General features: G+C 72.4%; 88 protein-coding genes, 1 pseudogene and 1 riboswitch. Of the genes and pseudogenes, 60 read left to right on the top strand and 29 right to left on the bottom strand.

Annotation, left to right across the window (positions count from 1 at the left end; all coding sequences use genetic code 11):
- Positions 1–722 (bottom strand): maltotransferase domain-containing protein (locus ABZ576_RS15020; protein ID WP_360740036.1); only part of this gene is annotated, 722 nt, incomplete at its 3' end.
- A 331-nt stretch (positions 723–1053) separates the two neighbouring features.
- Here ABZ576_RS15020 and ABZ576_RS15015 point away from each other — a divergent pair.
- Complete coding sequence (locus ABZ576_RS15015) at positions 1054–3672, top strand: glycosyltransferase family 1 protein (RefSeq protein ID WP_360740033.1); 2619 nt, start codon at positions 1054–1056, stop codon at positions 3670–3672.
- Positions 3673–3745: 73 nt separating this feature from the next.
- Here the strand turns inward: ABZ576_RS15015 and ABZ576_RS15010 are convergent, their stop codons facing one another.
- From ABZ576_RS15010 to ABZ576_RS15000, 3 genes are all read right to left on the bottom strand, one after another.
- On the bottom strand, positions 3746–4267 hold the full coding sequence (locus tag ABZ576_RS15010; protein ID WP_360740031.1) for a DUF1990 domain-containing protein: 522 nt from the start codon (positions 4265–4267) through the stop codon (positions 3746–3748).
- A 72-nt stretch (positions 4268–4339) separates the two neighbouring features.
- Complete coding sequence (locus ABZ576_RS15005) at positions 4340–5995, bottom strand: M4 family metallopeptidase (protein WP_360740028.1); 1656 nt, start codon at positions 5993–5995, stop codon at positions 4340–4342.
- A gap of 245 nt (positions 5996–6240) precedes the next feature.
- Entirely contained in the window at positions 6241–8280 is a 2040-nt protein-coding gene (locus ABZ576_RS15000; protein WP_360740025.1) for a M4 family metallopeptidase, read from the bottom strand.
- 446 nt (positions 8281–8726) lie between these two features.
- Here ABZ576_RS15000 and ABZ576_RS14995 point away from each other — a divergent pair, with 446 nt between their 5' ends.
- Complete coding sequence (locus tag ABZ576_RS14995; protein ID WP_360740022.1) at positions 8727–10580, top strand: ABC transporter ATP-binding protein; 1854 nt, start codon at positions 8727–8729, stop codon at positions 10578–10580.
- Positions 10577–12436: an ABC transporter ATP-binding protein gene (locus tag ABZ576_RS14990; RefSeq protein ID WP_360740019.1), complete on the top strand. Its 1860-nt coding sequence runs from the start codon at positions 10577–10579 to the stop codon at positions 12434–12436. Before ABZ576_RS14995 ends, ABZ576_RS14990 begins: the two co-directional genes overlap by 4 nt.
- An 81-nt stretch (positions 12437–12517) precedes the next feature.
- On the opposite strand, the gene ABZ576_RS14985 is transcribed toward ABZ576_RS14990, so the two are convergent.
- The 7 genes and pseudogenes from ABZ576_RS14985 to glgX all read right to left on the bottom strand — a co-directional run bounded on the left by ABZ576_RS14985 (position 12518) and on the right by glgX (position 20247).
- Complete coding sequence (locus ABZ576_RS14985) at positions 12518–13924, bottom strand: sulfatase-like hydrolase/transferase (protein WP_360740016.1); 1407 nt, start codon at positions 13922–13924, stop codon at positions 12518–12520.
- Between the two features lie 118 nt (positions 13925–14042).
- The gene (locus tag ABZ576_RS14980) at positions 14043–14138 is read right to left on the bottom strand and encodes a putative leader peptide (RefSeq protein ID WP_360740014.1); all 96 of its coding nucleotides are present in this window, start codon (positions 14136–14138) and stop codon (positions 14043–14045) included.
- 60 nt (positions 14139–14198) lie between these two features.
- Positions 14199–15437 carry a glycosyltransferase family 39 protein gene (locus ABZ576_RS14975; RefSeq protein ID WP_360740011.1) on the bottom strand — a complete coding sequence of 413 codons (1239 nt, stop codon included), beginning with the start codon at positions 15435–15437 and terminating at the stop codon, positions 14199–14201.
- A 29-nt stretch (positions 15438–15466) separates the two neighbouring features.
- Positions 15467–16183, bottom strand: a pseudogene (locus ABZ576_RS14970) (dolichyl-phosphate beta-glucosyltransferase); the annotation flags it as partial.
- A gap of 216 nt (positions 16184–16399) precedes the next feature.
- Positions 16400–17101: a hypothetical protein gene (locus ABZ576_RS14965; RefSeq protein ID WP_360740008.1), complete on the bottom strand. Its 702-nt coding sequence runs from the start codon at positions 17099–17101 to the stop codon at positions 16400–16402.
- A 10-nt stretch (positions 17102–17111) separates the two neighbouring features.
- A complete protein-coding gene (locus ABZ576_RS14960; protein ID WP_360740006.1) occupies positions 17112–17618 on the bottom strand; it encodes a SigE family RNA polymerase sigma factor in 507 nt (168 codons plus the stop codon).
- Between the two features lie 388 nt (positions 17619–18006).
- Positions 18007–20247: a glycogen debranching protein GlgX gene (gene glgX, locus ABZ576_RS14955; RefSeq protein ID WP_360740004.1), complete on the bottom strand. Its 2241-nt coding sequence runs from the start codon at positions 20245–20247 to the stop codon at positions 18007–18009.
- 234 nt (positions 20248–20481) lie between these two features.
- Between glgX and ABZ576_RS14950 the strand changes: the two genes are divergently transcribed.
- The 6 genes from ABZ576_RS14950 (at position 20482) to ABZ576_RS14925 (ending at position 26840) form a co-directional block, all read left to right on the top strand.
- Positions 20482–21705, top strand: coding sequence for an Ig-like domain-containing protein (locus ABZ576_RS14950; protein ID WP_360740002.1), 1224 nt, complete (start codon positions 20482–20484; stop codon positions 21703–21705).
- 163 nt (positions 21706–21868) lie between these two features.
- On the top strand, positions 21869–23092 hold the full coding sequence (locus tag ABZ576_RS14945) for an Ig-like domain-containing protein (protein ID WP_360740077.1): 1224 nt from the start codon (positions 21869–21871) through the stop codon (positions 23090–23092).
- Positions 23093–23172: 80 nt separating this feature from the next.
- Positions 23173–23940 carry an enoyl-CoA hydratase-related protein gene (locus ABZ576_RS14940; RefSeq protein ID WP_360740000.1) on the top strand — a complete coding sequence of 256 codons (768 nt, stop codon included), beginning with the start codon at positions 23173–23175 and terminating at the stop codon, positions 23938–23940.
- Between the two features lie 299 nt (positions 23941–24239).
- Positions 24240–24743 carry an ATP-binding protein gene (locus ABZ576_RS14935; protein WP_360739998.1) on the top strand — a complete coding sequence of 168 codons (504 nt, stop codon included), beginning with the start codon at positions 24240–24242 and terminating at the stop codon, positions 24741–24743.
- Positions 24744–24843: 100 nt separating this feature from the next.
- Complete coding sequence (locus ABZ576_RS14930; protein WP_360739997.1) at positions 24844–25653, top strand: polysaccharide deacetylase family protein; 810 nt, start codon at positions 24844–24846, stop codon at positions 25651–25653.
- Positions 25653–26840: a YncE family protein gene (locus tag ABZ576_RS14925; protein ID WP_360739995.1), complete on the top strand. Its 1188-nt coding sequence runs from the start codon at positions 25653–25655 to the stop codon at positions 26838–26840. Before ABZ576_RS14930 ends, ABZ576_RS14925 begins: the two co-directional genes overlap by 1 nt.
- Before the next feature lie 96 nt (positions 26841–26936).
- Here the strand turns inward: ABZ576_RS14925 and ABZ576_RS14920 are convergent, their stop codons facing one another.
- Positions 26937–27149: an EF-hand domain-containing protein gene (locus tag ABZ576_RS14920; RefSeq protein WP_360740076.1), complete on the bottom strand. Its 213-nt coding sequence runs from the start codon at positions 27147–27149 to the stop codon at positions 26937–26939.
- A gap of 142 nt (positions 27150–27291) precedes the next feature.
- On the opposite strand from ABZ576_RS14920, the gene ABZ576_RS14915 reads away from it, so the two are divergent.
- Both ABZ576_RS14915 and ABZ576_RS14910 read left to right on the top strand, forming a co-directional pair.
- Entirely contained in the window at positions 27292–27426 is a 135-nt protein-coding gene (locus tag ABZ576_RS14915) for a hypothetical protein (RefSeq protein WP_360739992.1), read from the top strand.
- Between the two features lie 51 nt (positions 27427–27477).
- A complete protein-coding gene (locus tag ABZ576_RS14910; RefSeq protein ID WP_360739990.1) occupies positions 27478–28170 on the top strand; it encodes an NAD(P)-binding domain-containing protein in 693 nt (230 codons plus the stop codon).
- A gap of 16 nt (positions 28171–28186) precedes the next feature.
- Here ABZ576_RS14910 and ABZ576_RS14905 read toward each other — a convergent pair whose 3' ends face one another.
- The 3 genes from ABZ576_RS14905 to ABZ576_RS14895 form a co-directional block, all read right to left on the bottom strand.
- The gene (locus ABZ576_RS14905) at positions 28187–28741 is read right to left on the bottom strand and encodes a glycoside hydrolase family 25 protein (protein WP_360739987.1); all 555 of its coding nucleotides are present in this window, start codon (positions 28739–28741) and stop codon (positions 28187–28189) included.
- A gap of 36 nt (positions 28742–28777) precedes the next feature.
- Positions 28778–29809 (bottom strand): phosphatidylinositol-specific phospholipase C domain-containing protein, encoded by a 1032-nt coding sequence (locus tag ABZ576_RS14900; RefSeq protein ID WP_360739985.1) that lies wholly within the window; start codon positions 29807–29809, stop codon positions 28778–28780.
- 107 nt (positions 29810–29916) lie between these two features.
- Positions 29917–30924, bottom strand: coding sequence for a LuxR C-terminal-related transcriptional regulator (locus ABZ576_RS14895; protein ID WP_360739982.1), 1008 nt, complete (start codon positions 30922–30924; stop codon positions 29917–29919).
- Positions 30925–31275: 351 nt separating this feature from the next.
- Between ABZ576_RS14895 and ABZ576_RS14890 the strand changes: the two genes are divergently transcribed.
- A complete protein-coding gene (locus tag ABZ576_RS14890) occupies positions 31276–33033 on the top strand; it encodes a M28 family peptidase (protein WP_360739979.1) in 1758 nt (585 codons plus the stop codon).
- Positions 33034–33142: 109 nt separating this feature from the next.
- Here the strand turns inward: ABZ576_RS14890 and ABZ576_RS14885 are convergent, their stop codons facing one another.
- From ABZ576_RS14885 to gcvT, 4 genes are all read right to left on the bottom strand, one after another.
- Positions 33143–34510 (bottom strand): L-serine ammonia-lyase, encoded by a 1368-nt coding sequence (locus ABZ576_RS14885; protein ID WP_360739976.1) that lies wholly within the window; start codon positions 34508–34510, stop codon positions 33143–33145.
- 115 nt (positions 34511–34625) lie between these two features.
- The gene (glyA, locus tag ABZ576_RS14880) at positions 34626–35906 is read right to left on the bottom strand and encodes a serine hydroxymethyltransferase (protein WP_360739973.1); all 1281 of its coding nucleotides are present in this window, start codon (positions 35904–35906) and stop codon (positions 34626–34628) included.
- A gap of 14 nt (positions 35907–35920) precedes the next feature.
- Positions 35921–36298 carry a glycine cleavage system protein GcvH gene (gcvH, locus tag ABZ576_RS14875; RefSeq protein WP_360739971.1) on the bottom strand — a complete coding sequence of 126 codons (378 nt, stop codon included), beginning with the start codon at positions 36296–36298 and terminating at the stop codon, positions 35921–35923.
- A gap of 137 nt (positions 36299–36435) precedes the next feature.
- Positions 36436–37554 (bottom strand): glycine cleavage system aminomethyltransferase GcvT, encoded by a 1119-nt coding sequence (gcvT, locus tag ABZ576_RS14870; protein ID WP_360739968.1) that lies wholly within the window; start codon positions 37552–37554, stop codon positions 36436–36438.
- Between the two features lie 157 nt (positions 37555–37711).
- Positions 37712–37808, bottom strand: a riboswitch (glycine riboswitch).
- A gap of 177 nt (positions 37809–37985) precedes the next feature.
- Between gcvT and ABZ576_RS14865 the strand changes: the two genes are divergently transcribed.
- The 11 genes from ABZ576_RS14865 (at position 37986) to ABZ576_RS14815 (ending at position 50302) form a co-directional block, all read left to right on the top strand.
- Positions 37986–38666, top strand: a complete 681-nt coding sequence (locus ABZ576_RS14865) for an AAA family ATPase (protein WP_360739965.1) — start codon at positions 37986–37988, stop codon at positions 38664–38666.
- Between the two features lie 90 nt (positions 38667–38756).
- Positions 38757–39548 (top strand): enhanced serine sensitivity protein SseB, encoded by a 792-nt coding sequence (locus ABZ576_RS14860; RefSeq protein WP_360739962.1) that lies wholly within the window; start codon positions 38757–38759, stop codon positions 39546–39548.
- 212 nt (positions 39549–39760) lie between these two features.
- Positions 39761–40537: an enhanced serine sensitivity protein SseB C-terminal domain-containing protein gene (locus tag ABZ576_RS14855; protein ID WP_360740073.1), complete on the top strand. Its 777-nt coding sequence runs from the start codon at positions 39761–39763 to the stop codon at positions 40535–40537.
- Positions 40538–40887: 350 nt separating this feature from the next.
- A complete protein-coding gene (locus ABZ576_RS14850; protein WP_360739959.1) occupies positions 40888–41886 on the top strand; it encodes an ABC transporter permease in 999 nt (332 codons plus the stop codon).
- A gap of 35 nt (positions 41887–41921) precedes the next feature.
- Positions 41922–43694 (top strand): ABC transporter substrate-binding protein, encoded by a 1773-nt coding sequence (locus ABZ576_RS14845; RefSeq protein WP_360739956.1) that lies wholly within the window; start codon positions 41922–41924, stop codon positions 43692–43694.
- 72 nt (positions 43695–43766) lie between these two features.
- Positions 43767–44774, top strand: coding sequence for an ABC transporter permease (locus ABZ576_RS14840; RefSeq protein ID WP_360739953.1), 1008 nt, complete (start codon positions 43767–43769; stop codon positions 44772–44774).
- Positions 44771–45865 (top strand): ABC transporter ATP-binding protein, encoded by a 1095-nt coding sequence (locus tag ABZ576_RS14835; RefSeq protein ID WP_360739951.1) that lies wholly within the window; start codon positions 44771–44773, stop codon positions 45863–45865. The genes ABZ576_RS14840 and ABZ576_RS14835 overlap by 4 nt, the downstream gene beginning before the upstream one ends.
- Complete coding sequence (locus ABZ576_RS14830; protein ID WP_360739949.1) at positions 45862–47229, top strand: dipeptide ABC transporter ATP-binding protein; 1368 nt, start codon at positions 45862–45864, stop codon at positions 47227–47229. The genes ABZ576_RS14835 and ABZ576_RS14830 overlap by 4 nt, the downstream gene beginning before the upstream one ends.
- Before the next feature lie 104 nt (positions 47230–47333).
- Positions 47334–47993, top strand: a complete 660-nt coding sequence (locus ABZ576_RS14825; RefSeq protein ID WP_360739946.1) for a trimeric intracellular cation channel family protein — start codon at positions 47334–47336, stop codon at positions 47991–47993.
- 80 nt (positions 47994–48073) lie between these two features.
- Positions 48074–48970 carry a thioesterase family protein gene (locus ABZ576_RS14820; RefSeq protein ID WP_360739944.1) on the top strand — a complete coding sequence of 299 codons (897 nt, stop codon included), beginning with the start codon at positions 48074–48076 and terminating at the stop codon, positions 48968–48970.
- Positions 48971–49117: 147 nt separating this feature from the next.
- Positions 49118–50302: an IS30 family transposase gene (locus tag ABZ576_RS14815; RefSeq protein WP_360740070.1), complete on the top strand. Its 1185-nt coding sequence runs from the start codon at positions 49118–49120 to the stop codon at positions 50300–50302.
- Positions 50303–50398: 96 nt separating this feature from the next.
- On the opposite strand, the gene ABZ576_RS14810 is transcribed toward ABZ576_RS14815, so the two are convergent.
- Positions 50399–51025: a TetR family transcriptional regulator gene (locus ABZ576_RS14810; protein ID WP_360739942.1), complete on the bottom strand. Its 627-nt coding sequence runs from the start codon at positions 51023–51025 to the stop codon at positions 50399–50401.
- A gap of 145 nt (positions 51026–51170) precedes the next feature.
- On the opposite strand from ABZ576_RS14810, the gene ABZ576_RS14805 reads away from it, so the two are divergent.
- From ABZ576_RS14805 to ABZ576_RS14795, 3 genes are all read left to right on the top strand, one after another.
- Positions 51171–51338 carry a hypothetical protein gene (locus ABZ576_RS14805; protein ID WP_360739939.1) on the top strand — a complete coding sequence of 56 codons (168 nt, stop codon included), beginning with the start codon at positions 51171–51173 and terminating at the stop codon, positions 51336–51338.
- Positions 51339–51491: 153 nt separating this feature from the next.
- Positions 51492–51773 carry a DUF4190 domain-containing protein gene (locus ABZ576_RS14800; RefSeq protein WP_360739937.1) on the top strand — a complete coding sequence of 94 codons (282 nt, stop codon included), beginning with the start codon at positions 51492–51494 and terminating at the stop codon, positions 51771–51773.
- 121 nt (positions 51774–51894) lie between these two features.
- Positions 51895–53064, top strand: a complete 1170-nt coding sequence (locus tag ABZ576_RS14795; RefSeq protein ID WP_360739934.1) for a cysteine desulfurase family protein — start codon at positions 51895–51897, stop codon at positions 53062–53064.
- Between the two features lie 4 nt (positions 53065–53068).
- On the opposite strand, the gene ABZ576_RS14790 is transcribed toward ABZ576_RS14795, so the two are convergent.
- Positions 53069–53731 carry an N-acetylmuramoyl-L-alanine amidase gene (locus ABZ576_RS14790; protein WP_360739933.1) on the bottom strand — a complete coding sequence of 221 codons (663 nt, stop codon included), beginning with the start codon at positions 53729–53731 and terminating at the stop codon, positions 53069–53071.
- Positions 53732–53791: 60 nt separating this feature from the next.
- On the opposite strand from ABZ576_RS14790, the gene mnmA reads away from it, so the two are divergent.
- Complete coding sequence (gene mnmA / locus ABZ576_RS14785) at positions 53792–54922, top strand: tRNA 2-thiouridine(34) synthase MnmA (protein WP_360739931.1); 1131 nt, start codon at positions 53792–53794, stop codon at positions 54920–54922.
- 84 nt (positions 54923–55006) lie between these two features.
- Here mnmA and ABZ576_RS14780 read toward each other — a convergent pair whose 3' ends face one another.
- Positions 55007–55789, bottom strand: a complete 783-nt coding sequence (locus ABZ576_RS14780; protein WP_360739928.1) for an alpha/beta hydrolase — start codon at positions 55787–55789, stop codon at positions 55007–55009.
- 37 nt (positions 55790–55826) lie between these two features.
- The gene (locus ABZ576_RS14775) at positions 55827–56150 is read right to left on the bottom strand and encodes a DUF427 domain-containing protein (RefSeq protein WP_360739925.1); all 324 of its coding nucleotides are present in this window, start codon (positions 56148–56150) and stop codon (positions 55827–55829) included.
- A gap of 65 nt (positions 56151–56215) precedes the next feature.
- Here ABZ576_RS14775 and ABZ576_RS14770 point away from each other — a divergent pair, with 65 nt between their 5' ends.
- The 10 genes from ABZ576_RS14770 to gatB all read left to right on the top strand — a co-directional run bounded on the left by ABZ576_RS14770 (position 56216) and on the right by gatB (position 68180).
- Positions 56216–56755 (top strand): TIGR00730 family Rossman fold protein, encoded by a 540-nt coding sequence (locus ABZ576_RS14770; RefSeq protein ID WP_360739924.1) that lies wholly within the window; start codon positions 56216–56218, stop codon positions 56753–56755.
- 7 nt (positions 56756–56762) lie between these two features.
- Positions 56763–57461: an SDR family oxidoreductase gene (locus tag ABZ576_RS14765; protein WP_360739921.1), complete on the top strand. Its 699-nt coding sequence runs from the start codon at positions 56763–56765 to the stop codon at positions 57459–57461.
- Positions 57462–57605: 144 nt separating this feature from the next.
- The gene (locus tag ABZ576_RS14760; RefSeq protein WP_360739919.1) at positions 57606–58628 is read left to right on the top strand and encodes a helix-hairpin-helix domain-containing protein; all 1023 of its coding nucleotides are present in this window, start codon (positions 57606–57608) and stop codon (positions 58626–58628) included.
- Between the two features lie 56 nt (positions 58629–58684).
- Positions 58685–59692, top strand: coding sequence for a methionine synthase (locus ABZ576_RS14755; RefSeq protein WP_360739916.1), 1008 nt, complete (start codon positions 58685–58687; stop codon positions 59690–59692).
- A 15-nt stretch (positions 59693–59707) separates the two neighbouring features.
- A complete protein-coding gene (ligA, locus tag ABZ576_RS14750; protein WP_360739912.1) occupies positions 59708–61903 on the top strand; it encodes an NAD-dependent DNA ligase LigA in 2196 nt (731 codons plus the stop codon).
- A 259-nt stretch (positions 61904–62162) separates the two neighbouring features.
- The gene (locus tag ABZ576_RS14745; protein ID WP_360739910.1) at positions 62163–64400 is read left to right on the top strand and encodes a bifunctional diguanylate cyclase/phosphodiesterase; all 2238 of its coding nucleotides are present in this window, start codon (positions 62163–62165) and stop codon (positions 64398–64400) included.
- A 211-nt stretch (positions 64401–64611) separates the two neighbouring features.
- Complete coding sequence (gene gatC / locus ABZ576_RS14740; protein ID WP_360739908.1) at positions 64612–64908, top strand: Asp-tRNA(Asn)/Glu-tRNA(Gln) amidotransferase subunit GatC; 297 nt, start codon at positions 64612–64614, stop codon at positions 64906–64908.
- A gap of 5 nt (positions 64909–64913) precedes the next feature.
- A complete protein-coding gene (gene gatA, locus ABZ576_RS14735; RefSeq protein WP_360739905.1) occupies positions 64914–66413 on the top strand; it encodes an Asp-tRNA(Asn)/Glu-tRNA(Gln) amidotransferase subunit GatA in 1500 nt (499 codons plus the stop codon).
- Positions 66410–66649, top strand: a complete 240-nt coding sequence (locus tag ABZ576_RS14730) for a hypothetical protein (RefSeq protein WP_360739902.1) — start codon at positions 66410–66412, stop codon at positions 66647–66649. Before gatA ends, ABZ576_RS14730 begins: the two co-directional genes overlap by 4 nt.
- A gap of 16 nt (positions 66650–66665) precedes the next feature.
- A complete protein-coding gene (gene gatB, locus ABZ576_RS14725) occupies positions 66666–68180 on the top strand; it encodes an Asp-tRNA(Asn)/Glu-tRNA(Gln) amidotransferase subunit GatB (RefSeq protein ID WP_360739900.1) in 1515 nt (504 codons plus the stop codon).
- Positions 68181–68337: 157 nt separating this feature from the next.
- On the opposite strand, the gene ABZ576_RS14720 is transcribed toward gatB, so the two are convergent.
- Positions 68338–69144: a methyltransferase domain-containing protein gene (locus tag ABZ576_RS14720; RefSeq protein WP_360739898.1), complete on the bottom strand. Its 807-nt coding sequence runs from the start codon at positions 69142–69144 to the stop codon at positions 68338–68340.
- Between the two features lie 76 nt (positions 69145–69220).
- On the opposite strand from ABZ576_RS14720, the gene ABZ576_RS14715 reads away from it, so the two are divergent.
- The 5 genes from ABZ576_RS14715 (at position 69221) to ABZ576_RS14695 (ending at position 74675) form a co-directional block, all read left to right on the top strand.
- Entirely contained in the window at positions 69221–69541 is a 321-nt protein-coding gene (locus tag ABZ576_RS14715) for a hypothetical protein (protein ID WP_360739896.1), read from the top strand.
- Positions 69542–69700: 159 nt separating this feature from the next.
- Complete coding sequence (locus tag ABZ576_RS14710; protein WP_360739893.1) at positions 69701–70273, top strand: GNAT family protein; 573 nt, start codon at positions 69701–69703, stop codon at positions 70271–70273.
- Positions 70274–70308: 35 nt separating this feature from the next.
- The gene (locus ABZ576_RS14705; protein WP_360739891.1) at positions 70309–70995 is read left to right on the top strand and encodes a hypothetical protein; all 687 of its coding nucleotides are present in this window, start codon (positions 70309–70311) and stop codon (positions 70993–70995) included.
- Between the two features lie 195 nt (positions 70996–71190).
- Complete coding sequence (locus tag ABZ576_RS14700; protein ID WP_360739889.1) at positions 71191–71397, top strand: hypothetical protein; 207 nt, start codon at positions 71191–71193, stop codon at positions 71395–71397.
- 188 nt (positions 71398–71585) lie between these two features.
- Positions 71586–74675 carry an AAA family ATPase gene (locus ABZ576_RS14695; protein WP_360739887.1) on the top strand — a complete coding sequence of 1030 codons (3090 nt, stop codon included), beginning with the start codon at positions 71586–71588 and terminating at the stop codon, positions 74673–74675.
- A gap of 27 nt (positions 74676–74702) precedes the next feature.
- Here ABZ576_RS14695 and ABZ576_RS14690 read toward each other — a convergent pair whose 3' ends face one another.
- Together ABZ576_RS14690 and ABZ576_RS14685 are read right to left on the bottom strand one after the other, a co-directional pair.
- Complete coding sequence (locus ABZ576_RS14690; RefSeq protein ID WP_360740068.1) at positions 74703–75839, bottom strand: PQQ-dependent sugar dehydrogenase; 1137 nt, start codon at positions 75837–75839, stop codon at positions 74703–74705.
- A gap of 121 nt (positions 75840–75960) precedes the next feature.
- Positions 75961–76962 carry an aldo/keto reductase gene (locus ABZ576_RS14685; RefSeq protein WP_360739884.1) on the bottom strand — a complete coding sequence of 334 codons (1002 nt, stop codon included), beginning with the start codon at positions 76960–76962 and terminating at the stop codon, positions 75961–75963.
- Between the two features lie 75 nt (positions 76963–77037).
- On the opposite strand from ABZ576_RS14685, the gene ABZ576_RS14680 reads away from it, so the two are divergent.
- The 6 genes from ABZ576_RS14680 (at position 77038) to serA (ending at position 87016) form a co-directional block, all read left to right on the top strand.
- Positions 77038–78015, top strand: coding sequence for a 2-hydroxyacid dehydrogenase (locus ABZ576_RS14680; RefSeq protein ID WP_360739881.1), 978 nt, complete (start codon positions 77038–77040; stop codon positions 78013–78015).
- Between the two features lie 386 nt (positions 78016–78401).
- On the top strand, positions 78402–81419 hold the full coding sequence (locus tag ABZ576_RS14675; RefSeq protein ID WP_360739878.1) for an EAL domain-containing protein: 3018 nt from the start codon (positions 78402–78404) through the stop codon (positions 81417–81419).
- 243 nt (positions 81420–81662) lie between these two features.
- Positions 81663–83513 (top strand): acetolactate synthase large subunit, encoded by a 1851-nt coding sequence (locus tag ABZ576_RS14670; protein ID WP_360739875.1) that lies wholly within the window; start codon positions 81663–81665, stop codon positions 83511–83513.
- Between the two features lie 30 nt (positions 83514–83543).
- Positions 83544–84068, top strand: coding sequence for an acetolactate synthase small subunit (gene ilvN, locus ABZ576_RS14665; RefSeq protein WP_360739872.1), 525 nt, complete (start codon positions 83544–83546; stop codon positions 84066–84068).
- Positions 84069–84188: 120 nt separating this feature from the next.
- Positions 84189–85187 carry a ketol-acid reductoisomerase gene (ilvC, locus tag ABZ576_RS14660; RefSeq protein ID WP_360739869.1) on the top strand — a complete coding sequence of 333 codons (999 nt, stop codon included), beginning with the start codon at positions 84189–84191 and terminating at the stop codon, positions 85185–85187.
- A 227-nt stretch (positions 85188–85414) separates the two neighbouring features.
- Complete coding sequence (serA, locus tag ABZ576_RS14655) at positions 85415–87016, top strand: phosphoglycerate dehydrogenase (RefSeq protein ID WP_360739866.1); 1602 nt, start codon at positions 85415–85417, stop codon at positions 87014–87016.
- Between the two features lie 97 nt (positions 87017–87113).
- Here serA and ABZ576_RS14650 read toward each other — a convergent pair whose 3' ends face one another.
- Entirely contained in the window at positions 87114–88430 is a 1317-nt protein-coding gene (locus tag ABZ576_RS14650) for a helix-turn-helix domain-containing protein (protein ID WP_360739864.1), read from the bottom strand.
- A gap of 142 nt (positions 88431–88572) precedes the next feature.
- On the opposite strand from ABZ576_RS14650, the gene ABZ576_RS14645 reads away from it, so the two are divergent.
- Both ABZ576_RS14645 and pruA read left to right on the top strand, forming a co-directional pair.
- The gene (locus ABZ576_RS14645; protein ID WP_360739862.1) at positions 88573–89499 is read left to right on the top strand and encodes a proline dehydrogenase family protein; all 927 of its coding nucleotides are present in this window, start codon (positions 88573–88575) and stop codon (positions 89497–89499) included.
- 39 nt (positions 89500–89538) lie between these two features.
- Positions 89539–91170 (top strand): L-glutamate gamma-semialdehyde dehydrogenase, encoded by a 1632-nt coding sequence (gene pruA, locus ABZ576_RS14640; protein ID WP_360739860.1) that lies wholly within the window; start codon positions 89539–89541, stop codon positions 91168–91170.
- Between the two features lie 172 nt (positions 91171–91342).
- Here the strand turns inward: pruA and ABZ576_RS14635 are convergent, their stop codons facing one another.
- Positions 91343–92233, bottom strand: a complete 891-nt coding sequence (locus ABZ576_RS14635) for an alpha/beta hydrolase (RefSeq protein WP_360739858.1) — start codon at positions 92231–92233, stop codon at positions 91343–91345.
- Between the two features lie 125 nt (positions 92234–92358).
- Between ABZ576_RS14635 and ABZ576_RS14630 the strand changes: the two genes are divergently transcribed.
- The 4 genes from ABZ576_RS14630 (at position 92359) to ABZ576_RS14615 (ending at position 95880) form a co-directional block, all read left to right on the top strand.
- A complete protein-coding gene (locus ABZ576_RS14630; protein ID WP_360739856.1) occupies positions 92359–92883 on the top strand; it encodes a GNAT family N-acetyltransferase in 525 nt (174 codons plus the stop codon).
- 297 nt (positions 92884–93180) lie between these two features.
- Entirely contained in the window at positions 93181–93312 is a 132-nt protein-coding gene (locus tag ABZ576_RS14625; RefSeq protein WP_360739854.1) for a hypothetical protein, read from the top strand.
- A gap of 191 nt (positions 93313–93503) precedes the next feature.
- Positions 93504–94547 (top strand): 3-isopropylmalate dehydrogenase, encoded by a 1044-nt coding sequence (locus ABZ576_RS14620; RefSeq protein ID WP_360739853.1) that lies wholly within the window; start codon positions 93504–93506, stop codon positions 94545–94547.
- 244 nt (positions 94548–94791) lie between these two features.
- The gene (locus tag ABZ576_RS14615; protein ID WP_360739851.1) at positions 94792–95880 is read left to right on the top strand and encodes a branched-chain amino acid aminotransferase; all 1089 of its coding nucleotides are present in this window, start codon (positions 94792–94794) and stop codon (positions 95878–95880) included.
- A gap of 4 nt (positions 95881–95884) precedes the next feature.
- Here the strand turns inward: ABZ576_RS14615 and ABZ576_RS14610 are convergent, their stop codons facing one another.
- On the bottom strand, positions 95885–97342 hold the full coding sequence (locus ABZ576_RS14610; RefSeq protein ID WP_360739850.1) for a cytosine permease: 1458 nt from the start codon (positions 97340–97342) through the stop codon (positions 95885–95887).
- Between the two features lie 144 nt (positions 97343–97486).
- Between ABZ576_RS14610 and ureA the strand changes: the two genes are divergently transcribed.
- From ureA to ABZ576_RS14580, 6 genes are all read left to right on the top strand, one after another.
- The gene (gene ureA / locus ABZ576_RS14605; RefSeq protein ID WP_360739848.1) at positions 97487–98182 is read left to right on the top strand and encodes an urease subunit gamma; all 696 of its coding nucleotides are present in this window, start codon (positions 97487–97489) and stop codon (positions 98180–98182) included.
- Positions 98179–99903, top strand: coding sequence for an urease subunit alpha (locus ABZ576_RS14600; RefSeq protein ID WP_360739846.1), 1725 nt, complete (start codon positions 98179–98181; stop codon positions 99901–99903). Before ureA ends, ABZ576_RS14600 begins: the two co-directional genes overlap by 4 nt.
- A 50-nt stretch (positions 99904–99953) precedes the next feature.
- Positions 99954–100997 carry an agmatine deiminase family protein gene (locus ABZ576_RS14595; protein WP_360739844.1) on the top strand — a complete coding sequence of 348 codons (1044 nt, stop codon included), beginning with the start codon at positions 99954–99956 and terminating at the stop codon, positions 100995–100997.
- Between the two features lie 26 nt (positions 100998–101023).
- Positions 101024–101512: a hypothetical protein gene (locus ABZ576_RS14590; RefSeq protein WP_360739842.1), complete on the top strand. Its 489-nt coding sequence runs from the start codon at positions 101024–101026 to the stop codon at positions 101510–101512.
- A complete protein-coding gene (locus ABZ576_RS14585; RefSeq protein ID WP_360739840.1) occupies positions 101509–102120 on the top strand; it encodes a TetR/AcrR family transcriptional regulator in 612 nt (203 codons plus the stop codon). The genes ABZ576_RS14590 and ABZ576_RS14585 overlap by 4 nt, the downstream gene beginning before the upstream one ends.
- Positions 102121–102235: 115 nt before the next feature.
- On the top strand, positions 102236–103546 hold the full coding sequence (locus ABZ576_RS14580) for an MFS transporter (RefSeq protein ID WP_360739838.1): 1311 nt from the start codon (positions 102236–102238) through the stop codon (positions 103544–103546).
- Positions 103547–103748 lie beyond the last annotated feature (202 nt).

The raw sequence follows: 103748 nt of genomic DNA, 5'->3' as shown, positions 1-103748 counted from the left end.
AGCAGCGGCATCGGGTCGGAGGCCGTCACCAGCTCCCGCAGCGGGTGGCGGGCCAGGACCTCCGTCACCTCCGGCGCCAGCGCCGCCGCGAGCCGCCAGGCGGCCGGGCGGTTCTCGTCGCGCAGGGCCGCCACCGCGTCCAGCACGGGCCGCCGGCTTTCTTCCGGGACTCCGGCGGCGGCACGCTCGTACAGCTCGGCGCCCTCCGTCAGGACCAGACCGGTGTCGAGTCCGGCCGGGATCTTGATCCGGGCGTGCTGCCGCCAGGTGGTGAGCGGGTCCGACCACGCCTCCACCGTGTAGGTCCAGTGGCCGGGTTCGCCCGCGGTGACGGTGGCGCCCCAGCGGTCGGTGCCCGGGGCGAGTTCCCGCATCGGGGTCCAGGGGCCCGGCCGGCCCGCCGGGTCCCGCAGCACCACGTTCGCCGCGACGGCGTCGTGGCCCTCCCGGAACACGGTGGCGGACACCTCGAACGACTCCCCGGTCACGGCCTTGGCGGGCCTGCGGCCGTGCTGGACCACGGGACGTACGTCGAGGACGGGAATGCGGCCGAGGGCGGTGGCCGCGTCCGGGGACGACCGCTGCCCGGCGCCGGGCGGACCGGCGGCGCCGGGCAGCGGCGCGCCCTTCCCGTCCGTCGTCCTGCCTGCTGGTGCCGCTGTTCCTGCTGTCGTGGCCTTGCTGGTCGTCACGGGTGCTGACGAGTGGTGCGTGGCGGGCATGACCGCTCCTGTCCGCTTCGACGTGGGTGTGGCGGATGGACATGGGGAGGTGGGTCCTGCGGGTGTGCTGTGGTGCGCCTGTGGGGTGTGTACCGGAGGAGCCTTCCCACCCGGCTCGGGTGGGCAACCCGGCACTGTGTTAACTACTCACGCGTATGTCTACGCACAAGACCGGCCCCATCGTCCGGGTGCCCGGTGACCGGGACTTGACGCCATCCGACACCCCCGGCGGGTACGTCCCCACCGACCGCGCGGTAACCACTACCGTCGGAGGAGACGACGAGACGTACGGCGCCGTGCGTCTCACCCCGCGACGCGTCCGAGGTGGAATGTGAAGGCGATCCGTCGGTTCACCGTCCGTCCCGTACTCCCCGAACCCCTCCGGCCGCTGAGCGACCTGGCGCGCAATCTGCGCTGGTCCTGGCATGCGGAAACGCGCGACCTGTTCCAGTCCGTCGACCCCGAGGTCTGGGCGACGGCGGGGGGCGACCCGGTACGGCTGCTGGGCAGCGTGCGCCCGGCCCGGCTGGCCGAGCTGGCCGGGGACCGGCGGTTCCTGCGCCGTCTCACCGCGGCCGCCGACGACCTCGACGACTACCTGACCGGCGACCGCTGGTACCAGCAGCAGGCCGACGGGCTGCCCGCCGCCGTCGCCTACTTCTCGCCCGAGTTCGGCATCACGGCCGCGCTCCCGCAGTACTCCGGCGGCCTCGGCATCCTCGCCGGCGACCACCTGAAGGCCGCCAGCGACCTCGGCGTACCCCTGATCGGAGTGGGACTGCTGTACCGGCACGGGTACTTCCGGCAGACCCTCTCCCGGGACGGCTGGCAGCAGGAGCACTATCCGGTCCTGGACCCCAACGAGCTGCCGCTCACCCGGCTGAACGAGCCCGACGGCACCCCGGCGCAGGTCTCCCTCGCGCTCCCGGGCGGCACGGCGCTGCACGCCCGGATCTGGCTGGCCCGGGTCGGCAGGGTGCCGCTGCTGCTGCTCGACTCGGACGTGGAGGAGAACGACCACGGCGAACGCGGGGTGACCGACCGGCTCTACGGCGGCGGCAGCGAGCACCGGCTGCTCCAGGAGATGCTGCTCGGCATAGGAGGTGTGCGGGCCGTGCGGACGTACTGCCGGCTCACCGGTCACCCGGAGCCGGAGGTGTTCCACACCAACGAGGGGCACGCGGGCTTCCTCGGCCTGGAGCGGATCGCCGAACTGTGCGCCCGGGGACTGGACTTCGACTCGGCGCTGGAGGCCGTGCGGGGCGGGACGGTGTTCACCACCCACACCCCGGTCCCGGCCGGCATCGACCGCTTCGACCGCGAGCTGGTCGGCCGGCACTTCGGCCCGGACGCCGAACTGCCCGGCATCGACGTGCAGCGGATCCTGGCGCTGGGCATGGAGACCTATCCGGGCGGCGAGCCGAACCTGTTCAACATGGCCGTGATGGGGCTCCGGCTGGCCCAGCGGGCCAACGGGGTGTCGCTGCTGCACGGGCAGGTCAGCCGGGGCATGTTCGCGGGGCTCTGGCCGGGATTCGACCCCGAGGAGGTCCCGATCACCTCCGTGACCAACGGGGTGCACGCGCCGACCTGGGTGGCGCCGGAGGTGCTGCGGCTCGGGGCCCGGCAGATCGGCGCGCAGCGGACCGAGGACGCGCTGTCCGTCGGCGGCTCCGAGCGCTGGGACGCGGTCGCGGACATCGCGGACCAGGAGATCTGGGAGCTGCGCCGCACCCTGCGCGAGCAGCTGGTGCTGGAGGTGCGCGAGCGGCTGCGGGTGTCCTGGCGGCAACGGGGTGCCGGGAACGCGGAGCTGGGCTGGATCGACGACGTCCTGGACCCCGATGTGCTGACGATCGGGTTCGCCCGCCGGGTGCCGTCGTACAAGCGGCTGACGCTGATGCTGCGCGACCCGGACCGGCTGATGGACCTCCTGCTGCATCCGGAGCGGCCGGTGCAGATCGTGGTCGCGGGCAAGGCGCACCCGGCGGACGACGGCGGCAAGCGGCTGGTGCAGGAGCTGGTCCGGTTCGCGGACGACCCGCGGGTGCGGCACCGGATCGTCTTCCTGCCCGACTACGGCATGGCGATGGCGCAGAAGCTCTACCCGGGCTGTGACGTCTGGCTGAACAACCCGCTGCGGCCGCTGGAGGCCTGCGGCACGAGCGGGATGAAGGCCGCGCTCAACGGCTGCCTCAACCTCTCGGTGCTGGACGGCTGGTGGGACGAGTGGTTTCAGCCGGACTTCGGCTGGGCCATCCCGACCGCCGACGGCGCCGGCACCGACCCCGACCGCCGGGACGACATCGAGGCGGCGGCCCTGTACGACCTGCTCGAACAGCGGATCGCGCCGCGCTTCTACGAGCGCGGGCGGGGCGGGCTGCCCGACCGGTGGATCGAGATGGTCCGCCAGACCCTGGCGCTGCTCGGCCCGAAGGTGCTGGCCGGCCGCATGGTCCGCGAGTACGTCGACCGGCTCTACGCCCCGGCCGCGCGGGCGCACCGCACGCTGACCCCGGACACCGCCCGGGACCTCGCCGAGTGGAAGGCGCGGACGCGGGCCGCCTGGCGGGGGGTGAGCGTCGACCACGTCGAGACGACCGCCACGACGGCGACGGCGGAGCTGGGCAGCACCCTGGGGCTGCGGGTCCGGGTGGCACTGGGCGACCTCGGCCCGGACGACGTGGAGGTGCAGGCGGTGTCCGGCCGGGTGGACGCGGAGGACCGCATCACCGACGCCACGGTCGTCCCGCTGAAAGCGGCCGGCGCCCCCGACCTGGAGGGCCGCCTCGTCTACGAGGGCCCGCTGTCCCTGGACCGCACCGGCCCCTACGGCTACACGGTCCGCATCCTCCCCACCCACCCCCTCCTCGCCTCCGGCACCGAACTGGGCCTGGTCGCGGTCCCGTCCCAGGAGGTGGTGGAGGGGGCGGGCATGCTGCTGCGCTGACCGTCGCGCGCACACACGCCGGTGGGCTGCCGGATGCCGCGTCCCCGGGCCCGGGGGCTTTCGTGGTGCGGTTTCAGCCGGCGGGGTCCTGGGCGGCCAGTTCGCGCAGGACCTTGCCGCAGCGGCGGGCGTAGGCGTGCTGCAGGCCGCGGGTCGCCGGGCCGCCCGCGCGGGAGTACCACTTCGCCGCCCGGCTGAACGCGGCGACCGTGAGCCAGACCGTGCCGTCGCCGGTGCGGTCGACCACGAAGGCCTCCTCGCCGGTCTCGGGGTGGCCTTCGAGGGTGCCGTAGGCCCAGCCGGCGCGGCGGGGTTCCTCGGCCGTCCAGACGATGCGGCAGGGGGCCTTGACGACGCCGGCCAGGCTGACCGTGACGTCGACGCCGGGGGCCGCGCGGTCGGCGGTGGCGTCGATGCCGACGCCCAGGGCGCGGTGCATCCGCCAGGTCATGACCGCCTCGGCGGCTCGCCGGAACACCTCCCGGCCCTCGCCGAGACGGGTGCGGACCAGCATGGGGTGGAAGCCGGGCGGGCAGAACGTCAGGTCGTCGCGGGTCGCACCGACCGGCTCGTAGGTGAAGGGCGCCGAGGACATGGGTCACAAGGGTAGGGCGGCACCCGGGGAGCCTTCCTCCCGGGTGCCGCCCTCGCTCGTTTCCGGCGGTCGTCAGGCGACGTTGACCGCGGACCAGGCCGCGGCGACCGCCTTGTACTCGGTGCTGGTGGAGCCGTACAGCGCGGACGCCGCGTTCAGGGTCGCCGTGCGGGCGGCCTTGTAGTTGGTCGTCGACGTCATGTACGTGGTCAGCGCCTTGTACCAGATCTGGAGCGCCTTGGCGCGGCCGATGCCGGTCACGGTGGAGCCGTTGTAGGTCGGCGAGTTGTAGCTCACGCCGTTGATCGTCTTCGCGCCGCTGCCCTCGGCCAGCAGGTAGAAGAAGTGGTTGGCGACACCGGACGAGTAGTGCACGTCCTTGCTGCCGACGGAGGAGGACCAGTAGTCGGCGGAGCCGCCGTCCTTGCTGGGCTTGTCCATGTAGCGCAGCGGGCTGCCGTCGCCGTTGATGTCGATCTCCTCGCCGATGAGGTAGTCACCGACGTCGTTGGAGTTGGCCGCGAAGAACTCCACACCCGTGCCGAAGATGTCCGAGGTGGCCTCGTTCAGGCCGCCGGACTCGCCCGAGTAGTTGAGGCCGGCGGTGTTGGAGGTGACACCGTGGCTCATCTCGTGGCCGGCGACGTCGAGCGAGGTGAGGGGGTTCACGTTGCCCTCGCCGTCGCCGTACGTCATGCAGAAGCAGCTGTCGTCCCAGAACGCGTTGACGTACTGGTTGCCGTAGTGCACGCGGGAGTAGGCGGCCTTGCCGTCGTTCTTGATGCCGCTGCGGCCGAAGGTGGACTTGTAGAAGTCCCAGGTCGTCTGCGCGCCGTAGGCGGCGTCGACGGCCGCGGTCTGGTCGCTGGTGGAGCTGGAGGCCGTACCGGTGCCCCAGACGTCGTCGGCGTCCGTGAACAGGGTGCCGGCGGTGGAGCTGGTGCCGTGCGCCTTGTTGTACGTCTTGTGGCCGCCGCGCGTCGTGTCGTAGAGCTGGTACGACGTGGACTGGTACGTGTTCAGGGCGACCGTGCCCGAGTACAGGCTCTTGCCGGTGCCGGTCTCGATGCCCTGGTACTCGTAGAGCTTCTTGCCGGTGGCGGCGTCGGTGATGACGTGCAGCTGGTTGGGGGTGCCGTCGTCCTGGAAGCCGCCGACGATCGTCTCGTAGGCGAGGACGGGCTTGCCGGAGCCGGCCCAGATCACCTTGCGGGCGCCGTCCGCGGCGGTCTTGGTGGAGCCGAGCGTCTTGGCGGCGGACACCGCCTGCTTCTCCGCCTTGGCGGCGGTGATCCGCGGCGTGAGCGAGGCCGGCTTGAGGGCCGACTTGATCGCCTTGGTGACGCCCTGGGTCTTGCCGGACTTGGCGGTGTGGACGATCAGGTCGCCGCCGAGCACGGGCAGGCCCGCGTAGGTGCGCTCGTAGCGGGTGTGCAGGGTGCCGTCGGCGTCCTTGACGACGTCCTTGACGACCAGCTTCTCCTTGGCGCCGAGACCTATCTCCTGGGCGGTCTGGGCGGCGTCGGCCTGGGCGTCGTGGATCAGGGTGGTGCGGGCCGCGGCGGACAGCGCGGTCGGAGCGGCGGCCAGGGGCTTGGCGGCGGCGGATCCGGCCGGGGTCTGGGCGGTGGCGCTGGTGCTCACTCCGGTGGCGAGCAGGGCTCCGGCGGCGACAGCGGTGGCGATGGCCAGAGTGGTGCGCTTGTGACGCGCGTAGAGGGGGCTCAAGGAAAGCTCCTTCTCGTGGGGAGTCCGGTCAGCGTGGGGTTACTGGCCGGCTGTGGGGTGGTGAAGTTGCTGTGCTGCGGCGGGTGGAGAGAGCCTGACATCAGGGGCGCGTACATGTCAGGACCCCGAAGTGATGTTGGCTGAAACTCGACTGTCAGGTGAACGTTTCCACGATGTAAACGGGCGCTGTCCGAGGGTGACCCACCCTCGGACAGCGCCGTGATCCCGGGCCAGTGGCATGCGGTTTACGGGAAGGTCAGCTTCCAGCTGTTGATCGTTCCGGTGTCGTACGTGGCCTGATCCTGTACCCGCAGTTTCCAGGTGCCGTTGGCCGATTCGGCGGAGGCGTTGACCGTGTAGGTCTCGGTCACGTTGTCCGCGGAGTCCGAGGAGCTGAAGTTCTTCAGCCGGTAGGCGGTGCCCGACGGGCCGACGAGGTCGATCACCAGGTCACCCCGCCAGGTGTGCGTGATGTCGACGCTCACCTGGAGGTTGGCCGGCGCGTTCCCGCTCCGGCCGGAGACGGTGATGTCCGAGGTGACGGCCGCTCCGTTGTCCGGCACGGACACCGGCGTGCTGCTCTCGTACGACGTGCCGCCGCCGCCCCCGCCACCGGAGCGCGCGCCGACTGCGACGCCCGCCCAGGCGTCCTGCACGGCCTTGTACTCGGTGCTGGTGGTGCCGTACAGCTCGCCGGCCGCCGCCAGCGTGCCGGTGCGGGCGCCCGCGTAGTTGGTGGTGGACGTCCACTTGGTGGTCAGCGCCCGGTACCAGATCTGGAGCGCCTTGTCCCGGCCGATGCCGGTGACCGGAAGGCCGTCCGCCGTCGGCGAGTTGTAGCTGACGCCGTTGACGACCTTGGCGCCGCTGCCCTCGCTCAGCAGGTAGAAGAAGTGGTTCGCGGGGCCGGACGAGTAGTGCACGTCGATCCCGCCGATGCCCGAGTACCAGTTGTCCTTGGACGAGCCGTCCTTGCTGGGCTTGTCCATGTAGCGCAGCGGGGTGCCGTTGCCGTTGATGTCGATCTTCTCGCCGATGAGGTAGTCGCCGACGTCCGAGCTGTTGTTGGCGAAGAACTCCACGCCGGTGCCGAAGATGTCCGAGGTGGCCTCGTTCAGGCCGCCGGACTCACCGCTGTAGGTGAGGTTCGCGGTGGCGGCGGTGACGCCGTGGCTCATCTCGTGGCCGGCGACGTCGATCGCGGTCAGCGGCTTGGCGTTGCCCGAGCCGTCGCCGTAGGTCATGCAGAAGCAGCTGTCGCTCCAGAACGCGTTCACGTACGCGTTGCCGTAGTGCACGCGCGAGTAGGCGCCGACGCCGTTGTTCTTGATGCCGCTGCGGCCGAAGGAGCTCTTGTAGAAGTCCCAGGTGACCGCGGCGCCGTAATGGGCGTCCGCGCCCGCGGTCGCCGCGTTCGAGGTGGTGCCGTTGCCCCAGGTGTCGCTGCTCTGCGAGAACAGGGTGCCGGTGCCCGAGGTGCCGCGGTTCAGGTTGTACGTCTTGTGGCTGCCGCGCGCCCCGTCGGTGAGCGTGTACGTCGAGCCCGACTGCGTCGTGGTCAGCGTGACCTGCCCGCTGTACTGGGTGTTGCCGATGCCGTTCCGGACGGCCTGGTACTCGTAGAGCTTCTTGCCGGTGGCGGCGTCGGTGACGACGTGCAGTTCGTTCGGGGTGCCGTCGTGCTGGAGGCCGCCGACGACCGTCTCGTAGGCGAGGACGGGCTTGCCGGAGCCGGCCCAGACGACCTTCCGGACGCTGTCCGCGGCCGACTTCGTCCCGCCGAGTGCCTTCGCCCGCTGCACGGCCTGCTTCTCGGCCGCGGCCTTCGACACCGCCGGGGTCAGCCCGGTGACCTTCAGCGTCGCGCCGGTCGCCCTGACGACCTCCATGGTCTTGCCCGCGCGGGAGGTGGCCACGACGAGGTCGCCGCCGAGCACCGGCAGACCCGCGTACGTCCGCTCGTACCGGGTGTGCAGGGTGCCGTCGGCGTCCTTGACGACGTCCCGGACGACCAGCTTCTCCTTCGCGCCCAGCCCGATCGAGCGGGCGGTGGCGGCCGCGCCGGCGTCGGCGTGGCGGATCAGCTCGGCGCGCTGCGAAGGCGTGAGCTTGACCGCGACGTGGGCCGGGTCCGGCTTCCCCGCCAGGGGCGCCGCCGGCGCGGCGCCGGCCGGGCCGGACTGGACGGCGGCGGCGATGAGGGCGGCGACACCGGCGAGGGCGACGGTGGCGGTTCTGCGGGGCGTGATGTGGGAGGTGCGTCCGCGAGAGGAATTGCTTCTCAACACTGACTCCTTCTGCGTGACCGCGGGTCGCGCGGCCAGGGGAGACCGGACGGTGGGTTGGGACGTCCGGGCAGAACAGGGCGTTACGCGAAAGCCACGTGCAGGTGCGGAGCCGGCTCGGCAGACGTGCGGAAACTGTGGGGTTGCTGTGAGTCGGCCTGGGAAGAGTGGCAGGAGATCTCGCCACCTGTCAGGACCGCGTCACAAAGTTGGCCGGAAATGGTCCGTTGACCGGATGTTCATGTTCGCTATGCGAACTGTTGGGGCGGCTGCCGTCGCCTGTGGGGGACGGCGGTCCTCCCGCCGGGGACGGCCGCCAGGGGCCGTGCACGGCCGCTCCACCGGATACGGGACGGCTGAGTGGCTGTCACCCGACCCGGTCGGCACGCCCGGTTGGGCCGAAACTCGGTGGGCGCCGTCGGCGGCGGTCCGTACGCTCGCGACTGATGCCCACGACACGTGCAACCACCGACCGTTCGGCCGTCCGCACCCTGGTGCGGCTGTGGCCGTACGTCCGGCCCGTCCGCGCGCGGTTGTTCACCGCCGCGTTCATCGCGGTCGTCGCCTCGTGCACCGGCCTGGTGATCCCGCTGGTCCTGAAGTGGCTGGTCGACGGGCCGGTCGCGGACCGCGACCCGGCGGGCGTGTGGCTCGGCGCGCTGTACCTGCTCCTGCTCGGCACCGCCGAGGCGGTCCTGTTCGGCGTACGGCGCCGGCTCGTCGCCCGCCCCTTGGCGCACGTCGAGGCGGAGATGCGGGCCGGCCTCTACCGCCACCTCCAGCGGCTGCCCGTCGCCTTCCACGACCGCTGGGCCTCCGGGCAGCTGCTCTCCCGCGCCACCACCGACCTGATGCTGCTGCGCCTGTTCCTGGCCTTCCCGCTGACGTTCCTGCTCGTCAACGGCGTCACCATCCTCGCCGGTCTGGTGATCATGCTGGTGCAGGACTGGGTGCTGGGGCTGGTCATCCTCGGTCCCGCCGTCCCCGTCCTGTGGACCTGCGTGGTCTTCGAACGGCGGTACGCGGACGTGGCGCGGCTGGCCCAGGACCAGGTCGGGGACCTGACGACGGTGGTCGAGGAGAGCGTGCTCGGCATCCGTGTCGTCAAGGGCTTCGGCCGCCACCGCAGCCAGGCCCGTGCCTTCCGCGCCCTGGCGGGCCGGCTGCGGGGCACCGAACTGCGCAAGGCGCGTCTGCTGGCCACCATCTGGGGGGTCATCGTGGCCCTGCCGGAGGTGGCGATCGGGGCGGCGCTGGCCCTCGGCGCGGTGCGGGTGGCCGACGGCGACCTGTCCGCGGGCACGCTGGTCGCCTTCCTGAGCACGGCACTCGCCCTGCGGTGGCCGGTGGACTCGATCGGGTTCCTGCTGGCGATGAGCCAGGAGGCGGCCACGGCCACGGAGCGGTTCTTCGAGGTGATGGACGAGGCGCCGGAGGAGCGGTGGGACGGGGCGCCGGAGGAGCGGTGGGACGGGGCGCCGGAGGAGCGGTGGGACGGGGCGCCGGAGGAGCGGTGGGACGGGGCGGACACCACCGCCCCCGGCCGGACGGGCTCCGGCGGCCTCCGCTTCGAAGGCGTCCGCTTCCGCCACCCCGACGCCGACCCCGGCTCCCCGCCCCTCCTCGCCCACATCGACCTGCACATCCGCCCCGGCGAGTCCATGGCCCTGGTCGGGGCCACCGGCAGCGGCAAGACCACGCTCACCGCCCTCGTCCCCCGGCTGCACGAGGTCACCGCGGGCCGGATCACGCTGAACGGCGTGGACATCCGGGCGATGCCCCGCGCGGAACTGCGCTCCAGGGTCGCCATGGCCTTCGAGGAACCCACGCTGTTCTCCGCCGGCGTCGGCGAGAACGTCCTCATGGGCGCCCCGGACGGCGCCGGGAAGGCGGAGCTGGACCGGGCCCTCGCCATCGCCCAGGCCGACTTCGCGCACGCGCTCCCGCAGGGCACCGACACCCGCGTCGGGGAACAGGGCCTCAGCCTCTCCGGCGGCCAGCGCCAGCGCCTGGCACTGGCCCGCGCGGTGGTCGGCCGGCCCGAGTTCCTGGTGCTGGACGACCCGCTGTCCGCCCTGGACGTGCACACGGAGGCCGCCGTGGAGGCCGCGCTGCGCCGGGTCCTCGCCGACACCACCGCGCTGATCGTGGCCCACCGCCCGTCCACGGTGCTGCTCGCCGACCGGGTGGCCCTGCTCTCGGGCGGCCGGATCGCCGCCGTCGGCACCCACCAGGAACTGCTGCGCGACAACGCCGAGTACGCCCACCTGATGTCCGGGGAACAGGAGGACTCCCGTTGACCACCACGACCGCCTCCGCCCCCGCCGTCGCCGACGACGACGAACCCGGCCGGCCCCGGGGCGCGGGCGACTCCTTCGACCGGGACGTCCTGCCCGCCCCGCCCGGCGCCACGGCCGCCCTGCTGCGCTCGCTGCTCGCGCCCAGGAAGGCCCGGGCCGCGCTCGCCACGCTCCTGCTGCTGCTCCAGCAGGCCGTGGCGCAGGCGGGACCGCTGCTGGTGGCGTACGCCCTCGACACCGCCGTGCCCGCGTTCCGGGACCACCGGCACGGCCCGCTGACCGCGGTCGCCGTCGGCTACCTGCTGTGCGCCCTCGCCTCCGGGGTGCTGCAGTTCGCGTTCATCGAGACCTCCGCCCGGGTCAGCCAGGACGTGCTGCTGGACCTCAGGGGGCGCATCTTCCGGCACGCGCAGGCGTTGAGCGTCGACTTCCACGAGCGGTACACCTCGGGCCGGCTGATCTCCCGGTCCACCACGGACGTCGAGTCGCTGCGCGAACTCCTCGACGAGGGCCTCCAGGAACTGGTGACCGTCGTGCTGTCCTTCGTCTACATCTCGGCGCTGCTGCTCTGGCTGGACCTCGGCCTGGGCGCGCTCGCCGTGGCCTCCTTCGTACCGCTGTACCTGCTCGTCCGGCTCTACCGGCGGCGCGCGGGGCGGGTGTTCCGGGCCCGGTCCACGGCGATCGCGGCGGTGATCGTGAAGTTCACGGAGACGATGAACGGCATCCGCCCGGTGCGCGCCTTCCGCCGGGAGGCCGCGAACGACGCCGAGTTCGCGGTGCTGAACGAGCGGCACGAGCGCACCAACGGCGACTCGCTGCTGGAGATGGCCCGCTATGTGGTCGGCTCCCGGCTGGTGGCCAACACGGCGGTCGCGGCGATCGTGCTGTGGGGCGCCCACCGGGTGGCGTCCGGCTCGCTGGCGCTGGGTGTGCTGGCGGCGGCGGTGCTCTACCTGCGCCGGCTCTACGACCCGATCGACCGGCTCGGCATGTTCCTGAACTCCTACCAGTCGGCCGCCGCCTCCCTGGAGAAGATCGCCGGCCTGCTGGCGCAGACGCCGTCCGTGCCGGAGCCGGCCGTTCCCCGCGCTCTCCCGCCGTCCACGGGCGGCTCCCCGGGCCGCGAGGTCGTCTTCGACTCGGTCGCCTTCGGCTACCGCACCGGCGGCGAGGTGCTGCCCCGCTTCGACCTGACCCTGCCGGCCGGGCAGACGGTCGCGGTCGTCGGCTCCACCGGCGCGGGCAAGTCCACCCTGGCCAAGCTGCTCGCCCGCTTCTACGACCCGTCCGCCGGACGCGTGCTGCTGGACGGCGTGGACCTGCGCGAGCTGTCGATGCAGGAGCTGCGGCGCGGGGTGGTCATGGTGACGCAGGAGGCGTTCCTGTTCTCCGGCACGATCGCCGACAACATCGCGATCGGCCGGCCCGACGCCGGCCGGGAGGAGATCGAGCGGGCCGCGAAGGCGATCGGCGCCCACGAGTTCATCAGCGCCCTGCCCGACGGCTACGACACCGACGTCCGCAAGCGCGGCGGACGCATCTCCGCCGGGCAGCGCCAGCTGGTCGCCTTCGCCCGCGCACTGCTCGCCGACCCGGCGGTGCTGATCCTGGACGAGGCCACCAGCTCGCTGGACGTCCCCGGCGAGCGGGCGGTGCAGCGGGCGATGTCGACGGTGCTGCGGGGCCGCACCGCCGTGGTGATCGCGCACCGGCTGTCCACGGTGGAGATCGCGGACCGGGTGCTGGTCATGGAGCACGGCCGGATCGTCGAGGACGGCCGCCCGGCCGATCTCATCGCCGGCTCCGGCCGGTTCGCGGATCTCCACCGCGCGTGGCGGGACAGCCTCGCCTAGGGGGTGTCCCGCCGGTCAGGCCGGGCTCCCGGCCCGCTGGTCCGGCCCGACCGGCGAGAGGCCCCCTGGGACACCGGCCGCTCAGCCGGGGTACGGCAGCAGACCGCTCGCGATCCGCTCCCACGCCGCCTTCAGCTCGGCCAGCAGCTCCGGCCGGTCCGGCCCCAGGTCGGCCTGCTCGCGCAGGTCGGCCGCGAGGTCGAAGAGGTGGTCGGTGCCGTCGGCGTCCTGGTAGTACTTCCAGTGGCCGCGGCGCAGCGCCCGGTTCGCCCGCACCCGCCAGAACAGGTCCCGCTCGGGCGGTTCCTCGCCGCGCAGCAGGTAGCCCGCGAGGCTGGTGCCGTCCAGCGGGTAGGAGGGGTCGGGGCGGGCGCCGCCCAGCTCCAGCAGGGTCGCGGTCCAGTCGGGGGAGAAGTTCGGCTCGTGGCTCACCTGGCGGCCGTCGACCCGGGCGGGCCAGCGCAGGATGGCCGGCACCCGGATGCCGCCCTCCCGCAGGAGGGACTTCTCGCCGCTCAGCGGCCACTGGTAGGACCAGCGCTCACCGCCGTTGTCGCTGGCGAACAGCACCAGCGTGTTCTCCTCCTGACCGGAGCGGCGCAGCGCGGCCAGCACCTCGCCGACGGCCGCGTCCAGGCTGCGCACCATCTCGGCGTACTTGGCGACCGAACCACCGTCGTAGTGGTTGAGGGCCCGGGTCACCTCCGCCGGTGTCCTCGCGGCTCGGATCCGCGCGGCGATCACGGCGCCGGTCTCCTCGTCCCCCTCGGCGAGCCAGGGCCAGTGCGGGGTGGTGAAGTTGAGGTTCAGCAGCCAGGGCCGGCGGTGGTCCCGGCCGACGTACTCCACGGCCCGCTCGGTCAGGACGGTGGTGTAGTAGCGCAGGTCCCGGTATTCGGCGTCGCCCTCGTACAGGTCGTACGTGCCGAGCTGGCCGAGCTTGGAGAAGTACTCCAGCACCCCGCCGAAGTTGCCGAAGAACTCGTCCCAGCCGGACTTGGTGGGGCTGTGGTCGGGCAGCCAGCCGCAGTGCCACTTGCCGATGAGGGCGGTCGCGTAGCCCGCCTCCTTCAGCAGGGAGGCGACGGTGGGGTGGTCCGGGTCCAGGCCCTGGGACCGGTTCGCCACGGGTTCGGCGAGGCCGCCCGCGGTACGGCCCGGGTAGCGGCCGGTGTAGAGGCTGAAGCGGGTCGGCGAGCAGGTCGCCGAGCCGGAGTAGGCGTCGGTGAACCGCACTCCCTGGCGGGCGAGCCGGTCCAGGTGCGGGGTCTTGATGTGCGGGGCGCCGTAGCAGGACAGGTCGGCCCAGCCGAGGTCGTCACCGAGGATGACCAGGAAGTTGGGACGGGTCTTGGCGGCGGCTCCGGTACGGGCCCGGAAGGGGCGTTCGGCGGGCGCGGCGTCCGCGGGGCTCGCGGCACCGGCGACGGCGGAGACCGCGCCGCCGCCGAGCAGCCCGCCGAAGGAACGGCGTGACAAGTCGGGCATGAGGGATCCTCAGAACAGCCGTGCCCCGGGGCGGGGCACGGCGGGGCGAAGGAAAGGAGGGGAAACGCGAAGGGGGAGATGAGGAGGGAGGGGAGGCGGGTGCGGACGCGACCGCGGGTCAGCGACAGATGGCGCTGGACTGCCGGCACAGGTCGACGTGGCGCCGCTCCACGAGCGCGACGTACGCGCATCCGTGTTCCGTGGCAGGCCTCATGATCACAGGACGGTGCCAGGCGTCCGCGGGAACCGTCAAGACGCCGTCCACCAGGCGGGATCACGGCACCCCCAGCTCGAAGAGCGCGTAGCCGGCGTACGAGCCGGAGGCCAGGGCCGCGATGCCCAGCAGCGTGCACTGCACGGGCAGGCTCAGCCGGCGCATCGCGACCGCGAGCGGCAGGAACAGCGGGAAGCAGGGCAGCAGGTAGCGGGAGATGTTGGCGACGATCTGCTGGCTGCCGAGGACCAGGACGAGGGTGAGCACGGTGTAGAGCACCAGCACCGCCGGCGGGCGCAGCCGCAGCAGCAGCGGCAGCAGGGCGCAGGCGAGCAGGATGACACCGACGGAGATGACGTCCGCGAAGGGGTACGCGAAGAGGTAGTCGAACTTGCCCACCGGCACGGACGTCAGCACGTCCCAGGTCTGCTCGCCGTAGTCGAACTCGTGCGCCCAGGCCCCGGACTGGAGCTTGAAGTAGCCGCCCAGGTCGCCCATGCGGTTGCCGACCCACAGCAGGTAGCCGAAGAGTCCCAGCGGTGCCAGGGCCATGGCCAGCACCGGGCGCAGCGTGCCGTCCTCGCGGCGGCGCAGGGAGAGCAGCGCGGCCACCCCGAGCGCGGCGATCAGGGCGGCTGCGGTGGGCCGGTTCAGTCCGGCCGCGAAGGTGAGCAGGCCGGCGGTGAGCCAGCGGCGGGTCAGGACGGCGTGGCAGGCCCAGGCGGCCAGTGCCACGTAGAGGGAGTCGGAGTAGACCGCCCACTCCACGCCCGAGCCCGGCCACACCGCCCAGAGCCCGGCCGCCGCGAGCCCGCCGCGCCGGCCGCCGAACCGCTCGGCGATCGCGTAGACGCCGAGGGCGGCGGCGAAGGAGGCGACGATCGAGACCAGCAGCCCGGCGCCGTACGAACCGAGGCCGGTGAGCGTCGAGGTCAGCCGGATCAGCGCCGGGTAGAGCGGGAAGAACGCCGCGGAGTTGCCCTCGATCGTGATCAGGCCGGTGGCGCCCGGGACCGGGACGAGTTTCGGGTCGTAGCCGTGCAGCGCGATCTGCTGGTACCACCAGCCGTCCCAGGTGGCCAGCACGTCCCAGGCGTGCGCGCCGCCGCCGAACCGGGGGTGCTTGCCGCGGTAGTCCCCGGAGGAGGACAGCAGGTACATGAAGGAGCAGAAACCGGCCAGCTTCAGCGCGCCGAACATGGCGAGGACCGGTCCGTGCCGGCGGGCGGCGGCCCGCAGCCGGGAGCCCGGCGCGGCGCCGCCGGCCGTCGCCCGCGGGCGGGGCAGGGTCGCGGTCACCGGGTCACCCGCCCCGGCCGGCGCCCGCCCAGGCTGCGCCGCATCCGGGCGATCCCGCGCAGGTCCGCCAGCGCGGTGGCGAGGATGTCGACGCTGCTGTCCGGGTCGTCCACCCAGTCCACCGGCACCTCGTGGATCCTCAGGCCCGCCCGCTCGGCGAGCACCAGCAGCTCCGTGTCGAAGAACCACTCCCCGTCCCGCACCAGCGGCAGCAGCCGCTCGGCCGTCTCGCGCCGGACCGCCTTGAAGCCGCACTGCGCGTCGGAGAAGCCCACCGAGAGGGTGCAGCGCAGCAGGACGTTGTAGCAGCGGGATATGACCTCGCGCTTGGTGCCGCGCACCACCCGGGCGCCGGGTGCCAGCCGGGTGCCGATGGCCAGGTCGGAGTGGCCGGATATGAGCGGGGCGACCAGCGGCAGCAGCGCCGTGAGCCCGGTGGACAGGTCCACGTCGAGATAGGCCAGCACGGGTGCGCGGGAGCCCGACCAGGCCGCCCGCAGGGCCCGGCCGCGGCCCTTCTCGGGCAGCCGCAGCGAGGTCACCTCGGGGAGTTCGGCGGCCAGCCGCGCGGCGATGGCCGGGGTCCGGTCGGTGCTCGCGTTGTCGGCGATGGTGATCCGGAACGGGTAGGGGAAGGTGTCCCGCAGATGCGTGTGCAGCCGCCGGACGTTGGGTTCCAGGTCCTTCTCCTCGTTGAACACCGGTACGGCCACGTCCAGGACGGGCTCGTCCTGGGGCGTCCGCAGGGGTGCGCGCCCGGGCGCCGGTGCCGGGGCGGGTGGCCGGCTCGGTCGGATGTGTGTCACGTGGGTCCCCGTGTGTTCTGGAGTGCCGGGCAGGGCCGCGGGCGGGCGGGAGGGAGGGAAGCGGGCGGGCGGGAGGGAGGGAAGCGGGTGGGCGGGAGGGAGGGAAGCGGGTGGGCGGGAGGGAGGGAGGGCGGCAGGGAGGCGGAGCAGAGCGCGCTAGTCGGCCGTACCGACCACCGAGGAGGGCTCGTCCGACGGTTCGACGGTCGCGTCGGCCCGTGCCGTGGCGGGCGGCGTGGTGCTGTCGCCCCGGGTGTCGGAGGTGGCCGACGCCGGCGGGTGCGTGGCGGTGGGCGAACTCCGGCGGGCCTCGGGCGGCTCCGAGGCCGTGGGGGTGTCGTACGGCGTGGGACGGTCCGTCGGTGTCGCATCCGGCGGGGACGCCGAGGACGCCGACGCCGAGGACGCCGAGGACGCCGAGGAGGGTGACGACGGCGCGTCCGGCGACTCGGTCGGCGCCGCCGTCGACGGTGAGGTGCTCGGCGCCGGGCTGACCATCGGCCGGGGGAGCGGTGCGGTGGGCCGGTCGCCGGTGTGGCCGTGCGGCCACAGCAGCAGCGCCAGGCCGGCCCCGGCCACCGCCAGGACGGAACCGGCGGCCCGGCGCGCCGTACGCACCCGGCGCCGGGCCCGCACGCCGGCGCGCAGCGCCTCCCGGTGCCGGGACTCGAAGGACGCCGGCTGCCCCTCCTGGTGCATGAGCCGGGTCAGCTGCCGCTCGAAGCGGTCCAGGTGTTCCGGGTGACCGGTGCCGTCCGTCGCGCCGGACCGGCCGGTGTGACCGGTGCCGTCCGTCCCGTCGAGGCGGTCCGTGTGGTCTGTGCGATCCGTGTGGTCCATGTGGTCCATGTGGTCCATGGGTTCTCCCTCACCCCACCGGCTCGATGACGTCGGCCAGGAGCCGGCGCAGCCGGGCCACCCCGCGCGCGGCATGGGACCGGGCGGTGCCCACCGGGCAGCCCAGGGTCTGTGCGACCTGCCGGTCCGGCAGGTCCTGGTAGTAGCGCAGGACCACGGCGGCCCGCTGCTGCGGGGTCAGCTGCGCGAGGGCCGCCTCCAGCCGGGAGCGCTCGGCCACGGTCGCCGACATGTCCCCGGCCGCCACCACGTCGGGCAGCTGCTCCACGGGCCGCTCGCCCCACCAGCGCCGCCGGGCCGAACGGGCCGCGGCCCGCGCCAGCACCTTGCGCACGTACGCCTCCGGGGCCTCGTCGGCGACCTTCGGCCAGACGAACCACAGCTTGACCAAGGACTCCTGCAGCAGGTCCTCGGCACGGTGCCGGTCCCCTCCGGTGAGCAGACGGGCCAGATGGAACAACACCGACCAGCGGGCCGCCACGAACGCGTCGTACTCACCGGCCCTGGTCTGCTCCATCCCCACGGTCCCCGTTCTCGCCGGCTCTTCACACCAGGGGAAAGGCCCTGGAACCCCGCCCGCGCTGCACCCGGAGGACGTGATCCGCGTCACGCACAGCCGGCACACAGGCCCCGGGAAGTCTTGCGCACCGCCCTGGCGGCGTTCTCAGGAGGCCCGGGCGGACCGCACGGCCGTGGCGCCGGGGGACCTCCGGGCGGCAGCACCGGCGTGGTGACGGGGGACCTCCGGGCGGCAGCACCGGCGTGGTGGCGGGCGACCCCGGGCGGCAGCACCGGCGTGGTGGCGGGCGACCCCGAGCGGCAGCACCGGCCGTGGTGTCGGCGCTCCGGAGCGGCAGCACCGGCCGTGGTGTCAGGCCACCCTCAGCAGCAGCACCGGCGCGGAGTCAGGCCACCCTGAGCAGCAGCACCGCCCGGGCCGGCACCGTGATCTCCGTCCCCGCGCGGTGCACCGTACCGGGTGCCTCCGCCTGCTCCTCCGCCGAGGTGTCCACGACCACCTCGTAGCGCTCCGCCCACGGCGGCCCCGGCAGGACGAAGCCGGTCGGCCGGTCGCCCGCGTGCAGTACCGCGAGGAAGCTGTCGTCCACCACCGGGGCGCCCCGCTCGTCCCGCCCCGGGATGTCCCGCCCGGACAGGTACATGCCGAGCGTGGCCGCGGGCGCGTACCAGTCGCCCTCGGTCATCTCCGCCCCCCGCGCGGTGAACCAGGCCAGGTCGCGCAGCCCGTCCGCGGTCTGGGACCGCCCGGAGAAGAAGGCCCGGCGGCGCAGCACCGGGTGCCGGTGGCGCAGCGCGATCAGCCGCGAGGTCAGGTCGCACAGCGCCCGCCAGCCCGGCTGCTCCAGCAGCGACCAGTCCAGCCAGCTGATCTCGTTGTCCTGGCAGTAGGCGTTGTTGTTGCCGCGCTGGGTGCGGCCGAGTTCGTCGCCGGCGACCAGCATGGGCACGCCGGTGGACAGCAGCAGGGTCGTGAGCAGGTTGCGCAGCTGCCGGCGGCGCAGCGCCCGTACGCCCTCGTCGTCGGTCTCGCCCTCCGCCCCGCAGTTCCAGGAGCGGTTGTCGTGTGTGCCGTCCCGGTTGTTCTCGCCGTTGGCCTCGTTGTGCTTGCTCTCGTACGACACCAGGTCGCGCAGGGTGAAACCGTCGTGCGCGGTGACGAAGTTGACGGAGGCGTACGGGCGGCGGCCGCCCCAGGCGTACAGGTCGCTGGAGCCGGAGAGGCGGTAGCCCATCTCCCGCACGTCGGGCAGGGCGTGCCGCCAGAAGTCCCGCACGGCGTTGCGGTAGCGGTCGTTCCACTCGGTCCACAGGGGCGGGAAGGCGCCGACCTGGTAGCCGCCGGAGCCGATGTCCCACGGCTCCGCGATCAGCTTCACCCGGCGCAGCACCGGGTCCTGGGCGATCACCGCCAGGAACGGGGAGAGCATGTCGACGTCGTGCATCGAGCGGGCCAGCGCCGCCGCGAGGTCGAAGCGGAAGCCGTCCACGCCCATCTCGGTCACCCAGTAGCGCAGCGAGTCCGTGATCAGGCGCAGCACCTGCGGCCGGACGACGTGCAGGGTGTTGCCGCAGCCGGTGTAGTCGGCGTACCGGCGGGCGTCGTGCTGGAGGCGGTAGTAGCCGCGGTTGTCGATGCCCTTCAGGGACAGTGTCGGCCCCAGCTCGCCGGCCTCGGCGGTGTGGTTGTAGACCACGTCGAGGATGACCTCGATGCCGGCCGCGTGCAGCGCGCGCACCATCCGCTTGAACTCGCCGACCTGCTGTCCGGTCGTACCGGAGGCCGCGTAGGCAGCGTGCGGGGCGAAGTAGCCGATGGAGTTGTAGCCCCAGTAGTTCTTCAGGCCCCGGCGCAGCAGGTGGTCCTCGTGCGCGAACTGGTGCACGGGCAGCAGTTCCACGGCGGTGACGCCGAGCCGCACCAGGTGCTCGATCGCGGCCGGGTGCGCCAGCCCGGCGTAGGTGCCGCGCAGTTCCTCGGGGATGTCCGGGTGGAGCCTGGTGAAGCCCCGGACGTGCAGCTCGTAGATGACCGAGTCCGCCCACGGCGTCTTGGGCCGGCGGTCGTCGGACCAGTCGTCGTCGTCGTGCACGACGACCGCCTTCGGCACGTGCGGCGCCGAGTCCCGCTCGTCGCGCACGGTGTCCGCCACCTGCTGCTCCGGCCAGTCCCGGACGTGCCCGTACACCTCCGGCGGCAGGCCGAACTCGCCGTCCACCGCGCGCGCGTACGGGTCGAGCAGCAGCTTGGCCGGGTTCCAGCGGGCACCGGTCCACGGGTCCCAGCGGCCGTCCACCCGGTAGCCGTAGCGCTGTCCGGGCATCACGCCGGGCACGAAGCCGTGCCAGATCTCGTGCGTCAGTTCGGTCAGCGGGATCCGCGTCTCCCGGCCGCCCTCGTCGAACAGGCAGACCCGGACGGCCTCCGCCCCGGCCGCCCACAGCGCGAAGTTGGTGCCCGCGACCCCGTCCGGACCCACCCGGAACCGGGCCCCCAGCGGGGTCGGTGCGCCCGGCCACACGGCCGGGACGGGCGGTACGGCACGCCGGGCGCCGTTCACCGCCGCCGGTTGCCCGCTCCCGGCCGGCTCCCCGGCCGGTGCCCGCTGCTCGGCTGCGCTCGTCACTGTCGGCCCCTCTTCTCAGTGGCTCGCCCGAGGGGCGCGGCCGGCCGCGTTCGAGTGGCCGGGGTGCGTTCCGGCACCCCGGCCACCCGGTACGACCGCGCCCCGACGGCTCCAACCGGGCTGGGGGTGCCCCCTCGGGGGAGGCGCCCCGCCGTGTCGTCCTTCCCTCTGTTCTGCCCAATGCGTGGCTCGCACTCACGTTTCCCCGGAGCGGGCCCGGTCGTTGAGTCCCGCGTGAGGCACGCACAAGGACGCGCACGGCGCGCGGGGGCCGCGCTGGCCGCCGTACTGACATGGACGGGGCTGCTCGCGGGCTGCTCCGGGAGCGGCTCCGGGCCGCTGGGCATGGGCGGGGCACTGGTCGAGCCCCCGGCCCCCGAGGAGGTCATCCGGGTGACCCCGGACGACGGCAGCAGGGACGTACGCCCCGACGGGCGGCTGCGCGTCCGGCTGCCCGGCGGGCGCCTGGAGAAGGTGACCGTCGTCAGGTCGCAGGACGCGCAGGACACGCCGGTGGCCGGGCGCGTCAGCGAGGACGGCCTGAGCTGGCGGCCCGACGAGGACCGGCTGGCGCTGGCCGCCAAGTACACCGTCGACGTGGTCGCGCTGGACTCCCACGGCCGCCGCGCGGCCCGGCACACCACGTTCACCACCTACGTCCCCGACCAGCGGTTCATCGGCTACGTCACTCCCGAGAACCGCTCCACCGTCGGCACCGGGATGATCGTCTCGCTCTCCTTCAGCCGGGAGGTCGAGAACCGCGCCGCCGTCGAACGGGCGGTCCGCGTCAGCGCCCGGCCGCCCGTCGAGATCCGTCCGCACTGGTTCGGCAAGGGCCGCCTGGACTTCCGCCCCGAGCACTACTGGAAGCCGGGCACCGAGGTCACCGTCGATCTGGACCTGCGGGACGTCGAAGGCGCGCGCGGCGTCTACGGCCTGCAGGACAAGACCTTCTCCTTCACCGTCGGCCGCGGCCAGGTCTCCCTGGTCGACGCGGCCAAGCACACCATGGAGGTGCGGCGCGACGGGCAGCTCCTCGCCACCGTCCCGATCACCGCGGGCGCCCCCAAGCACCCGACGTACAACGGGAAGATGGTGGTGATGGACATGCTGGAGGTCACCCGCATGAACAGCCGGACGGTCGGCTTCGGCGGCGAGTACGACATCCCGGACGTCCCGCACGCCATGAAGCTCACCGACTCCGGCACCTTCCTGCACGGCAACTACTGGGCCACGGACGCCCCCGGCCGGTCCAACGTCAGCCACGGCTGCGTGGGTCTGGCGGACGTCAAGGGCGGCGGCTCGGACACCCCGGCGGGCTGGTTCTTCGACCGCAGCCTCGTCGGTGACGTGGTGGAAGTGGTGAACAGCAAGGACCGGACGGTCGCACCCGACAACGGGCTCGGCGGGTGGAACATGCCCTGGAAGCAGTGGAAAGCGGGCAGCGCGGTGAAGTGACCAGGTGGGGGGCGGGGTGCGCGGCGAAGTAACCGCGCGGGGATTTGCGACGGAACGGTGACCTTCCCCGGACGTTCTTCTCGAAACCTGGCAGTTAATATGCGCGCACCAGTGTGGTGGGGAGCGGGCTGACCAGGCCCGGCGAGGGGAGAACAACTTGAACATGCGGCCTGTGGCGGGGGCGTCGGAGAAGGTGCGGCGGGGCCGTAGGGAACTGGCAGTCATAGCCGGCGCCCTGGTGCTGTCGCTCACCGCGTGCGGCGGGGGCGGGGACACCGGGTCCGGTTCCGGGAAGGGCGAGGGCGAGGGCGGCGCGCGGGGCGGGCAGTCCACGGCGGCCGTGAGCATCTCGCCCAAGTCCGGCGCCACCGGCGTCGACACCAGCGGCGCGCTCCGGGTGAGCGTCGCACGGGGCAAGCTGACCGAGGTCACCGTCAAGGACGACGAGGGCGCGAAGGTCGACGGGGCCATCACCGGCGGCGGCGCCTCCTGGACGCCGTCGACCCATCTGGCGGCGGCCACCAAGTACACGGTGCACGCGGTCGCCAAGGATTCCGAGGGCCGCGAGGCCGCCGAGGACGCCACCTTCACGACGCTCACCCCGAAGAACACCTTCGTCGGCACCTTCACCCCCGAGGACGGCTCCACGGTCGGCGTCGGCATGCCGTTCTCCGTGCGTTTCACCCGGGGCATCACCAGCCCGGACGCGGTCGAGAAGGCCATCCGCATCAGGACCGAGCCGGCCGTCGAGGTCGAGGGCCACTGGTTCGGCAACGACCGCCTGGACTTCCGCCCCGAGAAGTACTGGAAGGCCGGCACCAAGGTCACCGTCGACCTCAACCTGGACGGCGTCGAGGGCCGCGACGGCGTCTACGGCGAGCAGCGCAAGACCGTGAAGTTCACCATCGGCCGCAACCAGGTCTCGGTCGTGGACGCCGAGAAGCACACGATGAAGGTCACCCAGGACGGAAAGGTCGTCAAGACCCTCCCGGTCACCACCGGCAAGCCCGGCTACGACACCTGGAACGGCCAGATGGTCATGAGCGAGAAGCTCACCGTCACCCGCATGAACGGCGAGACGGTCGGCTACGGCGGCGAGTACGACATCAAGGACGTCCCGCACGCCATCCGCCTCACCACCTCCGGCACCTTCATCCACGGCAACTACTGGGGCGGCGGCGCCTTCGGCAACTACAACGCCAGCCACGGCTGCGTGGGCCTGCGCGACGTGCGCGGCGGCTACGACGGCTCCGTGCCGGCCGCCTGGTTCTTCAACCACTCGATGATCGGTGACGTGGTCGTCGTGAAGAACTCCCACGACGCCACGGTGGCCCCGGACAACGGCCTCAACGGCTGGAACATGTCGTGGGCCGACTGGAAGAAGTGAGTCCCCGCTGACGTACGGGCCCGGTGCTGTGACCCACGGCACCGGGCCCGCCGTCGTTAGTCCCCGTTAACCTGGCCTGCATGACCGTCTCTCTCGAAGTCGCCGAAGGCGTCGGCACCCTGCGCCTGGACCGGCCGCCGATGAACGCGCTGGACATCGCCACCCAGGACCGGCTCAAGGAGCTCGCCGAGGAGGCCACGCGCCGCGACGACGTGCGCGCCGTGGTGATCTACGGTGGTGAGCGGGTGTTCGCGGCGGGCGCGGACATCAAGGAGATGCAGGACATGGACCACACCGGGATGGTCCTGCGCGCCCGGGCCCTCCAGGACTCCTTCACCGCCGTGGCCCGCATTCCCAAGCCCGTCGTCGCCGCCGTCACCGGCTACGCGCTCGGCGGCGGCTGCGAGCTGGCCCTGTGCGCCGACTACCGCATCGCCGCCGACAACGCCAAGCTCGGTCAGCCGGAGATCCTGCTCGGCCTGATCCCGGGCGCCGGCGGCACCCAGCGGCTGCCCCGGCTGATCGGCCCGTCCAAGGCCAAGGACCTCATCTTCACCGGCCGTCAGGTCCGGGCCGACGAAGCCCTCGCGATCGGCCTGGTGGACCGGGTCGTTCCGGCCGCCGAGGTGTACGAGCAGGCGCACGCCTGGGCCGCGAAGCTCGCCCAGGGCCCGGCGATCGCGCTGCGCGCGGCCAAGGAGTCCGTCGACACCGGCCTGGAGACCGACATCGACACCGGCCTCGCCGTGGAGCGGAACTGGTTCGCGGGCCTGTTCGCCACCGAGGACCGTGAGCGGGGCATGCGCAGCTTCGTGGAGGAGGGGCCGGGCAAGGCGAAATTCCGCTGACCGCCGGCCGCGTGCGCGGCCCTTCAAGTCCGGCCAGACGGCGCGTAATTGACGCGTCGTCTTATCCGGGTCCCTCGATGGGGCGGTTTATGGGAGGCTTAACGCAACCTTAAACCTGCCTCGTCGAGGGAGTCCGTCGATTGCCCGGAAGTGAGCCGTCGCCGCTGGTCAGCCGGGATGCGCCGGGGGACGGCATGCCCAGGGCATATGACGGCCGACGGGCGCGCACGGGGGGCGTGCGGGGGGCGTATTCCTCCGGAACGGCCACCGGGGCGGCTCCGGACGGCCATCATGGGGGCATGGCGGGGCTGGAGGGCATCGAACAGCCGCGGGGACATGGCCGTGCAGCCGCGGCACGCTGGTCGCCCGCGGTCGAGGACGAACAGGCGCTCAAGGCGCTCGAACTGTTCGGCAACCCCACGGAAGCGGAAGTGCCGCTGCCGTCCCGCCCGGAGTCCGCGGCCACCGCCCGCCGGCTCGCCCAGGTCGTCGTCCTGCGCACCTGGCGGCTCAGCCCGAAACTGGCCGAGGACGCGGTCCTGCTCGTGTCGGAGCTCGTCGGCAACGCCGTACGGCACACCGGAGCCCGCGTCTTCGGGCTGCGGATGCGCCGCCGGCCCGGCTGGATCCGGGTGGAGGTGCGCGACCCCTCCCGCGGGCTGCCCTGCCTGATGCCCGTCCAGGAACTGGACGTCAGCGGACGCGGGCTGTTCCTCGTGGACAAGCTCTCCGACCGCTGGGGCGTCGATCTGCTGCCGCGCGGCAAGACGACCTGGTTCGAGATGCGGGTCGCCGACCGCTAGCGGGCGTCTCGCCCATTCCCTCCAGGCGGGGTGCCGACCTCCGACCCGCATACGTCCCCGTACAGGCCAATCGCCGGTTTTGCCACCCTTCGCCCCTTAAATGGTACGGGTGACCACCACCAACCGCCGCGAGGCGCTCCGCGCCGGCGCCGGGATCGTCGCCGGCGGTGCGCTCGCCGCCGGGTGCGGCGCCGGACGGGCCGCCGCCCCGCCGGCCGCCCCCACGTCCCCCGCCGTGTCCCCGCCCGCGGTCCCCGCCGCCTCCCCGCGCCCCCCGGCGCCGGCCCCCGCCCCCCGTGCCTACCCCGGGCTGCCCGTCCAGATCACCCACGGCCCGCGCACCCGCCCCCAGGTGGCCCTCACCTTCCACGGCCAGGGCGACCCGGCCCTCGCCCGCGCCCTGCTCACCACGGCCGAACAGCGCGGCGCCCACCTCACCGTGCTCGCCGTCGGCACCTGGCTGGACGAGCACCCGGAACTCGCCCGCCGGATCCTCGACGGCGGCCACGACCTCGGCAACCACACCCAGCGGCACGACTCCGTCAACGCCATGTCCGAGGCCGGGGCGCGCCGGGAGATCACCGACTGCGCCGAGCGGCTCAGGCGGCTCACCGGATCGATCGGCACCTGGTTCCGCCCCTCCCGGGCCGCGGCCGCCTCCCCGCTCGTCGCCCGGCTGGCCCGCGCGGCCGGCTACCCGCACGTGCTGTCGTACGACGTCGACTCGCTCGACCACACCCGTCCGGGCGCCGCCGCCGTCACCCGCAAGGTCCTCGCCGACGTGCGCGAAGGTTCGGTGGTGAGCCTGCACTTCGGCTACCCCGACACGGTCGCCGCCCTCCCCGACGTCCTGACCGAACTCGGCCGCCGCGGACTGCGCGCGGTCACCACCACGGAGCTGCTGAGCTGATGCGAACCACGAAAGCCGCCCGCCTGCTGGCCGCCGCCGCCACCGTCACCGCCCTCGCCCTGCTGTCCGCGTGCGACGGTGACCGGCGTCCCGAGCGGGCGGCCCCGGCCGGCAAGGAAACGGCCCGGCGGCAACTGCCCGAGCGGCCCCGGGTGAACGTGCTGCCCGGGATGCCGCCGGTGCAGGACCCGGCCGACCTCTACTCCGCCGACCGGCCGAACCGGCTCTCGCCCGTGGTCAAGGACGTCCCCTCCCGGATCTACGTGCCGAACACCAACTCCGACACCGTCAGCGTCATCGACCCCGCCACCTACCGGGTCGTCGAGACCATCCCGGTCGGCCGCCAGCCCCAGCACGTCGTACCGTCCTGGGACCTGAAGACGCTGTGGGTCAACAACGACCTCGGCAACACCCTCACCCCCATCGACCCGCGGACCGGCAGGGCCGGCCGGCCGGTCGACGTGCACGACCCGTACAACCTCTACTTCACGCCCGACGGCAGGCACGCGGTCGTCATGGCCTCCATGGACCGCCGACTGGTCTTCCGGGACGCGCACACCATGCGGGTCGTCAAGTCGGTCCCGGTCAGCTGCTACGGCGTCAACCACGCCGACTTCTCCGCCGACGGCCGCTACTTCATCGTCTCCTGCGAGTTCAGCGGCGAGATCCTCAAGGTCGACACCGCGAAGATGGAAGTCGTCGCCCAGCAGAGACTGCCGCTGCGCGGCGCCATGCCGCAGGACGTCAAGATCTCCCCGGACGGCAGGCTGTTCTACATCGCCGACATGATGGCGAACGGCCTGTGGATCCTGAACGGCGACACCTTCGCCCGGCCCCGGTTCCTCCCCACCGGCAAGGGCGCCCACGGCCTCTACGTCAGCCGCGACTCCCGGGAGATGTACATCTCCAACCGCGGCGAGGGCTCCGTCTCCGTCTTCGACTTCGCCCAGGACCGGCTCACGAAGAAGTGGCACCTGCCCGGCGGCGGCAGCCCCGACATGGGCGGTGTCTCCGCCGACGGCACGACCCTGTGGCTCTCCGGCCGCTACCACTCCGAGGTCTACGCCATCGACACCCGCACCGGCGCCCAACGGGCCCGCATCAAGGTCGGCAGCGGTCCGCACGGCCTCGCCGTCTACCCCCAGCCGGGCCGCTACTCGCTGGGGCACACCGGCATCTTCCGCTGAACCGGTGGCGCCACGGCCACCGGACGGCGTCCGGCCCCGCCCCGGCCGCCCGCGCCTGACGGCGAAGGGGACGCCCGCGCGGGCGTCCCCTCCAGGTCACTTGCTCAGGTAGGACCAGAACTCGTCGAACGACAGGACCTTGTCGCCGTCGAGGTCGCGGGTCCCGATGATGGCCTCGGCAACCGTCTCGGTGACGTTCCAGTCGCCTTGCTGGGCCAGGGCGGACTTGAACTCGGCAGCGGTGATGAATCCGTCACCGTCGCTGTCGATCCGCTGGAACTGCTTGCGTGCTTCCTCGATGTCCGCCACCGATCCGCCCCTTTTGTTCGTGTTTCTCATGCCGTACAGGCGTACTGACGCTGGTCAGATTAACGGCCCGCGTGAGCGGGGAATGCGGCGCCCACCCGGGCGGAGTCTCATGTTGCGGGCCGTGAGGCGTTGTAGGAGCGTGGTGAGTGCGAAACCCGGGGGCTGCCGGACCACGAACACGTGCAAGGCGCCCGGCAAGAAGGCCCAGTCGTTCAGTCAGACCATCGCCAAGAGCGGTCTCACCGAGGGTGACAAGGTCAAGCTCAACATCAAGTGACACCACCGGAATAGTCCCGCCGCCCCCGGGGTTGTCGCCGCCGACCGAAGCATGCACACGCATCGATCCTCGAAGGGTCAGTTCATGAAGATCGGCATCATCGGCGCGGGCAACATCGGCGGCAACCTCACCCGGCGGCTCACCGCGCTCGGCCACGACGTCTCCGTCGCCAACTCCCGCGGCCCCGAGACGCTCCGGGAACTGGCCGCGGAGACCGGCGCGACCCCGGTCCACGCGGCGCAGGCGGCCGAGGGCGCCCAGGTCGTGGTCATCACCGTCCCCCTGAAAGCGGTCCCGTCCCTCCCCTCCGGTCTGCTGGACGGCGCGGCCGAGGGCGCCGCGGTGATCGACACGGGCAACTACTACCCGCAGCGGGACGGCCGGATCGCGGCCGTCGAGGACGAGGGCCTCACCGAGAGCCGCTGGACCGAGCAGCACCTCGGCCACCCGGTGGTCAAGGCGTTCAACGGCACCTACGCCCAGGACCTCCTGGACCGGCACCGCCCCGCGGGCGACCCCGAGCGCATGGCCCTCCCGGTCGCCGGCGACGACGAGGCGGCCAAGCGGGTCGTCCGCGACCTGATCGACGAGCTGGGCTTCGACACGGTCGACGCGGGCACCATCGCCGAATCCTGGCGCCAGCAGCCCGGCACGCCCGTCTACGGTCTGCGCGCGGGCGTGGAGGAGGTGCGCAAGGCCCTGGCGGAGGCATCCGCCGAGCGCCCGGCGGACTTCCGGGCCTGAGGCGCGCGCCCGGTCCTCACAGGGTGGCCCAGTCGCGCAGGTCGTCCTCGTCCGAGAACCGGGCCACGTCCTTGTCATGGGGTTCGCTGGTGTACTGGTGGAACAGCCACTTCGCCTTGATGCGGGGCTTGCCGGCCGTGACGTAGTCGGCGATCCACAGCGCGTCCCCGGCGTACGAGGTGTCGTCGACGTTCAGCCAGAAGTGGCGGTTGCAGTAGAGCACGACCCGGTTGTGCGGCCGTGACTCCTTCAGCTTGCGGATGAAGCGGTCCTTCTCCGCGTTGCTCGCGTGCGTGCCCTCGCCCGTGGTCTCCCAGTCGACGGCGAGGAGGTCGCCCGGACGGTCGGGGGCGTGGCGCAGGAAGTACTCGGCTTGGGCGGTCAGGTGACCGGGCCACAGGAAGTGGTAGAAACCGACGACCAGTCCGGCGTCGCGGGCGGTCTTCGTCTGGGCGGTCAGCCGGGGATTGACGTACGAACGGCCCTCCGTCGCCTTGACGAAGACGAAGGAGAGGCCGTCCGTGCGGTAGGAGGAGGACTGGTAGGCGCTTACGTCGATGCCATGCAGCATGGGGGTGTTGTGCCCGGTACGCCCGCTTGTGGAACCTCAGCCCCGGCTCGTCACCGAACTCAGCACGGACGCGGACTTCGCCGACCAGTCGGAGGTGATGAGGCTCGCGTGGTGCCTGGCCAACAGGTCGAGGCGCGCGGCGACTTCGGCGTCCGTGGGGTTGGTGGAGGAGATCGCCGGTGAGACGTTGTGGGCGTCCGTGGTGATCAGGATGTAGTGGTTCGCGGAGTAGAACGAGGTGTCGTAGCCGTTGTTGACGTAACTGGCCGCGTCACCGTCGAAGAACACGAACCAGGGGCGGATCGAGGCGTCGTAGCGGCTGGTGCGGGGGTCGCCGGCGGCGGCACCCAGGACGGCCGGGAAGGCCTGGGCCGCGGAGATCCGGCCGGCCGCGGAGAGGTCGCGCAGGTGCTCGCCGTACTCCTCGTCCGTCCAGTAGTGGTCGAACGGGTTGCCCTGCTCCACCGTGCCGGGGATCAGGTCGAAGAGGAACTTCCCCCGGAGCGCGTCGCGGGAGGGCCAGGCGTTCGCCCTCGCCGCCGCGTCCAGCGTGCCGTACGTCCCGCCGAGCAGGTCGGCCGGCTTGTAGACGCTGCTGCCCAGCTTCTGGGCGACGAGGGTGTCGAACTCGTCGGGTCCGAGGCCCGCGTCGTCGTTGAAGCCGACCTTCATCTCGACCTTGACGACGACCGGCGGGTGGTCGGGGTGCAGCTGGTTCCAGGCGGCCATGTTGTCCAGGCAGCCGCCCAGGTCCTGGTTGCGGCTCTTGCCGTACAGCTCGCCCGGGGTCTTCGCCGCCTCGCAGTTGTTGTCGTTGCCCAGCGGGTTGCTGTGGCTGACCCGCCAGCGGCGGCTGAGGCTGTCGACGTAGACGTCGAGCTCCAGCAGTGAGGCGCCGGAGTCCAACGCCTGAGCGAAATAGGGGTACTTGGTCTTCTCGTACGCGTTGTGCGTGCCGATTGCCGTCGTCTGGGAGAACGCCGGCGACGCCGCCTGGGCGTGTCCCGGCAGCACTGCCAGTGCAACGGCGGCGCCGATCAGCGCCGCCAGCCGTCTCATTGCGCGCATCCGCCAACTTCCCTTGTGAGTAGCCGAGTCGGCGGCAGCGTAGAGCCGCGCGGTTACCGCGCGGTAGCCCCACGGGGAACATCGGCCCCGTGCGCCGGGGTGCCGGCTCAGCTCACCAGGCCGAGGCGGACGGCCCTCACCCCGGCCTCGAACCGGCTGGAGGTGCCGAGTTTCTCCATGATCTGGTTCATCAGCCGGCGCAGGGTGCGGTCCGAGCAGGCCAGCCGCCGGGCGATGGTCCCGTCCTTGGCGCCGGTGGCCAGCAGGGCCAGCACCTCGCGTTCCCGCGCGGACAGTTCGCACCCGGCGCGTCCGCGCCCGGCGGACGGCTCGGTGTGCGGCCGCGCCAGATCCCAGGAGTGGGTGAAGACCCTGACGAAGCACTGCGCGACGGGCGTGCTGTGCAGGATGACGTCGCCGCCCTCCCCCTGCGGCCCCGGCCCCGCCCCGATGACCACGATCGTGCGGTCCATGATGTTCATGTGCAGGGGCACCGTCACGGCGACCCGCACCTCCGCCCCGGCGTCCGCCAGCGCGTTCAGGTAGCGGGCCGGCGCCGGTGAGCGCAGGGCCTGCTGGGAGGTCAGCATGCGGATCCGGATGCCGTCGGCCGCCATCTCCAGGTCCCGGGCCAGACTGGCCTCCAGGACCTGCGCGTCCGGGAAGGAGTTGCGCATCGCCAGGAACTCCTCCCGGCTGAGCGCGTCCAGTTCCTCCAGCCGCTTCCGGGTGCGCTCGCGGTCCGTGAAGTACTCCGTCCGCACGGCCTCCCGGGCGTCGAAGCGCGGGACCGCCAGCAGCGACAGGACGTCCTCCATCGCCTGGGCGTCACGGCCCAGTCCCTCGGCCGTCTCCAGCAGGCGGCGCCGGTGTTCCAGGACGAGGTGGCGCAGGGCGCGTTCCGGCGGGCTGAGCCGCTCCCCGCTCGGGTCCAGCAGCCGCCGGTCCGCCAGCCAGCGGGTCAACTCGGCGGGCAGTTCCCCGAGTTCCTCCCGCTCGGCGGCGGAATTGCTGGTTCCGGACCTGGCGAGCCGCTCCAGCAGGGCCACATAGGCATCCTTGGCCCCCGAGTCCGCCGACCGCCCGCCCGGTGGAGGGTTCTGCGCCGCGTGCATGCGCGCACGATACGGGCGCCCCGTGCCACTGGCCAGAGAGATCTCCCGGCCGTCTGTGCCGGCGGGCCGCCTGGCCGGGAGCGGACGTGCCGGTTTCGGCCAGGGGCGGGCGGACCGCCCCGCCGTTAACCTCGTGGCCGCCCGCCCAACTCCTCGGCACCCCGGTGCGCCTCCCCGGCAGCCCATGCGCCGACGGCCGCCGAGGGGGCGGGTGCGACCACCTGATCCGGCCGGTCCCGCGGGACGAGGCTTGACAGGCGATTGGCATGCGCATGCTCATATGGGCGAGCGGCACGGCTCGACCGGAGCCGACGCCCGCCCGCCGTTTCCTCAACCCCACAAGGAGACAAGGTGCTACGGCTACGAAGACTCTCCCTGGCAGGCCTCTCGCTGGTCACGGCCGCCGCGGGCCTCGCGGTCCTGCCCGCGGCCGCCGAAGCGGCCCCCGCGGGCCAGCGCGCGGCGGCGGCCTCGGCCCCCGCCCTGGCCGCGGCCGCGCCCGACATCGACGTCACCAGGGTCCAGGCGCACCTCACCGAACTCAACGCCATAGCCGGCCGCAACGGCGGCAACCGCAGATCGACCGGCCAGGGCTACCGCGACTCGGTCGCCTACGTGAAGGGCAAGCTCCAGGCGGCCGGCTACACGGTCACCGAGCAGCCCTGCACCTCCGGCTGCACCAGCGGCGCCGGACCCAACCTGATAGCCGAGTGGCCCCAGGGCGACGCGTCCAAGGTGTACATGTTCGGCTCCCACCTGGACAGCGTCTCCGCCGGACCCGGCATCAACGACAACGGCTCCGGCAGCGCGACCCTCCTGGAGGTCGCGCTGAAGCTCGCCGAGACCCGCCCCGCCATGGCGGCGCGCGTCCGCTTCGGCTGGTGGACGGACGAGGAGCAGGGCCTGAACGGCTCGGACTTCTACGTCCGCTCCCTCACCTCCGCCCAGCGCTCGGCGATCAAGGCGTACTACAACTTCGACATGGTCGCCTCGCCCAACGGCGGCTACTTCATCAACCACATCACCTCCACCGCCGCCGCGCCGATGAAGGCGTACTGGGACTCGCTGAACCTCCAGCCCGAGGAGAACACCGAGGGCGCGGGCCGCTCCGACGACTACTCCTTCGAGAACTACGGCATCCCGACCTCCGGCTACGCCATGGGGGCGAGCGCCCGCAAGACCTCGGCACAGGCGGCCAAGTGGGGCGGCACGGCGGGCGCCGCGTACGACGGCTGCTACCACTCGGCGTGCGACACCACCGGCAACATCAACGCCACCGGGCTCAACCGCAGCGCCGACGGCGTCGCCTACACGCTGTGGAAGCAGGCCGTCTCGGACACCACCCCGGCCAACGACTTCTCGGTCTCCGCGAGCCCGGCCACGGGCAGCACCGACCCCGGAACCTCGCTGACCACCACGGTCTCCACGGCCACCACCAGCGGCTCGGCGCAGACGGTGAACCTCTCCGCCTCGGGCGCCCCGTCGGGTGTCACGGTCGCCTTCAGCCCGGCCTCGGTGACCTCCGGCGCCTCCTCCACGGCCACGATCTCCGTCGGCTCCTCCGTGGCGCCCGGGACGTACACCCTCACGATCACCGGCACCGGTACCACCACCCACACCGCGCAGTACACGCTGACCGTCAAGGGCGCCGGCGGCTGCACGGCGACACAAGTGATCTCCAACGGCGGCTTCGAGAGCGGTACGTCGCCGTGGACGGGCAGCACCGGAGCGATCGGCTCCTTCAGCGGCCAGTCCGCGCACTCCGGTTCGCGGTACGCCTGGCTGGCGGGCTACGGCTACGCGGCCACCGACACCCTCGGACAGACGGTGACCGTCCCGTCCGGCTGCACCAAGGCGACCCTGCGCTACTGGCTGCACATCGACACCGCCGAGTCGGGCACGACGGCCTACGACACCTTCCAGGTCAAGGTCAACGGCACCGCCAAGCAGACGTACTCCAACGCCAACGCGGCCGCCGGGTACACCGAACGCACCCTGGACCTCAGCCAGTACCTCGGCCAGCAGATCACGCTGAGCTTCACGGCCACCGAGGACTCCAGCCTCCAGACCAGCTTCGTCGTCGACGACGCCACCCTGACGACCGGCTGACCCCCCCGCACGGCGCGCAGAGGGAGGCGGATCCCCGGGGACCCGCCTCCCTCTCCCACGGACCCGGCCGGGCCGGGGGGTGAGACACCCCTGAGGGGTGCGACACCCCTTAGCACTCGATGATGTTCACCGCGAGCCCGCCCCGCGCCGTCTCCTTGTACTTCACGCTCATGTCGGCGCCGGTGTCCTTCATGGTCTTGATGACCTTGTCCAGGGACACCTTGTGCGAGCCGTCGCCGCGCATCGCCATCTTCGCGGCCGTGACCGCCTTCACCGCGGCCATGCCGTTGCGCTCGATGCACGGGATCTGGACCAGGCCGCCGACCGGGTCGCAGGTCAGGCCGAGATTGTGCTCCATGCCGATCTCGGCCGCGTTCTCCACCTGCTCGGGGGAGCCGCCGAGCACCTCGGCGAGGGCGCCCGCCGCCATGGAGCAGGCGGAGCCGACCTCGCCCTGGCAGCCGACCTCGGCGCCGGAGATGGAGGCGTTCTCCTTGAACAGCATGCCGATCGCACCGGCGGCGAGCAGGAAGCGGACCACGCCCTCCTCGTCGGCGCCGGGCACGAAGTTCACGTAGTAGTGCAGGACCGCCGGGATGATGCCGGCCGCGCCGTTCGTCGGGGCGGTGACGACCCGGCCACCGGCCGCGTTCTCCTCGTTGACGGCCATCGCGTAGAGCGTGATCCACTCCATGGCGAGGGCCTGCGGGTCGCCTTCCGAGCGCAGCTTGCGCGCCGTGTTCGCGGCCCGCCGGCGCACCTTCAGACCGCCCGGCAGGATGCCCTCGCGGGACATGCCGCGGGCCACGCACGCCTGCATCACCCGCCAGATCTCCAGCAGGCCCGCGCGGATCTCCGCCTCGGTGCGCCAGGCCCGCTCGTTCTCCAGCATCAGCGACGAGATCGACAGACCCGTCTCCCGCGCCAGGCGCAGCAGCTCGTCGCCCGTACGGAAGGGGTACTTCAGGACCGTGTCGTCCAGCTTGATGCGGTCCGCGCCCACCGCGTCCTCGTCCACCACGAAGCCGCCGCCGACCGAGTAGTACGTCTTGGACAGCAGCTCGGCGCCCTCGGCGTCGTACGCCAGGATCGTCATGCCGTTGGCGTGGTAGGGCAGGGCCTTGCGGCGGTGCAGGACCAGGTCGTCGTCGAAGGAGAAGGCGATCTCGTGCTCGCCGAGCACGTTCAGCCGGCCCGTCGCCTTGATGGTGTCCACCCGCTCGTCGGCGTGCTCCACGTCCACCGTGCGCGGCGAGGCCCCCTCCAGGCCGAGCAGTACCGCCTTCGGCGTGCCGTGGCCGTGGCCGGTGGCGCCGAGCGAGCCGTACAGCTCGCAGCGCAGGGACGCGACGGAGCCGAGCAGCTCCTCGTTGCGCAGCCGGCGGGCGAACATGCGCGCCGCGCGCATCGGGCCGACCGTGTGGGAGCTGGACGGGCCGATGCCGATCGAGAACAGGTCGAAGACCGAGATGGCCACGGATGACTCCTCAATACGGGGGTGGTGCAAAAGGTGGTGCAAAGGGCTGGTACAGGGGCGCGGGCACCGCGCACGCCGGTACTCCCAGTGTGCGCGGTGCCCCGCGAAAGGTGACTTACTTGTTCAGACCCGGGTACAGCGGGTGCTTGTCGGCGAGCGCCTTCACGCGCGCCTTGAGCGCCTCCGCCTCGGCCGCCCCGAACGGGGCCGGTGCCTTCAGCGCCTCGGCGATCACGTCCGCGACCTCGGCGAAGTCCTCGGCCGTGAAACCGCGGGTGGCCAGGGCCGGCGTACCGATCCGCAGGCCCGAGGTGACCATCGGCGGACGCGGGTCGTTCGGGACGGCGTTGCGGTTGACCGTGATGCCGACCTCGTGGAGCCGGTCCTCGGCCTGCTGGCCGTCCAGCTCCGACTCGCGCAGGTCGACCAGGACCAGGTGCACGTCCGTGCCGCCGGTGAGCACGTTGATCCCGGCCTCGCGGGCGTCCGCCGCGGTCAGCCGCTCGGCGAGGATGCGGGCACCCTCCACCGTACGGCGCTGGCGCTCCTTGAAGTCCTCGCCCGCCGCGACCTTGAAGGAGACCGCCTTGGCCGCGATCACGTGCTCCAGGGGACCGCCCTGGAAGCCCGGGAAGACGGAGGAGTTCAGCTTCTTCGCGAACTCCTTCTTCGCGAGGATGATGCCGCCGCGCGGACCGCCGAGGGTCTTGTGGGTGGTGGAGGTGACCACGTGCGCGTGCTCGACCGGGTTCGGGTGGAGACCGGCGGCGACCAGGCCCGCGAAGTGCGCCATGTCGACCCACAGGTACGCCTCGACCTCGTCGGCGATCCGGCGGAACTCCGCGAAGTCCAGCCGGCGCGGGTACGCCGACCAGCCCGCGATGATCACCTTCGGGCGGTGCTCCTTGGCGAGCCGCTCGACCTCGGCCATGTCGACCAGGCCGGTCGCCTCGTCCACGTGGTAGGCGACCACGTCGAACTGCTTGCCGGAGAAGTTCAGGCGCATGCCGTGGGTCAGGTGGCCGCCGTGCGCCAGGTCCAGGCCGAGGATGGTGTCCCCGGGCTGGGCCAGCGCGAACAGGGCCGCCTGGTTGGCGGAGGCACCGGAGTGGGGCTGCACGTTGGCGTACTCGGCGCCGAACAGCTCCTTGATCCGGTCGATGGCGATCTGCTCGGCGACGTCGACGTGCTCGCAGCCGCCGTAGTAGCGGCGGCCCGGGTAGCCCTCGGCGTACTTGTTGGTGAGGACCGAGCCCTGGGCCTCCATCACCGCGAGCGGCGCGAAGTTCTCGGACGCGATCATCTCGAGCGTGGACTGCTGACGGTGCAGCTCGGCGTCGACCGCGGCGGCGACCTCCGGGTCCAGCTCGTGCAGGGGCGTGTTCAGGACGGTCATACGGCTACGACTCCTCAGCCGGCGTTCTGGGCGGTGTACTCGTCGGCGGAGAGCAGGTCGGCCGGCTCCTCCGTGACGCGCACCTTGAACAGCCAGCCGCCCGCGAAGGGGGCCGAGTTCACAAGCGAGGGGTCGTCGACGACGTCCTCGTTGATCTCGGTGACCTCACCGGTGACCGGCGAGTACAGGTCGGAGACCGACTTGGTCGACTCCAGCTCGCCGCAGGTCTCGCCCGCGGTCACGGTGGAGCCGACCTCGGGGAGCTGGGCGTAGACGACGTCGCCGAGCGCGTTGGCCGCGAACTCGGTGATGCCGACCGTCGAGACGCCGTCCTCGGCGGCCGACAGCCACTCGTGCTCCTTGCTGTAACGCAGCTGCTGGGGGTTGCTCATGGCCTGAATTCTCCTGTACGCGCGGGAGTGCTGGTGAAGGGGGGACTGCGGAAACTGCTCGTGAGCAGGGGAAATGTGCGCAGGGTCACGTCGGGGGGACGCGTGGTCGTGCCCCGGGGACGTGCCGCGCCCAGTCTCTACTTCTGGCGCTTGTAGAAGGGCAGCGCCACGACCCGGAAGGGCTCGTGGCTGCCCCGGATGTCCACGCCGACACCCTCGGTGCCCGGCGCGGCGTGGCCGGCGTCGACGTAGGCCATGGCGATCGGCTTGCCCAGGGTGGGGGAGGGGGCGCCGGAGGTGACCTCGCCGATCACCTCGCCGCCGGCGACGACGGCGTACCCGGCGCGCGGCACCCGGCGGCCCTCGGCGACCAGGCCGACCAGCACCCGCGGGGGCTCGGCCGCGGCCCGCTCGGCGGCCCGCGCGAGCGCCTCGCGCCCGACGAAGTCGCCCTCCTTCTCGAACTTGACCACCCGGCCGAGCCCGGCGTCGAAGGGGGTGAGGGAGGTGGTCAGCTCGTGCCCGTACAGCGGCATGCCCGCCTCCAGGCGCAGCGTGTCCCGGCAGGACAGACCGCACGGGACCAGGCCGGCGCCCTCGCCCGCCTTGGTCAGCGCCTGCCACAGCTCCACCGCGTGCTCCGGCTTCACGAACAGCTCGAAGCCGTCCTCGCCGGTGTAGCCCGTGCGGGCGATCAGCGCCGGGACGCCGGCGACCGTGCCGGGCAGGCCCGCGTAGTACTTCAGGCCGTCCAGGTCGGCGTCGGTGAGCGACTTCAGGATGCCGGGGGACTCCGGGCCCTGCACCGCGATCAGCGCGTACGCGTCCCGGTCGTCGCGGACCTCGGCGTCGAACCCGGCCGCGCGCTCGGTGAGCGCGTCCAGCACCACCTGGGCGTTGGAGGCGTTGGCCACGACCATGTACTCGGTCTCGGCCAGCCGGTAGACGATCAGGTCGTCCAGGATGCCGCCGTCGGCCTGGCAGATCATGGTGTAGCGGGCGCGGCCGACGCCGACGGAGGCGATGTTGCCGACCAGGGCGAAGTTCAGCAGGGCGGCGGCCCCGGGGCCGGTGACGGTGATCTCGCCCATGTGGGAGAGGTCGAAGAGACCGGCCTTCGTGCGCACGGCGACGTGCTCGTCGCGCTCCGAGCCGTAGCGCAGGGGCATGTCCCAGCCGGCGAAGTCGGTCATCGTCGCGCCCAGCGAGCGATGCACGGCATCGAGCGCGGTGTGACGGAGTTCGGTACTGCTCATCGGTCGGTCGTCTCCCAAGGCAGATGGGACGGGGCGAGGAACGTTCCTCCCCATCTGTCATCGGAACCTGAGAGGTTCGCCGGAACCGCCACAGGGACGATCTCGGCTTGCACCTTGGGTGGGGCCGCCGTCGCGGCGGCCCGCTTTTCAGATGTGCCTCGCCCGCGCGGTAACGGGGCCTGAGAGATTCAAGGGAGGGACTTGCTCCTTCGGCGCCCCAGCGAAGCTGCCGGGGACTCTCCCGCGCGGATTCAAACGGCCGGTATGCAGTTGGCGGGCTCATCATTGCACGCCGCGCCCCGGCCCGTCAGGGCCCGCCTCTGTAACCGACCTGTGGCCGTACGCACACGGAACCGCCGATCTCCGCCATTACCTTCCCTTTACATGAAGCGGGCAAGGGACGACCGAGCCCATCGGGGAGGACGATCACGGTGAACAGGACCAGGGCGTACGTCACCGCCACCACCGCCGGCGCCGGCCTCCCGGTGCCGGAGCAGACCCGTGCCCCGGCCCGCGCCCGGCGCTCCGCGCGCACCGCCCCGGTCGTCCGCGACCTGCGCGACCGGGCCGGCCGCAGCCCGCGCGCCCTGGTCTTCGACCCCCGGGACGTGGTGGTGGTCACCGGCCTGCCGGGCAGCGGCAAGTCCACCCTGATGCGCCGCGCGGTCCCCGGCCGCCGTGTCGACTCCCAGGACACCCGCGACCGTTTCGCGGCCCGCCTGCCCCGCTTCCTGCCGTACGCGCTCTACCGCCCCCTGGTCCGCCTCGCCCACTACGCCGGCCTGCGCCGCGCGCTGCGCGCCGACGGCGGTGTCGTGGTGCACGACTGCGGCACCCAGGCGTGGGTGCGCACCTGGCTCGCCCGCGAGGCCCGCCGCCGCGGCGGCACCCTGCGCCTGCTCCTCCTCGACGTCACCCCGCAAGCGGCCCGGGAGGGCCAGCGCGAGCGCGGCCGGGGCGTCTCCCGGTACGCGTTCCGCCGCCACCGCCGCGCGACCGCCCGGCTGCTCGGCGCGGTGGAGCGGGGCGAGCTGCCCGCGGGCTGCGGTTCGGCGGTGCTGCTGGACCGGGCCGCGGCGGACACCCTGCACCGCGTGGACTTCTCCGCGTGAACCGTTCCGGGCGGGCGGGCACCGGCCACTGTCACCGCCACCCGCTAGCCTTCATGCTCACAGCAGTGGTTCCCAGCAGGCGGTAGGCAGATGGACTTCCCGGCGGACTTTCCCGCGGACTTCCCGGCACAGGCGCACCCCCACCCGCACGGCGGTTGGCCCGGCAACGAACTGGAGGAGGTGCTGTCGGCGTCCCTCGGCGTGCCCACGGCGGGCGGCCGGATCGTGGAGGTGCTCGGCCGGAGCCTGCTGTGGATACCGCTGCCCAACGGCGGTGGCCCGGACAGCGGCTCGCTGGACCTGCCGGCCATGGACATCGACGGCCAGGCGTACGTCCCGGTGTTCAGCTCCGAGGAGCAGCTGCGCCAGGCGGCCGGCCCCCACATGTCGTACACCGTCGCCCCGGCCGTGGAGTTCGCCCAGGGCCTGCCCCCGCAGGCGGGCATCGCGGTGAACCCGGGCGGTGTGGCCGGCATCCCGCTGCCGCCGGAGGCCGTGGCCGAGCTGTGCCGGGTGGGCCGCACCCCGCTCGACGGGCCGGGCAGCGGCGGCCGGGTGCGTCTCTTCGAGCCCGACTGGCAGGACGACCCGGTCGACTTCCTCTCCGCCGCCTCCGCCGAGTTCGCCGCAACCGGCGTGGTCCTCACCGCCCGCCGCTGCCTGGCCGCCGTGGAGACGGCCGACCCGGTGCTGTTCGTGGGCGTCGAACTCTCCCGCTGGGAGGGCGATCTGCGGGCCGTGCCGCTGGACGCGCTGGGCCGGGCACTCGGCAGGGTCCCGGTCGGGTGGCCGGTCAACCTCGTGCTGCTGGACGTCGCCCAGGACCCGGTCGCCGACTGGATGAAGGCGCACGTGCGGCCCTTCTACCAGCACGGCCACTAGCTTCCGGCCACCGGCACGGCCCCTGGCACCCGGCCCGGACGCGGCCGCCCCCGAGGGGCGCGGTACCCCACCGCGCCCCCGCACCCGCGCACGAACAGAAGGACCCGAGCCACCAGGCGCATAAGCTGTCCCCGAACGCGGGGCACTGACGAAGAAGGGCACGACGAGTGAGCGCGAGCCACAGCGGCAGCGTAGGCGGCGGCGTGGAACACATGCTGCGCCAGGTCACGCCTGGACGCTACGACGCCTACGAGGCCCTGCTGCGCGCCCTCGCCACCCCGTCCTCCGGCCAGATCTGGATGCTCCTGTGGCACGGCCAGGCCGGCGCACCGGACGCCCAGTACGGGGACATGGAGGTGGAGGGATTCCACTACGCCCCGTGCGTGACCTCCGCCCAGGAGCTGTCGGCCAGCGGCTGGAACCGCTCCTACGAAGTGGTCGACGGCCTGGACGTGGCCCGCACCCTCTACCCGGACCACTACGGGCTCTGGCTCAACCCGCACGCCCCGGGCGGCGGGGTCGGCGTCCCCTGGCTCGACCTGCGCCGCATCGCCACCGGACTGGACCGGCAGCCCGCCGGCCCGCTCAGCCTGTCCGAGCCCGGCATCGAGATCCCGCAGTTCTACGCCCTGCTCGCGCAGAACGCGCACCGCACCCCCGCGCTCCGCTCGCTGCGCCGGGCCTGGGTGCAGCCGGCGCTCGGAGCGCCGTACCTCGCCATCGGCCTGGACGTGTACGAGACCTCGCCGGCCGCGGTCGACTCGGTGCGCGCGATGATGCAGCAGTCCATCGGCGCGGTGCCGGAGGGCCTGCCGGTGTCGACGGTCGCGATGACCGACGACCACGACCCGGTGGTGATGTGGATGCGGACCCACGCGCGCCCCTTCTACGACCGCGAGGCCCACGCCCCTGCGCCGCAGCCCCAGCTGCAGGCCCCGCCGGCCGCCGGGTACGGCTACGGCTACCCCCCGGCGCACGGCGGCTACTGACCAACGGGCCCGCCGGCCCGGCCGTTCGGGGCCGGGCGCAGTATTTACACGGACGACCCGCTTCTGCGCGCGTAGACATCTGCGCTACGTCCTGAACCGCGCCAATTCTTCCCCTTGCCCCAACTGGACCGCGTCCGGGGTGCGTTACCCACTGTTCGGATAACGGAATCCCCTGGACTGCATCACGGTTGCGCATACTTTCGCCGTCAGACCTGGCGGGTGATCGCGGCCAAGCTGAAGACTCGCGACTCAGACATGAGGTCGAGACCTCGTGATCGATGGCAAGTCGACAAAGCCGCAAACCGCGGCAGGCGCAGGCCGGTCACCACCGGCGAGAGGGGTCGCTCACCGTGACCGCACCGATCGAGACCACCGGGGCGGCAGCCGAGGCACAGCCGGAGGCTGTGCTGGAGGGTGCCGATAAGGGGCAGATCGAGGGTCGTTCCCTGGGCCAGATCGCCTGGACCCGGTTCAAGAAGGACAAGGTCGCCGTCGCCGGCGGCGTCATCGTCGTCCTGCTGATCCTCCTGGCGATCCTCTCGCGCCCCCTCCAGGCCATGCTGGGGCTCGACCCCAACGCCTTCAACCAGGACCTGATCAACCCGGACACCTCGCTGCCCAAGGGCAGTTGGGGCGGTATGAGCGCGGACCACCCGCTCGGTGTCGACCCCAAGTTCGGCCGGGACATCGCCACCCGCATCCTGGAGGGCTCCTGGGTGTCGCTGGTCGTCGCCTTCGGCGCCACGGTCCTGTCCAACGTGATCGGCGCGATCATGGGCGTCATCGCGGGCTACTACGGCGGCCGGGTCGACTCGATCATCAGCCGGCTGATGGACACCTTCCTCGCCTTCCCCCTCCTGCTCTTCGCGATCGCCATCTCCGCCACCCTCCAGGGCGGCGCGTTCGGCCTCAACGGACTGCCGCTCCACCTGAGCGTGCTCATCTTCGTCATCGGCTTCTTCAACTGGCCGTACCTGGGCCGGATCGTGCGGGGCCAGACCCTCGCCCTGCGCGAGCGCGAGTTCGTGGACGCCTCCCGCGGCATGGGCGCCAAGGCGCCGTACATCCTGTTCCGGGAGCTGATGCCCAACCTGGTCGGCCCGATCATCGTCTACTCGACGCTGCTCATCCCGACCAACATCCTCTTCGAGGCGTCCCTGAGCTTCCTCGGCGTCGGCATCCAGCCCCCGCAGGCGTCCTGGGGCGGCATGCTCCGCGAGGCGGTCACCTTCTACCAGGTCGACCCCGCGTACATGATCGTCCCCGGACTCGCCATCTTCGTGACCGTCCTGGCCTTCAACCTGCTCGGTGACGGTCTCCGCGATGCTCTCGACCCGCGCAGCCGCTGACGCCTGCCGCAGAGAGCCCGACAAGTTTCCAATCAATGGAGGGGAAAGCGCCCATCATGCGAAGGTCAGCGCTGGCCGCGATCGCGGCCATCGGCTCCGCCAGCCTGTTTCTTTCGGGTTGCAGCAAGGCCGATGAGAACAAGAACGAGAACGGCACCAAGTCGGCCGGGGCCAACGCCGCGACCAAGGGCGTCGTCAACGTGTCGGACAAGAAGGGCGGGACGGTCACCTACGAGATGGCCGACGTCCCGGACTCGTTCGACCCGGGCAACACCTACTACGCGTACATGTACAACCTCAGCCGGCTGTGGGCCCGCCCGCTGATGACCTTCAAGCCCGGCCCGGGCGACGAGGGCAACACCCTCGTCCCGGACCTCGCCGAGGGCAAGGGTGTCCCGAGCGACGGCGGCAAGACCTGGACGTACAAGCTGCGTCCGGGCCTGAAGTACGAGGACGGCACGCCGATCACCTCGAAGGACGTCAAGTACGCCGTCGAGCGCTCCAACTTCGCGCGTGACGTGCTCTCCCTCGGCCCGAACTACTTCCAGCAGTTCCTGGCCGACGGCGACAAGTACAAGGGCCCGTACAAGGACAAGAGCGGCAAGGGCCTGTCCTCCATCGAGACGCCGGACGACACCACGGTCGTCTTCCACCTGAAGCAGGCCTTCCAGGAGTTCGACTACCTGGTCGCCGCCCCGCAGACGGCCCCGGTCCCGAAGGCCAAGGACAAGGGCGTCGACTACGTCAAGCACATCGTGTCCTCCGGCTCGTACAAGTTCCAGAGCTACGAGGACGGCAAGCAGGCCGTCCTGGTGCGCAACGAGAACTGGGACCCGAAGACCGACCCGCTGCGCAAGCAGCTGCCGGAGAAGATCGTCGTCAACCTGAAGGTCAACCCGGAGAAGATCGACCAGGACGTCCTCGCGGGTGACGCGATCGACCTGGCCGGCACCGGTGTCCAGGCCTCCACCCAGGCGAAGGTGCTCACCGACGCCGCCAAGAAGGCCAACACGGACAACACCTACGGTGGCCGCCTCGTCTACATGGCGATCAACACCAAGGTCGCGCCGTTCGACAAGGTCGAGTGCCGCAAGGCCGTGCAGTACGCGATCGACAAGGTCTCGGTGCAGACCGCCGAGGGCGGCCCGATCCGCGGTGACGTCGCCTCCACCGTCCTGCCGCCGGACATCCCGGGTTACGAGAAGTCCGACGCCTACGCCACCAAGGACAGCAAGGGTGACACCGCCAAGGCCAAGGAGCAGCTGAAGGCCTGCGGCAAGTCGTCGATCAGCACCAACATCTCGGCGCGCTCGGACCGTCCGCAGGAGGTCGACGCGGCCACGGCGATCATCAACTCGCTGAAGAAGGTCGGCATCAACGCCACCCTCAAGCAGTACCCGTCCGGCAAGTACTTCACCGACTACGCCGGTGTGCCGAAGTTCACCGAGAAGCAGAACATCGGTCTGATCATGATGCAGTGGGGTGCCGACTGGCCTTCCGGCTACGGCTTCCTGCAGCAGATCCTGAACGGCAAGGCGATCAGCCAGTCCGGCAACACCAACCTGGCGCAGTACGACAACAAGGACGTCAACGCTCTGCTGGCCAAGGCGATCGGCACCCAGGACGCGACCGAGCGCAACAGCCTCTACACGCAGATCGACAAGAAGACCATGGACGACGCCGTCCTCGTCCCGCTGACCTACTTCAAGGTCCTGCTGGCCCGCCCGCAGAACTACACCAACCTGGTTTCCACGGCGGCCTTCAGCGGTCAGTACGACTACCTCAACATCGGCGTCGCGTCGAAGTAGCAGCCCCGGAAGGCAGGTGAAGGCATTGGTGCCCGCGGGCTTCGCGGCCCGCGGGCACCAGCGCCGGTCCCCGTGATCTCGTACATCCTCCGCCGGACGTTCGCGGCAGTGATCCTGCTGCTGGTCGTCTCCGCGGTCACCTTTGCCATCTTCTTCCTGCTGCCACGGCTCGCCGGCCAGACAGCGGACCAGCTGGCGCAGCAGTACATCGGCAAGAGCCCGTCGAAGGCGGACATCGCCGCGGTCAAGCACAACCTCGGACTGGACCAGCCCGTCTACGTCCAGTACTGGCACTTCATCAAGGGGATCGTGGTCGGCGCCGACTACAACGTCGGTCCCAGCACGGTGCACTGCAACGCGCCCTGCTTCGGCTACTCCTTCAAGACGCACGAGGCCGTCTGGCCGCAGCTGACCGGCCGCATGCCGGTGACCGTCTCGCTGGCGGCGGGTGCCGCCGTGCTGTGGCTGCTGTCCGGCGTGGCGATCGGTGTCGTCTCGGCACTGAAGCCCCGTTCGTTCTTCGACCGCACCTTCATGGGCGTCGCGCTCGCCGGTGTCTCGCTGCCCATGTTCTTCACGGGCAACCTGGCGCTCCTGCTCTTCACCTATCAGTGGCCGATCTTCGGCACCACCTACGTCCCGTTCACCGAGAACCCCTCGCAGTGGGCCAACACCCTCTTCCCGGCGTGGTGTTCGCTGGCGCTGCTGTACTCCGCCATCTACGCGCGGCTCACCCGCTCGGGCATGCTGGAGACGATGAACGAGGACTTCATCCGCACGGCCCGCGCCAAGGGCCTGCGTGAGCGCAACGTCGTGGTCCGGCACGGACTGCGCGCGGCCCTCACCCCCATCATCACCGTGTTCGGCATGGACCTCGGCCTGCTGCTCGGCGGCGCCCTGATCACCGAGTACGTCTTCTCGCTGCACGGCATCGGCGAGTACGCGGTGAAGGCCATCAATGACAACGACCTGCCGCCCATCCTCGGCGTGACCCTGCTCGCCGCCTTCTTCGTCGTGATCGCAAATCTCCTGGTGGACGTCGTCTACGCCGCCGCCGACCCGCGGGTGAGGCTCTCGTGACCGAACTCTCCAAGACCGGCGCCGCGGTGGGCGAGCCCGCCCCCGGCCGCCAGGTACCCGAAGCCTTCCTGGAGGTCCGCGACCTCAAGGTGCACTTCCCGACCGACGACGGCCTGGTCAAGTCCGTCGACGGGCTCAGCTTCACGCTGGAGAAGGGCAAGACCCTCGCCATCGTGGGCGAGTCCGGCTCCGGCAAGTCGGTGACCTCGCTGGCCATCATGGGCCTGCACCGGCTCGGCACGCGCGGCAAGAACGTGCGGATGTCCGGCGAGATCTGGCTGGACGGCAAGGAACTGGTGACCGCCGCCCCGGACGAGGTGCGCAAGCTCCGCGGCCGTGAGATGGCGATGATCTTCCAGGACCCGCTGTCCGCGATGCACCCCTACTACAAGGTCGGCGACCAGATCGTCGAGGCGTACCGGGTGCACCACAAGGTCAGCAAGAAGGTCGCCCGCACCCGGGCCATCGAGATGCTGGACCGCGTCGGCATCCCCGAGCCGGCCAAGCGCGTCGACGGCTACCCGCACGAGTTCTCCGGCGGTATGCGCCAGCGCGCCATGATCGCCATGGCGCTGGTGAACAACCCCGAGCTGCTCATCGCGGACGAGCCGACCACCGCCCTGGACGTGACCGTCCAGGCGCAGATCCTCGACCTCATCCGGGATCTGCAGAAGGAGTTCGGCTCGGCGGTCATCATGATCACCCACGACCTCGGTGTGGTCGCCGAGATCGCCGACGACGTCCTCGTGATGTACGGCGGCCGCTGCGTGGAGCGCGGTCCGGCCGCGGAGGTCTTCGAGCAGCCGCAGCACCCCTACACCTGGGGCCTGCTCGGCTCGATGCCGCGCATCGACCGCGAGACCTCCGAACGGCTCATCCCGGTCAAGGGCTCGCCGCCGAGCCTCATCAACGTCCCCTCGGGCTGCGCCTTCCACCCGCGCTGCCCGTACGCGGACATCCCCAAGGGGAATGTCACCCGCACGGTGCGCCCCGAGCTGGAGCAGGTGGACACCGGGCACTTCTCCGCCTGCCACCTCTCGGCCGAGGACCGCCAGCGGATCTGGACCGAAGAGATTGCGCCGAAGCTGTGAGTGAGACGAAGAAGACGGACCCCGTCGCCGAGGCCGCGGTCCCGGAGCAGGCGTCGGCCCCGGACGAGCGCGAGGTGCTGCTCAAGGTCGAGAACCTGACCAAGCACTTCCCGATCAAGAAGGGCATCCTCCAGCGCCAGGTCGGTGCCGTGAAGGCCGTCGACGGCATCGACTTCGAGGTGCGCAAGGGCGAGACCCTGGGCGTGGTCGGCGAGTCGGGCTGCGGCAAGTCGACCATGGGCCGGGTCATCACCCGGCTGCAGGACCCGACGGGCGGCCGGATCACCTTCGAGGGCCGGGACATCACGCGGCTGGGCAGCGGGCAGATGCGCCCGCTGCGCCGCGACATCCAGATGATCTTCCAGGACCCGTACGGTTCCCTGAACCCCCGCCACACCATCGGCTCGATCGTCTCGGCGCCCTTCCGGCTCCAGGGCGTGGAGCCCGAGGGCGGGGTGAAGAAGGAGGTCCAGCGGCTCCTGGAGCTGGTGGGTCTCAGCCCCGAGCACTACAACCGCTACCCGCACGAGTTCTCCGGCGGTCAGCGCCAGCGCATCGGCATCGCCCGCGCGCTCGCCCTGAAACCGAAGCTGGTCGTCGCGGACGAGCCGGTCTCCGCGCTGGACGTGTCGATCCAGGCGCAGGTCGTGAACCTGATGGACGACCTCCAGCAGGAACTGGGCCTCACCTACGTGATCATCGCCCACGACCTCTCGGTGGTCCGCCACGTCTCGGACCGCATCGCGGTGATGTACCTCGGCAAGATCGTGGAACTCGCCGACCGCACCTCGCTGTACGAGTCGCCGATGCACCCGTACACCAAGGCGCTGATGTCCGCGGTGCCGGTGCCGGACACCAAGCGCCGGGGCCAGAAGAGCGAGCGCATCCTGCTCCGGGGCGACGTCCCGTCCCCGATCGCCCCGCCCTCCGGCTGCCGCTTCCACACCCGCTGCTGGAAGGCGACGCAGATCTGCCAGACGACCGAGCCGCAGCTCGTGGAGCTGAGGCCGGGGCAGCGGGTGGCCTGCCACCACCCGGAGAACTTCGCCGACCAGGCCCCGCAGGACACGGTCCTGCTGTCGGCGGCGAAGAAGGCGTCGGAGCTGGTGCCGGACGCGGACCAGCCCAAGGAGCGGCCCACCGAGGAGAAGCCGGCCCCGGCGAAGGAGCCGAGCGCGGCGAAGGAGCCGAGCGCGGCGAAGGAGCCGAGCGCGGAGCCGGGCGCGGCCGAGGAGCCGGGCGCGACCGAGCCCACGGCGGCTTCCGAGGACACCCCGGCCCCCGAGAAGACGGCGGAGAAGCCCGCCGAGGAGTCCACGGAGAAGTCGGCGGAGAAGTCGGCCGACGAGCCGGCCGACAAGTAACGCGTACGGCTGCGAGCGGGAGAGCGCTGTGCTCTCCCGTTCTGCCATGCCCGGCCAACCTGGCTTTGTAAGGTTTGCCGACGCCGACGGGTGAGAATGTCAGGGTGCAGCTCCAGCAACTCTTCAGTCCTTCCGTCCAGCACACGCTCGACCTGGTCGGCATCTTCGTGTTCGCGATCTCCGGCGCGCTGCTGGCCGTCCGGAAGAACTTCGACGTCTTCGGCATCGCCGTCATGGCCGAGGTCACCGCGCTGGGCGGCGGACTCTTCCGCGACCTGATCATCGGAGCCGTACCCCCGGCCGCCTTCACGGACCTCGGGTACTTCGTCACCCCGCTGCTCGCCACGCTCGTCGTCTTCTTCCTGCACCCGCACGTCGAGCGCATCCAGGCGGCGGTGCTCGTCTTCGACGCGGCCGGTCTCGGCCTGTTCTGTGTCAGCGGTACGACGAAGGCGTACAGCTACGGACTCGGTCTGACCGCGTCGGCGACGCTGGGCCTCGCGACCGCCGTCGGCGGCGGTGTGCTCAGGGACGTGCTGGCGAACGAGGTGCCCTCGCTGCTGCGCTGGGACCGCGACCTGTACGCGGTCCCCGCGATGGTCGGTGCGACGATGATCGTCCTGTGCATCCGCTACGACACCCTGACCCCGTTCACCACCGGGCTCGCGGTCGTCACGGCCTTCGTCCTGCGCCTGCTCGCGATGCGGTTCCACTGGCGAGCGCCGCGAGCGTGGAACCGCCGGTCGACGGTGACGGAGGAGTAGGACCGGCGGGGGAGCCGGCGCGGTCGTCGCGCACAGGGAAAAAGCTACCGCTTAGTAGTTTTCTGCTGTACCGTTCAGCCATGCCAGAAGCAGCTTCCGCACCTTCCCCCACTCTCGGCTTCACCGGAGCGGGCGGGCCCGCGTCGCGGGCCGTGATCGGCGACAGCGAGTTCGACCGCGACACCGCGGTCGTCCGGCGTGAGCCCGGCGTCTACGACATCGACCTCTCCGCCGGCTGGACCATCATCAGCGCGGTGAACGGCGGCTACCTGCTGGCCGTGCTCGGCCGGGCCCTCGCGGACACCCTGCCGCACCCCGACCCGTTCACCATCTCCGCGCACTACCTGACCGCCTCGCAGCCCGGCCCCGCGGTCGTCCGCACCGAGACCGTGCGCACCGGCCGCACCCTGTCCACCGGCCAGGCCTCGCTCTTCCAGTACGACGCGGAGGGCAACGAGGTGGAGCGCATCCGCGTCCTCGCCTCCTACGGCGACCTCGCCGCCCTCCCCGACGACGTCCGTACGACGGCCACCCCGCCGCCCATCCCGCCGATGGACCAGTGCTTCGGTCCCGAGGACGGACCCGCCCCGGTCGAGGGCAGCTCCGCCATCACCGAGCGGCTGATGCTGAAGCTGGACCCGGCCACCCTCGGCTGGGCGCTCGGCTCACCGTCCGGCAAGGGCGAGATGCGCGCCTGGTTCGGTCTCGCCGACGGCCGCGACGCCGACCCGCTCTCGCTGCTCCTCGCCGTCGACGCCCTCCCGCCCACCGCCTTCGAGATCGGTCTGAAGGGCTGGGTGCCGACGGTGGAACTCACCGTCCACGTCCGCCACCGCCCGGCCCCCGGCCCGCTGCGCGTGTCGATCACCACCCGCAACCTGGCCGGCGGCTTCCTGGAGGAGGACGCCGAGGTGTGGGACAGCGAGGACCGCCTGGTCGCCCAGTCCCGCCAGCTGGCCCGCGTCCGGCTCGGCTAGCGACGCACACCGGCCCCGGCCCCGCTTGAGTTCTAGTGGTTGTCGCAACACCCCAGTTCAAGGGGTGCGATGGACTTCGAGATCCGCAAGGACAGGACGTCGGGGGGCGGCAAGCTGACCCGGGAGCGGGCCGCATACTTCCAGCTCATGGAGCAGGGCTACAGCACCCGGGAAGCGGCCCGGATCATCGGGATCAACCTCCGCACCGGGAAGAAGTGGCGTAACGGCCACCACTCGCCGGGCAAGGGCCTTAAGGCGGTTCCTCCGATCTACCCCGGCCACGGGCGTACGTCCGGGCCACCGGTAGCGGAGGAACCGCCGCCCACCGCATCGCGGTACCTCCAGGAGCACGACCGCATCCACATCGCTGACCGGTTGCGTGAGAAGGCGTCCGTCCGGCAGATCGCCGCCGAGCTGGGCCGCAGCCCCTCGACGATCAGCCGTGAGATACGCCGCAACCGGCGGCCCATGCCCAAGGGCGGCTTCGCCTACCAGCCCTTCCATGCCCATCGCCGGGCCGAGCGGCGCCCTCCCCGGCCCAAGCCCGGCAAGATCGGCCGGAACCCCGAACTGCGGGACTTCATCCAGGAGCACCTCGGACGCCGGTGGAGCCCCGAGCAGATCTGCCAGGCTCTGCGGACCGCCTTTCCCGACCGGCCGGAGATGCATGTGGTCCACGAAACGGTCTACCAGGCCCTTTACGTCCAGGGCCGCGGAGAACTGCGCAGGGAGCTGACCCGCTCCCTGCGGACCGGCAGGTCCGTCAGGCGCCCGCACCGCCAGGCCCACAAGCGCACGTCCCGAGCCGTGAAGGACATGGTGATGATCAGTGATCGGCCGGCGGAAGCCGAGGACCGGGCGGTGCCCGGTCACTGGGAAGGCGATCTCATCATCGGCAAGGACGGACGTTCCGCCATCGGGACACTGGTCGAACGCTCCACCCGCTACCTGATGCTCATGCACCTGCCCGTGGGCCACAGCGCCATCGCCACCCGCAACGCGCTCGCCACGACCGTCCAGACGCTCCCGCGTCACTTCTGGCGGTCCCTGACCTGGGACCAGGGCTCGGAGATGGCCGCCCATAAGGCGTTCACGGTCGCCACCGACATCCCGGTCTTCTTCTGCAACCCGGCCAGCCCCTGGCAGCGCGGCTCGAACGAGAACACGAACGGTCTGCTGCGGCAGTACTTTCCCAAGGGCACCGACCTGGCGGCCCACACCCCCGACGACCTGGCGGCCGTCGCCGCCGAACTGAACAGCCGCCCACGCAAAACGCTCGGCTGGGAAACCCCAGCCGAGCGCCTCGCTAAGCTCCTGGCGACAGCCAGTTGATCACTGTGTTGCTACGACGCCTGGAATTCGCCCCGCGCCGGGGCCGCCTTGCGTCCCGGTGCCGGCGCGTCTGTCGTGGCCGGCCGGCCGGCCCGCTCAGTGCAGCCAGTGGCTGCGGCCGATGCTGATCAGTCGCAGCTGGCGTGCGGCGAGCCGGGTCACCCGCTCCCGCTCCTCCTCCGGGGCCTCCAGGGCCTCCAGGAAGAGGGAGGCGGTGATGAGCATCTGGTCGACGTAGAGGTGCGCGAGCATCAGCAGGTCGTCGTCGCTCCAGCCCGCCGCCTCCCGGTCCTTGGCCAGCTCGTTCTTGACCTCCTCGGCGAACCTGTGCAGTTGGGCCCGGATGGCCTCGCGCACCGGCTGGACCCCGCCATGCCGTTCCCGGGCGATAAAACGGACATGTGCGGGGTACGCGTCTACGTGACGGGCGATCAACTCGATGGCACGCGCGATGCGTTCCTCGCTGTCGCCCGTCGTGGACACCGTCGTCCGCACCATCGGGTGCAGGCTGCCCAGCGCCTCGTCGACCAGCGCCACACCGAGGTCGGCGGTGGAGCGGAAGTGCCGGTAGAAGGCGGTCGGTGCGACACCGACGGCCCGGGTGACCTCGCGCAGGCCCAGGCTGCTCAGGCTCTGGTCCTCCAGCAGCGCGAGCGCCGCGTCGAGGAACGCCTGCCGGGTCTTCTGCTTCTGGGCCTGCCGGATGCCGAGGGTGTGACTCATGTCATCCAGTTAACAACTGTTCTCCGTAATTGAAAAGCCGTCCGGAGCGCTAGACTCGAAGTCAGTGAACAACTGTTACTACAACTGTTCACCCAAACTTCACACCGGCTGACCACGAGGTATCTAGGAGGGGGGATCCGATCCCATGCTGTTCCTCGTCGCCGCGCTCATGCTGCTCGGAGTCGTGCTGGGCACCGTCGCCCACGCACCGCTGAGCGTCACCGCCGTCCTGGCCGCCGTCATCGGCGTCTGGCTCGCCGTCTTCGCCGTCCGCGAGCGCCACGGCCGACGCCGGCGCACCTCGGCCAACTGACCACCGGAACCGGCCGATCGGCCACCGGACCCGGCCGGCCGCCGACCCGCCGGCCGGCCGCCGGATCCCGGCCGACGGACCACCTGACCCCGGTCGGCCGGCCAGCGGTCCCCGTCGGCCGGCCACCGGAAAGGAACCCAGGAGCTGAGCACCATGCAACTCACCGCACCGGCCAACGGCCGCACCACCGACACCCGTCCGCGCACGCGTGACGCCGACGGCATGGCCGTCGCGTCCTTCATCCTCGGCCTCCTCGGCCTGCTCGTCCTCAACGTCTTCCTCGGCCCGGTCGCGATCGTCCTGGCCGCGGTCGCCCTCTGGCGCGGCACGACCCGCCGGGGCCGCGCCTGGCTGGGCCTGACGCTGGGCATCGCCGACCTGGTGGTCCTGGTCACGGTGATGGAAGTGACCGGCACGGTCTCCTGGAGCCTGTGACGCGGGAAGCCGGGCGGGCGGGCAGGACGCCCGAGCCCCGAGGACGACGGGGCACCTCCGGCCGACAGTGCCCCACGCACCGCCGAAGCCGGCTGCCGGGGCCCGTAGAATCGGCCTCACCATGGCTTACCTCGACCACGCCGCGACGACCCCCATGCTCCCGGAGGCGGCAGAGGCATTCACCGCCCAGTTGAGCATCACGGGCAATGCCTCCTCCCTCCACGCGTCCGGCCGCCAGGCCCGCCGCACGGTCGAGGAATCCCGCGAGAGCCTCGCGGAAGCGCTCGGCGCCCGCCCCAGCGAGGTCGTCTTCACCTCGGGCGGCACGGAGGCCGACAACCTCGCCGTCAAGGGCCTGTACTGGGCCCGCCGCGCCGCCGACCCGGCCCGTACCCGCGTGCTGGCGAGCCCCGTCGAGCACCACGCCGTGCTGGACGCCGTGCACTGGCTCGGCGAGCACGAGGGCGCCACCGTCGAGTACCTCCCCGTCGACTCCTACGGCCGCGTCCACCCCGAGGCGCTGCGCGAGGCCATCGCCCGGAACCCCGACGACGTCGCCCTGGCCACCGTGATGTGGGCCAACAACGAGATCGGCACGGTCATGCCGGTCCGTGAACTCGCCGACGCGGCCGCCGAGTTCGGCGTCCCGCTGCACGCCGACGCGGTTCAGGCGTTCGGCCAGGTCGCGGTCGACTTCGACGCCTCCGGCCTCGCCGCGATGACGGTGTCGGGGCACAAGATCGGCGGGCCGTACGGCATCGGCGCCCTGATCCTCGGCCGTGAGCACACCCCCGTGCCCGTCCTGCACGGCGGCGGCCAGGAGCGGCACGTCCGCTCCGGCACGCTGGACGTCCCGGCCGTCGCCTCCTTCGCCGTCGCCGGCCGGCTCGCCGCCGAGCAGCGCGAGTGGTTCGCCCGCGAGATCGGCGCCCTGCGCGACCAGCTGATCGAGGCCGTGCGCGCCGCCGTACCGGACGCGATCCTCGGCGGCGACCCGGCGCCCGAGGGCCGGCTCCCGGCCAACGCCCACTTCACCTTCCCCGGCTGCGAGGGCGACTCCCTGCTGCTCCTGCTGGACGCCCAGGGCATCGAGTGCTCCACCGGCTCCGCCTGCACCGCGGGCGTCGCCCAGCCCAGCCACGTCCTGCTGGCCACCGGCACCGACCCCGACCTGGCCCGCGGCACCCTGCGCTTCTCCCTCGGCCACACCTCCACGGAGGCGGACGTGGAGGCGGTCGCCGAGGCGATCGGCCCGGTGGTGGAACGGGCCCGGGCGGCCGGACTGACCTGACCGCTCAGGGGCGGGCCCGGCGGACCTGCCGCAGGTACCGGTCCCAGTCCCAGTGCGGGCCGGGGTCCGTGTGGTCCGTGCCCGGCACCTCCACGTGCCCGATGACGTGGTCCCGGTCGGCGGGTATGCCGTAGCGCCGGCAGATGGCCGCCGTCAGCCGTGCCGAGGACGCGTACATCGCGTCCGTGAAGGAGCCGGGCTCCTCCACGAAGCCCTCGTGCTCGATGCCGACACTGCGTTCGTTGTACGCGCGGTTGCCCGCGTGGAAGGCGACGTCCAGCTCCCGGATCAGCTGGGTGATCCGCCCGTCCCGGCGCACGATGTAGTGCGCCGCCGCACCGTGCGCCGGGTCCTGGAAAGCCTTCACCGCCGACGCGTAGCCGCCCTGCGTGACGTGGACGACCACCCGGTCCAGCCGGTAGTCGGCCGGCCGGTCCGCGCGCCGGTAGTTCGCCGGCGCGGCCGCCACCCAGCGCGCGCCCCGGAAGTCGACCGCGCCCGCCACCCGCGGCTTGTCCACCCCCGGCAGCCGCCACCACAGCCGGGACAGCTCCTCCCGGGCCAGCACCGCCGTGCCCACGGCCGCCGCGGCCCCGCCGACGAGCAGCGCCCGCCGCCCCAGCCGCCGGTCGCCGTCGCCCGCCGTCGTCTCCACCGTCGCCCCCATGTGATCGTCAACGGATGTGCGGCCGACCTGGTTCCCGCCTCCCCGTACCCTGGAAGGGCTATGACTGACACCCCGCAGCGCACCCGCCCCCTCCGCGTCCTCGCCGCCATGTCCGGTGGAGTCGACTCCGCCGTCGCCGCCGCGCGCGCCGCGGAGGCCGGCCACGACGTCACCGGCGTCCACCTCGCGCTCTCCGCGAACCCGCAGTCCTTCCGCACCGGCGCGCGGGGCTGCTGCACCATCGAGGACTCGCGTGACGCCCGCCGCGCGGCCGACGTCATCGGCATCCCGTTCTACGTCTGGGACCTCGCCGACCGCTTCCGCGAGGACGTGGTCGAGGACTTCATCGCCGAGTACGAGGCCGGCCGCACCCCGAACCCGTGCCTGCGCTGCAACGAGAAGATCAAGTTCGCCGCGCTGCTGGACAAGGCGCTGGCCCTCGGATTCGACGCCGTCTGCACCGGCCACTACGCCAAGGTGATCGTGAACGCGGACGGCTCCCGCGAGCTGCACCGGGCCTCCGACATGGCGAAGGACCAGTCGTACGTGCTCGGCGTGCTGGACGAGAAGCAGCTCGCGCACGCGCTGTTCCCGCTCGGCGACACGGTCACCACCAAGGAAGAGATCCGCGCGGAGGCCGAGCGCCGCGGTCTGGCCGTGGCCAAGAAGCCCGACTCGCACGACATCTGCTTCATCGCCGACGGCGACACCCAGGGCTTCCTCGCCCAGCGGCTCGGCAAGGCCGAGGGCGACATCGTGGACGAGTCCGGCGCCAGGCTGGGCACGCACGAGGGCGCCTACGGCTTCACGATCGGCCAGCGCAAGGGCCTGCGGATCGGGACCCCGGCCCCGGACGGCAAGCCGCGCTACGTCCTCGACATCTCCCCGGTGACCAACACGGTCACCGTCGGCCCGGCCACCGCCCTGGACGTCACCGCCCTCACCGCGATCAAGCCCCGCTGGTGCGGCGCCGCGCCCACCGGCCCCGGCACCTACACCGCCCAGCTGCGCGCCCACGGCGGGGAGACCGAGGTGACCGCCGAGCTGGTCGGCGGCGAACTGAGGGTCGCCTTCACCGAGCCGGTCCGCGGGGTCGCCCCGGGACAGGCGATCGTGCTGTACGACGGCACGCGTGTGGTGGGATCGGCGACGATCGCGTCGACCACCCGCGCGAGGGCGGCGGCCGTCTGAGCCCGCCCGGCACCCTCAGGCCGTGAAGGCCGCTGCCCTCACGCCGTGAAGGCCGCTGCCCTCAGGCCGTGAAGAACACTGCCCTCACGCCGTGAAGAACTCCGCCAGCACCGGCCCGAGGACGTCCGGCTCCACCATGTGGGTCTGACCCTCCAGGACCCGGTGGCTGCCCCGTGGCACCGTCTCGGCGATCTCGCGGGACGCCGCGCGCATCCACTCCGGGCTCGCGCCGCCCGCGACCGACAGCACCGGCGCGCCGATCCCGGCGAGGCGGTCCCGGGGCAGCAGCCCGTCGCCCATGACCGCGTCGTCGTAGGCGAGGCTGGGCGCGACGGCCTCCATGCCGGCCCACATGGGCGACTGGCGGGCGCCCCGGATCATCTCCTCGCCCAGGCCCGTCAGGCGCAGGAACAGTTCCACCGCGTCCCCGCGCCGGCCCTCCGCCAGCGCCCTGGTCAGCTGCTCCTTGTACGTGGCCTCCCGCGTGGCGCCGCCTTGGAGGTGATCGGCGTACGGCACCTCGTACACGGCCGCGCGGGGGACCGGCAGCCCGCTCGCCGCCGCCCGCAGCACCAGCGCGCCGCCCGAGGAGACCCCGAACAGCGCCGCGTCGCCGCCCACCGCGTCCCGCAGCGCGGCCAGGTCCTCGACCTCGCGCTCGACCGCGTACGGCGCGGTGTCCCCGCTCTCGCCGCGGCCCCGGCGGTCGTAGACGACGGCCGTACAGCGCTCCGCGAGGCGCTCTGCCAGGGGTGCCACGGTGCCGCCGGTGGACATCGCGCCGCACACCAGGATCACCGTGGGCCCCCGGCCGGTCACCCGGTAGGCGAGGGAGGTTCCATCGCGGGAAGTCGTCTTCTTGTCCATGGCCGTGCAGACTGCCGCACGGCGCGGCGCCCGCCGGTCACGACACGTCGGCTTCGTAGAAGCAGTAGTGGTCCGCGATCTCGGCCACGCCGGGTTCGGGGTCCGGGTAGGCCCAGACGAGGTCGGGCGCGCCGGGCAGCGACCAGTAGGACGCCGTGCCCTTGAAGGGGCAGACGGTGTGCGTGTCGGAGGGCGTCAGCAGATCGAGGCGGACGTCCTCGGCGGGGATGTAGTACCGCACCGGACAGCCCGTCTCGCGCAGCTCCAGGGGGCGGTCGGTCTCCGCGAGCACCAGGTCGCCGTGCACCACGCGCACGTGCCGCTCGCTCTTCTCGATCGTGATCGTGTGTCCTCGGGTCATGCCGGTTCAGCACCGCGGGCACCGCGCTTCTTCCCGCCCGGCGCGGGGACCGTACGGTAGGGGCCATGAACATCTGCGTCTTCCTGTCCGCCGCCGACCTCGACGAGCGTTACACGCGCCCCGCGCGCGAGTTCGCCGAACTGATCGGGAAGGCCGGTCACACCCTGGTCTGGGGCGGCTCCGACGTCGGCCTGATGAAGGTGGTCGCCGACGGGGTGCACGAGGCGGGCGGCAGGCTGCTGGGCGTCTCGGTGGAGTTCCTGGCGAACAAGGTCCGCCCCGGTGCCGACGAGATGGTCATCGCCGCCGACCTCGCCGAGCGCAAGAAGCTGCTGCTGGAGAAGGCCGACGCCGTGGTGATCATGGTGGGCGGCACGGGCACGCTGGACGAGGCCACCGAGATCCTGGAGCTGAAGAAGCACGGCCGTACCGAGAAGCCGGTCGTCCTGCTGAACACGGCGGGCTTCTACGACGGCCTGCGCGAGCAGTTCCGCCGGATGGAGGCCGAGGGCTTCCTGCCCCGCCCGCTGGCCGAGCTGGTCTTCTTCGCGGACGAGCCGGCCGGGGCGCTGGCCCACCTGGAGGAGCAGCTCGGCGCCCGGTGATGCGAGCATGGCGGGCATGGCTACTCATGTGATCACCGGGGCCGGTTCCGGCATCGGCGCGGCCGTCGCCCGCCGGCTGCACGCGCGCGGGGACGACCTCGTGCTGCACGCGCGCGACGCGGGCCGCGCGAAAGAGCTGGCGGCCGAGTTCCCCGGCGCGCGGACCCTGGTCGGCGACCTCGCGGACCCCGACAAGCTGTCCTGGGCGTTCTCCCACCAGACGCTCCCGGACCGCGTGGACTCCCTGCTGCACATCGCCGGCGTCGTCGACCTCGGCGACGTCGGGGACCTGACCCCGAAGGCGTGGCGCCACCAGCTCAACGTCAACCTGATCGCCCCGGCCGAGCTGACCCGGCACTTCCTGCCCCAGCTGCGGGCGGCCCGCGGCCATGTGATCTTCGTCAACTCCGGCGCCGGCCTCACCGCGCACGCCGGCTGGTCGGCGTACGCCGCCTCCAAGCACGGCCTGAAGGCCCTCGCCGACTCCCTGCGCCAGGAAGAGCACGCGGCCGGCGTCCGCGTCACCTCTGTCTACCCCGGGCGCACCGCCAGCCCCATGCAGGCCAAGGTGCACCAGCAGGAGGGCAAGGAGTACGACGCCTCGAAGTGGATCGACCCCGAGTCGGTCGCCACGACGATCCTCATGGCCCTCGACCTGCCCGAGGACGCGGAGGTCAACGACCTGACGGTACGGCCGGGGCGGTGACCTCCCGGCGGGCGCGCGTCCGGCCCCCCGCCCGCCGGCAGCGGGCGCGCGTCCGGCCCCCCCGCCCGCCGGCAGCGGGCCGGACGGGCCTGACGTGCTGTTACCTTGGGGACCTCGCATGATCGGATCGGGGGAGGAACGGCCGTGCTGTGGGGGGAGGAGCGCGTCGAACTCGGACCTGCGCTCCGCAAGAGGCTGGCCCGCGCGGGAGTGCCGGGGATCGACGCGCTGCTGGGGCTGAACGAGCGTGAGCTCGGGGCGCTCGGCGGCATCGGCCCGACCACCGTGCGGGAGATACTCGACCGGCTCGCGGGGGCGGGCCTGTCGCTCGCGCCCGACCCGTACGCCGCGTACGAGTGCGCCCGGCACTCGGAGCCGGCCCGGGACGCCGAGCTGCGCTCGTACTTCCTGTGCGGGGAGTGCCGTGAGGCGTACAGCTCGCGCGCCTTCGACGGCCGCCCTCCCGCCTGGGTGTCGGGCGAGCGCGTCGAGGGCTACTGCGGCCACTGCAACGCCCTGACCGAGGTCCGCCTGACCCAGTGGTTCCTGTGCGGCACGTGCGACCGGGTGATGAGGTCGGTGGGGCGGAGCCTGGCCTCGGCCCGGTTCGTGGCGGAGTCCTGGGCGGCGGCCTTCGGCGAGGAGCCCGCCCTCACCCTGACCGAGACCGACCCCGTCGAACTGCGGCCCCGGGCGAAGCGTTCGGACGCCGGCCGCGTGGCGAGCGCGGACTTCGTGGCCAGCCGTCCCACCGGGGAGCCCGTGCTGGGGCTGGAACTGAAGAGCGGCCGCAGCGCCCTGCCGCACGGCGGGATAGGGGCCCCCATGGGCATGTTCCAGCTCGACACGACCGACTGCGACGACATCGCGGCCTCGGCCGCGAGCCTGGACGCCCCGGTCCTCCTCGTGCACGCCCAGGTCATCGGCCGGGCGCACGCGCCCACGGAGCGCTACGAGGCCGTGGGCCTGTGGTTCGCCCGGCCGTGGGACCTGGCCGAGCACCTGAGCGCCATCCGGCAGAGGCCGCGGGAGACCCGCCCGGCCGCGTACTTCCGGCCGCTCGCCTTCCGCCCGTTCCGCGAGTTCCCGGAGTACGTCCGCACGCGCCTCGACGGTGATCTGGAACGCATGCGCGGCACCGGGTTCCCCCCGCTGTACAGCAGCTGACGGCAGGCGGTGCACCGGCCGGCCGGCCGGTCCCGGGCGGGGCTTACGCTTCCCTGGTGAGCGAAAACAGCCAGTTCAGGTTCCCCGGGGCCACCGGTGTGGGTTCCCTGCCCGGCGGGGACGCGAGGGAAGCCGCCAAGACCGCCGCCGGGTCCTTCGAGGACTTCCCCTTCCTGGCGGAACTGCCCGCGCGCGGACCCGGCGCCGACATGATCGGACGCACCGCCGGGATGCTGGTCGAGCTGTACGCGCGCGTGGAGCCCAGCGGCTGGCGGCTCGGGGACCGGCCCGGCCGGGACACCCGGCGGGCGCGGTCCTGGCTGGGGGAGGACCTGGACGCCCTGGAGGAGTTCACCCAGGACTACGCCGGTGATCTGAAGGTGCAGGCCGTCGGGCCGTGGACGCTGGCCGCCGCCCTGGAACTGCGCAACGGCGAGGCCGCCCTGTCCGACCCCGGCGCGTGCCGCGACCTCGCCGCCTCGCTGGCGGAGGGGCTGCACCTGCACCTCGCCGAGCTGCGGCGGCGCGTGCCCGGCGCCCGGCTCGTGCTCCAGCTCGACGAACCCTCCCTGACCGCCGTGCTGCGCGGACAGGTGAGGACCGCCAGCGGCTACCGCACGCACCGCGCGGTGGACCGCCAGATCGTGGAGGCCACGCTCCGGGACGTGATCGGGGCGCACGACCCGGGGCCCGTGGTGGTGCACTCCTGCGCGCCGGACGTGCCCTTCGCCCTGCTGCGCCGGGCCGGTGCCGCCGCCGTCTCCTTCGACGCCTCCCTCCTCACCGAGCGTGACGACGAGGCGATCGGTGAGGCGGTCGAGGGCGGCACCCGGCTGTTCGCCGGTGTCGTCCCGGGCACGGACGGCCCATTGTCAGACCCTGCCGGTAGCGTCAGGGGTGTCAGGACGCTGTGGCGCAGGCTGGGGCTGAATCCGGGGTTGCTCGCGGAGACGGTCACGGTCACCCCGGCGTGCGGTCTGGCGGGGGCTTCCCCCGCCTACGCGCGCCAGGCGCTCGCCCACTGCGCCCGGGCGGCGAGATCCCTCGCGGACAACCCAGAGTAACGGGAGGACAACACGGTGGCCGGCGACAAGCAGGCGGAGACGACGGCGGTGCCCGCCGAGGCCCGCGACCAGCACGCGCAGCTCGCGGAGCAGGTCGAGGAGCACCGCTTCCGGTACTACGTGAAGGACGCTCCGGTCATCAGCGACGCGGAGTTCGACCGGCTCCTGAAGTCCCTGGAGGCCCTGGAGGAGGAGTATCCGGAGCTGCGCACCCCGGACTCGCCGACCCAGAAGGTCGCGGGATCGTACGAGACGGAGTTCACCGCGGTCGAGCACCGCCAGCGGATGCTGTCGCTGGACAACACCTTCAACGACGACGAGCTGGCCACCTGGGCCGACCGCATCGCCAGGGAGCTGGGCGACCAGGAGTACCACTTCCTGTGCGAACTGAAGGTGGACGGCCTGGCGGTCAACCTCACGTACGAGAACGGCCGCCTCACGCGCGCGGCCACCCGCGGGGACGGCCGCACCGGCGAGGACATCACGCCGAACGTCCGCACGATCGCGGAGATCCCCGACCGGCTCGCGGGCGACGAGGTGCCCGAGTTGGTCGAGATTCGCGGCGAGGTCTACTTCCCGATGGAGAAGTTCCTCGAACTGAACGAGCGGCTCGTCGCGGCCGGCGACAAGCCCTTCGCCAACCCCCGCAACGCGGCCGCCGGTTCACTGCGCCAGAAGGACCCGCGGGTCACCGCCACCCGCCCGCTGCACATGGTGGTCCACGGCATCGGCGCCCTGGAGGGCTACTCCGGCATGGCCCGGCTCTCCCAGGCCTACGACCTGCTGAAGACCTGGGGCCTGCCCACCTCCCGGCACAACCGCGTGGTGGACGACCTGGACGGCGTCCGGGAGTTCATCGCCCACTACGGCGAGCACCGCCACTCCGTCGAGCACGAGATCGACGGCGTCGTGGTCAAGCTGGACGAGATCCGGCTCCAGGGGCGGCTCGGTTCCACCGCGCGGGCGCCCCGCTGGGCGATCGCCTACAAGTACGCGCCGGAGGAGGTCAACACCAGGCTCGTCGACATCAAGGTGGGTGTCGGCCGCACCGGCCGCGTCACGCCGTACGCCCAGGTCGAGCCGGTCACGGTCGCGGGCAGCGAGGTGGAGTTCGCCACCCTGCACAACCAGGAGGTCGTCAAGGCCAAGGGCGTCCTCATCGGCGACACCGTGGTCCTGCGCAAGGCCGGCGACGTCATCCCGGAGATCCTCGGCCCGGTGGCCGACCTCAGGGACGGCAGCGAGCGGGAGTTCGTGATGCCGGGCGAGTGCCCCGAGTGCGGGACGGCGCTGCGGCCCATGAAGGAGGGCGACATCGACCTCCGCTGCCCCAACGCCCGTACGTGCCCGGCGCAGTTGCGGGGGCGTGTCTCCTACCTCGCGGGCCGCGAGTGCCTGGACATCGAGCACTTCGGCGACGTGGCCGCCGCGGCGCTCACCCAGCCGCTGGAGCCGGCCGACCCGCCGCTGGTCGACGAGGGCGACCTGTTCGACCTGACGGTGGAGAAGCTGCTGCCCATCAAGGCCTACGTCCTCGACCCCGACAGCGGCCTGCCCAAGCGCGACCCCAGGACCGGCGAGGAGAAGGTCGTCACGGTCTTCGCCAACCAGAAGGGCGAGCCGAAGAAGAACACCCTCGCCCTGCTGGCGAACATCGAGGCGGCCAAGACCCGTCCGCTGGCCCGGTTCCTGAACGGGCTGTCCATCCGGCACGTGGGACCGGTCGCCGCCCAGGCCCTGGCCCGGGAGTTCCGCTCCGTCGAGCGCATCGAACAGGCCACCGAGCAGGAGCTGGCGGCCACCGACGGCGTCGGCCCGATCATCGCCGCCGCGCTCAAGGAGTGGTTCGCCGAGGACTGGCACCGCGAGATCGTCCGCAAGTGGAAGGCCGCCGGAGTCCCGCTGGAGGACCAGTCCTCCGGCGAGGACGAGGGGCCGCGTCCGCTGGAGGGGCTCACCGTCGTCGTCACCGGCACGCTGGAGAACTTCACCCGGGACGGGGCCAAGGAGGCACTGCAGAGCCGGGGCGCGAAAGTGACCGGTTCGGTCTCGAAGAAGACCGCGTTCGTCGTTGTGGGTGACAACCCCGGGTCGAAGTACGACAAGGCCATGCAGCTGAAAGTTCCGGTTCTGGACGAGGACGGGTTCGGCGTTCTCCTGGAACAGGGCCCCGAAGCGGCGGCCGAAGTCGCGCTTCCGACCGGGGAGTAGCGGTTGAAGGCCACCCGATCGGCGCATATCAGATGCATACGGGTGGCCCGGGCGCATTCGGGCAACCGTCGGAGACCGCTGCCCGTGGAAGCCTTCCGCGGCCTACTGTTGAGGTGTGCGCCTGCCGTGCCCAGCTGCGGCTGGGGCAGCTCCGTGCTCTCCACAGGCGCGGGGAAGGTTTCTTCGGCGCGGAGCTGCTGATGGTTGTCGGTCATCGGGCCGCGTGGCGTGGGCACCGCCGGCTGTGAGAGGGACGGGAATGAAACCGACCGAGAGCGCCGCCCCGGACTCACGGCTGCGCCTGCGCCGCCGCGCGGGCGCGTGGCGGGGGAACCGGTGGACCGGGCGGGCCGAGGGACGGACGGGCGTGCAGCCGCGCCCGGCCGGTCCGGGCACCGCCGTCGAGGCCCGCGCCCCCCTCCCGCCGGCCGTCGAGCCCGCGCCCGGCCTGGCCGGCGCCGACTCCGAGCGCCCGGTGCCCTGGCCGGCGCTGCCCGCGGCCGTCGTCGCCGCGGCCGGACTCGCCCTGGGCGCCGGCTTCTACCGCGCCTACACCCAGCACCACGCCCTCTTCCCCTGCGGCACGGTCGGCTGGGCCCTGGCCCTGCTCACCGGCGTCATCGTCGGCCACCTCGTCATGCTGGGCCGCGCCCGCTGGTGGGGCGGCACCGGCTCGGGCGCCGCCCTCACCCTCGCCGTCCTGCTGCTGTACGGCTGGGTGCCCGCAGGGCTGGTCAGCCTCACCGTGGTCGTCCTGGTCGGCATCGCGCGCCGGCACCGCTGGCGGCAGGGCGTGCTGCACGGCGCGGTGGACATCCTCGGCATCGGCGCCGGTGCCCTGCTGCTGGGCGCGTTCGGCCGGGTCCCGAGCGTGGAGGAGCCCTGGCGGCCCGACAGCTGGAGCGTCGCCACGGTGCCCGAGGTGGTCCTGGTCGCCGGCGTCTACCTCGCCGTCAGCCGCGGCCTGCTGTGGTACCTGCACGCGCCGCGCGGCGGGGTGCCCACCATCGCCCGCACCGCGCTGGTCCGACAGGGCCTGGTCGCGGGCGCGCTGCTCGGCATCGCGCCCCTGGTGTGCGTCGTCGCCGACGCCCAGCCGGTCCTGCTGCCGCTCTTCGCCATCCCGCTCATCGCCCTGGACTCCACGTTGTGGATGGCCCGGGCCCGTGCGGAGGAGCAGCTGCGCGACCCGCTGACCGGACTGCCCAACCGGCAGTGGCTGCTGGAACGGATCTGGACCGCCCTCGACGACGCCGACCGCATCGGCGCCCGCGCCGCGCTCATGCTGATCGACCTCGATCGTTTCCGGTCGGTGAACGACACCCTCGGTCACCTGGCCGGCGACCGGCTGCTGCTCCAGATCGCCGACCGGCTGCGCCTCGCCCTGCCGCGCGGGGCGGAGGCCGCCCGGCTCGGCGGTGACGAGTTCGCCGTCTTACTGCCCGTAGCCGACTCCACCACGTCGGCCACGCGCATCGCCCGCGGCCTCGTCGCCGCCCTCAGCTCCCCCCTCGACCTCGACGGGCTGACCCTCGTCCTGGAGGCCAGCGCCGGCGTCGCCGTCTTCCCCGACCACGCGCTCGACGCCGAAGGACTGCTGCGCCGCGCCGACGTCGCGATGTACCAGGCGAAGCGGGACCGCACCGGCGTCGAGGTCTACGAGTCCAAGCGGGACTCCAACACCCCCGACCGCCTCGGCCTGCTGGGCGACCTGCGCCGGGCGCTGGACGCGCACGAGGTGCAGCTCCACTACCAGCCCAAGGTCCGCTTCGACGGACAGGTCGCCGGCCTGGAGGCGCTGGTCCGCTGGGTGCATCCCGAGCGCGGGAAGGTTCCGCCGGACGAGTTCATAGCGATAGCCGAGTCCTCGGGGCTGATGCCCCACCTCACCGAGTACGTGCTGGAGACCGCCCTCGGTCAGGTCGCCCGGTGGCGCGCGCAGGGCCTGCGGGTCCCGGTCGCCGTCAACGTCTCCCCGCGCGACGTCCACACCCCCGGCTTCGCCGGCTCCGTCGCCGCCCGGCTGGCCCGCCACGGCGTCCCCGCCGGAGCGCTCCAGCTGGAGATCACCGAGCACGTGCTGCTGGAGGACCCGCAGCGGGCCGCCGACACCCTCGCCGGACTCACCGGCCACGGCGTGAAGATGTCCCTGGACGACTTCGGCACCGGCTACTCCTCCCTGGTCCACCTGCGGCGGCTGCCGGTCAGCGAGCTGAAGATCGACCGCTCCTTCGTGGCCCGGCTGGCCGTCGACAACGAGGACGCCGAGATCGTGCGGTGCACCGTCGACCTGGCCCATTCGCTGGGCCTCCTCGTCGTCGCCGAGGGCGTGGAGGACGACGAGACCTGGGAGCGGCTGCGGGATCTGGGCTGTGACGCGGTGCAGGGCTGGCTGGTGGCCGCGGCGATGCCGCCGGACGAGACCACGGCCTGGCTGCTGGCCCGCGGGACCCGCGGGTGGCAGCGGCCGCGCGCCGCGCTCCCGGCCGCCGAGTAGGCACCTGCCGCCGGCATCCGCCCCGGCGGGGCCACCGCGGAGAGCCTCCCGGAGGTCCGGGAGCCCGTGCGGCGCCCCCGTCCCGGGGGGCGCGTCCCGGCCCGGGCGGCGCCGGTGCGAGCGGGGCCGCGCGAAACCGTTTCACGCGCACGGCGGCCCGCCCCATAGGATTGGGCCCAAACCACACACACTCACCCCAGAGGATCGCTGCATGCCTGGCATCACGCGCGAGGAGGTCGCCCACCTCGCCCGGCTGGCGCGTCTGGAGCTGAAGCCCGAAGAACTCGACCACTTCGCCGGCCAGCTCGACGACATCATCGGCGCGGTAGCCCGCGTCAGCGAGGTCGCCGACCAAGACGTACCGCCGACCTCGCACCCGCTCCCGCTGACGAACGTCATGCGGGCGGACGAGGTCCGTCCCTCGCTCACCCCGCAGCAGGCGCTCTCCGGCGCCCCCGCCCAGGAGCAGCAGCGTTTCAAGGTGCCGCAGATCCTGGGGGAGGAGTGACCACCATGACGGACAACAACATCATCAAGCTCACGGCGGCGCAGACCGCCGAGAAGATCGCCTCCGGCGAGCTGACGGCCGTCCAGGTCACCGAAGCGCACCTGGCGCGCATCGAGGCCGTCGACGAGAAGGTGCACGCCTTCCTGCACGTCGACCGCGAGGGCGCCCTCGCCCAGGCCCGCGCCGTGGACGAGAAGCGCGAGCGCGGCGAGAAGCTCGGCCCGCTGGCCGGCGTCCCGCTCGCGCTCAAGGACATCTTCACCACCGAGGGCATCCCGACCACCGTCGGCTCCAAGATCCTCGAAGGCTGGATCCCGCCGTACGACGCGACGGTCACCAAGCGGCTGAAGGCCGCCGACGTCGTCATCCTCGGCAAGACCAACATGGACGAGTTCGCCATGGGGTCCTCCACCGAGAACAGCGCCTACGGCCCGACCGGCAACCCCTGGGACCTCACCAAGATCCCCGGCGGCTCCGGCGGCGGTTCGAGCGCCGCCCTCGCCGCCTTCCAGGCCCCGCTCGCCATCGGCACCGACACCGGCGGCTCGATCCGCCAGCCGGCCGCCGTCACCGGCACGGTCGGCGTCAAGCCGACGTACGGCGCGGTGTCCCGCTACGGCATGGTCGCCTTCTCCTCCTCCCTCGACCAGGGCGGTCCCTGCGCCCGGACGGTCCTGGACGCGGCGCTGCTGCACGAGGTGATCGCCGGCCACGACCCGCTGGACTCCACCTCCATCGACGCCCCGGTCCCGCCGGTCGTCGAGGCCGCCCGCAACGGCAGCGTCGCGGGCATGCGCGTCGGCGTGGTCAAGCAGTTCCGCGGCGAGGGCTACCAGGCCGGTGTCATCCAGCGCTTCGACGAGTCCGTCGAGCTGCTGAAGGAGCTGGGCGCCGAGATCGTCGAGCTGGACTGCCCGTCCTTCGACCTCGCCCTGTCGGCGTACTACCTGATCGCCCCGTCCGAGTGCTCCTCCAACCTCGCCCGCTTCGACGGCCTGCGCTACGGCCTGCGGACCGGTGACGACGGCGGTCACTCGGCCGAGGAGGTCACCTCCCTCACCCGCGAGGCCGGTTTCGGCCCCGAGGTCAAGCGCCGCATCATGCTCGGCACCTACGCCCTGAGCTCCGGCTACTACGACGCGTACTACGGCTCCGCGCAGAAGGTCCGCACGCTCATCAAGCAGGACTTCGACAAGGCGTTCGAGCAGGTGGACGTGATCGTCTCCCCGACGACCCCGACCACCGCCTTCGCGATCGGCGAGCGCGCCGACGACCCCATGGCGATGTACCTCGCGGACCTGTGCACCATCCCGACCAACCTGGCGGGCAACGCGGCCATGTCCCTGCCCTGCGGCCTCGCCCCGGAGGACAACCTCCCGGTGGGCCTCCAGATCATCGCCCCGGTGATGAAGGACGACCGGCTGTACAAGGTGGGCGCCGCCGTCGAGGCCGCCTTCGTGGAAAAGTGGGGTCACCCGCTGCTGGAGGAGGCTCCGTCGCTGTGAGCGCACTGTCCAAGGCCAAGGGCTTCAAGAAGTCCAGGTCCGGTACGTACGTGTCCATGGCCGCCACCGCGTTCGGCGCGGTCGGTGCCATGAAGCAGATCAAGAAGGCCCGCGCCGAGAACGACACGCTGCGGCTCGTCGACGCCGTCGTCACCGCCGCAGGCATCGTCACCGGCCTCGCCATCCTCTACCGCGAGCTGAAGCGGCTGGGCGACGACGACGTCCTGCTGGGCTGAGAGGGAAGTTTTCACCGTGACCACCACGACCGACCTGGTGTCGTACGAGGACGCGCTGGCGTCGTACGACCCCGTCATGGGCCTTGAGGTCCATGTCGAACTCGGCACCAAGACCAAGATGTTCTGCGGCTGCTCGACCTCGCTCGGCGCCGACCCGAACACCCAGACCTGCCCGGTCTGCCTCGGCCTGCCCGGCGCGCTCCCGGTCGTCAACGCGACCGGCGTCGAGTCCGCGATCAAGATCGGTCTCGCGCTGAACTGCGAGATCGCCGAGTGGTGCCGCTTCGCCCGGAAGAACTACTTCTATCCGGACATGCCGAAGAACTTCCAGACCTCCCAGTACGACGAGCCGATCGCCTTCGACGGCTACCTCGACGTGCAGCTGGAGGACGGCGAGACCTTCCGCGTGGAGATCGAGCGCGCCCACATGGAGGAGGACACCGGCAAGTCGACGCACGTCGGCGGCGCCACCGGCCGTATCCACGGCGCGTCCCACTCCCTGCTGGACTACAACCGCGCCGGCATCCCGCTGATCGAGATCGTCACCAAGCCGATCGTCGGCGCCGGCGAGCGCGCCCCCGAGGTCGCGAAGGCGTACGTCCGTGAGCTGCGCGAGGTCATCCGTGCCCTCGGCGTGTCCGAGGCCCGCATGGAGATGGGCCAGATGCGCTGCGACGTCAACCTGTCGCTGATGCCCAAGGGCGCCGAGAAGTTCGGCACGCGCAGCGAGACCAAGAACGTCAACTCGCTGCGCTCGGTGGAGCGCGCCGCCCGCTACGAGATCCAGCGCCACGCGGCCGTGCTGTCGTCCGGCGGCACGATCGTCCAGGAGACCCGCCACTTCCACGAGGACACCGGCTCCACCACCTCGGGCCGCGTGAAGGAGGAGGCCGAGGACTACCGGTACTTCCCGGAGCCCGACCTGGTCCCGGTCGCCCCGTCCCGTGAGTGGGTCGAGGAGATCCGCGCGGCCCTGCCGGAGCTGCCGCTGGCCCGCCGTACCCGGCTGCTCGCCGAGTGGGGCATCTCCGCCACCGACATGCAGGCGATCCTCAACGCCGGTGCGCTGGACGCGATCGTCGCCACGATCGACGCCGGTGCCGACGCGGCCGCCGCCCGCAAGTGGTGGATGGGCGAACTGGCGCGCAGCGCCAACGAGTCCGGCAAGGCGCTGGACGAGCTGGCGATCACCCCGCAGCAGGTGGCCCGGGTCACCGAGCTGGTCGCGAAGGGTGACCTCAACGACAAGCTGGCCCGTCAGGTCATCGAGGGCGTCCTCGCGGGCGAGGGCACCCCGGACGAGGTCGTCGAGAAGCGCGGTCTGAAGGTCGTCTCCGACGAGGGTGCGCTGACCACCGCCGTCGAGGAGGCCATCGCCGGCAACCCGGCCATCGCGGACAAGATCCGCGGCGGCAAGGTGGCCGCGGCCGGCGCCCTGGTCGGCGCGGTCATGAAGGCCACCCGCGGCCAGGCCGACGCGGCCCGCGTGAAGGAGCTGATCCTCCAGAAGCTGGGTGTCGAGGAGGGCTGATCCCCGTACCCACCGCGAGGGGGATGCGCCGGCCCCGGTGCATCCCCCTCCGGCATGTCCTCTCCGGAATGCCCCCTCCGGCATGTCCCCTCCGGCATGTCCCCCCGGAGTGCCCCCTCCGGCGTATCCCCCTCGTCGTGTCCGCCCCGGCGCCGGATCAGACGCGGCGCCCCACGACCCGGGCGAAGCCCAGGGTGCGGCCCTGGTCGGCGCGCAGCATCTCGGCGCACCGGCCGGCCATCTCGACGTGCCACTGGTCCGTGCTGTGCCCGGCCACGACCTCGCACCACAGCAGCCACTCGCGCCAGCCGTCGGTCAGCCAGTCGGCCGTCTCGACCTCCACGGCCCCGCTGCGCGTCCAGTGGCGCCGCCACCAGCCGGCGGAGTGGAAGCACCAGTAGGCGGGCTCCCAGAACGGCTTCAGGTGCTCCGGCGGTTCGGCCCCGTCGATCTCCTCCCGCAGTGCCGGTACGACGACCCCGATCCGCCCGCCCGGCCGCAGCAGCCGGGTCAGCGAGGGCAGGTACAGGTCGTCGGTGCCGAAGTACTGGTAGGCGTCGACGGACACGATGGCATCGAACGAGCCCTCGCCGAACGGCAGATCGTGTGCCTCGGCGTGCACGGGCAGCACCTGCCCGGCGACGCCGGCCTCCGCCAGGCGGACGGCGTTCTCGTCGGGCTTGACCCACAGGTCGGCCGCGGTGACCTGGACGCCGTACTCACGGGCCAGGAAGACGGAGGTCATGGCGCGCCCGCAGCCGAGGTCGAGCACCCGGGCGTCCGGGGACAGGCCCTCCAGCCTTAGCGCGGGTGCCAGCCACTCCAGTAGCCACAGGGCGTGCGGGCCCATCTGGTTCTCGATGGTCCAGCGGGCGTCGTAGCGGCTGCTGCGGGGGTACTGCGGGAGGCTGAGGCGGCCGCCGAGGGCGTCGGCCGGGTGCGGTGTCTCGTTCGTCTCGGTCACAAGCATCCATGACTAGCAGCCGGGGAGGAGGCCCCGCACCCGGTTTTCCCGGACGGAGGCGCTACGCTCGCCCGCCATGAGTGGACGTACCGATTCCGGCCCCGAACCGTCGATAGCCGAGGACGGGGAGGAGTACGCCGAGGAGTACGTCGGGGACGCCCGCCGGGCCCGCTGGACCGCGGCCGGCACCGGAGTGCTCCTCTGCCTCGCCGGGCTCGCCGCCGCCCTCCTGCGCCTGACCGGCGCCGCACCGGCCGGGGTCCCCGCCGCCTACGCCCTCGGCGCGGCCGTCTGCGCTCTCGCGGCGGTCCTCGGTTCCCAGGGCCGTACCCGCAGGGCCCTGTGGCTGCTGATCGCGGGGACGATGGTCATGGCGCTCGGGGACCAGTTCGACTGACGGGCCGTGCGCTCCGGCGGAGGGCGCCCGGGCCGTCCCGCACCGCCGCCGCCCTTTCGCGCGTATGCCCACCGGTACGGCGCACGGCCCGCGGACCGCGCCGCGCGTGAGAGGCTCGCCCTGTCCCGCTGGACGAACTGCGGAAGGAAGAGCGGCACGATGTACGCGATATCGCTCGGTGACGGTGCGGAGCTGCGGCCCCTGGAGGTCTGGCACGCCGGGGAGCTCCTCGACAACATCGACCGGGGACGGGAGTTCATCGGCCGGCACATCGGGCTGGCGGACGCGGTGTCCGACGCGGCCGGCGCCCACGCCTGGCTGGCGTCGTACGCCGACAAGCGCGCCGCCGACGCCGGCGGCGTGCACGGCATCTGGCTGGAGGACAAGCTCGTCGGCGGGCTGCTGTTCCGGGTCTGGGACACCCCGAGCGGGGTCTGCGAGGCCGGCTGCTGGCTGGAGCCGGCGGCGGCCGGACGCGGGCTGGTCACCCGCGGTCTGCGGGTGCTGCTCGACTGGGCCTTCGAGGAGCGCGGCATGCACCGGGTGGAGTGGCGGGTGTCCTCGGCCAACCAGCCCAGCATCAACGTGGCCCGGCGGCTCGGCATGACCCGCGAGGGCGTGCTGCGCGAGCTCTCCCCGCACCGCGGGGTGCGCGCCGACATCGAGATCTGGGCGGTGCTCGCGCCGGAGTGGCGTGCCGCACGCGAGCGTGGCGCGCACAGCGAGCGTTAAGAGCCCTCTCAGACAGCGTCCGTACGGTGCCGGGCATGGCAACCAAGACAGCGGAAGGCGCCGCGGCCGGCACCGAGACCGGCCCCGGGGCGCGCACGGACGACGAGACGACGGCGGCAGCCGGCACCACCGAGGGCACCGCGGAGACGGCCCCCGGGGGCACCGCGGAGACGGCCCCCGGGGGCACCGCGGAGACGGCCCCCGGGGGCCCCACGGAGACCGCCGCCGAGGGCACCGGGGGAACTGCCGCCGGTGAGGCCGCCGGTGACGGTGCGGCCGGGGGCGCGGCGCGCGCCGGGGAGACCGCGTCCGCGGGGGCCGGCCAGGGCGCCGGAGCGGGTCAGGGCGCCGGAGCCGTCGTCTCCGTCGTGCTCGGCCTGGTCTCGCTCAGCGGCGGCTGGATCGGCACCGTCGCGTCCGCCCGCGAACAGCTCATCGGCCAGTTGCGGACGTCCTCCACCGCGAGCGTCGCCCGGCAGATCAAGGAGGTCTACGGCGACGCCTGGCACACCACCGCGCTGTGGGCCGGCCTGTTCGCGCTGGCCGCACTGGTCACCGGTGTGGTCGTGCTGGTCAGGCCCGCCTTCGGCACCCCCGGCCGCCCGCAGGCCGCCTGGATCAGGTCGGTCGCCTGGGCCGGCGTCTCGCTCGGCGTCATCGGCCTGGTCCTGGCCGTCCTGAAGTACTCCGACGCGCTGCTCGGCCTGCCCTCGACCGGCTGAGAGACCGCGCCTCACCGGGGCCTTAGGCGATCCGCGAGCACCTCACGGACGCCTAAGGCCCCTTAACGCGCGCGAACGGCCCGCCGGCCGGCCGGAGATGCGGAAACCTCCCGATGTGGCGCACCCCCCTGGGGGACGAGAGTGAGGGTGTCGCGGAAAGCGACGCACGACACCGTCCCTCCCGGAGGAACCGCCATGTACGAGCTCGAACTCCACCGCATCCGGGCCGCCGAACTGCGCCGCGCGGCCCAGCACGACCGTCTGGTACGCGAGGCCGTCCGGCTGCGCCGCGCCGCCCGCGCCGCGCGTGCCGCCCGTGCCGGGCATGCCGACCACGGCGCCCCGGTCGCCGAGCCGCATACCGACCGCCCCCGCCGGCACCGGCTGCCGCGCACCACGTGAGCGCGGGGGCGCGGAGCGGCCGGACGGGGGTCGGCCGCCCACCGGACCAGGGCCGTACGGCGTCCCCGCGGACCCGTACGGCCCTTCCGTCCGGGCCCGCGGCCCGGCCGGCCACCATGGCGGCCGGCGGTACGACCATCACACCGGGACTGTGGAAAACAGGTGCCCGGCCGTCCCGGGCTCGTGCGATGCTCGGGCCCGTGGAGACCAGGTCCGTCAGTCCCGTGTTCGTCGGCCGCACCGACGAGTTGGACACGCTGAACGACGCGCTCGCCCGTGCCGCCGCGGCCGAGCCGCAGGCACTGCTGCTCGGCGGCGAGGCGGGCGTGGGCAAGACGCGCCTCGTCGAGGAGTTCGCCGCGGCCGCGGCCGGCCGCGGTGCCGTCGTCGCCGTCGGCGGCTGCGTGGAGATCGGCGCCGACGGGTTGCCGTTCGCACCCTTCTCCGCCTCGCTGCGCGCCCTGCGGGACGCCCTGCCCGAGGAGTTCGCGGCCGCGGCGGCGGGCCAGGAGGAGGAGCTGGCCCGGCTGCTGCCCGACCTCGGCGAGGCCGGCGCCGGCCGCCACGACGAACAGGGCATGGCCCGTCTCTTCGAGCTCACCGCGCGGCTGCTGGAGCGGGTCGCCGCCGGGCACACCGTCCTGCTCGTCCTGGAGGACCTGCACTGGGCGGACGCCTCCACCCGCCACCTCCTCGCCTACCTCTTCCGCACCCTGCGCGCCGGCCGCCTCCTCGTCCTTGCCACCTACCGCTCCGACGACATCCACCGCCGCCACCCGCTGCGCCCGCTGCTCGCCGAGCTGGACCGGCTGCGCACCGTCCGCCGCCTCGAACTGTCCCGATTCACCCGCGAGGAGGCAGGCCGCCAGATCGCCGGCATCCTCGCCGCCGAACCCGACCCCGCCCAGGTGGACGAGATCTACGAACGCTCCGACGGCAACGCCTTCTTCATCGAGGAGCTCGCCGTCGCCGCCCGCGCCGGCGGGTGCGCCGGTCTCACCGACTCCCTGCGCGACCTGCTCCTGGTCCGGGTCGAGGCGCTGCCCGAGAGCGCCCAGCGGGTCGCCCGGATCGTCGCCGAGGGCGGCTCCACGGTGGAGTACCCGCTGATCGCGGCCGTGGCCCGGGCCACCGAGGACGACCTCATCGAGGCGCTGCGGGCCGCCGTCGGCGCCAACATCCTCACCGTCACCCAGGCCGGCGACGGCTACCGCTTCCGGCACTCCCTGGTCCGCGAGGCCGTCGCCGACGACCTGCTGCCCGGCGAACGCTCCCGGCTCAACCGCCGGTACGCGCAGGCCCTGGAGGCCGACCCGGCCCTCGTCCCCGCCGACGCCCGCGTCATGCGCCTGGCCAGCTACTGGTACCACGCGCACGACGCCGCGAAGGCCCTGCCCGCCGTCCTGGCCGCCTCGGTCGTCGCCCGCCGCCGGCACGCCTACACCGAACAACTCGGGCTGCTGGAACGGGCGATGGAGCTGTGGGACAGCGCCCCGGAGGAGGTGCGCGCCGCCCTGCGCCCGGTCGACTACACCGAGGTCTATCCCCCCTGCGGCTGCGACCCGGCCACCACCCCGCTGCGCTACCTCGACCTGATGGCCGAGGCGGCCGTGGCGGGCCGCTTCGGCGGCGAACGCGAACGCGCCCTGAAGATCACCAAACGGGCCCTGCGCCTCCTGGAGGAGGAGCGGCACGACCCTTCCCCGAGCGGCCGGGAGGGTGCGGGCCAGGGGGACCCGCTGCGCGCCGCCTGGTTCTGGGTGCAGCGCTCCCGGCTGGTCCAGGCCCAGGGCCGCGGTGACGGCTGGAAGGAGCTGGCCACCGCCCAGGACCTGGTCCGGGGCCTGCCGCCGTCGGAAGTGCACGCCGAGGTGCTGGCGGTCGCCGCCAGCTGGTCCATGCAGCACCAACCGGGACCCGAGGCGTTCGCCGCCGCCGAGCGGGCCGTGGAGTACGCGCGGATGGTGGGCGCCCGCGAGACCGAACTGCACGCCCGCCTCACCCTCGGCGGCCTGACGGTCGAGTCCGGCGACCCGGAGGCCGGCCTCGCGCAGATGCGTCAGGTGCTCGCCGACACGCGGGCCGAGGGCATCCATCACGTGGCGGGCCGCGCCTATGTGAACCTGCCGTCCAGGCTCCAGAGCGTCGGCCGGGACCGGGAGGCCGTCCCCCTGCTGCGCGAGGGCATCGACTTCTGCCACCGGTACGGACTGCTGGACTCCCAGGCGTGGGTGTGGGGCAACCTGTCGGACGCGCTCTACGCGCTCGGCCGGTGGGACGAGGCCGCCGAGGCCGCCGCGCACGCCACCCGGGTCGGCCACAGCGCCAAGCCCCGGGGCGCCGGAGCCAAGCGGCTGGCCCACCTCGCCCTGGCCCGCGGCGACCTCGCCGAGGCCGCCGGCCAGCTCGCCGCCGCCCGCGCCGCCTACGGCACCCACGACCCGACGCCCCACCAGTTGCTGCCCCTGACCCGCATCGCCCTGGGCATCGCCGCCGCACAGGGACGCGTCGCCGACGCCCGCGCGGCACTCCTCCCGGCCCTGGACGCCGGGTTCCCGCCCGGCACCCAGCGCTACGCCTGGCCGCTGCTGCGGGCCGCGGCCACCGCCGAGGCCGACGCCCGCACCCTGCCCGCCGCCCAGCCCGGCCGCGCCGAGGCCCTGGAGCGGCTCTCCGCCGCCGTACGGAACCTCACGACCGGGGTCCCCCTGTGGCAGGCGTACGGCCAGTGGACCCGCGCCGAACTGCTCCGGGCGGAAGGCCGGGACACGTCGGGCACCTGGTCCCCGGTGGTCACCGCCTTCGAGTGCCTGGACCGCCCCTACGACCTCGCCCGGGTCCGCCACCGCCTGGCCGGGGCGCTGCTGGCGGAGGGCGGCGACACGGAACGCGACCGCGCGGTGGAGCTGCTCCGGCCGGCATCCGCGACCGCCGCCCACCTCGGGGCCCGCCCCCTCGCCGACGCCGTCACCCGGCTCGCGCAGCGCGCCCGCCTGTCCCTGCCCCACGCCCCGCGGCGGACGCCGGCCCCCACCGACCCGGTCGCGGCGCTCGGCCTCACCAGCCGGGAGCGGGACGTGCTCGGCCTGGTCGCGGCCGGCCGCACCAACCGCCAGATAGCCGAGGAACTGTTCATCTCGCCGAAGACCGCGAGCGTCCACGTCTCCCACATCCTGAGCAAGCTCGGCGTCTCGGGCCGGGGCGAGGCGGCGGCACTGGCCCACCGGCTGGAGCTGTTCCCGGCGCCGGGCCCGGGGGAACGACTCGCGACGGGGTGACGGCCCCCGGCGGCGCGGGGGCGCGGGTCACCTCACCCGGGCCTCCAGCACCCGGTCGTCCCCCTTCGCGGGTGAGCCCCGGCCGTCCGTGTTGCTCGTCACCAGCCACACCTTGTCGCCGCCCGCCGGGACCACCGTGCGCAGGCGGCCGTAGGCGCCGGTGAGGAACGCCTGCGGGGCGGCCGAGGCGGACGTGCCGTTCAGCGGGACGCGCCACAGGCGGCTGCCCTTCAGGCCCGCCATCCAGATCACCCCGTCGACGTAGGCGATGCCGCTGGGAGAGGCGTCGTCGGTGCGCCACTGGGCCAGCGGGTTGCGCAAGGCGGCGTCGGAGGACCTGCCCTCGGCCCGGGGCCAGCCGTAGTTGCCGCCGGGCGCGACCGCGTTCAGCTCGTCCCAGGTGTCCTGGCCGAACTCCGAGGCGAACAGCCGCTGCCGGTCGTCGAAGGCCAGTCCCTGGACGTTGCGGTGGCCGTAGGAGTACACGGGCGAGCGGGGGAAGGGGTTGCCCGGCGCCGGTTCGCCCTCCGGCGTCATGCGCAGGATCTTGCCGCCCAGCGACGTCCGGTCCTGCGCCAGCCCCTCCCGCCCGCTCTCGCCGGTGCCCGCGTAGAGCATGCCGTCCGGACCGAACGTGATCCGGCCGCCGTTGTGCACGAACCCCTTGGGGATGCCCTTGAACACCGTGTCGGGTGCGCCCAGTTGCTCACCGGCCGGTTTCCGCTCGTCGTACAGCACGCGGACGATGCGGTTGTCCGAGGCCGAGGTGAAGTAGGCGTAGATCATGTGGTCCGAGGCGAAGTCGGGGGAGAGGGCGATGCCCAGCAGACCGCCCTCGCCGGCCGGGGAGACGCCGGAGACGGTGCCCAGCTCGGTCTTGCGGCCCGTCTTGTCGTCGACGCGGGTGATCGTGCCCTCGTCCCGGGAGGAGACCAGCAGGCCGCCGCCGGGAAGGGCGGCCAGCCCCCACGGTGTCTTCAGGCCCTCGGCCACCGTGCGCAGCACCTGCACCGACCCCTTGGCCGGCGGCGCGGAGGCGGTGGCGCGCGCGGACGCGCCGGCACCGGCCGGCGTGCCGGTCCGCCGCCCGCCCGGGACGTCACCGTCGCCGGACGTGCAGGCGGCCGTCAGCAGCAGGGCGGTCCCGGCCAGGACGGCCGGCAGGGCTCGACGTCGCACGTTCACGGTCCCTTCGACGCGGTGGCGGAACACCAGGCTCCTCCTTCTCTCTTACACCTCCGGTGCCGCCCGGGTCCCCGGTCCCCGGGAACTCGTCGCGGGAACCTCAGTCCCAGGACCCCTGGGCGGCCGGCAGCCGCGCCACCTCCGCCAGGTCCTCCGGGGTCAGCCGCAGCCCGGCGGCGGCCGCGTTCTGCGCGGCCCAGCGCTCCCGCTTGGTGCCCGGCAGCGCCACCACGTGCCGGCCCTGGGCCAGCACCCAGGCCAGCGCGACCTGGGCCGGCGTGACCTCCGCGCCGTGCCGGCCGGCGATGCGGCGCAGTCCCGCGACGATCGGCTGGTTGGCCGCCATCATCTCGGCGGTGAACCGGGGGTGCCGGGCGCGTACGTCGTCCCGCTCGAAGCCCTCGCCCGGCGTCAGGGTGCCGGTCAGGAAGCCGTTGCCCAGCGGCATCGCCGCCAGGAAGCCCACACCGCGCGCCTCGCACCACGGCAGCAGCGTCCGCAGCGCCTCCGGCGACCACACCGACAGCTCCGCCTGCACCGCGCTCACCGGGAAGACCTGCTGCACCCGCTGCAGCTGCCGCAGCGTCGCGTCGTACAGCCCGGCCCCGCCCGGACGGCGCCCGCCGCGCACCCCCACCGCGCACAGGCCCAGCGCCCGTACCTTCCCGGCGCGCACCAGGTCCGCCATCGCGCCCCAGGTCTCCTCGACCGGCACCTCGGGGTCGGCGCGGTGCAGCTGGTACAGGTCGATCACGTCCGTCTGGAGCCGGCGCAGCGAGGCGTCGCAGGCCCGCCGCACATAGCCGGGGCGGCCGTTGGCCACGATGTGCTGCTCGCCCACCAGCAGTCCGACCTTCGTGGACACGAAGGCGTCCCGGCGCCGCTCCCTGAGTACCCGGCCGAGCAGCAGCTCGTTGGTGAACGGGCCGTACATGTCCGCGGTGTCCAGCAGGTCACAGCCCAGGTCGAGCGCCCGGTGCACGGCTCTGAGCGACTCGTCACCCCGCTGCCGCGATCCGCTGTACGCCCAGCTCATCGGCATGCATCCGAGTCCGACGGCCCCCACCGCGAGCGCCCCCGCGCCGATCGTCCTGCGCTCCACCTGCTCGTAGCCCTCCCTCTGCCCGGCCCCCAACCTAACCTCTGGGCACACATGTGCCTGACATAGCCTCCTGGCATGACTGGAGACGTGTGGCTTCCCATTCCGCCCGAGGAGATCGAAGGGCTGCCCGAGGGGCCCCGGTATCTGTTCTGGGACGGCGGGGACGACGGCGAGCAGCCGTTCCCCGGCGACCCGGCGGAGTGCGCCGTGTACGTGGTGCCGTACATGAAGCGGTGGCCGGTGCGGGCACATCCGCTGACGCGGCTGACCAACGTGCGGGTCATCCAGACACTGACCGCCGGCGTCGACGACATGACCGCACGGCTGTCGGACATCGCGCCGGGCGTGCGGCTGTGCAACGCGCGCGGGGTGCACGAGACCAGCACGGCCGAGCTGGCCCTCACCCTGACCCTGGCGGCGCTGCGCGGCATCCCCGGCTTCGTCCGCGCCCAGCAGCAGGAGCGCTGGGAGGGCGGGTTCCACCCCTCGCTCGCCGACAAGAGCGTCCTGATCGTCGGCTACGGGGCCATCGGTGCCGCCATCGAGGACCGGCTCGCGCCGTTCGAACTCGCGCGGTTGGCGCGCGTCGCGCGCTCCCGGCGCACCACGGCGCGCGGTCTTGTGCATCCGATCACCGATGTGCTTTCACTGCTCCCCGAGGCGGACGTCGTGATCCTCTGCACCCCGCTCACGGAGGCCACGCGCGGCCTCGTCGACGCCGGGTTCCTGGCCCGGATGAAGGACGGCGCGCTGCTCGTGAACGTCGCGCGCGGACCGGTGGTGGACACCGGGGCGCTCCTCGCCGAGCTGGAGCGGGGCCGGATCACCGCGGCCCTGGACGTGACCGACCCCGAGCCGCTGCCGCCGGGCCATCCCCTGTGGCAGGCGCCCGGAGTGCTGATCAGCCCGCATGTCGGCGGGCCGTCGTCGGCCTTCCTGCCGCGCGCCCGGCGGCTGCTCGTGGACCAGTTGACCCGGTGGGTGAACCAGGAGCCGCTGCGAAACGTGATCCTTACGACCGGACCCGAAACCGCGGGAGCAAACGGACGCTGACCGCCGTTTACGCACCCTCCGCAACCTTTCGGGCGCGGTCCGTACCCGCATCCTCGCTGGTCGTCACGGAGCGTAGAGACGCTATGTCCCTGAGTGACGATACTGGTGTATCGTCCCGACAGGGGCTGCGCCGCTGACCGTTCGGCGCCGGGGATGGACATTTCAGATTTGTGAGGGGGGCGACGGGCGATGCACGGCCTATGGACGAACGATCCGACGCGGCGGAGCCGCCGACGGCGACCCTGGCGCACGGCCACGCGCAGGCGCGGCCACCACGCGAGCCATCACAGCCAGCACCAGCGCAGGCACAGCGGTCGTCGCAGGCACACACACCCAGCGCACCGGGACCGGCAGGACCCGGGAGCGGCGCGCACGGGGAGGCCCCGGTGAGCGCGCCGCCCTCGGTCACGACCCCCCTCGACGGAGCGGTGCGCGCACCGCACCCGCACGAGGCGCCGCCGCCCCGCAGGCCGGCCGCCGGCGACGGCGGCCGCCTGCTGGAGCAACTCGTCCTCGCCCTGATCTGCGGTGCCTACGCCGTCGGCGCCGCCTTCGACTGGGGCACGGACGTCATCGCGCTGGTCATGGGCGACTTCGGGCTCAGCGCGGCGGCGGGCACCGCCGCCGTCTCCTGCTTCCTGTACGCCCGCACCCGCCGGGTGCGGTTCCGGTCGGCCTGGCTGCTGTTCGCGCTCTCCTCGGCCATGGCCGCGATGGGCAACGCGGTCTGGGGCTGGTACGAGGTCGTCCTGGGCCGGACCGTGCCCAGCCCCAGCTACGCCGACCTGTTCTTCCTCTGCTTCGCGCCTCCCGCCATCGTGGGCCTGCTGGTGCTCGCCAAGCGGCCGGTGACCCGGGCGGGCTGGATCTGCCTGGGACTCGACGCCTGGCTGATCGGCGGCTCGCTGCTCACCCTCTCGTGGAGCCTGGCGCTCGCCCAGGCGGCCCGGTTCGACGGGTCGAGCGTGGCCCACGCCGCGCTGACGCTGGCGTACCCGCTGCTGGACATCGCGCTCGTCAGCATGGTCCTCGCGCTGCACTTCCGGCGCGCCCCGGGCAACCGCACGGCGGTGAACACCGCGATCGGCGCGCTCGCGCTGACCGTGATGTGCGACGCCCTGTTCACCTCGCCGCTGCTGCACAGCAGTTACCGCTCGGGGCAGCTGCTGGACGCGGGCTGGTTCGCCGGCTCGCTGCTGCTCGCCTACGCGCCCTGGGCGGCCCCCCGGCACCCGGGCGCCCGGGAGGCGCGCGCGGGCGCAGGGCACACGCGCGTGGTCCACGAGCACGTGCCGGGCCAGCGGAGCACGGGCCACCACCTGCTCGCGCCCGTGCCCGGGGGCGAGCGCAGCCGGTACCCGGCCGGCCGGCCGCTCACCGGTTCCCTGGCCGCCCTCACCCCGTACCTCGCCGCGGCCGTGTGCACCCTGGGCATCCTGTACAACGTCCTCAACGGCCGCCGGCCCGACCACGTGGTGCTGATCACGGCAGGTGCCGTGGTGCTGGCACTCGTCATCCGGCAGGGCATCATGCTGCTGGACAACATCACCCTCACCCAGGAACTGGCGCAGAAGGAGAACCACTTCCGCTCCCTGGTGCAGGGCTCCAGCGACGTCATCATGATCGCCGCGCCGAACGGCATCCTCCGGTACGTCTCCCCGGCCGCCGCGGGTGTCTACGGCCGGCCCGCCGAGGAACTGGTGGGCACCGAACTGGCCGGCCTGATCCACCCCGAGGACCTCGGCTGCGTGGTGCACGAGGTGCGCCGCTTCCTCGCCGCCAGCCCGCTCGAAGAGCCCACCACGCGCATCGAGTGCCGGTTCCGCTCCGGCGACGGCGGCTGGCTCAACGTCGAGTCGACCGTCAACCGCCACCACGGCGGGCTGATCTTCAACAGCCGGGACGTGACCGAGAGGGTGCGCCTCCAGGCGCAGCTGCAGCACAACGCCGAACACGACCCCCTCACCGACCTGCCCAACCGCGCGCTGTTCACCAAGCGCGTCCAGCAGGCGCTGTCCGGCCGCCGCGCCACCGACCGGGGCGCCGCCCTGCGCGGTACGGCGGTGCTCTTCATCGACCTCGACGGCTTCAAGGCCGTCAACGACACGATCGGCCACCAGGCCGGCGACGAACTGCTCGTCCAGGCCGCCCGCAGACTCCAGGACGCGGTCCGGCAGGGGGACACGGCCTCCAGGCTGGGCGGCGACGAGTTCGCCGCCCTGATCGCCGGGGACGGCACCCGGGACCGGACCGCCCGGGAGCGGAACATCCTGGAACTCGCCGACCGCCTCAGGACGACCCTCTCCCAGCCGTACGCCATCGACGGCAACGACGTCCGGGTCAACGCCTCCATCGGCGTGGCCTTCGCCGAACCGGGCCTCGGCGCGGGCGAACTGCTGCGCAACGCCGACCTCGCGATGTACCGCGCGAAGTCGGCCGGAAAAGGCCGGGTCGAGCTGTACCGGCCGCAGATGCAGCAGGACGTCGTACGCAAGGCGGAGCTCGCCACGCGCCTGCGCGCCGCACTGCACGACGGCGAGTTCACGCTGCTGCACCAGCCCGTGGTGAGCCTCGACGACGGCCGGGTCACGGCCCTGTCCGCCCAGGCGCGCTGGCGCTCCTCGCAGGGGGTGCTGTTCACGCCGGCGGAGTTCCTGCGGGTGGCCGAGGACGGCGACAAGACGGCCGAACTGGACCGCTGGATACTCCAGGAGGCCGTGGAGCGGGCGGCCGAGCGGGCCGCGACCGGACTCGTCACCCCGGTGGCGGTCCAGTTGAGCGCCCGGCGGCTGCTGGACCGCTCGACGCCGCTGCACTCGGTGGAGGCGCTGCTGACCCGGCACGGGCTGCCGCCCGGCGCACTGGTCGTCGAGCTGGCCGACACCGACCCCCGGGTCTGCCTGGAGGAGCTGGAGCGCCGGCTGACCACGCTCAGCCGGCTCGGCGTGCGGATCGCGCTCGACGGCCTGGGCAGCGGCCACGCGGCCATCACGGCCCTGCGGCGGCTGCCCGTGGACATCCTCAAGCTCGACCGCAGCCTGGTCGAGGGCGTGGTCGAGTCCGCGCGGCTGCACAAGATCACCAGCGGTCTGCTGCGGATCGCCGGAGATCTCGGGCTCCAGTCGGTCGCCGAGGGCGTGGACCTGCCCGAGCAGGTGGTCACGCTGCGCGCGATGGGCTGCACCCACGGGCAGGGTATGGCGTTCGCCGGTCCGCTGGAGGAGTACCGGCTGCGCCGGGCGCTCGGATCCGGCCACTACCCGGTGCCGCACGCCCCGGCCGAGCCCGCCTTCGCGGGCAGTGCGCGAGAGCCGCAGGGGGTGTACACAGGGGGTGTTCCCGCTGTCCTCGGAGGCGGCAGTGCCCGTCGCTCACATTCTGAGACTCCCGTCCCACCTACTTGACACGTGGTGCGTGCCGGGGGGAGGGTCAGTGCCATGCGCACCCGAATTCTCGTACTTGGACAGCGCGTCGGCTGAGCTGGGAACCACCGGAGGACGATCCGGAATCCCCAGCGACCTCACCGGCGCGCTCCCCTCGCTTGCCTTGCGGCACGAGGGGTTTTTTGTTGCACGAGTGCCTTTCGTGCAACGCGTTCACCCCGCCCGAACCTCGCAAAAACCCTCAGCATCGAGAAGAGAATGCCGATGACCGAGCAGGCCACCGGGGCCCACCATCCGCAGCCGCGGCCCCGTTCCGGAGGACAGCAGTCCGCCCCCGTCGAGCACGTCACGGGTGCGCAGTCCCTCATCCGCTCCCTCGAGGAGGTCGGCGCGGACACGGTATTCGGCATTCCCGGCGGTGCGATCCTGCCCGCCTACGACCCGCTGATGGACTCCACCCGGGTGCGCCACGTGCTGGTCCGGCACGAGCAGGGCGCGGGCCACGCCGCCACCGGCTACGCGCAGGCCACCGGCAGGGTCGGCGTCTGCATGGCCACCTCCGGACCGGGCGCCACCAACCTGGTCACGCCGATCGCCGACGCGCACATGGACTCGGTGCCGCTGGTCGCGATCACCGGCCAGGTCGCCTCCTCCTCGATCGGCACGGACGCCTTCCAGGAGGCCGACATCGTCGGCATCACCATGCCGATCACCAAGCACAACTTCCTGGTCACCAAGGCCGAGGACATCCCGCGGGTGATCGCGCAGGCGTTCCACATCGCCTCCACCGGCCGCCCCGGCCCGGTCCTGGTCGACATCTCCAAGGACGCGCTGCAGGCGAAGACCACCTTCTCCTGGCCGCCCGTGATGGACCTGCCCGGCTACCGGCCGGTGACCAAGCCGCACGCCAAGCAGATCCGCGAGGCCGCCAAGCTGATCACCGCCGCCAGGCGGCCCGTCCTCTACGTCGGCGGCGGCGTCCTCAAGGCCGGGGCCACGGCCGAGCTGAAGGTCCTCGCCGAGCTGACCGGCGCGCCGGTCACCACGACCCTGATGGCACTCGGCGCCTTCCCCGACAGCCACCCGCTGCACGTGGGCATGCCCGGCATGCACGGCAGCGTCGCCGCGGTCACCGCGCTGCAGAAGGCCGACCTGATCGTGGCCCTCGGTGCCCGCTTCGACGACCGCGTCACCGGCAAGCTGGACAGCTTCGCCCCCTACGCCAAGATCGTCCACGCGGACATCGACCCCGCGGAGATCGGCAAGAACCGGGCCGCGGACGTGCCGATCGTCGGTGACGCCCGCGAGGTCATCGCCGACCTGGTCCAGGCCGTGCAGAAGGAGCACAGCGAGGGCCACCAGGGCGACTACAGCGCCTGGTGGAGCGACCTGAACCGGTGGCGCGAGACCTACCCGCTCGGCTACGACCTGCCGGACGACGGCTCGCTCTCCCCGCAGCAGGTCATCGAGCGCATCGGCCAACTCGCCCCCACCGGCACGATCTTCGCGGCGGGCGTCGGCCAGCACCAGATGTGGGCCGCGCACTTCGTCCAGTACGAGAAGCCCGCCACCTGGCTGAACTCCGGCGGTGCCGGAACGATGGGCTACGCGGTCCCGGCCGCGATGGGCGCCAAGGCCGGCGTGCCGGACCAAATGGTCTGGGCGATCGACGGCGACGGCTGCTTCCAGATGACCAATCAGGAGCTGACCACCTGCGCCCTGAACAACATCCCGATCAAGGTCGCCATCATCAACAACGGCGCCCTCGGGATGGTCCGCCAGTGGCAGACCCTGTTCTACAACCAGCGCTACTCCAACACCGTGCTCCACAGCGGCCCGGACGACGTCAACCCCGAGGCCAGGGGCACGCGGGTGCCGGACTTCGTGAAGCTGTCCGAGGCGATGGGCTGCGTGGGCCTGCGCTGCGAGCGCCCGGAGGACCTGGACAAGGTCATCGAGGAGGCCAACTCCATCAACGACCGCCCGGTCGTCGTCGACTTCATCGTCCACGAGGACGCGATGGTCTGGCCGATGGTCGCCGCCGGCACCTCCAACGACGAGATCATGGCCGCCCGGGACGTCCGCCCCGACTTCGGCGACAACGAAGACGACTGACTTTCAACAGGCAAGGAAGAGCAGAACACCATGTCCAAGCACACGCTCTCCGTCCTGGTGGAGAACACGCCGGGCATCCTCGCCCGTATCGCCGCCCTGTTCTCCCGGCGCGGCTTCAACATCGACTCGCTCGCGGTCGGTGTCACCGAGCACCCCGACATCTCCCGCATCACCATCGTGGTGAACGTCGAGGACCTGCCGCTGGAGCAGGTGACCAAGCAGCTCAACAAGCTCGTCAACGTGCTCAAGATCGTCGAGCTGGAGCCCGGCCAGGCCGTCCAGCGCGAACTCGTCCTGGTGAAGGTCCGCGCCGACAACGAGACCCGCTCCCAGATCGTGGAGATCGTCCAGCTGTTCCGCGCCAAGACCGTGGACGTCTCCCCGGAGGCCGTGACCATCGAGGCCACCGGCTCCACCGACAAGCTGTCCGCCATGCTCAAGATGCTGGAGCCCTACGGCATCAAGGAACTGGTCCAGTCCGGCACGATCGCGATCGGCCGTGGCGCGCGATCGATCACGGACCGCTCGCTGCGCGCGCTGGACCGATCTGCGTAAGGCTGAAAACGGGCGGCAGGTGAAGCGCCGGTCGCCCGTATGCCGAGACCCCCGAACTTCCCTTCCCCCCACCGGCATACGGTGGGACGCACAACCTGCACACCAAGGAGAGAACCCAAAGTGGCCGAGCTGTTCTACGACGCTGACGCCGACCTGTCCATCATCCAGGGCCGCAAGGTCGCGGTCATCGGCTACGGCAGCCAGGGCCACGCCCACGCGCTGTCGCTGCGTGACTCCGGTGTCGACGTGCGTGTCGGTCTGCACGAGGGCTCCAAGTCCAAGGCCAAGGCCGAGGAGCAGGGCCTGCGCGTGGTGACCCCGGCCGAGGCCGCCGCCGAGGCCGACGTCATCATGATCCTGGTCCCGGACCCGATCCAGGCCCAGGTCTACGAGGAGTCCATCGCCCCGAACCTGAAGGACGGCGACGCGCTGTTCTTCGGCCACGGCTTCAACATCCGCTTCGGCTTCATCAAGCCCCCGGCCGGCGTCGACGTCGCCATGGTCGCCCCGAAGGGCCCGGGCCACCTGGTCCGCCGCCAGTACGAGGAGGGCCGCGGCGTGCCGTGCATCGCCGCCGTCGAGCAGGACGCCTCCGGCAACGCCTTCGCGCTGGCCCTGTCGTACGCCAAGGGCATCGGCGGCACCCGCGCCGGCGTCATCAAGACCACCTTCACCGAGGAGACCGAGACCGACCTCTTCGGCGAGCAGGCCGTGCTGTGCGGTGGCACCGCGGCCCTGGTCAAGGCGGGCTTCGAGACCCTGACCGAGGCCGGCTACCAGCCGGAGATCGCCTACTTCGAGTGCCTGCACGAGCTGAAGCTGATCGTGGACCTCATGTACGAGGGCGGCCTGGAGAAGATGCGCTGGTCGGTCTCCGAGACCGCCGAGTGGGGCGACTACGTCACCGGTCCGCGGATCGTCACGGACGCCACCAAGGCCGAGATGAAGAAGGTCCTCGCCGAGATCCAGGACGGCACGTTCGCCCGGAACTGGATGGACGAGTACCACGGCGGTCTGAAGAAGTACAACGAGTACAAGCAGCAGGACTCCGAGCACCTGCTGGAGACCACCGGCAAGCAGCTGCGCAAGCTGATGTCGTGGGTGAACGAGGAGGCGTGAGCCTCGTGGCACAGGGGCCGGGGCACACTGCTCCGGCCCCTGTTGTCCACCCCGTCCAGCCACGGACGGGTGATCCTTACGCGGCGGCGTAATGCGACACCCGCCCCGCCACTACACTTCTCAACAACACGCGTCAGGCCCACAGCGTCGTGCGTCTTCCGCGGCTAGCCCCTCCTCCGCCTGCGGCCGTCGGGACGGCCGTCCGCATCGCACATGTGAGGACCCACGTGAGCTCGTACCCCAGTCAAAAAGCCACGGTACTCATCGCTGAAGAGCTGTCGCCTGCCACCGTCGACGCACTCGGTCCGGACTTCGAGATCCGGCACTGCAACGGAGCGGACCGCTCCGAGCTGCTCCCGGCCATCGCCGACGTGGACGCGATCCTGATCCGTTCGGCCACCAAGGTCGACGCCGAGGCCATCGCCGCGGCCAAGAAGCTCAAGGTCGTCGCCCGGGCCGGCGTCGGCCTGGACAACGTCGACGTCTCCGCCGCCACCAAGGCCGGCGTGATGGTCGTCAACGCCCCGACCTCCAACATCGTGACCGCCGCCGAGCTGGCCTGCGGTCTCATCCTCGCCACCGCCCGCAACATCCCGCAGGCCAACGCCGCGCTGAAGAACGGCGAGTGGAAGCGCAGCAAGTACACGGGCGTCGAGCTGGCCGAGAAGACGCTGGGCGTGGTGGGCCTGGGCCGCATCGGTGCCCTCGTCGCGCAGCGCATGTCGGCCTTCGGCATGAAGGTCGTCGCCTACGACCCCTACGTGCAGCCCGCGCGGGCCGCGCAGATGGGCGTCAAGGTGCTGTCGCTGGACGAGCTGCTGGAGGTCTCCGACTTCATCACCGTCCACCTGCCCAAGACCCCCGAGACCCTCGGCCTGATCGGCGACGAGGCGCTGCGCAAGGTCAAGCCGGGTGTCCGGATCGTCAACGCGGCCCGTGGCGGCATCGTGGACGAGGCGGCGCTGTACGCGGCGCTGAAGGAGGGCCGGGTCGCCGGCGCCGGCCTCGACGTCTACGCCAAGGAGCCGTGCACCGACTCCCCGCTGTTCGAGCTGGACCAGGTCGTCTGCACCCCCCACCTCGGCGCGTCGACGGACGAGGCGCAGGAGAAGGCCGGTATCGCCGTCGCGAAGTCGGTCCGCCTCGCCCTCGCCGGCGAGCTGGTGCCGGACGCGGTCAACGTGCAGGGCGGTGTCATCGCCGAGGACGTCAAGCCGGGTCTGCCGCTCGCCGAGCGCCTTGGCCGGATCTTCACCGCGCTCGCCGGTGAGGTCGCGGTCCGCCTGGACGTCGAGGTCTACGGCGAGATCACCCAGCACGACGTGAAGGTGCTGGAGCTGTCGGCGCTCAAGGGCGTCTTCGAGGACGTCGTGGACGAGACGGTGTCGTACGTCAACGCGCCGCTGTTCGCGCAGGAGCGCGGGGTCGAGGTGCGGCTGACCACCAGCTCCGAGTCGGCGGACCACCGTAACGTGGTGACCGTGCGCGGCACCCTCGCCGACGGCGAGGAGGTGTCGGTCTCCGGCACCCTGGCCGGCCCGAAGCACGTCCAGAAGATCGTCGCGGTCGGCGACTACGACGTCGACCTCGCGCTGGCGGACCACATGGCCGTGCTGCGCTACGAGGACCGCCCCGGTGTCGTCGGCACCGTCGGCCGCATCCTCGGCGAGGCGGGCATCAACATCGCCGGTATGCAGGTGGCCCGCGCGGCGGCGGGCGGCGAGGCGCTGGCCGTCCTGACCGTCGACGACACGGTGTCCTCCGGCGTGCTGGCCGAGGTCGCCTCCGAGATCGGCGCGACCTCCGCCCGGTCGGTCAACCTGGTCTGACGCACCGCGCGCGACACGCCGGACGGGCCGGGATTACCCGGCCCGTCCGGCGTTTCGCCAGTGCTCCCGGTCCGCCACCGCGCGGACCGCGCGGCGGTCAGAGCCGTGTCCGTTTCAGGGCCATGTGCAGCAGCAGCCGGTCCTCGCCGTCGTCCAGGTCGAGGCCGGTGAGCTGCTCGACGCGGGACAGCCGGTAGTACAGCGTCTGCCGGTGGATGCCCAGCTCGGACGCTGTGCGGCCGGCCTGGCCCGCGCAGTCCAGGTAGACCTCGGCCGTGCGGGCCAGTTCCCGCTGCGCGGGGGAGAGCAGCGGGCCGAGCACGCGGTCGTGGGCGGCCTCCGGCGGCAGCGCGGTCAGCAGCCGGTACGCCCCGATCCGCGCCCACTCGGCGACCGGCGCGAACCGCGGCTCGGCCAGCGCGGCGCGCGCCGCGGCGGCGGCCTCCTGCCACACCGTCCCCAGGTCGGTCAGCCCGACCCGGCCCTCGCCCACCCCGGCGGCGTATCCGGCGCCCCCCGCCCGGGCCGGTCCGGTGACGCCGGCCGCGGCCGCCGCGGCCACCCGGGCGCCGGCCCCGCGCGCCGCACCGGCCCCCCTCGCCCCTTCCGCCTCCTTCAGCAGCCGTGCGGCCGCCGCCAGCGCGGGGGTGCTCAGCTCCGCGGTCCGCAGCCGGACGAGCACGGCGAGGCTCTGCCCCGTCGCGCCCCACGGAAGCGTGCACAGCGCCGTGGCGTGCGGGATCGTACGGGCCGCCGGGGCGTCGTCCGGGTCGGCGGACGGCCAGGGCGCGACACAGACCAGCGTGTGCGGACCGTCCGCGCGGGGCCCGAGGGCGGTGCGCAGGTCGGCCACGGCCATGTCCCGCTGCCAGCCGCTCTCCGCGGTGAGCACCGCCCGCAGCTCCCGGCTCAGCTCCGCGCCGGCCTCCGCCTCGTCCGCCAGCAGCGCGCCGATCCGGCCGGCCACCCCCATGGCGGCGGACAGCTGGGCGTCGGTGGGCCCCGGGTCGCCGTCCAGCAGCCAGACGTAGCCGAGGACGACCCCCCGGTGCCGGGCCGGCAGGCAGATCCGGCCGCGGTAGACACCGGCCCCGGGGCTCGGCGGGATGCGGACCGGTCCGGTGGCGCGGGTGATGCCGAAGCCCTCGAACCAGGTTCGCACCGTCGCCGTGGAGCGCCGGGTCAGGATCGAGCGGGTGCGCACCGGGTCCAGCGCGGAGGGGTCCAGCTCGTCCTCGCTGTCGTAGGCGCCGAAGGCGATCAGCTCGAAGTCGCGGTTCTCCAGGGTCGCCGGGACGCCCAGCAGCTCCGAGATCTCGTCCACCAGCTCCTGGTAGTCGCCCGCGCGGCGAAAGGAAGCAGCATCGGCCTTCACCCGGGCATTCTCCCGCACTTTCCGGCCGCCCTCATACATCTGTCTGAGATCTGGGGCACGGATGCGTGACAGCTGTCGATGGCCCACGATCGGAGAGATCCTTAGGTTTCACGGTGGTTCTCCGTGCCGTACCCGAATGGTCGGGTATCGGCCTACTTGGTTCTTGTTGTGGAGGTGCCCCGTGCTGGGTCCCGTGATTCTCGCCGCGTCGCGCAGCGACCGGATGCGACGCCTGATCTCGGCGGCCCCGGTGACCAAGCAGGTCGTCGACCGCTTCATCCCCGGCGAGACCGTCGACGACATCGTGCCGATCGTCAAGGACCTGACGGCCAAGGGTCTGGAGCTGACGATGGACGTCGTCGGCGAGGACATCACCACCCCGGAGCAGGCCGGTGCCGCCCGGGACGCCTACCTGGCGCTGATCGACCACCTTGCGGAGCTGCGGCTCGGCGAGCGCGTCGAGATGTCGGTCAAGCTGTCCATGTTCGGCCAGGCGCTGGAGGGCGGCCACGAACTGGCCCTCGCCAACGTCCGCCCGGTCGTCGAGGCGGCCGCCGCCATCGGTACGACGGTGACGCTCGACGCCGAGGACCACACCACCCTCGACTCGATGTTCGCCATCCACGAGGAGCTGCGGAAGGACTTCCCGCAGACCGGCTGCGTGATCCAGGCCTACCTCTTCCGCACCGAGGCCGACGCCCGGCGCCTGGCGGAGTCCGGCAGCCGTGTCCGCCTGGTCAAGGGCGCCTACAAGGAGCCCGCCGAGGTCGCCTACCAGCAGAAGCACGAGATCGACAAGGCGTACGTCCGGGTCCTGCGGATCCTGATGGAGGGCGAGGGGTACCCGATGATCGGGTCCCACGACCCGCGTCTGATCGCCATCGCTCAGGAGCTCGCGCACCAGGCCGGGCGCAAGCTGGACGAGTACGAGTTCCAGATGCTGTACGGCATCCGCGGCGAGGAGCACCTGCGGCTGGCCGCGGAGGGCCACCGCATGCGCGTCTACACCGCCTACGGCACCGACTGGTACGGCTACTTCATGCGCCGTCTGGCGGAGAAGCCGGCCAACCTGCGCTTCTTCCTCCGTTCGATGGTCAGCAAGGGCTGAGCCCGCAACACCCGCTCACGTACAAGGAGTCCGGATCTCATGGACGCTGTGACCCAGGTCCCCACCCCCGTCAACGAGCCGGTGCACGGCTACGCCCCCGGCTCGCCCGAGCGCGCCCGGCTGGAGGTCAAGCTCAAGGAGCTGGCCGACAACCCGATCGACCTGCCGATGACCATCGGCGGCGAGAAGCGGATGGGCGGCGGCGAGACCATCCAGGTGGTCCAGCCGCACAACCACAAGGCCGTCATCGGCACCCTGCGCAACGCCACCCAGCAGGACGCGCGGGACGCCATCGACGCGGCCCTGGCCGCCGCCCCGGCCTGGCGCGCGATGGCCTTCGACGACCGCGCCGCGATCATCCTGCGCGCCGCCGAGCTGCTGGCCGGCCCGTGGCGCGAGACCATCGCCGCCTCCACCATGCTCGGCCAGTCCAAGACCGCCCAGCAGGCCGAGATCGACACGCCCTGTGAGCTCGTCGACTTCTGGCGCTTCAACGTCCACTACGCCCGCCAGATCATCGCCGAGCAGCCGCCGGCGAACTCCCCGGGTGTGTGGAACCGCCTGGACCACCGCCCGCTGGAGGGCTTCGTCTACGCGATCACGCCGTTCAACTTCTCGGCGATCGCGGGCAACCTGCCCACCGCCCCGGCCCTGATGGGCAACGTGGTGGTCTGGAAGCCGTCCCCGACGCAGACTCACGCGGCCGTCCTCCTCATGCAGCTGCTGGAGGAGGCGGGCCTGCCCAAGGGCGTCATCAACCTCGTCACCGGCGACGGCATCGAGGTCTCCAAGGTCGCCCTCGAACACCGCGACCTGGCCGGCATCCACTTCACCGGCTCGACCAAGACCTTCCAGTACCTGTGGAAGACGGTCGGCAACAACATCGAGAAGTACCGCTCCTACCCCCGCCTGGTCGGCGAGACCGGCGGCAAGGACTTCCTGGTCGCCCACCCGAGCGCCGACCGCGCGATCCTCAAGACGGCCCTCACCCGGGGCGCCTTCGAGTACCAGGGCCAGAAGTGCAGCGCCACCTCCCGCGCCTACATCCCGGCGTCGATCTGGAACTCGGGCTTCAAGGAGGAGTTCGCGGCCGAGGTCGACTACCTCACCATGGGTGACGTCACGGACCTGTCCAACTTCCTGGGCGCCGTGATCGACGACCGCGCCTTCGCCAAGAACAAGGCCGCGATCGACCGCGCCAAGGCGGACCCGACCTGCACGATCGTGGCCGGCGGCAGCTACGACGACTCGGTCGGCTACTTCGTCCGCCCGACCGTCATCGAGTGCACCGACCCGGAGAACGAGGTCTTCACGACCGAGTACTTCGGCCCGATCCTCGCCGTGCACGTCTACGAGGACGACGAGTACGACCGGATGCTGGAGCAGATGGAGTCGGTCTCCGACTACGCCCTGACCGGCTCGGTCATCGCCAACGACCGCGCGGCGGCCGCGTACACGATGGAGAAGCTGCGCTTCGCCGCGGGCAACTTCTACATCAACGACAAGTCGACCGGCGCCGTCGTCGGCCAGCAGCCCTTCGGCGGCGGCCGTGCCTCCGGCACCAACGACAAGGCCGGCGCCCCCCAGAACCTCCTGCGCTGGACGCTGACCCGCGCCATCAAGGAGACCCTGGTCCCGCCGACCGACTACACCTACCCGCACATGGGCTGACGCCCGAGCGGCACCCCTCGGCCGAGGGCCGGGTCGGCGGCGAAGCACTTCGCCGTGGCCCGGCCCTCGGCCGCTCCCGGCCCTCGGCGCCCCGAAGGCGGTCGCCCCGGAGAGCCGGACCGGTCACGGGAGAGCCCTCCGGCCGACGACGCCCGTCGGCCGGAGGGCCGGTTCACGGGCGAGCCGTCTCCAGGGTCCTGCCGAGGAAGTCGTCGATCAGGCCCGCGATCTGGTCCACGTGCGTCTCCAGGGCGAAGTGGCCGGTGGGCAGCAGGTGCACCTCGGCGTCCGGCAGGTCCCGCCGGAAGGCGAGGGCGCCCGCCGGGACGAAGATCTCGTCGTGGCCGCCCCAGACCGCGAGCAGGGGCACCCGGCTGGTGCGGAAGTACTCCTGGAAGGCGGGGTAGAGGGCGAAGTTGGAGCCGTAGTCGGCGATCAGGTCGAGCTGGATCTCCGTCTGGCCGGGGCGCGCGAGGTCGGCCGCGTCCCGCTCGTAGGCGTCCGGACTGACCAGCTCCCTCAGCGCCTGGGGTACGCCGTGCAGGTACTGCCACGTGATGCCGTCCAGGGAGTAGATCTCCCGCACCGGCGCCTCCGTCTCGGGCGTGCGCCGCGCGATCAGCGCCCGCACCGGTGCCCAGGCCTCGGTGCCGAGCCCCTCCTCGTAGGCGTTCCCGTTCTGCGTGACGATCGCGCTCACCCGGTCCGGGTGCGCGAGCGCGAGCCGCAGCCCGATCGGGGCGCCGTAGTCCTGGACGTACAGCGCGAAGCGCTCCAGCCCGAGCTGTTCGGTGAACTCGTCGGTGATGCGGGCCAGTTCGGCGAACGTGTACGGGAAGTCCGCGGCGGCCGGCGTCGCCGAGCGCCCGAACCCGATGTGGTCCGGCGCGATCACCCGGTAGCGCCGGGCGAGCAACGGGATCAGGTCCCGGAACATGTGCGAGCTGCTGGGGAAGCCGTGCAGCAGCAGCACCACGGGCGCGTCCTCGGGCCCGGCCTCGCGGTAGTACACCTCGTGGCCCCGGACGGTGGTGGTGCGGTGGTGAACCCGGTGAGTGGTCATGACGGCATCATGAGCCGCCCACGCCTAACCGGTCAACTGCATTTCAACGGTTAGAGTATCGTCGGCCGGCGGCGGGATGTGCCACGAGTCCGGCACCCGGACGCGGTACGCCCGACAATGCGGGTATGACACTGCGCACCGCCCACACGGCCCAGCTCGCCCCCGCCGAACTCCGCTCCGTCCGCGCCCTGTTGGACGACTCCTTCGACGGCGACTTCGCCGCCGAGGACTGGGACCACACCCTCGGCGGCATGCACGCGCTCGCCTACGACGAGCGGGGGCTCGCCGCGCACGGGGCGGTCGTCATGCGCCGGGCCCGGCTCGGCGGCCGCTGGCTGCGGGTCGGCTACGTCGAGGGGGTCGCCGTACGCCGGGACGTGCGCCGCACCGGGCTCGGCGGCCGGGTGATGGACGTGCTGGAGGGCGTCCTCACCCGGGCCTACGACCTGGGCGCCCTCTCCGCCAGCGACGAGGGCGCCCTGCTGTACGAGGCCCGCGGCTGGCAGGCCTGGACGGGACCGGTCGGCGCCCTCGGCCCGGGCGGCCCGGTCCGGCTGCGCGACGAGGAGGGCTCCACCTACGTCTGGCCCGCCCCCGCCGGCCCGCACACCGAGCTGCTCTTCGACTGGCGCGACGGCGACGTGCTGTGAGGCGCCGCCGGGAGGTGCGCTCCCTCGGCCGCGCCCTCCCCGGGCGCACGAAGGCGCAGCTCAGCGCGGTGTGATGCGGTCCGCCGTCTCAGATAGTAGGAAGTCCGAGTAATCGGGCAGACAGACGGGGACCGCTCCCTTAGCTTGAGAGAAGCCGAACGTCTCGCTCGATCCAGCGAATGGCGGTCGTGAGCCGGGCCCGTGCAGGCAACCCCTGCGCCCGGGCTCCCCGCCCCCTTCCGGCGTCTCGAAACCCCTCACCACCGTGCTCCGCGTCTGCCGAAGGAGTCGATTCCCATGGCCGAGACGACCGTCCGCCGCCGAGTCCGCCGCGTGTCCCGCACGAGCGAGTCCGACCGCAAGAACGCCGCCGCCGCCCTCCAGCGCGCCCTGGACCGCCGGGACAACGGCGGCGCGACCGGCCACTGAGCCGGACCACGAGCCGGGAGCCGCACCGGCGTGGTGCGGCGCGGCCCTCACGCCGCGCCGCACCGCGAACGTCCCCGCCGTGCGCGTCGGGTGCGAGCCCACCGTCACCCGGCGGGGCTCCGCGACTCGTCCGGGTGTCCGTATGGCGGACAGTGTGTGTCATCCCATGGGACGAGGAGTAGGGTGCCCGCATGTCTCGCAGCATCAATCTCGCAGTGATCCCCGGTGACGGCATCGGCCAGGAGGTCGTGGCCGAAGGGCTCAAGATCCTCTCCGCCGTCCTGCCGCAGGATGTGAAGCTGGAGACCAAGGAGTACGACTTCGGCGCCCGGCGTTACCTCGCCACCGGTGAGACCCTCACCGACGCCGACCTCGAGCAGCTCAAGCAGCACGACGCCATCCTGCTCGGCGCGATCGGCGACCCGAAGGTGCCCTCCGGCGTCCTGGAGCGCGGCTTCCTCCTCAAGCTCCGCTTCGCCTTCGACCACTACGTCAACCTGCGGCCCTCGAAGCTGCTCCCCGGTGTCGGCACACCGCTCGCCGGCCAGCCGGAGATCGACTTCATCGTCGTCCGCGAGGGCACCGAGGGCCCCTACACGGGCAACGGCGGCACCGTGCGCCAGGGCACCCCGCACGAGGTCGCCACCGAGGTGTCGGTCAACACCGCCTACGGTGTCGAGCGCGTGATCCGCGACGCCTTCGCCCGCGCCCAGGCCCGCCCGCGCAAGAAGCTCACGCTGGTCCACAAGAACAACGTGCTGGCCTTCGCCGGGCATCTGTGGACGAACATCTTCAACCAGGTGGCCAAGGAGTTCCCCGAGGTCACCACCGACTACCACCACGTCGACGCGGCGACGATCTACCTCGTCACCGACCCGGGCCGCTACGACGTCATCGTCACCGACAACCTCTTCGGCGACATCATCACCGACCTCGCCGCGGCCGTCGCCGGCGGCATCGGCGTGGCCGCCTCCGGCAACATCAACCCCAGCCGGGAGTTCCCGTCGATGTTCGAGCCGGTCCACGGCTCGGCCCCGGACATCGCCGGCCAGGGCAAGGCCGACCCCACCGCCACCGTCCTGTCGGTCGCGCTGCTGCTGCGTCACCTCGGTTTCGACGCCGAGGCCGACCGCATCGACGCGGCCGTCACCGCCGACCTCACCGAGCGGGGCTCCCTGCCCGCCCGCAGCACCTCCGAGATCGGCGACGCGCTCGCCGTACGCGTAGCCGGCTGACCCGCCGCGCTACACAGCAAGCCGCCGGGTCGCGAACCGCACCCGGCGGCTTTTCCTGTGCCTCGCCGGGTGCCACCATCAACCCCTGGGCCGCTTCACCCCGATTCCTTCCGCTGCCGGCCCCCGCGCGATAATCGGACGCGGGGCCGCATTATGAGGGAATGCTCGGACGTCCTAGCACTGGCGACCGGCAGTACAGGCGTGAGCGCGGCCCGTCACTACAACCGGTGAAGGACAACCACTGATGACGACGCCCACGATCGAGCTCAAGCCCTCCGCCAGCCCCCTCGCCGCCGCAGAGCGCGAGGCGATCCTGGCCAACCCGGGGTTCGGCCGCCACTTCACCGACCACATGGTGACGATCAAGTGGACCGAGGGCCGCGGCTGGCACGACGCCCAGCTCGTCCCGTACGGTCCCATCTCCCTGGACCCCTCCACGCACGTCCTGCACTACGGCCAGGAGATCTTCGAGGGCCTGAAGGCCTACCGGCAGCCCGACGGCTCGATCGCGCTCTTCCGTCCCGAGGCCAACGCCCGCCGCTTCCGCAACAGCGCCCGCCGCATGGCCATGGCCGAGCTGCCCGAGGAGCTGTTCATCGCCGCGCTGGACGCGCTGCTCGCGCAGGACGCCGGCTGGGTCCCGCCGCACGGCGGCGAGGAGGCCCTGTACCTGCGGCCGTTCATGTTCGCCACGGAGGCCGCGCTCGGCGTGCACCCGGCGAACGAGTACCTGTTCATGCTGATCGCCTCGCCGTCCGGCGCCTACTTCGCCGGCGGGGTGAAGCCGGTCACCATCTGGGTCTCCGAGGACCACGTCCGCGCGGTCCCGGGCGGCACCGGCGACGCCAAGACCGGCGGCAACTACGCCGCGTCCCTGCTGCCGCAGGCCGAGGCCGCGGCGCACGGCTGCGACCAGGTCGTCTACCTCGACGCGGTCACCCGCACCAAGGTCGAGGAGAGCGGCAGCATGAACGTCGCCTTCGTCTACGGCGACCGGATCGTCACCCCCTCGCTCACCGGCTCCATCCTGGAGGGCATCACCCGCGACTCCCTCCTCCAGGTCGCCCGCGACCTCGGCTACACCGCCGAGGAGGGCACGGTCACCCTGGAGCAGTGGCGGGAGGACGCCGCGTCCGGTGCGCTGAGCGAGGTCTTCGCCTGCGGCACCGCCGCCGTGGTCACCCCCATCGGCCACGTCAAGACCAAGACGGACGGCTGGAGCCACGGCGACGGCACGCCCGGCCCCGTCACCCTGCGGCTGCGCGAGGCCCTGCTGGGCATCCAGCGCGGCATGATCGAGGACAAGCACGGCTGGATGCACCGGGTCGGCTGACGGCTCAGCGGGAACTGCGTGACAGGTCGTCGGCCGGCTGCGGGTGCGCCGTGGCCTGTCGCGCGGTTCCCCGCGCCCCTTCGGGGCGCGCCTGGGTCAGCGTCACGTACAGCGCGCCGCCGACCAGGCCCGACAGCAGGAAGCTGCAGTCCACCCCGCCCGTCCAGGCCAGCAGCGGGCCCTCGTACGACGGCAGGGACACCGCCAGCAGGCCGACGAGCGCGCCGGCCGCCCAGGACGCGGTCGCCCGGACGTTCCAGCCCGCCCGGTACCAGTAGACCCCGCCCCGGGCGCGGCGGTTGAAGACCTGGAGGGCGTCGGCGTCGTACACCCCGCGGCAGCGGGCGAAGCCGATGAGGGTGATGACCGCCCACGGGGTGCCGATGGCGGTGAGCAGGAGCACGAAGGACGTCATCGCCGACTGCGCGTCCCAGGCGTAGTGGCCGACGAAGACGCAGACGGTGGCGACGACGGCCACGGCGTAGGTGGCGTGGGCGCGGGAGGCGCGGGGCAGGATCGCGTCCAGGTCCAGGCCCATGGAGTACAGCATCAGGCCCGCGTTGCCGACCGAGCCCGCGGAGGCGGCCAGCAGCAGCGGCACCAGGTACCAGGCGGGGGAGGCGGCGACCAGCGGGCCCGCGTAGTCGGCGGCCGCGCCGGCCGCGTACGCCGTGAAGGTGCCGAACAGCTGCGGCACCAGCAGGCCCAGGATCAGGCCGAGCCAGGTGGCGTGCAGCACCCGGCGGCCGGAGTGGCGGGCGGGGGAGATGTAGCGGGTGTAGTCGCCGAGCAGCGTGATGAAGGCGATGGGGCCGGACAGGCCCGCCGCCACCGCCGCCAGCAGCCAGGTGGGCCAGAAGGAGCCCAGCAGGTAGCCGCCCGCGTCCGGCAGCGCGGCGGTGGTGAAGTGCGGGGCGTAGGCGAGGACGCCGAGGAGCAGCAGGGCCGTCATGCCGATGGCCAGCACGCGGGACATCGCGAGCAGCACCCGGTAGCCGTAGACCGCGCCCGCTACGGTCGCCGCGGCGAGCACCCCGTAGACGAGGGCGTACGCCGGCCCGTTCGCCGGCACCCCGAAGAGCCGGCCGAGGACCATCAGCATCACGTCCCCGCCGATCCACACGGTCAGCGCGGTGTAGCCGAGGGCGAGCAGGAGTCCGACGACCGAGCCGACCAGCCGTCCCCTGACGCCGAACTGGGCGCCGGAGGAGGTGGACAGGTTGGTCGCGGTGCGCAGCGAGACCAGCGCCAGCGGTGCCGTGAAGACCGTGCCGACGATCGTGCCCGCCACGACCGAGCTCACCGACGCCCACCAGCCGAGCCCGAAGGACGGCGGCAGCCAGCCGAAGACGATCACCCCCAGACAGAGGTTGGAGCCGAGCAGGATCGAGACGAGGTCGCGCGGACCGCTGGTGCGTTCCTCGTCCGGGATGGTGTCGACTCCGCGCTGTTCTATCGGCATGGCTGGTCTCCTTCGACGGCCGCCTGGCAGTTTGAGCGACGTTCAATGTGACGTGACACCTTGGTGCCGGTCAATCCTTCAGTTTCATGAATTCCGTGTTTAGAGTGATGCTCTAAAGTGTGGGTGACAAGGAGGTGCCGCGTCGTGAGACTGACGCCCACGGAACGTGACCGGCTGCTGCTCTTCGGAGCCGCCGAGCTGGCCCGGGCCCGCCGCGCGCGCGGCCTCCGGCTGAACGTGCCGGAGGCCACGGCGCTGATCGCGGACACCGTCTGCGAGGCCGCCCGGGACGGCAGGCGGCTCGCCGAGGCCGTCGAGGCGGCCCGCTCGGTGCTCGGGCCCGAGGACGTCCTGCCGGGCGTCGCCGACGTCGTCACCGAGGTGATGGTCGAGGCCGTCTTCGACGACGGCTCCCGGCTGGCGGTCGTCTCCGACCCGATCGGCGGCGGCTCGGGCCCGGAGGGTCCCGGTGCGCTGCTGCCGGGCCCCGAGCACCCCGAGCCCGAGCCGGCGCTCCGCCTCACGGTCACCAACACCGCGCCCGTGCCGGTCTCCGTCACCTCCCACTTCCACTTCTTCGAGGCCAACCCACGGCTGGACTTCGCCCGGGAGAGGGCCTACGGCATGCGCCTCGCCGTGCCCGCCGGGTCATCGGTGCGGTTCGGCCCGGGGGAGAGCGCCGAGGTCGGTCTGGTCCCGATCGGCGGCGACCGGATCGCGATCGGCTTCGCCGGCCTGGTCGACGGGCCGCTGGACGCGCCCGGGGCCAAGCAGGAGGCGCTGCGCCGGGCCGCGGCCTGCGGCTATCGGGGAGTCACGCCGGAAGGAAGCGAACGATGAGCCGTTCCAAGGGACGCGAGGTCAGCGAGTCCGTCCACATCGATCCGCACGCCTACGCGGCCACGCACGGACCGCGTGCCGGCGACCGGATCCGCCTCGGCGACTCCGGGCTGACCATCCGCGTCGAGTCCGACGCCCAGAAGCACGGCGACGAGTTCCTCGCCGGTTTCGGCAAGACCGCCCGCGACGGACTGCACCTGAAGGCCGCCTCCGTCCGCGCCACCTGTGACGTCGTGATCAGCAACGTCGTCGTGATCGACGCGGTCCAGGGCATCCGCAAGGTCTCCATCGGTATCCGCGAAGGCCGGGTCTGCGCCATCGGGCGCGCCGGCAACCCCGACACCCTCGACGGCGTCGACGTCGTGGTCGGCACGGGGACGTCGATCGTCTCCGGCGAGGGCCTGATCGCGACCGCCGGCGCCGTCGACACCCACGTCCACCTGCTGTCGCCGCGCATCATGGAGGCGTCGCTCGCCTCCGGGGTGACCACGATCATCGGGCAGGAGTTCGGCCCGGTGTGGGGCGTGGGCGTCAACTCGCCGTGGGCGCTGCGCCACGCCTTCAACGCCTTCGACGCCTGGCCGGTGAACATCGGCTTCCTCGGCCGGGGTTCCTCCTCCCACCAGGCGCCCCTCGTCGAGGCCCTGGCCGAGGGCGGGGCGAGCGGCTTCAAGGTGCACGAGGACATGGGCGCCCACACCCGCGCGCTGGACACCGCGCTCCGGGTCGCCGAGGAGCACGACGTCCAGGTCGCCCTGCACAGCGACGGGCTGAACGAGTGCCTGTCGGTGGAGGACACCCTGCGGGTGCTGGAGGGCCGCACGATCCACGCCTTCCACATCGAGGGCTGCGGCGGCGGACACGTGCCCAACGTGCTGAAGATGGCCGGCGTGCCCAACGTCATCGGCTCCTCCACCAACCCCACCCTGCCCTTCGGCCGGGACGCGGTCGCCGAGCACTACGGCATGATCGTCTCCGTCCACGACCTCAAGACCGACCTGCCCGGGGACGCGGCCATGGCCCGCGACCGGATCCGGGCCGGCACGATGGGCGCCGAGGACGTGCTGCACGACCTGGGCGCGATCGGCATCACCTCCTCCGACGCGCAGGGCATGGGCCGGGCCGGTGAGACGGTCCGCCGTACCTTCGCCATGGCCGCCAAGATGAAGGGCGAGCTGGGTCCGATGGAGGGCGACGGCGAGGGCGACGACAACGCCCGCGTCCTGCGCTACATGGCCAAGCTGACCATCAACCCGGCCATCGCGCACGGACTCGCGCACGAGGTCGGCTCGATCGAGGTCGGCAAGCTCGCCGACATCGTGCTGTGGCGCCCGGAGTACTTCGGCGCCAAGCCGCAGCTCGTCCTCAAGTCCGGCTTCCCCGCGTACGGCGTGGTCGGCGACCCCAACGCGGCCACCGACACCTGCGAACCCCTCGTGCTGGGGCCGCAGTTCGGCGCGTTCGGCGCCACGGCCGCGGACATCTCGGTCGCCTTCGTCGCCCGGGCCGCCGCCGACCAGGGCAACGACACGATGCCCACCCGGCGGCGCCGGGTCGCCGTGCGCGGCACGCGCGGCATCGGCCCGGCCGACCTGCGGCTGAACGCCCGGATCGGAGCGGTCGACGTCGACCAGCGCACCGGCCTGGTCACCCTCGACGGCGACCCGCTGCGCTCCGAGCCCGCCGACTCCGTCTCGCTCAACCGCCTGTACTTCCTCTGACTCCCGCCCCGACCCGCCAGCCCCGACCCACGGACCCGAGGACCTTGACGATGACCACCCCCGCCGCCGACGGCTTCCGTATGCCCGCCGAGTGGATGCCGCACGAGCGCACCTGGATGGCGTGGCCCGGCCCCAACCCCACCTTCGACGACCCGGAGGACCTCCGCCTCTCCCGGATCGCCTGGGCGTCGGTGGCCCGCGCGATCCGCCGCTTCGAGCCGGTGACGGTGGTGTGCGGCACCGGCCAGTCGGCCCAGGCCCAGGCGCTGCTCGGCCCCGGCGTCGACACCGTCGAGCGGGAACTGGACGACGCCTGGATGCGGGACATCGGCCCCACCTTCCTGACCGACGGCAAGGGCGCCCTGGCGGCCGTGGACTGGACGTTCAACGGCTGGGGCGCCCAGGACTGGGCCCGCTGGGAGCACGACGCCAAGATCGGCGCGTACGTCTCCGACCTCGCGGGCGCGAAGACGTACGCCTCGAAGCTGGTCAACGAGGGCGGTGCGATCCACGTCGACGGCGAGGGCACCGTGCTGCTCACCGAGACCGTGCAGCTCGGCCCCGAGCGCAACCCGCACTGGTGCAAGGAGGAGGTGGAGGCCGAGATCCACGCCCACCTCGGCACCAGCAAGGCGATCTGGCTGCCGCGCGGCCTGACCGGCGACTACCCTCCCTACGGCTTCGGCACCCTCGGCCACGTCGACATCGTGGCCGCCTTCGCCCGCCCGGGTGTCGTGGTCGCGCACCGCCAGCCGGACCCGGCGCACCCCGACCACGAGGTCACCGAGGAGGTCATCGGCATCCTGCGGTCGGCGACCGACGCCCGGGGCCGCGCGCTGGAGGTCGTGGAGGTGCCCGCGCCGACGGTCCTGGAGGCCGACGGCCACTGGGCCGACTACTCCTACATCAACCACTACATCTGCAACGGCGGCGTGGTGCTGTGCGGCTTCGACGACCCGCGCGACGAGATCGCCGCCGGCATCTTCCGCCGCCTCTTCCCGGAGCGGACGGTGACGCTGGTGGACGCGCGTACGATCTTCGCAGGCGGGGGCGGTATCCACTGCATCACGCAACAGCAGCCGAAGACCCGGTGACGGCCGGCGTCGGGTAGAACATACGGGTGAACGTCCTGGTCTGTGCGGCCTGCGGCCGCCGTCTCAGCCCGCCGCTGCGGCTGCTGCCCGAACTGCCCGAACGCCCCGCGTACGACGGGCGCGACGGGGCGCGGCGGGCTCCGTCGACCGTGCCGCGCGGCCGTTGCGCGGTGGACCCCGAGCCGTCCGGGCGGCCGTACGTGCCGCATCCGGACCCGGAGTGGATGGGGGCGGCCCACCCCGGCGGCCCGGTCATGCTCGACCCCGACGGGCCGGGGTGCCTGGTCTCGGCGGGGCCGCGCGGCACGCTCGTCGTCCACCCCGCGGACACCGAGGGCCTGCTCGCACCCAACCCGGACGTCCGGCGGACCGGGTGCTGCGGCGAACCGGAAGGCGACGGACCGGACTGGGTGTGCCCCGGCTGCGGGGCGGGGGTGGCCTCCCTGCTCGCCTCGTGCACCGGCCCCTACGAGACCCATTTCCTGCCCGACGCCGTACGGGCGGTGCCGGCATGACCGCCTCCCCGTCCCCCCGCCGCCGCACCCCCGCCCCGCCCCGCGAGGAGGTTCTCGCCGCTGCCATGGACATGATCGCCGAGTGCGGTCTGGAGAAGCTCACCATGGCGGGGCTGGGCCGCGAGGTCGGCATGAGCAGCGGACACCTGCTGTACTACTTCCGCTCCAAGGACGAGCTGCTGCTGCGGACCCTGGAGTGGAGCGAGGGCCGGCTCGGCGCGGAACGGGGCCGGCTGCTCACCGGTCCCGGCAGCGCACGCGAGCGGCTGTCCGCCTACGTCGACCTCTACGTGCCCGACGGCCACCGCGATCCGCACTGGACGCTGTGGCTGGAGGTGTGGAACCGCTCGCAGAACGCCGACGACGACGCCCGCGCCCGGCAGGCCGCGATCGAGGGGGCGTGGCACCGGGACCTGGTCGCGCTGATCGCCGAGGGGATCTCCCGGGGCGAGTTCCGGCCGGTGGACGCGGACCGCTTCGCGGCCAGGACGCGCGCGCTGCTCGACGGGTTCTCCATCCACGTGGCCATCGGCCTGCGCGGCACCGATCGGGACCAAGTGCTGGCACACGTCCGGGAGTTCTTCGAGGACGGGCTGCTCGTCGGGTAGCCGCGGGCCCGTCATGGCCGCTCGCGCGGTTCCCCGCGCCCCTCGGGGTGCTGTACCGCCCTCGGCCGCACAGCCGGAGGAATCGTTCCCTCCGGCGCCGGGCAGGTAACGGCGCATGGGACGACAACAGTGGAAGAAGATCTGGGTCGGCTCGGCGGGCAACATGGTCGAGTGGTTCGACTGGTTCGTGTACGCCAGCTTCGCCACCTACTTCGCCGGCGCGTTCTTCCCGAGCGGCAACCCCACCGCCCAGCTGATGAACACCGCCGGCATCTTCGCCGTCGGCTTCTTCATGCGCCCCGTCGGCGGCTGGCTGCTGGGCAGGGTCGGCGACCGCAAGGGCCGCAAGGCGGCGCTCACCCTGACCGTCACGCTCATGTCGGCCTCGGCGGTCCTCATCGCCGTGGCGCCCACCTACGCCGTCGCCGGCTACGGCGGCGCCCTCGTCCTGCTGCTCGCCCGCCTGCTCCAGGGCCTGTCGGTCGGCGGCGAGTACGCGGCCAGCGCCACCTACCTCACCGAGGCGTCCGACCCCCGCAGCCGGGGCTTCGCCTCCAGCTTCCAGTACGTCTCCATGACCGCCGGCCAGATCGCCGGCCTCGGCCTGCAGATCATCCTCCAGCGCACCATGTCCGACAGCGCGCTGCACAGTTACGGCTGGCGCATCCCGTTCGTCGTCGGCGCGCTCGGCGCGGCCGTCGTCTTCTACCTGCGCCGCACCATGCTGGAGACCGAGGTGTACGAGGAGGACACCTCGCACGCCGAGGAGCGCGGCACGCTGCGCGCCCTGTGGCGGCACCGGCGGGAGGCGTTCCTGGTCGTCGCCCTCACCATGGGCGGCACGGTGGCCTACTACACGTACACCACCTACCTGACGAAGTACCTCTCCAACTCGGCGGGCCTGTCCAAGGAGACGGCGACCCTGGTCTCCTTCACCGCGCTGATCGTCTTCGCCTGCCTCCAGCCGCTCGCCGGCCGGCTCTCCGACCGGGTCGGCCGCCGCCCGCTGCTCATCACCTTCGCGGTCGGCTCCACCTTCCTGACCGTGCCGATCATGACGCTGCTGCGGCGCGTGGACGGCTACTGGCCCGCCCTCGGGCTCGCCCTGCTCGCGCTGGTCGTGGTCACCGGCTACACCTCCATCAACGCCTGCGTGAAGGCCGAGCTGTTCCCGACCGGCATCCGGGCGCTCGGCGTGGCCCTGCCGTACGCCGTCGCCAACGCCCTGTTCGGCGGCACCGCCGAGTACGTCGCCCTCTGGTTCAAGAACGCCGGCGCCGAATCCGGCTTCTACTGGTACGTGGCGGGCTGTGCCGCCGTCTCCCTGGTGGTGTACGTCACCATGCGCGAGACGAAGGACCTGGACCTGGCCCGGGTGAAGGCCGCGGAGGGATCCGGGGAGTCCAGCCTGACGCCCGCATCCTGAGACGGTCGGTGAGCCGGGGGCGGGGCTGTGCCAGACTGCCCCCGTGCTCTCGTTGACCATGATTATGGGCAGCAGGCGCGCCGGTCCGCAGTGACCACCTCGTACGACCAGGTGCGGGTGGCCACCGTCGTCCTCGACCCGCGCGCAGACCTCTCGCACCCGCGAGGGGTTTTTTCGTTTTCCGGCCCACCTTCAGCCGGGA

This window comes from Streptomyces sp. NPDC013455 (assembly GCF_040632975.1).
Lineage (GTDB): Bacteria > Actinomycetota > Actinomycetes > Streptomycetales > Streptomycetaceae > Streptomyces.
The sequence above is the reverse complement of the archived record's forward strand: the minus strand, read 5'-3'. Positions and strand labels throughout refer to the sequence as shown.

Coding starts and splice junctions, on each gene's coding strand:
- ABZ576_RS15010 (WP_360740031.1), bottom strand. CDS start 4,267: ATGTCCTCGGCGCCCTTCACCTACGAGCCGGTCGGTGCGACCCGCGAC.
- ABZ576_RS14995 (WP_360740022.1), top strand. CDS start 8,727: ATGCCCACGACACGTGCAACCACCGACCGTTCGGCCGTCCGCACCCTG.
- ABZ576_RS14985 (WP_360740016.1), bottom strand. CDS start 13,924: ATGCCCGACTTGTCACGCCGTTCCTTCGGCGGGCTGCTCGGCGGCGGC.
- ABZ576_RS14980 (WP_360740014.1), bottom strand. CDS start 14,138: ATGAGGCCTGCCACGGAACACGGATGCGCGTACGTCGCGCTCGTGGAG.
- ABZ576_RS14965 (WP_360740008.1), bottom strand. CDS start 17,101: ATGGACCACATGGACCACATGGACCACACGGATCGCACAGACCACACG.
- ABZ576_RS14960 (WP_360740006.1), bottom strand. CDS start 17,618: ATGGAGCAGACCAGGGCCGGTGAGTACGACGCGTTCGTGGCGGCCCGC.
- ABZ576_RS14945 (WP_360740077.1), top strand. CDS start 21,869: ATGCGGCCTGTGGCGGGGGCGTCGGAGAAGGTGCGGCGGGGCCGTAGG.
- ABZ576_RS14940 (WP_360740000.1), top strand. CDS start 23,173: ATGACCGTCTCTCTCGAAGTCGCCGAAGGCGTCGGCACCCTGCGCCTG.
- ABZ576_RS14935 (WP_360739998.1), top strand. CDS start 24,240: ATGGCGGGGCTGGAGGGCATCGAACAGCCGCGGGGACATGGCCGTGCA.
- ABZ576_RS14930 (WP_360739997.1), top strand. CDS start 24,844: ATGGTACGGGTGACCACCACCAACCGCCGCGAGGCGCTCCGCGCCGGC.
- ABZ576_RS14925 (WP_360739995.1), top strand. CDS start 25,653: ATGCGAACCACGAAAGCCGCCCGCCTGCTGGCCGCCGCCGCCACCGTC.
- ABZ576_RS14910 (WP_360739990.1), top strand. CDS start 27,478: ATGCACACGCATCGATCCTCGAAGGGTCAGTTCATGAAGATCGGCATC.
- ABZ576_RS14905 (WP_360739987.1), bottom strand. CDS start 28,741: ATGCTGCATGGCATCGACGTAAGCGCCTACCAGTCCTCCTCCTACCGC.
- ABZ576_RS14900 (WP_360739985.1), bottom strand. CDS start 29,809: ATGCGCGCAATGAGACGGCTGGCGGCGCTGATCGGCGCCGCCGTTGCA.
- ABZ576_RS14895 (WP_360739982.1), bottom strand. CDS start 30,924: ATGCACGCGGCGCAGAACCCTCCACCGGGCGGGCGGTCGGCGGACTCG.
- glyA (WP_360739973.1), bottom strand. CDS start 35,906: ATGACCGTCCTGAACACGCCCCTGCACGAGCTGGACCCGGAGGTCGCC.
- gcvH (WP_360739971.1), bottom strand. CDS start 36,298: ATGAGCAACCCCCAGCAGCTGCGTTACAGCAAGGAGCACGAGTGGCTG.
- gcvT (WP_360739968.1), bottom strand. CDS start 37,554: ATGAGCAGTACCGAACTCCGTCACACCGCGCTCGATGCCGTGCATCGC.
- ABZ576_RS14860 (WP_360739962.1), top strand. CDS start 38,757: ATGGACTTCCCGGCGGACTTTCCCGCGGACTTCCCGGCACAGGCGCAC.
- ABZ576_RS14855 (WP_360740073.1), top strand. CDS start 39,761: ATGCTGCGCCAGGTCACGCCTGGACGCTACGACGCCTACGAGGCCCTG.
- ABZ576_RS14845 (WP_360739956.1), top strand. CDS start 41,922: ATGGAGGGGAAAGCGCCCATCATGCGAAGGTCAGCGCTGGCCGCGATC.
- ABZ576_RS14820 (WP_360739944.1), top strand. CDS start 48,074: ATGCCAGAAGCAGCTTCCGCACCTTCCCCCACTCTCGGCTTCACCGGA.
- ABZ576_RS14815 (WP_360740070.1), top strand. CDS start 49,118: ATGGAGCAGGGCTACAGCACCCGGGAAGCGGCCCGGATCATCGGGATC.
- ABZ576_RS14810 (WP_360739942.1), bottom strand. CDS start 51,025: ATGAGTCACACCCTCGGCATCCGGCAGGCCCAGAAGCAGAAGACCCGG.
- ABZ576_RS14805 (WP_360739939.1), top strand. CDS start 51,171: ATGCTGTTCCTCGTCGCCGCGCTCATGCTGCTCGGAGTCGTGCTGGGC.
- ABZ576_RS14800 (WP_360739937.1), top strand. CDS start 51,492: ATGCAACTCACCGCACCGGCCAACGGCCGCACCACCGACACCCGTCCG.
- ABZ576_RS14795 (WP_360739934.1), top strand. CDS start 51,895: ATGGCTTACCTCGACCACGCCGCGACGACCCCCATGCTCCCGGAGGCG.
- ABZ576_RS14790 (WP_360739933.1), bottom strand. CDS start 53,731: ATGGGGGCGACGGTGGAGACGACGGCGGGCGACGGCGACCGGCGGCTG.
- mnmA (WP_360739931.1), top strand. CDS start 53,792: ATGACTGACACCCCGCAGCGCACCCGCCCCCTCCGCGTCCTCGCCGCC.
- ABZ576_RS14780 (WP_360739928.1), bottom strand. CDS start 55,789: ATGGACAAGAAGACGACTTCCCGCGATGGAACCTCCCTCGCCTACCGG.
- ABZ576_RS14775 (WP_360739925.1), bottom strand. CDS start 56,150: ATGACCCGAGGACACACGATCACGATCGAGAAGAGCGAGCGGCACGTG.
- ABZ576_RS14770 (WP_360739924.1), top strand. CDS start 56,216: ATGAACATCTGCGTCTTCCTGTCCGCCGCCGACCTCGACGAGCGTTAC.
- ABZ576_RS14765 (WP_360739921.1), top strand. CDS start 56,763: ATGGCGGGCATGGCTACTCATGTGATCACCGGGGCCGGTTCCGGCATC.
- ABZ576_RS14745 (WP_360739910.1), top strand. CDS start 62,163: ATGAAACCGACCGAGAGCGCCGCCCCGGACTCACGGCTGCGCCTGCGC.
- gatC (WP_360739908.1), top strand. CDS start 64,612: ATGCCTGGCATCACGCGCGAGGAGGTCGCCCACCTCGCCCGGCTGGCG.
- gatA (WP_360739905.1), top strand. CDS start 64,914: ATGACGGACAACAACATCATCAAGCTCACGGCGGCGCAGACCGCCGAG.
- ABZ576_RS14715 (WP_360739896.1), top strand. CDS start 69,221: ATGAGTGGACGTACCGATTCCGGCCCCGAACCGTCGATAGCCGAGGAC.
- ABZ576_RS14710 (WP_360739893.1), top strand. CDS start 69,701: ATGTACGCGATATCGCTCGGTGACGGTGCGGAGCTGCGGCCCCTGGAG.
- ABZ576_RS14705 (WP_360739891.1), top strand. CDS start 70,309: ATGGCAACCAAGACAGCGGAAGGCGCCGCGGCCGGCACCGAGACCGGC.
- ABZ576_RS14700 (WP_360739889.1), top strand. CDS start 71,191: ATGTACGAGCTCGAACTCCACCGCATCCGGGCCGCCGAACTGCGCCGC.
- ABZ576_RS14695 (WP_360739887.1), top strand. CDS start 71,586: ATGCTCGGGCCCGTGGAGACCAGGTCCGTCAGTCCCGTGTTCGTCGGC.
- ABZ576_RS14680 (WP_360739881.1), top strand. CDS start 77,038: ATGACTGGAGACGTGTGGCTTCCCATTCCGCCCGAGGAGATCGAAGGG.
- ABZ576_RS14670 (WP_360739875.1), top strand. CDS start 81,663: ATGACCGAGCAGGCCACCGGGGCCCACCATCCGCAGCCGCGGCCCCGT.
- ilvN (WP_360739872.1), top strand. CDS start 83,544: ATGTCCAAGCACACGCTCTCCGTCCTGGTGGAGAACACGCCGGGCATC.
- ABZ576_RS14650 (WP_360739864.1), bottom strand. CDS start 88,430: ATGTATGAGGGCGGCCGGAAAGTGCGGGAGAATGCCCGGGTGAAGGCC.
- pruA (WP_360739860.1), top strand. CDS start 89,539: ATGGACGCTGTGACCCAGGTCCCCACCCCCGTCAACGAGCCGGTGCAC.
- ABZ576_RS14635 (WP_360739858.1), bottom strand. CDS start 92,233: ATGACCACTCACCGGGTTCACCACCGCACCACCACCGTCCGGGGCCAC.
- ABZ576_RS14630 (WP_360739856.1), top strand. CDS start 92,359: ATGACACTGCGCACCGCCCACACGGCCCAGCTCGCCCCCGCCGAACTC.
- ABZ576_RS14625 (WP_360739854.1), top strand. CDS start 93,181: ATGGCCGAGACGACCGTCCGCCGCCGAGTCCGCCGCGTGTCCCGCACG.
- ABZ576_RS14620 (WP_360739853.1), top strand. CDS start 93,504: ATGTCTCGCAGCATCAATCTCGCAGTGATCCCCGGTGACGGCATCGGC.
- ABZ576_RS14615 (WP_360739851.1), top strand. CDS start 94,792: ATGACGACGCCCACGATCGAGCTCAAGCCCTCCGCCAGCCCCCTCGCC.
- ABZ576_RS14610 (WP_360739850.1), bottom strand. CDS start 97,342: ATGCCGATAGAACAGCGCGGAGTCGACACCATCCCGGACGAGGAACGC.
- ABZ576_RS14600 (WP_360739846.1), top strand. CDS start 98,179: ATGAGCCGTTCCAAGGGACGCGAGGTCAGCGAGTCCGTCCACATCGAT.
- ABZ576_RS14595 (WP_360739844.1), top strand. CDS start 99,954: ATGACCACCCCCGCCGCCGACGGCTTCCGTATGCCCGCCGAGTGGATG.
- ABZ576_RS14585 (WP_360739840.1), top strand. CDS start 101,509: ATGACCGCCTCCCCGTCCCCCCGCCGCCGCACCCCCGCCCCGCCCCGC.
- ABZ576_RS14580 (WP_360739838.1), top strand. CDS start 102,236: ATGGGACGACAACAGTGGAAGAAGATCTGGGTCGGCTCGGCGGGCAAC.